The organism is Desulfovibrio sp., from assembly GCF_009712225.1.
GTDB lineage: Bacteria > Desulfobacterota > Desulfovibrionia > Desulfovibrionales > Desulfovibrionaceae > Desulfovibrio.
Genome location: NZ_WASP01000006.1, coordinates 115343 through 230685, shown reverse-complemented (window position 1 = coordinate 230685; position 115343 = coordinate 115343). Strand labels below are relative to the sequence as shown.

Genomic DNA, 115343 nt, shown 5'->3' with positions numbered 1-115343 from the left:
GTTCGAGCTCCTGGGCAAGACCCATTACCTTGGTCTTGAAGTGCGAAAGCCGTGGCGAGGGCATGGGGATGCTGCTGAGCTGCTCGGTTACCAGATCCCAGTCTGCGGGCAGATACGCAACAAGCCGTCCGTAAAAAGCGGTGAGCCAAAACGTGCCAGAGCCGCCGTCCGCAATGAGTCCATCACGGTATTCCGGCGGCAGCATGAGTCGCCCCTTGGGGTCAAGGCTGCGGGAAAGGCTTTTAGTGAACAGCTTTTTCACAATTTCCCACTTTTTACTACTTGTTACCACTTTTTCCCACTTATGCCCCAAGCCTTACCCGGTGTCAAGCAAAGTCGTAAAATTGGCTTCATCTGTAGCAAAAATGGCAATTACCCCCACATTTATCCTGCATTTCGTCACGTGCCAGCGGGTGGTGAATAGTGGTAATTTACCACCACGCTCCCACTGCAACCACAGACACATGCCACAAGCCCCACACCTGCCACACAAATCACCCCGCAGACACGCGCAAGACGCGCGCAGTTTTAAGGCTTTTAGGGCGAATGCCTTGACAATATGCGGAAAAACCAAGACTATTTGTTGCAAGCCGGAACTGTCGATCGCTTACTATGCGCCCTTGCGCCATCGGTTTCAGCCAAAGGAACGGATATGAGAACGAAAATTGTCGCTACTATCGGTCCCGCCTCCAACAGCAAAGAAAAACTGCAAGAACTGGCTGAAGCCGGAGTCAGTGTATTCCGTCTCAACTTTTCGCACGGTGGAGCTGCGGATTTTGTCACTATCATCAAGAATATACGCGAGGTAGAAGCCGCGCTTGGACGGCCCATCACCATCATGCAGGACCTTTCCGGCCCCAAGATCCGTCTTGGTGTGCTGCCGGAAACCAGCATTACGGTAACCAAGGGCATGAAGCTGCTGCTTGGCCCCAGCGACCGCCACACGGACGACTTTCCCTATCTGCCCTTTGACCACGAGGTTATTCTTGAAAGCCTCGAACCCGGCGACCGCATGGTGCTGGCCGACGGCGGTCTGCAGTTTGTGGTAACCGAGTGTCGGGCTGATGGTCTGGTGATGCTTCAGGCCGACAATTCGGGCATTGTTACCTCGCGCAAGGGCCTGGCCCTGCCCGGCAAGGCAACCAAGGTGCGCGCCCTGACCGATAAGGACAAAAAAGACCTTACGGACGGCCTTAAGCTGGGTGTTGACGCCGTGGCTATCTCGTATGTGCAGACAGCCGACGACGTGCGCGAAGCCAAGGAGCTCATCGCCGCTGCGGGCAAAAACGTACCCGTGGTTGTGAAGCTTGAACGCCAGAGCGCGGTGGATAACCTGGCAGAAATTCTGCACGAGACTGACGTGGTCATGGTGGCGCGCGGCGACCTCGGCGTGGAATGCCCCCTGCCCCTGCTGCCTGCCCTGCAGAAACGCATCATCAGTGCCTGCAACAAGGTATCCAAGCCTGTTATCGTCGCCACGCAGATGCTGCTTTCAATGGTCAACAGCCCCGCCCCCACCCGCGCGGAAACCACGGACGTGGCCAATGCCGTACTTGACGGGGCCGACTGCGTGATGCTTTCGGAAGAAACAGCCATGGGCAACTTCCCCGTTGAAACAGTGCACTATATGCGCCGCATAACGGACGAAGCCGAGCGCCTGTTGCTGCTCAACCGTAAACTTGAAGAACCCGATAGCGACAAGGGTATTCCCGAATTTCTGGCGTACTCAGCCTGCCTGCTGGCCGACAAGGCCTCGGCCAAGGCCATTGTTTCGCACAGCCTCACGGGCAGCTCGGCCCGGCAGGTTTCGGCCCGCCGTCCCCCGCAGAGCATCTATGCGCTCACGCCCGATCCGGTTTCCATCAAGGCGCTCAACTTTGTGTGGGGTGTGAAGCCCATATTTGTGGAAAACCCGCACGAAGAGCCCAGTCACCTCATTCGTGCCGAAAGCTTCATCCACAACAGCCCGGATTTTGAACCGGACGATTGCGCAGTTATCACAGCTGGTCAGGTCAAGGGGTCTTCATCCACCCCTCGCGGTACCAACCTTGTAAAAATTTACTGGAAGTAGCACATGGTCGCAGAGCAGAGGAAAGTTCTCGATGTTCCCATGAACATCAACGAAGAATACTACCAGATAAGTGGTGAAATTCTGTCGAGCTTTCCCAAGTTTCGGCCTCCGGTAGATCTTTTCAGCTTTCGTGAGGATATCGCTGTTCTTGCGCCCTACTGTCTCAAGGGTGCGCGCCTGAGCAGCGAGCAGGTTGAAGAAGTGGCGAACCTGTGTGCGGCGGGTGACCTTTTTGTTTCCCGCTCAGACCACCCCATTTATTCGCGCCACATAGTCAAGCAGCTTGACCTTGTACTGCAGGACAACAACCTGAAAGAAGCGGAAATTGCAGATATCTGCATACGAGCCCTGCTCATGCGGTGCACCGAATTCTTTGACCAGCCCGTCAAGGCGCTGTTTGACCCTCTGTACCGCGACGTTATGGTGGTGACCGAATACCTGTGGAACGACAAGCATCACATAAATACGTTTATGCGTCGCCTGTTCCGCAAAAACCATCTGGCACGGCACTCCATCAACACCATGATCGTGGGCCTGTGGATATGGCTGCAAGGTGCTGGCGAACTGCGTCGCAAGGATCTGGACCGCATGGCTGTGGCCCTTTTGCTGCACGATGTGGGCATGTGCAAGGTTCCACCCTTTTTGCTGAGCAAGGCTGGCCCCCTCAAGCAGGAAGAAAGGGACAAGATAGTGCCTCACCCCATTGTGGGCGTAAGGCTGATGCAAAAGATGGACGTTGCATTTGAAGAACTGCTTCGCGCCTGTTTTGAGCACCATGAACGTCTCGACGGTTCGGGCTATCCCCAGCGTACCAAGAGTGCCCAGTCCACCAGACCGGGCCGTCTGTGCGCGGTGGCCGATTCCTTCGCAGCCATGATCTGTGAAAGACCGTATAGAAAGGCCAAGGACATTCTTCAGGCAGCCAAGGAACTGACCAGCGACTCGCGCTATGATCAGGAATTTGCTAACGCCCTGTTTGGCGGCTTTGCAGCAGGAACCATCGGACTGATGGTGGACATGGATCTGGCAGTGGATACTCCACAGCCTGAATAGACAGGGCAATCCGCACTACCGGGCCTCACAAATATTCAAGGCCAGACAGACCGCGCGAGCGCATCTGTCTGGCCTTCTTTTTTCCGGTTGCGCAGAGAGTCAGCATCTGGTTTTGTGGCAAGGTATCTTACCAGGTCTCGCCCTACTGCTCCTGCCCGACAACAAATGTTTCAGGTTTGCGGCGTGTCAGGCAGTTGGTCTCTAGCATGCCCACAATCCTGGTTACCAGCGGATCGTCGAAAACTCTGGCTTCTTCAGGGCAGATCTTAACGCAGGCGCAACAGCGTATGCAGCCTTGCGCAGTCAGGTGCGGTGCGGCGTCGCTGATGACACCCACAGGGCAAACACTCGCACACAGACCGCAGCCGGTACAGGTGTCAAACGTCCTTGGCCGGATATCCACAGCTGGCGGCAGGGTCTTGTACGGGCGGTTGCCGGGGACATGCACTCTCTCCCCCGGCCCCTGGGCAATTCGCCTGGCCGCCTTGCGGGCAAACGCGGCCAGGGCTGCCATGTCCTGCGCATCTGGTCGGCCAGCGCCAACCTTGCGCGTATAGCTGTGCTCTGCCACAAAGGCCCCTGCGGCCAATACAGAAAACTGCTGCACATAGAGCAGCTCAACCGCTTCCAGCAGGGCGTCGTCATAGTGTCTGTTGCCATACACGGCCAGCGGCACGACATACACACCCTGCCCGGCAAGCCGTCCAAGCGGCTCAAGCAGCAACTGCGGTACACGCCCCGCATAAACGGGAAAGGCGAAAACCAGCACATCACCCGCATTGGGCGAATATGCCGCTGCACGCCCTCCGGGGAATGTCCAGTCCCAGTCTTCGGCATGGGTAAGCCCAAGCTCCTGCGCCAGAACACTGGCTGCTTCCTGCGCCATGGCGCGGCTGCTGCCAGTGGGGCTGAAATATACTGCGTGCACGTTTGTGGACATTTGCTCCCCCTTTCCTGTTCATAAAAAAGCGGGCTGTGGGTACAGCCCGCTTTAACTATGCATTCTGTGGTGCAGTGCCGTAAACCAGGCACAGCAGGGTTCGACCTACCAGGCCTTGCCCTTGCTTTGCTCATGGCCAACGATACCGCCAGCCAGTGCGCCAACACCCGCGCCAGCCAGCGCGCCCCAGGCAGCAGAACCGCCGGCAATGGCGGCTACGCCAGCGCCACCAAGTGCGCCAAGCGCAGCACCGCTGGCAACGCCCTGCTGGGTTTTGCTCATATTGGTGCAACCGATGCCGCTGGCAAAGATGGCCGCCAGCAAGGTGACAATCAACAGTTTTTTCATTTCTGCTCTCCCGAAAACCCGTTAGACAACGGGTCTGCTATTTCTTCGCATCCAGGCGGGGCTCGATGATTTCGCGCCAGATAACATTCATCACCGGGCGGTCAAGCCTCTGCGGGTTGGCCGTGTACCAGTCATCCACCAGTTTGACAACCTCTGCGCGGCTCATGCCCTTGAAGGCCTTCATCCAGCCTTTTTCAAAGGGCGAGAGGGTGTACACCGGACGTTTGCCCTCCTTGGTCGCTTTTTCCACAACCTTGCCGTTTACAAAATATTCAACGGTGATCGCGGTTTCGACACCAAAAAGAAAGGCAAGCTTTTCCGCTTCCGGGGTTTTTTGCCACACGGCACCCGTAAGCTGGTCCACAGGATTTGCCTTGGAATTATCGGCTTCAGGCATGATTTCCGTAGCGCGAACCGGAGCGAACGCCAGGACAAGTGCAAGGCTTAGGGCCAAACACAAAACCGACTTTTTCACGATAAGCTCCTTGAGTTGAGTAACCCTTTGCAATGCCGCTCGCCGGATTGTTTGCCATTGAGCGGTTCAAGCCAGGCGGCAAAGCCGCCGGGGCACAGGCCCCATGTGTCTTATAGTTTACCCAAAACACCACCGGTATATCAAGCGCGAAAAAACCGGCTGTTTTGCTCAAACAGCCGGTTCAAGTCCAGCACGGCACTGTGCGCCGCCTAGATATCATATGTGTCGTGCGGTTACGCCCCGGCGGCCTCGCCGATCAACTGGCGGAAACGGCCAAAAAGGTACTGGCCGTCGCGGGGTCCTGCCGCCGCTTCGGGGTGGTACTGCACGCTCATGACAGGCAGGGTTTTGTGACGCAGGCCTTCAAGAGTGTTGTCGTTCAGGTTGATGTGCGTGGCCTCCACATCGTTAACGCCGTCGAGCACCACATGAAAACCATGGTTCTGCGACGAAATCTCGATGCGTCCGGTGGTCAGGTCCTTGACCGGGTGGTTGCAGCCGTGGTGACCAAACTTGAGCTTGTCGGTGGTGCCGCCAAGGGCGTGGCCGATAAGCTGGTGACCAAGGCAGATGCCCGTAACCGGGAACATGCCCACAAGCTCGCGCACAAGGGCGATCTCTGCTGTCAGGGTTGCCGGGTCGCCGGGGCCGTTGGAAAGGAACACGCCCTTGGCTCCGCTGGCCTTGGCCTGCGCTGCGTTAAAGTTCGGCGGCACGGCAAGGGGTTCAAAACCCGCCTCGCACAGGCGACGCAGAATGTTCCACTTGATGCCATAATCGTATACCAGCAGGGGCAGGCCCGTGCCGCGCCACTCATATGCGCCATCGGCCCCAAGGCTTACCTTTTGCGGCTGGTTGTCAAACCACGCGTAGGGTTCCTGGGCGGCCACAAAGGGCACAAGGTTGCGCCCTTTCATGGTGGGCTGGGCGAGCACTTTTTCCTTAAGAGCAGCCGGGTTCAGCTCCCTGGTGGAAATCATGCCGCGCATGGCGCCGTTGATGCGCAGGTGGCGGGTAAGGGCGCGTGTATCGAGCCCTTCCATGCCAGGTGTGCCGTACTTCTGCAAAAAGGCGGGCAACGCCATCACAGACTGCCAGTTGGAGGGCTCCTTGCAGCATTCCTTTACCAGAAAGGCGCTGCAGTGCACGCGGGCCGATTCCATATCAGCCTCGCATATGCCGTAGTTACCCACCAGCGGATAGGTCATGCATACCATCTGACCATAATAAGAGGGGTCGGTGAGCACTTCCTGATAGCCAGTCATGCCCGTGGTGAAAATCACTTCACCGCCGGTTTCAAAGTCTCCGGTAAAGGATTTGCCTTCCAGCGTAAATCCGTCTTCCAGCACCAGCAATGCTTTCATAACTTACCCCCGCGCTTCCCGCGCGTAGTATTCCTGCAAACTTTCCACATGGGTCTCTGCCCGCCGCGAACCGATGGCCGTGGCCGTGGCGCGAGCTGCGGCAATGGTGGTGCAGTAAGGAACCTTATATGTAAGGGCCGCATGACGGATGGCCTTGGAATCCCTGGCCGTATGCTTGCCCGATGCCGTATTGATAACCAGAGCAACCTCATGGTTGATGAGCAGGTCCACAATGTTGGGCCGCCCTTCGTAAACCTTCAGCACTTCTTCAACTTCAAGCCCGTGCTCACGCAGCACGGCTGCCGTGCCGCGCGTTGCCAGCAGGTGGAAACCAAGCTTGGCAAACATATCGGCCACTTCGGGCAGATAGGGCTTGTCGCGGTCGTTGACCGACAGGAAGAGCTTGCCACCCTGCGGCAACACCTGACCAGCACCCAGCTGGCTCTTGAGGAAGGCCTCGCCAAAGTTTGAGCCCATGCCCATAACTTCGCCGGTTGAGTGCATTTCGGGTCCAAGTATCACGTCCACGCCCGGAAAGCGCTGGAAAGGCAGCACAGCTTCCTTGACGCAGGTAAACCCACCCTTGCGCATGCTCCAGGGGTCCAGTTCCTCAAGGGTTTTGCCCAGCATCACCTGGGTAGCCAGGTAAGGCAGGGGCACACCCGTGGCCTTGGACACAAAGGGAGCCGTGCGTGAGGCGCGGGGATTTACCTCAAGTATATAAACATCGTCGCCCTTGATGGCAAACTGGATGTTCATGAGCCCCACAACCTTGAGCTCGCGGGCCAGGGCTTCGGCCTGTACCGCAATGCGGGCCACGTGGTCGTAAGAAAGCGAATACGGGGGCAGCACGCAGGCCGAGTCGCCAGAGTGGATACCGGCTTCCTCGATGTGCTCCATGATGCCCGCAACGTACACTTCCTTGCCGTCAGAGAGGGCGTCCACGTCCACTTCCACCGCATGCTCAAGGAACTTGTCGATGAGGATGGGGTGTTCCGGCTTTTCGGGAACCTGGGTGTGGAAGTAGTCCTTGAGCTCGGCGGCGTCGTACACCACGGCCATGGCGCGGCCCCCCAGCACGTAGCTGGGCCGCACAACCACGGGGTAGGTGATGCGCTCGGCCACGGCCAGAGCGTCTTCAAGGTTCATGGCCGTGCCGTTCGGCGGTTGCAGCAGCTCAAGCTTTTCAATCAGTGCCTGGAAGCGCTCGCGGTCTTCGGCTCGGTCAATGGCGTCGGGGCTGGTGCCCAGAATGGGCACGCCAGCGCGCATGAGCGGCACGGCGAGGTTCAGCGGGGTCTGACCGCCAAACTGCACAATGACGCCCTCGGGCTTTTCCCTTTCCACAATGTTCATCACGTCCTCGAAGGTCAGGGGCTCAAAGTAGAGCCTGTCCGAGGTGTCGTAGTCTGTGGAAACGGTTTCGGGGTTCGAGTTGGCCATGATCGCCATCACGCCCGCGTCGCGCAGGGCAAACGAGGCATGGCAGCAGCAGTAGTCAAACTCGATGCCCTGACCAATACGGTTGGGGCCGCCGCCAAGAATGAGCACCTTGCGGCAGTCTTCAATCTTGATTTCGTCGCCACGCTCGTAGGTGGAGTAAAAATACGGGGTGTAGGCCTCGAATTCCGCGGCGCAGGTATCCACCAGATAATAGGTGGGCTCCACGTCCATTTCCTTGCGCATGTGGCGAATGTCGGCCTCGCCCATCTTCCACATTTCCGCCAGCTGGCGGTCGGAAAATCCGTATTCCTTGGCTTCGCGCAGCATGTCGGCCAGCGCCTTGTTGGCGGTGGTCATGTCGTTGGCAAGGCCAAAGTTGCTGATGCGCTTTTCCATTTCAACGATGTCGCGCACCTGACGGATAAACCAGGGGTCGATGGCCGAAACCGCAAATATTTCTTCTTCGCTGATCCCGGCCACAAGGGCCTGACGCAGCGAAAACATGCGCCGCGAGTTAGGCCGGTGCAGGGATTCGAGAATGGTTTCGCGGTCGGGCAGCTCGGAACGGAAGCTGTAGCCAAGGCCGGTGGCGCCAATTTCCATGGAGCGCAGGCCTTTTTGCAGGGCTTCCTTGAAGGTACGGCCAATGCTCATGGCTTCGCCCACGCTCTTCATGGAGGTGGTGAGCTCGTCCTTGGCACCGGGGAACTTTTCAAAGGTAAAGCGGGGAATCTTCACCACGCAGTAGTCGATGGCGGGCTCAAAGCTGGCCACGGTTTCGCGGGTGATGTCGTTGTTCAGCTCGTCGAGGGTGTAACCCACGGCCAGCTTGGCTGCGATTTTGGCAATGGGGAAACCCGTGGCCTTGGAAGCCAGCGCCGACGAACGCGAAACGCGGGGGTTCATTTCGATCACCACGATCTCGCCGTTGGCCGGGTTGATGCCGAACTGCACGTTACTGCCGCCCGTTTCAACGCCGATTTCGCGCATGATGGCAATGGAGGCGTCGCGGATGTTCTGGTATTCGACATCAGAGAGGGTCTGCACCGGGGCCACGGTGATGGAGTCGCCCGTGTGCACGCCCATGGGATCAAAGTTTTCAATGGCGCAGATGATGACGCAGTTGTCCTTGGCGTCACGCATCACTTCCATTTCAATTTCTTTCCACCCAAGCACGCTCTGCTCAATCATGACTTCAGAGGTGGGGCTGGCCGAAAGACCGCTGGCCGCGATGGATTCGAGGTCTTCCATGTTGTAGGCCACGCCGCCGCCCGTGCCGCCAAGCGTAAAGGCCGGGCGCACAATAAGGGGAAAGGGCAGCACGTTGCCGAGCTGGCGCACGTCTTCGATGGTGCGGGCAATGCCGCTGGCGGGCATCTTGAGGCCGATGTGTTCCATGGCCTCGCGGAACAGTTCGCGGCTTTCGGCTTTTTCGATAACGTCGGCGCGCGCGCCGATAAGCTCAACGCCGCATTCCGCCAAAACGCCGCTCTTGGCAAGCCCAAGAGCGGCGTTCAAAGCCGTCTGACCGCCAAGCGTAGGCAAGAGAGCGTCGGGGCGCTCTTTTCGGATGATTGCGGCAAGGGTTTCCTGCTCGATGGGTTCCACATAGGTGGCGTCAGCCATATGCGGATCGGTCATGATGGTAGCCGGGTTGGAATTGACCAGCACCACCTCGTACCCTTCTTCCTTGAGGGCCTTCACAGCCTGTGAACCGGAGTAGTCAAACTCGCAGCCCTGGCCAATGATGATCGGGCCCGCGCCGATGACAAGAATTTTGTGTAAATCCGAACGCTTGGGCATTGAACTTTCCTGCGGATTTTGAGATCAGAGGTAATGACGCGGCACAGGCGCGCCGATTTGCATAAAACGATTGTTTTTATTCCACAGCTGGTATAAAAGTCAAGTTTTTCCTTCGGCCAAATGAATACGCAGGCTTGCGGGCGACCCACTGCAGCCCAGTTCAGGCCCGTCAGGCGCGCATTGCGGCTCTATGCCCGTGGGCGCTGCCAGCGGGCGGCACAAAGCCCTTGCCTCGCACATTTTTTTGCGCAATAATTTTTCTCTTGAATCCACAAGGGGGCTCCTTACATGCAAGATGTTAAAAAAGTCGTTCTCGCCTACTCGGGCGGGCTTGATACTTCTGTTATCCTCAAATGGCTCATCGAGACCTACAAGTGCGAGGTCATTGCCGTTACCGCCGACCTCGGCCAGCCCGAAGACCTTTCCGGCGTGGAAGAAAAGGCGCTGCGCACCGGCGCTTCCAAGGCCTATGTGCTTGACCTGCGCGAAGAAATGGCAAAGGACTTTGTGTTTCCCATGATGCGTGGCGCGGCCCGCTACGAGAACCGCTACCTGCTGGGGACCTCCATTGCCCGTCCGCTGATCGCCAAGGCTCTTGTGGACATCGCCCGCAAGGAAGGCGCCGACGCCGTGGCCCATGGCGCCACCGGCAAGGGCAACGACCAGGTGCGTTTTGAATTTGCCGTCAGCGCCATTGCGCCCGACCTCAAGGTTATCGCCCCCTGGCGCGAATGGGACCTCATGTCTCGCACGGCCCTTACGGCTTTTGCTGAAAAGCACGGCATCCCCATTTCGAGCGATGCCAAGCGCTACAGCATGGACGCCAACATGATGCACACGAGCTTTGAAGGCAGCGAGCTGGAAAATCCCGGCAACGCGCCCGACGCTTCGTGCCACCAGCGTTGCGTGCCTGTGGAAGAAGCGCCCGACACGCCCGAGATCATCAGCGTTGATTTTGAACACGGCAACCCCGTGGCCGTTAACGGCGAACGCCTCTCCCCCGCCGCCGTAATCAAGACCCTCAGCGAAATCGCCGGGCGTAACGGCATTGGCCGTGACGACATGGTTGAAAACCGCTTTGTGGGCATGAAGTGCCGCGGCGTGTACGAAAACCCCGCAGGCACCCTGCTGTTTGCCCTGCACCGCGACCTTGAAGGCATCTGCATGGACCGTGAGCTGCTCGGCATCCGCGACATGCTGGCCGTGCGTTACTCGCAGTGCGTGTACAACGGTTTCTGGTATTCGCCCGAACGCGAAGCCATGCAGGTGTTCATGGACAAGTCGCAGGAGAGCGTCACCGGTACCGTGCGCGCCAAGCTTTACAAGGGCGGCGTGTGGCCCTTGGCCCGCACCTCTGCCAACTCGCTCTTCTCCGAAGATCTGGCCACCTTTGAAGGTGGCAACTACGACCACAAGGACGCTGCTGGCTTCATTCGCCTCAACAGCCTGCGCCTGCGCCTGCACGCCGCCGTGCAGAGCAAGCTGGGCAAGTAGTCTTGAAGGGCCGCATGCTGTCCACATTTGCGGCGGCATGCGGCTTTTTGGAATATGGAACGCCTTTCCCGGAGCCTGTGCCGTAATGGTTCGGCCATTGGCGGCAAAGCCGCGCGCTTTGCGGAAAAGTAACGCAACAGGTTCCGGGGGAAGCGGCGTTTGCCATAAGCAACGCGGTTTCCCCCGATTCATTTTTTACTGAAAACGGACAGACCATGAAGACCAACCAGAGCTGGGGCGGCCGCTTTGCCGAAGGCCCCAAGGAAGCCGTGGCCCAGTATACGGATTCGCAATCCTACGACAGGGCGCTTTACGCCCAGGATATCCGCGCTTCACAGGCGCATGCCCGCATGCTGGGCCGCCAGGGCGTCATCAGCCAGAGCGAGGCCCGGATTCTGGTCAACGGTCTGGACCGCGTACGAGAAGAAATCGAGGCTGGCAATTTTGTGTGGAAGCCAGAACTTGAAGACGTGCACATGAATATCGAGGCGCGCCTCACCGAGCTTGTGGGAGATGTGGGCAAAAAGCTGCACACGGGCCGCAGCCGCAACGATCAGGTGGGCCTGACCTTTCGGCTTTTTGTGGCCGACCGCCTCGAAACCTGGCGGCAGCGCGCGGCCTACCTGTGCTCTGTGCTGGCCGAAAAGGCCGCCGAACACAAAACGGATATCCTGCCCGGCTGCACCCACCTGCAGCCCGCCCAGCCCGTAAGCCTTGCCCACCACCTGCTGGCATACGCCTCCATGTTTCGCCGCGACGCCATGCGCCTTGAAGACACCCTTGAGCGTGTGCGCATTTCACCCCTTGGCGCGGCTGCCCTGGCCGGAACAACCTATCCCCTCGACCCGCAGAGCGTGGCCGACGAGGTGGGCTTTGCCGATATTTACAGCAATTCCATGGACGCCGTTTCTGACCGCGACTTTGTGCTCGAAGCCCTTTTTGACGGTTCGGCCATCATGATGCACCTTTCGCGCCTGTGCGAAGAAATCATCCTGTGGGCCAACCCCGCCTTTGGTTTCGTGCGCCTTTCCGATGGTTACTCCACCGGCTCGTCCATCATGCCGCAAAAGAAAAACCCTGACGTTGCCGAGCTCATGCGCGGCAAGACAGGGCGTGTTTACGGCGCGCTTACCGGCCTGCTCACGGTCATGAAGGGTCTGCCCTTGGCCTATAACCGCGACATGCAGGAAGACAAGGAAGGTTTCCTTGATGCTGACCGCACGGTCGAAGCCTCGCTGCGCCTCATGGCGGGCATGCTTGAAGAACTGACCTTCCGCACCGACCGCATGCGCGAAGCCTGCAAGGCCGGGTTCCTCAACGCTACCGAGCTGGCCGACTACCTCGTGGGCAAGGGCATTCCCTTCCGCGAGGCGCACCACATCACCGGTCAGGCCGTGGCCATGGCCGAAAAGGCTGGCAAGGGCCTTGAAGATCTTACCCTCGGCGAGCTCCAGATTCTTGAGCAGCGCATTGATGATTCGGTTTTTGCCATTCTGGAATACGCCGCAGCCGTGAGCCGCCGCGAAACCCCCGGTGGTACTGGCCCCCACTCTGTTGAAACCCAGCTTGCACAGATGCACGAATGGCTTGGCCAGATTCTGGGCAAGGATTAGTGCTGAAAACGGAGTAATGTGCCATGTCCCTGTTTGATATGGAAAACCGGCAGGAACCGGGGGCGGAAGCCCCCGCCACCGTGTGCTGGCCCCAGTGGGCGGAAGACGCGCGGCTCGACGATGCTCTCGCCGCGTCAGCCTACGAGGCCACGCCCGCGCACCTGCGCGCCGCCGTCAAAACAGGGCTGGCGCTGGCCCACATGCACTTTGGCGAAAGCACCACCAGCCATCGCAACGAGATCCGCAACACCCATCTGGGGTTCTGGCGGCGCTCCATAGCGCACCCCGCGCCCTGGGCGGTCATTGCCTTTACGCCAGCCTATGCGGCGGCGGCCCGCCTTGCGGCGGCCTGCATGCCCGCTCTGCTGGGCGGCGTGCCCCTGCTTGGGGCCGTGTGCGTGGGTGGCACGCCTTCTGCCAACGCGCTTGTCACTCTGGAGCTGGCGGGCGTGGAAGACATCTTTGTCATGGACAGCGCAGGCCTCTGCGCCCTGCTGGAAGAAACACAGCCGGGGCCGGGGCGGCTGGTGCTGCTGCACAAAGGTGAGCTTGATGCCGTTGCCGGGGCCGCCAGAACGCTGGATCTGCCCTGCTATGAAGAACGCCGCTCGCCCGTGCTGTGCCTGCCCAAGCCTGATGCCTTTGACCTTGAGGCGCTTGCCTTTGCGCAGGCTGAAGCGCTCGAAGCGGCGCTTGATGCCCCTCTGCTCCTCTCACCGGACGCTACCTATCTTGCGCCCGTGGCGGCGCTGGGCCATTGCCGCGAACGCCGCACCGGCCCCTTTCCCCACAGCAGCGCGCCTGCAATTACACCAGGATGTGAAGGGTTCTGGCTGCATCCCGGCCTCACGCCCGATTTCTTCCGCGTGCAGCGTCAGGCATTTGGACTGCTGTAATCTGGCGCAAGGCCCTGCATCGGGCCATTACATCGGCCAGTAACGCGACAGCCGCAATCATAAAGCAACACCACGCTTTGGGAGCCAAACCATGCCCAGCATCAAGCATATCCGCAACATAGGCATTATTGCCCATATCGACGCGGGCAAAACCACGCTTTCAGAGCGCATGCTCTTTTACAGCCGCAAGATCCACCGCATGGGCGAGGTACACGACGGAGCAGCCACCATGGACTACATGCCGGAAGAACAGGAACGCGGCATCACCATCATGTCTGCCTGCACCACCTGCCAGTGGGGCGACAATACCATCAACCTTATCGACACCCCCGGCCATGTGGACTTTACCATTGAAGTAGAGCGTTCACTGCGCGTGCTCGACGGAGCCGTGGGCGTATTCTGCGCCGTTGGCGGGGTTGAGCCACAATCGGAAACCGTGTGGCGGCAGTCAGAAGATTTTGGCGTGCCAAAGATCGCCTTTATCAACAAGGTTGACCGGCTGGGCGCGGATTTTGAAGCCGTGCTCGAGGCCATGCGTCAGCGCCTGCAGGCCAATGCTGTGGCCCTTACCATCCCCATGGGGCAGGGCGAAGACTTCAGCGCAGTGCTTGATCTTGTAAACGAGCAGACCCTTGCCTTTGATCAGGCCGATCAGGGGCAAACCGTGCACCGCTCCCCCTTTACAGCTGAGGAAGCAGCCCTCGCCGCTCCCTGGCGTGAAACTCTGCTGGAAAAACTGGCCGAGGCTGACGAAACCTTTGTAGATCTTTATCTTGAGGGCGCGTTCACGCTTGCCGATGTGCAGGCCGCCCTGCGCCGTGCCACGCTTGCCCGCGCAATCACGCCCGTATTCTGCGGTTCTGCCCTGCGCAACATGGGCGTGCAGCCGGTGCTCGACGCCGTTTGCAGCCTGCTGCCCTCGCCCGCCGATGTTCCGGCTCCTGTTGGGCACGATGCCGAAGGCAACGAAATTGTGGTGGAGGCGACTCCCAATGCTCCCGCTGTGGCGCTGGTTTTCAAGGTACTGATGGAAAACGGTCGCAAGCTGTCCTTTGTGCGCATGTACGCGGGCCGCATCCACGAGGGCGAAAACCTGCGCAACACCGCCAACGGCAAGGACGACCGTCTGGGCCGCATATACCGCCCCCATGCCGACCGCCGCGAGCAGCTTGAAAGCGCCGAGGCGGGCGAAATTGTGGTGGTCGTTGGTCTGCGTTCGGCCCATACGGGCGAAACATATACCGCCCGAGAGCGCCAGCTGGCGCTGGAAAGTATCGACGCTTACGCGCCGGTCATCACTCTTGCGCTCGAACCCCGCAATGCCGACGAAAGCAAGATTCTGGACGAAGCCCTCGCCAGATATACCGAAGAAGACCCGACTCTGCTGGCACAACTGGACGACGACACTGGCACCCGCAACGTTTCGGGCATGGGCGAGCTGCATCTGGACGTGCTGCTTGAACGCATGAAGCGAGAATACGGCATCAGCCCCCGCGCGGGCAACCCGCAGGTAGTGCTGCGCGAAACAGTGCGCAAAGAGGCCGAGGCCGCCGTTGTGTTTGACAAGGAACTGGGTAAGGAGCGCCATCAGGGCTCTGTGGTCCTGCGGGTTGCACCGCGTACCAGAGGCACGGGCAATGTGGTTGAGGTGGGCGACTTTTTGCCGCAGGATGCCGCCGAGGCCCGCAAGATACTGCCCAGAATCTATCTGGATGCCGCCATTGAAGGCGTGCGCGACGCCCTGCAATCGGGGGACTTCACCGGCTACCCTGTGGAAGATGTTGCCGTAACGCTCACCTCGGTGGAACGGCAGGAGGGCGTGACCACGGTTCCCGGCAGCCGCATGGCTGCGGGTCAGGCCCTGCGCGAGGCGCTGGCTGCGGCCTCGCCTGTGGTTATGGAGCCCGTGATGCGCGTTGAAATCACCGCGCCGGAAGACTTTCTGGGCGCGTCCATCACAATGTTCACCACCTGCGGCGGCAAGGTTGAAGACATGGAAGACCACGGCGGCCGCAAAACCCTGCGCGGCACAGCGCCCCTGCGTCGCCTGTTTGGCTTTTCCACCTCCTTGCGTTCGGTCACCCAGGGCCGCGCCGGGCTGGTAATGACCTTTGACCGCTTTGACCTGCCCTGAGGAACCATGCAGCAACACGAAACCACACACGGCCAGCCCCGCGCCAAGAAAAGCCTTGGACAGCACTTTTTGAAGCGCGAGGACATCTGCCGCCGCATAGCCATGCTGCTGTTGCCCAAGCCCGACGACATGGTGCTTGAGATCGGCCCAGGCCCCGGGGCTCTTACCCGCGCCATTGAGGAACAGCCTCACGCGCGTCTGCTGCTGCTTGAAAAAGACGACCACTGGGCGGCGGAACGCCAGCGCCTTGGCGAGGTCCGCACCCAGGCCGTACTTACCGATGCCCTGCGCTTTGACTGGCGGCGCATAACGCCCCAGACTCCGTGGAAGATCATTGGTAACCTGCCCTACAACGTGGCCTCACCCCTGATCTGGGACATTGTTTCGCGGGCCACTGGCTGGAAGCGTGCAGCATTCATGGTGCAAAAAGAAGTGGGCCAGAGGCTGGCGGCGCAACCCAACACCAATCACTACGGCGCGCTTTCCGTATGGGTGCAAAGCTACGCCCGACCGCGCATGGAATTTATTGTTGGCCCAGGTGCATTCAGCCCACCGCCCAAGGTCGATTCCGCCGTGCTGTCGTTTGATCCCCTGCCGCCAGAGAGCAGACCCGCCCACCCCGAGGTGCTGTCAAAACTGTTGCGCGTGTGCTTTCAGCAGCGCCGCAAGCAGCTTGGCGGCGTTTTTCGGCGCAGCGGCCTGCCCGGTCTTGAGACGGCGCTTGAAAAAACCGGGCTCGACCCAAGCCTGCGCCCCGAAGCACTCGCCAACAAAGATTTTCAGGCGCTGGCCGCTTTTTGGGCCGAGCAGCTTGACAATAATGCATAAAAAGTTTTGAGTTTAGCCACTGTCTTTTAAACGTAATGCATGGCGGCCTTTGCCGTTCTTGCTTGCTGGCAGAAACTCAAGCCGGGGAAATTTTTCAGGAGGATGTGCTGATGACTAAAGCTGATCTGGTTGAAAAAATTGCCGCCAAGGCAAATCTGACCAAGGCTGCTGCTGAGCGTGCCCTTAATGCCTTTCTTGGTTCTGTAGAAGACGCACTTGTCAAAGAATCCAAACTGACCCTCACGGGGTTTGGCACTTTTGCGGTTGAAACGCGCAAAGCTCGCCAGGGCCGCAACCCCCGCACGGGCGACACGCTCACCATCCCTGCCTGCAAGATTCTCAAATTCCGTCCCGGCAAGATGCTCAAGGACTCCCTGAACTAGCTTTTTGAGCCGTTACGCCTGAGCGTAACGGCTTTTTTTGCGCCAGCCGACGCGTGACCGTTGCCCATGGCTGTTGCCATGGGGAGGCCCGCCGGGCGTAGCCCCGTTTCGCAGGCTCTGACGCTGCACATGGTACAAAGGCGCGAGGGACAAGAGCCGGTAAGGAAAAATATTCATTTTTCCGCTCTTTGGACTTGCCTTTTTGCCAAGTGAAGGCTACAAGAGCAGTTCATATTTTGAGGGCCATGGTCTTTGATCGTGCCCCACCGCCGAAGGGGGTGATTTTCTTGCCCGGAGTTTTTCTTAACGACGACGACTATAACTTCGACATCGCACTGCGCCGCTTTAAGAAGCAGGTAGAAAAGGCGGGCGTTCTTTCTGAAATGAAGAAGCGCCAGCACTACGAAAAGCCCAGCGTTATGCGCAAAAAGAAGAAGGCCGCCGCCCGGAAGCGGCTGATGAAAAAAATCAGGAAGATGAACATGGCCTAGGCATTTCTGCCTGGTGCCCATTGAAGAGCACCGCTCGACAATGCGGCAGGCCGCGCGATGCCAGCCATCGCACCGTTCATTCGGCCAGTTATGCGGGAGGCCCCTGGGGCTTCCCGCGTTTTCTGCTTTTCTCCACCCTTCACCCCACCACCGCCATGACCGTCACCACCACGCTTTTTGAGCAGATCGAAAAAGACTACATCCTTGCCTACAAGGCCAAGGACAGTGTGCGCCTTACCGTGCTGCGCCTTCTCAAAACGGCGGTAAAAAATCGCCTGGTGGATCTCAGGCGTCCCGGCGGCAGCCTTGCCGATGAGGAAATGCTTGATCTCATCATCAAGGAAGGCAAGCAGAGGCAGGATTCCATCGACCAGTTCACGGCTGCTGGCCGCACAGATCTGGCTGACAAGGAAGCCGCAGAGCTTGTTATTCTCAAGGAATATCTGCCCAAGCCCCTGTCGGCTGAAGAACTTGCGGCCCTTATCGACGCCACTGTGGCCGAGGTGGGCGCTACTTCGCCCAAGGATATGGGCAAGGTCATCTCTGCCATCATGGCGGGCCACAAGGGCCGCGTAGATGGCAAAGCCCTTTCCGAAGCGGTCAAGAAACGCCTGCAGCCCTAGGTTCCGGCCTTTTTTCAAGGGGCAGGCCCCCTTTCCGTGTCCCGTTTTGAGTTGGCATGCAATCTTGCGGGAGTCGTTGCGTCTTGGAGCAAACAGCCTTGTACAGCCTGCTTACGCCCTTGGGGCGGCTGCCTGACCGCGCGCGCCATGCTTTGACGCGCCCTCTGGGCGGCATTGCGTTTGCGCACGCCTGAGCCCCGACGGTTCACGACTTTTATGACCGCAACACGGGCAAGCGCGCTTTTTTGCGCGTAACCCCAACGCTTTAAGGCAGTTATCGCATGATCCACGCCCGCACGCTCAACGCCCTCGAATTTAACCGCATTGCCGATCAACTCGCCGCTCTGTGCCTTTCTGGCGTGGGGCGCGAACGCGCAGAGGCCATTGCCCCGCTGGAAGATGCGGAAGCCGTTACCCTCGCCACCCGTATCTATGAAGAAGCCGCAGACTGGTCCAGCCGTCCCGCCACGGGCGGCGCGGTGTTCTGCGTTTGCGCTTTTCCTGATGTAAGCGGCCTTTTGCGTGCGGCAGAATCAAGCCGCGCTCATACCTTTCAGCCCGATGTGGACGCCTTTTGGGCACTGCGAGAAGTGCTGCACCTCGCCAAGGAGGCCCACGCCTCCATAGCCCAGCCCGAAGCCGCCACCCGCTGGCCGCACCTGCTGGCCATGGCCGACGGCTCTCCCCTGCCCGTACAGCTCACGGCGGCCCTGCTGCGCTGTATTTCAGATGACGGTCTGCTGCGCGACGAAAGCTCGCCCGAGCTCTACCGCCTGCGCGGCGAACTGCGCCGTCTGCACCAGAGCTGCATGCGCAAGGTCAAGGACTTTGCCATGCAGTACAACATGCTGGCCTACCTGCAGGACGAGTTCATGACACTCTCGTCCGACCGCTACGTGCTGCCCCTCAAGGCCAACTTCAAGGGCCGCATGCAGGGCATCATCCACGACTGGTCGCAAACGGGCGAAACCTGCTATTTTGAACCCATGTTTCTGGTTGAGATCAACAACCGACTGCAGGAACTGAAACGCGAAGAAAGAGAAGAAGAACGCAAAGTTCTGCTCTACATGCGCAGCCTGCTCGAGGCGGAACTGCCCGGCGCGCGGGCGGCCCTTGAGCTGCTGGCTCAGCTCGACGTTTTGCAGGCCAAGCGCAAGCTGGCCGCCCTGTACGATGGCCGCTGCCTGCCGCTTACGCCCGTGGCCGAGGGCATTCAACTGCTTGATGCCCGCCACCCTCTGCTGCTGCTCAATCGCGTTGCCGAAGCCGCCAGCGACAAAAACAAGGATTCCAGAACCAGCGCTGCAACAAGTGCCCAGAGTCGGGTACGCCCCCTTGATATTGTGCTGCGCCCCGGCGAGCGCGCCCTGGTTATCACCGGCGGCAACGCGGGCGGCAAAACGGTATGCCTCAAAACCCTTGGGCTTATCGCGGCCATGACCCTGAGCGGTCTGCCCGTGCCCGTGGGCGCGGGTTCGCACCTGCCATGGTTCAGCAGGCTTGATGCCTTTATCGGCGACGAACAGAGTCTTGCCGACAATGTTTCTACCTTTACCGCCCAGATAGAGCACCTTGCCAAAGCCTGGAAGCATCTTGACGCCAGCAGCCTTGTGCTGCTCGACGAATTTGGCGCGGGCACAGACCCGGCTCAGGGCGCTGCCCTTGCTCAGGCCGTACTTGACGAATTGCTGGACAAACATACCTTTGTTCTGTCGGCCACGCATTTTCCTGCGCTCAAGAGCTATGCCCTCACGCGCGAAGGCGCACGGGCGGCCTCCATGCTGTTTGATCCGCAAAGCAAAAAGCCCCTGTTCCGGCTGGCCTACGATCAGGTGGGAGCCAGCCAGGCTCTGGACGTGGCGCGTGAGCACGGCCTGGCGGAAAGCATTGTGCGCAGGGCGGAACATTATCTGTTGCAGGATGGTCAGGACGCCACGGCCCTGCTGGGCAGGCTCAACGACTTGGCCGCCACGCGAGAGGAAGAACTGGCCGAGCTCAAGCGTGAGCAGGAAAAAACCCGTCGTCAGACGCAGGACCTGCGCGAAAAGCTGGACAGGGAACGCACACGCCTGCACGACGAGGTGCGCACCAAGGCTGGCGAACTCATGCGCGCGTGGAAAGAAGGCCGCGCCACCCACAAGCAGGCGCTCAAAGAAATGTCGCGCCTGCGGGCCTCGCTGGCTCCCGCACAGGACGAAGCAGCAGAAGGCCAGTCTGTACTGCCCCAGCCCCAGACCTTCACCGCTGGGCAACAGGTGCTGCACACCGTATTTAACAAGCACGGCGTGATCACCGATGTGGACGAACGCCGAGGTCGTGTGCGCCTTGAGATGAACGGTGTGAACCTGTGGGCTGAAATGAAGGCCCTGCGCGTGCCCGGCCAGACCGCCGCACCGCAGACCAAGGTTGCCACTCGGGGTGTGGTTGGCCGCAACTCTGGCGGCGAGGGTGCCTCGCTGCGCCTTGATATGCGCGGCATGCGGGCCGATGTGGCCCTTGCGGAACTGGAACGCTTTATGGACAAGGCACTGCTTGCAGGTTTTTCAGAGGTGGAAGTGGTACACGGCAGAGGTACTGGCGCTCTGCGCCGTCAGGTGCACGATTTTCTGCGCGGCTTTCCGGCTGTGGGGCATTTTGCCCTCGCGCCCGAAGACCGTGGCGGCGACGGCATGACCATTGTGAACTTTAGATAACACGCAGGCGTGTGACCCATGCAGTCGAGGGACGCAATTCGCGCCATCAAGGAGCGCCTTAATATTGTTGACGTTGTGCGCCGCTATGTGGAGCTCAAACGCAACGGGCCGCGCTGGGTTGCGCCCTGCCCCTTCCACCAGGAAACCAAGCCTTCCTTTTCTGTAAACGAGGATCAGGGGCTTTTTTACTGTTTTGGCTGCCACGCTTCTGGCGATATTTTTGATTTTTACAGCCGCATCAACGGGCTTGATTTCAAAGAAACACTTGAACAGCTGGCCGGTGAAGCGGGCGTTACCATTGATCGCGGCCCGCGAGATCCACAGCGCGACGGGCAGGAACGCAAGCAGCGCTCGGCACGTCAGCAGATGCTGCGCATGTACGAGCTGGCCGCAGGTCACTTTGCCTCGGCGCTGGAAAGTCCCGAAGCTGAAGAATGCAGGCGGTATATAGAAAAACGCGGTTTGAGCGATGAGATAGTACAGCGCTTTGGCCTTGGCTGGGCCCGGCGCGAGTGGCAGTCGCTGGCCGATGCCCTGCGTCGCGCGGGTTTTGACCTGCGCATGGCCGCAGAGGCCGGGCTTGTGGGGCAATCGAGCGGCGGGCGACCATACGACAGGTTTCGCGGGCGACTCATCTTTCCCATCAAGAGCCTGTCAAACCAGATTATCGCCTTTGGCGGCCGTATTATCGCCGATGAGGAAGAAGCCAAGTATATCAACAGCGCCGACACGCCCCTGTATAAAAAGGGGGAGCACCTTTACGGGCTGGCGCAGGCGCGGCGCGGTATTGTTACCAAGGGCCGCGCGTTGTTGACAGAGGGGTACATGGACGTGCTTACCCTGCACCAGTTCGGCTACGACAATGCTGTTGGTGTGCTGGGCACGGCCCTTACTCCGGAACAGATAAAACGCCTTTCGGGTTTTGCATCGCAGATGACGCTGCTGTTCGACGGCGACCGCGCCGGACGCAAGGCAGCCCTGCGCTCCTGCGAAATGCTGCTTACACGCGGCCTTTCGTGCAGCGTGGTGATCATGCCCGAAGGCGAAGACATAGACAGTTTGCTGCGCGGCCAAGGCCGTGAAGCCTTTGAGGCATTGCAGACACAGGCCCCAGACGGCCTGCGTTTTTGTGTGGATGTGCTCAAGGCCCTTGCCCCGCGCGAAACAGTGGAATGGGCGCGCAATTTTTTGCGTCAGCTTGATATTCCCGAGCTCATCAGCCCGTATATTTCACGGCTGGCGGCGCATCTGCAGCTTTCAGAAGCTGACCTGCGCGAAGGCCTGGCCGGTACGCGCGGGCAGCGTAAGGAAGGTCAGCCACAGGCTTTATCAACCACACGGTCGCGCCAGAATATACGCGATCGCGAAATAATGTTGTTTGCCGTGCGATACCCCCACCGCCTGCGCGACATGCAGGAAATGGGGGCAGACCTTGCCCTGAGGTCTGAAATTGCCCGGCGGCTGTGGGACAAGATTGAAACCTACGGCCCGGAAGAAGTGTTTTACCAGCTGGACGAACGGGAAAAAAACTTCTGGTGCAAAAGTCGTGGCCCAGAGGCTGCCCCGTGCGACAGTGGCGAAAAAGAACTGGAATTATTGCGACAGTCGCTAGACCGATATTACGCTTCAGCTCAGGCATCCTCACTGTCGGCGGCCATGCGGGCCAATACCGGCATAGGTGACTTTGAAGCTGATTTAGATTATCTTCGCGCACTTAAGGAAACCTTGGAGAAAGGGCATGAGCAATCTTAAAGATATCCAGCAGATACAGTCCCTTATTGCCAAAGGCAAGGGCGCGGGCTTTCTGACCTTTGAAGAGGTCAACAAGGCCCTGCCCGTTGAAATGAGCACGCCTGAGCAATTTGAGGAAATAATCGGCATCTTTGAACAGCTCGAAATTGTCATTGTGGATTCGGAAAAGGACGGAAAAAAAATTTCCGCTGCTGCTACCGAAACCGACGAAGACATTACCGAAGGTTCGCTGGATCTGTCTGAAGACGAGGAATCTGCTGATTATTCCTCGCGCAGCACCGACCCTGTGCGCATGTATCTGCGCGAAATGGGCGCCGTGCCCCTGCTCGACCGCGATGGCGAAGTTGTTATCGCCAAAAAGATCGAAATGGGCGAACAGGACGTGCTGTACGCCCTGGTTGAAGTGCCTGTGGCCGTTGAAGAACTCATCAATGTTGGCGAAGACCTGCGCCAGAACCGCATCAAGCTGAAAGATGTGGTTAAAACCATTGAAGAAGACGACCCCAGCGAAGACGAAATGAACCAGCGCACCCGCGTTATCTTGCTGCTGGACGAAATAAAACAGACCTTCAAGAAAAAGCGCAAGATTTACAAGAAGCTTGACGCCTGCGCCTGCATGGACCGCCGCGTTACCGCAGTGCAGAAAGAAATCATCAGCTTCAAGGACGAAATCGTCACACGTCTGCGCGATATCAAGCTGGAAAAAACGCTCATCGACCGCATCATTGAAACGGTTGAAGACTACGTGCGCCAGATGCACAACTGCCAGCGCGACCTTTCGGCCTACATTCTTTCCACCGGGCGCACCCAGGCAGAAATTCAGGCCATGTTCGATGGTCTGGACAAGCGCGAGGTGAACCCCAACGATGCGGCCCGCGACCTAAAGCTGAGTGTGGACGAGCTGTTTTCGTTCAAGGAAATGATCATCGGCAAGATCGAAATTCTCAGCCGTCTGCAGGAAAAGTGCTGCCACAACGTCACTGATCTTGAAGAAGTGCTGTGGCGCATCAAACGCGGCAATACCGCCGCCATGCGCGCCAAGCAGGAGCTTATCCGCTCCAACCTGCGGCTGGTTGTTTCCATTGCCAAAAAATACACCAACCGTGGCCTGCAGTTCCTTGATCTTATCCAGGAAGGCAACATCGGCCTCATGAAGGCCGTGGACAAGTTTGAATACCAGCGTGGCTACAAGTTCTCGACCTACGCCACATGGTGGATCCGTCAGGCCATTACCCGCGCCATTGCCGATCAGGCCCGCACCATCCGTATTCCCGTGCACATGATCGAAACCATCAACAAGCTTATCCGCACCTCACGCTACCTTGTGCAGGAACTGGGGCGCGACCCCACGCCCGAGGAAATCGCCGAGCGTATGGAATACCCGGTGGAAAAGGTCAAGAAAGTGCTCAAGATCGCCAAGGAGCCCATCTCGCTCGAGACGCCCATCGGCGACGAAGAAGATTCGAGCCTCGGCGACTTTATTGAAGACAAAAAGGCCGTTGCACCGGCTGAAGAAGTCATCAATACCAAGCTCTCCGAGCAGCTTGCCGCCGTTCTGGCCGACCTTACCCCCCGTGAGGAACAGGTACTGCGCAAACGCTTTGGCATTGCTGAAAAGAGCGACCACACCCTTGAGGAAGTGGGCAAGCTCTTCAACGTAACACGTGAACGTATCCGGCAGATCGAGGCCAAGGCCCTGCGCAAGCTTCGCCACCCAGTTCGCAGCCAACCCCTGCGTTCCTATTACGAAAACTGATTGTAATCGTGCCTGCCCCGCAGGGGATTCTGGCGGGCCGGCGCGGGGTTTGAAGCCAAAGGCCATTCCGCACACCGATAGCAACGGATGAGCATAGCCCACATGCTGAACCACATGCCAAAGCTTTTCAGCCGGTCTTCATTTTTGGCTGGCAAAAAACATACCCCGGCGCAAGTCTTTGCGCTGATTCTTTTGTGTCTGCTGGCGCTTACGGGCGCAGCAAGCGTCGCCCCGGCTGCCGATCAACAGGCTGCCACAGGCAAGGTTGCCAAATGCTTTGACGGCGACACCCTCAAGCTTACAGACAGACGCACTGTCCGTCTGGCGGGCATTGACGCCCCTGAAATGGACCACGGCAAACGCAAACCTCAATACTATGCCCGTGAGGCCATGGATCAGCTTACGCATCTGGCCCAGGGCAAGGAAGTGCGCCTTGTTTCTGTGGATCCCAAGGGCAAGGACCACTATGGCCGCATCGTGGCCGACGTCATCCTGCCTGACGGGCATTCGCTTTCAGACACCATGGTCCGCAACGGCGCGGCCTTTGTGTACCCTCACAGCGAGCTGAACTCTCATTTTCAGGAGAGGCTGCGCAAGTTACAGCACGAGGCCATTGCCGCCCGACGCGGCATGTGGGCGCATATACTCACCCTGCCTGCCGCAAAAAAGACCTACCTCGGCAACCGCGAATCCATGCGCTTTTTCCCCACCGACTGCGCCGAAGTGCAGCACATCAAACCGCGTAACCGCGTGTTTTTCGGCACACTTATGGACGCGTTTATGGCCGGGTACGCACCGGCACGGCCCTGTAACTTCTGGCCAGATGCAAAATGAACACTACTTTCCCCCTGCTTGAACAACAGGCTCTCGTTGTTTTTTCTGGCGGGCAGGATTCCGCAACCTGCCTTGCCTGGGCTCTCAGTCGCTTCAAACGGGTATTCACCCTGGGTTTTGATTACGGACAACGCCACTCTGTAGAGCTTGCCTGCCGCATGCGCGTGCGCGAGGGCATTACTGCGCTCAACCCCCTGTGGGCTGAGCGTCTTGGCTCAGATTGCCTGCTCGACCTTGATATTTTTCGCCAGCTGGCCGACACGGCCCTGACCTCCGACACGCCCATCGACGAGCACGGAGCCAACGGCCTGCCCAACACCTTTGTGCCGGGCCGCAACCTCATGTTTATTCTGCACGCGGCCGCCTGGGCCTATGCCAAAAATATCCGTCACATTGTGCTGGGCGTCTGCCAGAGCGATTACTCCGGCTACCCCGACTGCCGCGACGACAGCATCAAGGCCATGCAGGTGGCGGTAAACAGCGGCATGGACGCGCAGTACACCCTGCACACGCCCCTCATGTGGCGCAGCAAAAAAGACGCCTGGATGCTTGCCCGCGAGTTGGGCGGCGATGCGCTGGTAAACCTGATTGTAGAAGAAAGCCACACCTGCTACTTGGGCCAGCGCGGCCAGCGCGAACCCTGGGGCTATGGTTGCGGCACATGTCCGGCCTGCCGCTTGCGCGCAGCGGGCTACGCGGCCTACGACCAAGCACTGGCCGATGGCCAGAACTGCCAGAAGGATAAAGCCTGATGTCCAAAAAGCAGCTCAGCGCAGCACAAGGGCTGGAAGCGGCCTGCATACTCTTTCAGATCAACAGCAAGACCGCCGATATCATCAACATGGCCAGCGGTGCGCAAATGCCCGAGGAATACCTTTCCGGCCCCGGTGCGGAGATGTTCTGCGCCGAATGGCGCGCCTTTGTGCATGCCGTGGTTACAGCTGCCATCATGCAGCACGCGCCCAATACGGTTTTTCTGGCCTACCTGCGGCAGACCGGCAACCTGCTGGCCGACGCCAGCGGTAGTTTTGACAGCGCCGACGAGAAGGCAGTCAACGCAGCCCTCAACGCCTTTGTGGATGGCCCTTTTGCCCAGTACATGCCCCTGCTGGCGCAGGAACAGCAGGCCCAGTGCCCCGATCTTTTCTGCCAGCGGCTTGCAGTGCAGGCTGCCAACCTGCGTGGTCAGGCCAGCCCGCCGGACGACCACGCCAAGGCGCGCCTTGCTGCCATTATGGCCATGGTTATCAGCGCCGTGTGGGACAAACTGGAGCAGTACGACATTCAGGCTGACTAGCCAGTCCTCCCCCAAACGCTCCCAAAGCCCGATAAAAACAAAGCCACAGGCAGATGCCCTTGGCTTTGTTATGATCTGCCGGTGTGGCAAACAAAAAAGCGCCGGTGTCCTGCAACAGGCAGGTTTTACCGGCGCTTTTGAATTAACAGTCCAGACTGGGCTATTTTTTACCCGCCAGTTCCAGCATGGCATCGGCAATGTTGTTGGTGCGCAGGCCCACAAGCTCGCGCAGGCGTAGCTGACTGCCGTGCTCCACAAAGTGGTCGGGCAGGCCAAGGCGCTTGATGCACTGCCCGCGCATGAGGCCACGATCATTCCAGAATTCAAGCACTGCAGACGAAAAGCCACCGGCCAGTACGCCTTCTTCCACAATCAGAATGCGGTCAAAACGGTTTGCGATTTCGGCCAGCTGCTCTTCTGGCAGGGGCTTGAGCCATACGGGGTCAAACACCAGAGGCCTGATGCCGGTCTGCTGCTCCACAACCGCAGCCGCTTCCAGCGCGGGGTGGGCACGGTTGCCCACGGCGATCACCGCCAGGCCTTCGCCCTGTTGCAGTATCTCACCCCTGCCGGGGGTCAGCAGCCGGGGTGCTCCGTCCGAGGGCACGCCAAAGGCGCTGCCGCGCGGATAACGCAGGGCACAGGGGCCGGGATGGCTCAAGGCCGTGTGCAGGCTGTGCCGCAGCAGGTTTTCGTTGCGCGGGGCCAGCATGGCAATGTTGGGAATATGCCGCAGGTAGGCAATATCAAACGCGCCGTGGTGGGTGGCACCGTCTTCGCCCACAAGGCCCGCGCGGTCTATGCAGAAGGTGACCGGCAGGTTTTGCAGACACACGTCGTGCACAACCTGATCGTACGAACGCTGCAAAAATGTGGAATACACCGCCAGCGCAGGGCGATAGCCCTGACTGGCAAGCCCTGCTGCAAAGGTCACGGCGTGCTGTTCGCAGATGCCCACATCCACAAAACGGTCGGGAAAACGCGCCCGGAACTTGTCCGTACCTGTGCCCTCGGGCATGGCCGCCGTAATGGCAATGATCTTGTCATTGTGCTCGGCAAGCTCGGTAAGCGTGTTGCTGAACACCGTGGTGAATGAAGGCAGCTTGGCCGTAGAAGCCACAGGCTGCCCGGTTTCTGGCGTGAACAGGCCAATGCCGTGGTACAGTGTGGGATTTTTTTCCGCCGGGCCGTAGCCCTTGCCCTTTTGCGTACGCACGTGCAGCAGCACCGGGCCGTCCTCGATGGCAGCGGCCATTTCGAGATGACGGCGCAGGCTTGTGATGTCGTGACCGTCCACCGGGCCGATATAGTTGAAGCGAAAGGCCTCAAACAGCATGCCCGGAGTAAAAAACGACTTGAAGCTCCACTCGCCGCGCATGGCATAGACAGCCAGCTTTTGCCCGATTCGTGGAATGGAGCGCAGAAAATTGAGCACTTCCTTTCGGGTCTGCCGCACCCAGCGCTGCGAAAGAGTGCGGCTGAGAAACAGCGAAAGCGCGCCCACGTTGGGCGAAATGGACATCTCATTGTCGTTGAGCACCACAATGAGCCGCCGCCCCATGTGGCCGGCAAGATTCAGCCCTTCAAAGGCCTCGCCCGCAGTGAGCGATCCGTCGCCTATCACGGCAAGCACATGGTGCTTGAGACAGGAAAGATCTCGCGCCAGAGCCATGCCCAGAGCCGCGGAAATAGACGTGGAGGAATGCCCCACGCCAAAATGGTCAAAGGGGCTTTCTTCCATGCGCGGAAAGCCGGAAATACCGCCAAACGTGCGCAGGGTATGAAAATTTTTGGCGCGCCCCGTAAGCATCTTGTAGGCATAGGCCTGATGGCCCACGTCCCAGATCAGCTTGTCGTGCTCAACGTTGAACGTGGAAAGCAGGGCAAGTGTCAGCTCCACCACACCCAGAGAAGGCGCAAGATGCCCGCCGGTACGCGAAACCGTATCAATGATGCGGCTGCGCACCTCGCCAGCAAGCTGGGTCAGTTGCGCGTCCGAAAATTTGTTCAGCTGGGCGGGGCTTTCAATACCGTCCAGTAAACTGTCGTGCTCTTTCGTATCCATATCAGGCCGCCCTGGTTACCGTGTAGTCGGCCAATGCCCGCAGAAAATCCGCTTCCTGCCCGTCAAAAGCGGCCAGTGCGTTCTGCGCGGCCTGTGCCTGTTCGCGCGCCAGCTCGCGGCTTTTTTCAAGCCCCAGCAAGGCGGGATAGGTGCTCTTGCCCTGCTCTTCGTCGCTGCCAGCGGGTTTGCCCAGGGTTGCCGTGTCCGAGACCACATCAAGAATATCGTCTGCAATCTGGAAGGCCACGCCAAGCGCCGCGCCGTAGGCAGAAATGGCCTCGCGGGCGGGCTGTTCTGCCCCGGCAAGTATGGCCCCGCACAGGCACGATGCCCGCAGCAGCGCCCCGGTTTTCATGGCATGCACGGTGCGCATCTGCTCAAGCGTAATGGAGGACGCCCCCGTGTAGATCATGTCCCATTCCTGACCGCCCACCATGCCCGAAGACCCCGTCGCCAGCGCAAGTGTGGATACGGCTTCAAGCACGCGGTCGGGGGCTTCGGGGGTGCGGCACATGACCATAAAGGCATCGGTAAGCAGACCATCGCCAGCAAGAATTGCCGTGGCCTCGTCAAAAGCCTTGTGGTTCGAGGGCTTGCCACGGCGCAGATCATCGTCGTCCATGGCAGGCAGATCATCGTGAACAAGCGAATAGGTATGAATCATCTCGATGGCGGCAGCAAAGGGCATGCTGCGCTGCGGCGAAAGACCGCACAGGGCGGCAGTGCTCAGGCACAAAACAGGCCGCAAGCGCTTGCCCCCGGCCTGCAGGCTGTAAAGCATGGAATCCTTGAGCCTCCGGGGTATATCGCGACCGTCAAGACAGGTGGCCAGATAGGCTTCCACGTCCTTGCCCCGCGCGCGCAGCAGGGCCTTCATGTCAGCAACGCTCATCATCGCCTATTCCGCCTCCTCTTCTGCATTCAACCCGCCTTCGGTCACAGGGCGTGACTGAAGCGGACGAGCCTGACCATCCTGCCAGATTTCAAGCTCGTGCCGGGCTTTTTCAAGCTGCTCGCGGCAGTAGCGTGAGCAGGCCGCTCCTTCCTTATACAGTGCCATGCCCTTTTCAAGAGGCAGATCGCCGCTTTCCAGCGCCGCTACTATTTCCTGAAGTCGGGCCATCTTTTTTTCAAAGGTATTGTCTGTCTTGGCGCTCATGGATTTTTTTCCTTAGCGGCGTTGCCGGTGGTCAGAAAGGGCTGCGGATCAACCGATTCGCCCTGAACCAGAAGCGACAGATGCAGATGCGGCCCGGTAACACGGCCTGTGGCCCCTACGAGCCCCACAACCTGCCCCTTGCGCACCCGATCGCCATTTTGCACCAGTATTTCAGAAAGGTGCAGATACGCGGTAAACACCCCTTCGCCGTGATTGATGTACACTACATTACCAGAGAAGTACAAATTCCCCGTAAGCACCACCTGCCCGTCGGCGCAGGCAATCACCTGCTGTCCCTGCTGGCCGCGCAGGTCAAGCCCCTTGTGCACGCCGCGGGGCTGCCCGTTGAATACGCGCTTGAGGCCGTAAAAACTTGACACATCGCTGGGCACTGGCCGTACAAAAGGCAAAACCCACTGGCGTTCGGGCAGACGCTGAGCCAGCGCCTGACGCACAAGCTCCCTGTCGGCCTTGATGCGCGCCATTTCATCCGCTGGCGGATCCACAAATTTTTTGTCCACGTTCAGCTTTTGCACCGGGCGGTCCTTGTCAAAAAAGGCAATCCGGTGGGCAGTGCGGGGGGCTTCCTTGCCACCGCCAACAGATACGGAGAGGTCGCGGGCGGCTTCTTTTTCTTCCAGAGGCACGGGCAGCAGCATCACAGCCTGCCAGCGCGGGGCGGAGCCAGCTGCGGCACTGGTGTTTACCTGCTCTGCGCGGGCCTCGTAGGCTTTACCCAGCCAGTAGAAGGTAAATGCTTTTGTGGGAGCCTCACTCACCGCCAAAGCGGGAAAAGCATCACCACGCGCCACGGTTTCCGGAGCGTCCAGCACAAGCGGGGGAGCCGCCAGCGCGGCAACCCCGGCAAAAAACACATGCAACGTCAGCAGCGCCAGCACAAGGCGCACGAATTTGGTCATACGCGCGGACATCAGCTCTTCCGTCCTTGTTTTTCTGCTTTCGGCCCAGCTACGGCATCTGCCGCAGCTTCCGGCAGTACATTGCTGACCACGGCAGCCAGACTGCCGTCTGCCAGCCGCACCGTAATGGCGCTGCCCGCAGGGGCCGCATTTACCGAGCGCAGCAGCCCGCCATCCGCACCGTGCACAAGGGCATAGCCACGGCTGAGAGGCGCAAGCGGATTGGCCGCCGCAAGCGAAATTTCCAGTTTATCCAGCTCGCGCCCTGCGCGGGCGATCATTTCCTGCCCTGCCGCATGCAGACGACTGTGGGCGGCAAGGTGCTGCTGTTCCTGCGCGGCCAGCATACGCGGCATGGCCGCAGCCAGATTGGCCGAAAGCCCATCTACCCTGCTCTCCAGCATATCCAGCCGCGTGGGGCTAAAGGCACTTTGCAGCGCCTGGGCAAGTCTTTCACTCCGGGCATGGGCAGTATCAAGCCACTGCCGGGTAGCCCTGTGCAGGCGCAGGTGCAGGCTATCCAGCTGTTCCGCAAGGCGCGCCTGATGCCGCATGGGCGAAAACCAGCGCAGGGCGCTCTCGTACTGCGCAAGGTTCTGCCCTGTCGCTTCAAGCCGCTGCCGCATGGCGCGCACAAGGGCGGCCTCGGCCTCGTCAACTTTCTGCACCAGCTCTGCCCGTGCGGGCCAGAGCAGCTGGGCCGCGTGCGAGGGCGTTGCCGCGCGCAGGTCTGCGGTCATGTCGGCAAGTGTAACGTCCACCTCATGTCCAATGCCTGCCAGCACCGGAAGGCGCGACTGAAAAACGGCCTCGGCCACGGCTTCTTCGTTAAAGGCCCACAGATCTTCAAGCGAACCACCACCGCGAACCAGCACAATAACCTGCGCCCAGCCCTGCGCGTTGGCCTCCTGCACGGCCCGCACAATGCTTGGGGCCGCCTCTGCTCCCTGCACCAGTACCGGGAACAGACGGATTCGCGCCCCACTGCCACGGCTGGCAGCCAGTTCCATGAAATCGTGAATGGCCGCGCCAGTAGGCGACGTTATGAGGGCCACACGCTGCGGATCCTGCGGCAGGGGCCGCTTGCGCTCGTGGATGAAATATCCCAGTGCCGCCAGTTTGCGCTTGCTGGCCTCAAAGGCCTGTGCCAGCAGCCCCTCACCCGCAGGCTGCAAAAGCTCTACCGCCAGCTGGTACTGCCCGCGCGGGGCGTACAGGGTAATGCGTCCAGCGCACAGCACATCAAGCCCGTTGCGCAAAAGCTCCAGCGGTGATGGACGTGGCGCGTCAAAAACCTCGCCCGTCAACGGGTCAAACCCCTGGCTGGTCTGCCGCTGCATGTGCCGGAACCACACGCACTGCAGCTGGGCATCCGCATCCTTGATGGTAAAATAGACGTGCCCAGAGCCGGGCCTGGTAAGGTTTGTCACCTCGCCCCGCACCCACACAAAGGGAAAACGCCCCTCAAGAGTTTTGCGCAGCTGCTCCGTGAGCTCACGGACAGACAGTATGGCTTCCTGCATGGTACTCCGCTTGCGGCCCTGTATCTGAAAAGAGGCTCTTTTGTTGTAAAAGGGGCACTGACAGCGCCCCTTTTACGTTACCTCAACCTATGACAAACCCTCGCCCGGTGTGTGCATGGGCATTGCCCCACGCCCCACCCCTGACGCGGTTTTATGACGGTACAATCTGATGCAGCGTGGCCTAGCCCTGCTGCTGTGCCCAGCCCTCGCGAACCCTGGCGGCCCAGGCCGAAAAGGCTTCGGCCATGGCATCGGCAGGCAGCTCGCCCTTTTCGCCGCTACGGCGATCCTTGCATTCCACAATGCCCTTGGCCAGGCCCTTGCCGCCCACCACGAGCTGCATGGGAATACCCAGTAAATCCGCGTCCTTGAACTTGACACCGGGGCGTTCGTCGCGGTCGTCCATCAGCACATCCACGCCCATATCCTTGAGCATGGCGTATATCTGCTCGACCTTGGCGTTGACCTCGTCGTTGCGCGGGTCAAGGTTCAGCAAAATGCAGTCGTAGGGGGCCATTGGCGGGGGAAACACTATGCCGTGTTCGTCGTTGTTCTGCTCAATGGCGGCAGCCGCCACGCGCGAAACACCGATGCCGTAACAGCCCATAATCATGATCTGTTCCTTGCCGTTTTCGTCAAGAAAAGCGGCGTGCATGGCGTCGCTGTACTTGCGGCCCAGCATGAACACGTGGCCCACTTCGATACCGCGCGTAAGCTCAATATGACCACCGCAACGGGGGCACTTGTCTTCGGGGGTGATGGCGCGCAGATCGGCCCATGCTGCCACCTTGGCATCGCGGTTAAGGTCAACATGAACAAGATGGGCATCGCCAGCATTGGCACCCACCACATAATCTGTACCCGCCTGCAGCTCGGCATCGGCGTAAACGGGAATTTCAAGCCCCACAGGCCCGGCAAAGCCCACGGGAGCCTTGGTGATTTCCTGCACGGTGGCGGCGTCGGCCATCACCACGTCCTGCGCGTTGAGCAGGTTCTTGAGCTTGATGTCGTTTACTTCGCGGTCGCCGCGCACAAGCACAGCCACGGCCTTGCCGTCCACCTTAAAGAGCATGGTTTTAACCACAGCAGATGCGGCAACGCCAAGCAGGGCTGCCACTTCTTCCACCGTATGCGCGTTGGGTGTGGCTACCTTTTCAGCCGGGGCACAGGCCTGCGTGCAGGGCTGGCCGTTCCAGGCAACCTCGGCGCGTTCCACGTTGGCCGCGTAGTCGCAGCTGTGGCAGAAGGCAATGGTGTCTTCACCCGTATCGGCCAGCACCATGAATTCGTGCGAAAAATTGCCACCGATGGAGCCGGAATCAGCCTCCACAGGGCGAAACTTGAGGCCAAGACGCTGGAAAATACGCTTGTAGGCCGCGTGGCAGGCCCAGTAGTTCTGCTGCGCGCCGTCTTCGTTGGCGTCAAAGGAATAGCCGTCCTTCATGATAAATTCGCGCCCGCGCATGAGGCCGAAACGGGGGCGGATTTCGTCGCGGAACTTGGTCTGGATCTGGTACAGACGCACGGGCAGCTGACGGTAAGAGCGCACTTCGCCGCGTACGAGGTCGGTGATGACTTCTTCGTGCGTGGGGCCAAGGCAGTATTCACGTTCGTTGCGATCCTTGAAACGCAGCAGTTCCTTGCCGTAGTGTTCCCAGCGGCCCGATTCTTTCCACAGGTCTGCGGGCTGCACCATGGGCATGAGCAGTTCTTCAAAGTTGGCGACGGCCATTTCTTCGCGCACGACGCGGCTTATTTTTTCAAGCACCCGAAGGCCCAGCGGCAGATACGTGTACATGCCCGAAGTAAGCCTGCGCACCATGCCGGCACGCAGCAGAAGCTTGTGGCTGATCACTTCGGCATCGGCCGGGGATTCCTTGAGGGTGGGAATATAGCAGTTGCTGAAACGCATTACTGTGATTCCTTTTCGTTGAGCAGTTGTTGCAGTTCTTCCATAAAAGCCGCCAGCAGGGCTTCCTGCCCTTTGACCGAGCGGATGACCTCGCCCTTGCGAAATATGATGCCCTTGTCGCGCCCGCCAGCAACGCCCAGGTCGGCCTCGCGGGCCTCGCCCGGGCCGTTGACCACGCACCCCATGACCGCCACCTTGATGTCGGCCTTGGAGGTCGCAAGGCGGTCTTCTACCGCGCGCGCAAGCGAAAACAGGTCAATCTCTGTGCGTCCGCAAGTGGGGCACGATATGATTTCCGGCCCTCGCGAACGCAGGCCAAGAGCACGCAGAATTTCCCACGCCACGGTTACTTCTTCCGCCGGGTCGGCGGTGAGCGAAACGCGCATGGTGTCGCCAATGCCCTCGTGCAGCAGAATACCAAGCCCCACAGCAGATTTGACCGTACCGCGCATGAGCCCCCCGGCCTCGGTCACGCCGATGTGCAGGGGGTAGTCGCACACCTCGGCAAGCTTGCGGTACGAGGCGATGGTATCGAGCACCGATGAAGACTTGAGCGAAATTTTTGTGTCGTAAAATCCACGGTCCTCAAGCATGCGCACGTGGCCCAGCGCGCTTTCGACCAGCGCCTCGGGGCAGGGGCCGCCGTACTGCTGAAGCAGGCGCTTTTCGACCGAGCCGGAATTGACCCCCACGCGGATAACCGCCCCGTGGGCCTTGGCGGCATCCACCACGCGGTCAACATGCTCTCTTGGGCCAATGTTGCCGGGGTTGATGCGCAGGCCCTCAAGGCCAGCCTCCAGCGAGGCCACGGCAAGGCGGTAGTCAAAATGGATATCCGCAATAAGCGGCAGACGCGTACCGGCGCGAATGGCGGGCAGGGCTGCAACTGCCGCTTCATCGGGCACGGCCACGCGCACGGCCTCGCAGCCGCGTGCTTCAAGCCGCGCTATCTGGGCCAGTGTGGCCTCGGCATCGCGGGTATCGGTATTGGTCATGCTCTGCACCATCACAGGTGCGCCGCCGCCAATGGAAAGCCCGCCCAGACTGATGGCGCGGGTTGTGCGCTTGTGCATGCTTGCCTCTCAGAAACATGGTGCAACCACAGCCAAAAGCCGCAGTGTGCCGTAAACGATTCTTGTATGCTATTTCGCCCGGCAAGCCAAGTGTGCCCGGCACGCCGCAGCCAGCGGAGCATGCCACCGCAGGCAATTTTATTCCCTCGTCCGCGCACAATACCCCTGATAACACTGCAATTATTCCGCCCCGGTAACTGCCCCGCACAGTCCCGCCATCACGCCGACACCTCCGCCAGGCAGCAGGTAGGAAAATATTACGAAAAAATATTCTGGAACGTGTCTTGCAAAGTTTTTTTGCAAAGGCCTGCGTGCAGACGTTTTTTCCCCCTGCACTCAAGTTTGCGGCCATTACGACGATAAGTATCCATAAAGAACGGCCCCGTATTTCTGGCTGTTGCTGGCTATTCCGGCAACGGTCAGGGCAGGCAGGCCGCACAACATGGCCGCGCCGCGCGGACTGTTTTCAGAACACTACCGGGGTTTATATGCACATTATGCCGCGTCTTCTCATATTATGCTCACTGTTGCTGCCGCTGTTTGCCGGTTGCAGCAAGAGCGGCCCTTCGGCCCTTTCGCCCGGCTATACCGACGCCGTTGAGTTCAAGCTCAAAAGCCGCGAACTGGCCGAACAGATGCTTGCCACCATGCCCAACGACGCCATTCAGGGCTTTGTGGCCATGCCCACGGCTTTTGTGAACCAGAACAACACATCGCAAAGCTCGCCCATGGGCAGGCTCATGGCCGAATCGCTGTTTTACGAATTCAACCAGCGGGGTTTTCCCACGCGTGAATACAGACTTAACGGAACCATCAACGTGCAGGGCGGACGCGACGACCTTGCCCTTGCGGCCAACCAGATGGTTTCGACCAACGGACAAAAATGGGCCGCCCTGGTTGTAGGAACCTACTATGTGGACAAGGACGCAACCTTTATCAACGCCCGCCTGGTGCGCGCCAGCGATGGTCTGGTGATGCGCACGGGCCAGCTTGTGCTCGTCAACACGCCCATTGTGCAGCGCATGACGCAGGCAGATCCCCCGCCGCCACCGGTCAAGACCGCCGAAAACAGCTCAACCGCCAAACCGGCCCCCACTTCGCTCTATACGCCTGCCAGCAGCATCAGCAGCGGCACGCTTGTAATCAAACAACGCCGGTAATGCCGGAATTGCCATGAAAAAATCGTTGAACAGCATTTGCGCACTCTGTCTTACGGCTTCCTTTGCCCTGCCACTCGCCCTGCCAGCTGCTGCGCTGGCCGACGGCATGTCGTCGTACAGCAATGGGCAGTCTGACGCCCAGGCCAAACGCGAGGCAAAGGAAAGGGCCAACTATCTTTCTGAAGCAAACGAGCACAGCCTGGCCTATCTGGGGCAGGCCCGTTATTTTCGCGAGCAGGGGCGCTATGAACTGGCGCGGCAGCGCTACCTTCAGGCCCTCTCCATCTGTGCAGACGATCAGACCCTCTCCATCATCAAAAGGGAACTGAACGGCGTTGAACTGCTTTTGCGCACCATGCGCTAAGGATTGCCATGAACCGCTTTTTTATTATCACTCTTGTGCTTGCGGCCCTGCTTTTTCCGCTCACTGCGGCGGCAGCTGGCAACGTGCCCCGCGCAGCCGTGAGCATTGCCAAGCAGCTGGACGAACAGCTGATGATGCGCTTTGCGGGCGACAACTCTGAAATGAGCCGCAAAGACCGCGAATCGCTGGCCCGCGCGCGCATCATGATTATGGGCACGACCCCGGTGAACATCAACAATCTGGACGAAGCCTCGCCCCTGGCCCGCCAGATGACCGAAGAAATCAGCCGCTGGCTCATCAACGAGGGCTACCGCTTTCAGGAACTGCGCAAGGGGCGCGACATCCGTTTTGACAAGCTGAAGGGTGAATTTATTCTTACGCGCGACGTGCGCCAGCTTGCGAGCTCGAGCGGCACAAGCCAGGCAATACTGGCAGGTACGTATATTGCCACGGGCGAGCAGGTACGCTTCAGCATCCGGCTCATCCACACCACCAGTAACGAGGTGCTGGCCATGGGCACGGCCACCGTACCCATCACAGATGACCTGCGGCCACTGGTGCGCGAACCCCGCGCAGGCGATGGCCTCGCCCCCTCGGTGAGTACCCGCCTGCAGTAGTCATCTTGCCTCATACGCGCTTTGCGTCTATAACATGCCCGCGCCTGTCTGCTTTGACGGCGCGGGTTGCCTTTTGGGCAACGCCGGTTCCCCAAATTCCGTCTTGCCCGCAAGGGCAAACCGTAGCTGATTCCTGAACCCGGGCCGCTGATGTTATTGGCGGCCAAACCCGCGCGGGCACGCCGCCCACTGCGGGCTATACGCCTTTTTGCGTACCGCAAGGAGACAACATGTCGCTCAGTATTGGTATTGTGGGCCTGCCCAATGTAGGCAAATCCACCCTGTTCAACGCCCTGACCAAGGCCCAGAACGCTCAGGCCGCCAACTACCCCTTCTGCACCATCGAGCCCAACAAGGCCACCGTGGCTGTGCCGGACAAAAGGGTGGACGCCCTGACCGCCAAGGCCAAGCCCAAAAAGACCATCTACGCCAGCGTCGATTTTATCGACATCGCCGGTCTTGTGCGCGGGGCCAGCAAGGGTGAAGGGCTCGGCAACCAGTTTTTGGGCAATATCCGCGAATGCGCGGCCATTGTGCATGTGGTGCGCTGCTTTGAGGACGAAAACATCACCCACGTGGACGGCGGTGTCGACCCCCTGCGCGATGTGGACACCATTGAAACCGAACTGCTGCTGGCCGACCTGCAAAGCGTTGAAAAGCGTCTGGACAAGCTGCTGAAGCTTGCCAAATGCGACAAGAACGCCAAGGCTGCCGCCGACATCATGCAGAGCCTGCTGTCCCAGCTCAATGACGGCAAGCCCGCCCGAGGCTTCAGCCTGCCTGAAAACGAACTGTTTCTGACCACCTGGCGCGAGCTTGGGCTGCTTACTGCCAAGCCCGTGATCTACTGCGCCAACGTGGATGAGGCCGCCGTGGCCGAGGGCAACAATTTTTCTGCCACGCTCGAAGCCTTTGCAAAGGAACGCCAGGCGGGCTTTGCGCGCATCTGCGCCAAGCTTGAGGAAGAACTGCAGGGTCTGCCCGAAGAAGAACAGGACGAACTGCTGACCTCTTACGGCATTGACGAAAGCGGCCTTGTGCGCATCATCCACACGGGCTACGCCACGCTTGGCCTGTGCAGCTACTTTACCGCTGGCACGGACGAAGTGCGCGCCTGGACAATCCACAAGGGCTGGAAGGCACCGCAGGCCGCTGGCGTTATCCATACCGATTTTGAACGCGGCTTTATCCGGGCCGAAGTGATTTCGTACGACGACTACATGAGCCACGAAAGTGAAGCCGCCTGCCGCGCTGACGGCGTGCTGCGCGTGGAAGGCAAGGAATATGTGGTCAATGACGGTGACGTCATGCACTTTCTGTTCAACGTCTAGGCATCGCCACATTGTTTCAGGGGGCTCTGTTCCGGCAGGAACAGAGCCCCTTTTTATGACAAAAAGCCGCCCAGAGCTGATGCTCCGGGCGGTTTTTGACATCTGAACGTCAGGCAGCTGCCTGCCCGTCTGATTTTTTAGTCGGCTCGGCGGCCAATGCAGAAGTACGCAAAACCGCGCTGCGCCATAAAGCTGGGCGAGTACAGGTTGCGTCCGTCAAACAGCAGGGGGGCCGTCAGCAGGCTCTTGATCTTGTCAAAGTCGGGGTTGCGGAACTGGTTCCATTCCGTAACCACCAGCAGGCCTTGAGCGCCTTCGCAAGCGCCGTACTGGCTGTCCACTATTTCCACCAGCGGGTTGCCCTTGAAGATCTCGCAGGCATTTTCGGCGGCAACCGGGTCAAAGGCGCGAACCTTCATGCCAGCGGCGGTGAGCTCGTTGACAATGCTGATGGAAGCGGCTTCGCGCATGTCGTCGGTATTGGCCTTGAATGCCAGCCCCCACAGCGCAAGGGTTTTGCCCTTCACGCCGCCCTGGGGAGCAAAGTATTCCTTGATACGGCCAGCCATGTGCTTTTTCTGGCGGGCGTTGACGTCTTCCACGGCGTTGAGCAGCTTGGGTTCCACGCCAGCCTTTTCAGCAGTGTGGATAAGCGCCTTCACGTCCTTGGGGAAGCAAGAACCGCCGTAGCCCACGCCGGGGTAGATGAACTGGTAGCCAATGCGCGTGTCAGAGCCAATGCCGGTACGCACGTCACGCACGTCGGCGCCAACCTTTTCGCAGATGGTGGCGATTTCGTTGATAAACGAAATCTTGGTAGCCAGCATGCAGTTGGCAGCGTACTTTGTCATTTCTGCACTGCGCACGCCCATGACGATGATCTTGTCGCGGGTGCGGGCAAAGGGCGAATACAGTTCGCGCATCAGGGATGCGGCATGTTCCGAATCCGTACCAAGCACAACGCGGTCGGGCTTCATGAAGTCGGAGATGGCGTCGCCTTCCTTGAGAAATTCGGGGTTGGAAACAACGTCCACCTGATAGGAAACGCCACGGGCGGCCAGTTCCTTGTCGATCAGGGCGCGCACTTCGTCGGCGGTACCCACGGGCACGGTGGATTTGTCAACAACCACAAGGTCTTTCTGCATATGGCGGCCAATTTCGCCCGCAACCTGACGCACGTAGCTCAGGTCGCACGAGCCGTCGGGCTGGGGCGGCGTGCCCACGCAGATAAAGGCGCAGTCGGCATTGGCAATGCCTTCTTCAAGACGGGTGGTGAAGGTAAGGCGACCATCTGCGCGGCTGTGGCGCACCATGGGTTCGAGCCCAGGCTCAAAAATATGCACGGAACCGGCGTTGAGCTTTTCGACCACAGCGGGGTTAACGTCCACGCAGGTCACGGTATTGCCCATTTCAGCAAAGCAAGCGGCGCTTACCAGGCCAACATAACCCGTTCCGATGATGCACAACTTCATAACAAAATTTCTCCGTTCGCTCCCACAGCCTACGCCTTGACGTTTCGGCGGGGAACGGGTCAGAATAGTTTAGGTTGAAAGCAAAGCAATACTCTTTTTTCTTTTAATGGGCAACAGCCCAACTTGCAGTGCATAGCACCCGTACTGCGCCTGGTGGACAACTGTATGATCATTGGCCTTGGAACCGACATTACGGAACTGGCACGCATAAAAGCCAGTTATGACAGGTTTGGCGTACGGTTATTGCAAAAAATCCTCACCGAAGAGGAGCAGAAAAACCTGCCGGAGAGTCCTATTGCCTACATTGCGGGTCGGTTTGCCGCCAAGGAAGCAACAGTCAAGGCTCTTGGAACGGGCTTTAGCGACGGCCTAGGACTACTGGACGTGGAAATTCTACGCGGTCCCGCAGGGCAACCACTATTGCGTTTGCATGGCCCTGCCCGCCAGCGCGCCGAAGCCATGGGCATGCGCGCGGCCCACATTTCCATAAGCCATGACCGCAGTGCCGCAGTGGCGGTTGTGGTGCTGGAGGCATAACAATGCCAAGGCTTTTTTACGATCTTTTTCCCCCTTTGCCCCTGCCGGAAGAAATGCGCCAGTGGGATGCCGGTGCCATGGCCCTTGGCCTGCCCGAAGAACTGCTGATGGAAAACGCCGCCCGCGCGGCGCTTGATGTATTGCGGGTTTGCCGGCCAGAACTTGCCGGGCTGCGTGTCTGGCTGCTCATGGGCAGCGGCAACAACGGCGGCGATGCGGCCTGCCTTGCGCGTCATCTGCTGGATGCGGGGGCGCACCCGCTTGTACTGCACACGCGGCCCCTCTCTGCCTGCAAGGGAGCAAGCGGCAAGCATGTGCGCATTGCACGGGCTGCGGGGGTTGTATTTGAGCGCTGCCGCCTCTCTGTTTTCCGCCGTACGCCCCTGCCACACATTATAGTTGATGGCCTGCTGGGTACGGGATTTTGCGGCACACTGCGCCCCGATGCGCTGGAGCTTGTGCGCGAGGTCAATGCCCTGCCCAACCAGCCCTTTGTGCTGGCGCTCGACATTCCCTCCGGTCTTGATGGCCGCACGGGCCTTGCCATGCCGGAAGCCATACGGGCCAACGCCACGGTCAGTTTTGCCGCCGCCAAACCCGGACTGGTGCTGCCTCACGCCCGCGCCTATACAGGCGCACTGCACGTGCGGGTCATAGGTATACCGCTGGCTGTGCAGCGCAAGGCCCCCTGCTCCTTTTACGCCCTTGATGGCCGCTGTTTAAGCCCGCTGGCCCACATTTTGCCCGACGGCTTCAAAAATTCATACGGCCATGTGCTGATTCTTGGCGGCGCGCCCGGCCTTGGCGGAGCAGCTCACCTTGCGGCCCGTGCCGCCCTGCGCGCAGGCGCTGGCCTTGTGACCGCAGCTGCGCCCGGCGCGGGCATTGCAGATATCAAGAATGGCTGGCCGGAAATAATGACCCTGCCGTTGGGCGATACTGAGCGCCAATGGCCCGCGACCCTGCCCGAGGGACTGACAGAGCTGCTTGCGCGTTGCTCCGCGCTGGTGGTTGGCCCCGGCATGGGCCGGAGAAAAGATGCGTCAGACTTTATTGCTGCTTTGCTGCGCCTGCCCTACAGGCCGCCAACAGTTTTTGACGCCGATGCGCTGGTGTTGCTGGCCGGACGGCCAGACCTGCTCGGCCGGGTAGGCAAAAACGATGTTCTTACGCCGCACCCCGGCGAGGCTGCTGCCCTGCTGGGCTGCACCGCCGCAGAAATTCAGGCAGACAGGCAGGGCTCGCTTGCCCGGTTATGCGGCCTGTGCCGTGCCGTTGTTGTTCTCAAGGGAGCCGCAAGCCTCGTGGGACAGTCGCAAGCGCCCACCCTGATTTGCCCCTACGATGTGCCGCAGCTTGCGGTGGGAGGCTCGGGCGATGTACTGGCAGGATGCACCGGCGGCCTGCTGGCCCGCATGCTGCCCGCAATGCGGATGCAGGATGTGACTGCGCAGCCACACAACAACACAACAGCACACAGCAACAGCACCGCAACAGAAATCTTGCAACCAGCGCACATATTGGCAGGCCAGGCCGTAGCCCTGCACGTGCTGGCGGGCAAGAGCCTTGCAGAGCAATGGCCCCTCAGGGGCAACACCCCCTCTGCCGTGGCCGATGCCCTGCCCCGGACACAGAGCGCTTACGCTTGCGGCTTTGCCGCAGATTATACCGCCCCCACAGTTACCCGTGACCCCAAGGACGACATATTGCCATGGCCCAGATAACCCTCCACGACCTTTCTGAAACCGAGCGCTTTGGCCGCCTGCTGGCCCAGGCGGTAACCCTTTGCGGCGTTGCGGCATTGTTGTTGCGCGGCCCTCTTGGAAGCGGCAAAACCACGCTCACCCGCGCGCTGGTCGAGGCTCTACCCGGAGGCGATCAGGCCGAGGTGGCCAGCCCCTCGTTTACCTTGTGCAACTACTACCCCACCACCCCGCCGGTCATGCACTGCGACCTGTACCGCAGCCCCGGCAGCCTGCCCGACGAGATTGCCGAGGGGCTCGACAAGCCACAAATTTTTTCCATTCTGGAATGGTCCGAGTACCTGCCAAAGGCGGAAATGCCGCAAGATTATCTGGACATATCCTTGCAACCGTGCGAAGAAAGTCGCCTACTGACGCTGCAAGCTCACGGCCCCGTTGCCGACGGGCTTTTGCGCCACCTGCGCCAAAACTGGCCTGTGGACAGTTCTGCCCACGACTAGCATGGGCGCGGGCTGACCTGTTGTACCCATCAAGGATTGAGGACAATGGATACAGGCATGAAAATTCTGGTCCAGAAATTTGGCGGCACTTCCGTTGCCAAGCTGGAGTGCATGAAGCAGGTGCGTGAAAAAGTGCTGGAAGGCCTTGCCCAGGGGTATAAGGTCATTGCGGTGCTTTCGGCGCGGGCTGGCGACACCAACAAGCTGCTTGCCCTTGCTGATGAATGGTCTTCTACGCCTGACCGCGCGGAAGTCGATTCTCTCGTTTCCACTGGCGAACAGGTTTCCATCAGCCTGTTTACCATGCTGCTGAAAGATGCGGGCATTCGCGCCCGTTCGCTGCTCGGCTGGCAGATTCCCATCACCACAGACAACGACTTTGGTCGTGCGCGCATCCGCTCCATCGACAGCAACTCGCTACGCAAGCACCTCAAGGAATATGATGTTCTCGTGGTAGCTGGCTTTCAGGGCTGCACCGAAGACGGGCGCATCACCACCCTTGGCCGTGGCGGCTCGGACACCTCTGCGGTGGCCCTGGCTGCGGCTCTGGGCTCTGTGGAATGCGACATTTACACCGACGTTGACGGCGTCTACACCACCGACCCCAACATCTGCTCCACGGCCCGCAAGATGGACCGCGTTGCCTATGAGGAAATGCTTGAAATGGCAAGCATGGGGGCCAAGGTACTGCACATACGCTCTGTAGAATTTGCCAAAAAATACAAGGTTCCCGTGCGCGTGCGCTCTACGTTCAGCAGTGATCCCGGCACGCTTGTCACCCAGGAGGACTCCACCATGGAAGCCGTACTCGTCTCCGGCATTGCCTATGACAAAGACCAGGCCCGCGTGACCCTGCGCGACCTTCCCGACGTGCCAGGCACGGCTGCGGCGGTTTTTGGCCCCCTCTCCGAAAAGGGCATTCTGGTCGACATGATCGTGCAGAATACCAGCCAGGATGGCCACACCGACATGACCTTCACCGTCTCACGCAAGGAGCTCAAGCAGACCCTCGAGATGATGGAAGAAGTGGCCAAGAAGACAGGCGCCCGCGAAGTGCTGCACGACGTGAGCGTGGCCAAGGTCTCCGCCATCGGCGTGGGCATGCGCAACCACTCTGGCGTTGCCGCGCGCGCTTTTGCCGCGCTGACCCAGGAAGGCATCAATATCCTCATGATCAGCACCTCTGAAATCAAGATCACCATCCTGATTCAGGAAAAATACGTTGAGCTTGCCGTGCGCATCCTGCACGACACCTTTGGTCTGGACTGGGATCTGGGCTAACCGGCCCCCTGCCAGCGCTCGCTGAGCATTAAAAAGCTCCCCGCAAACGCGGGGAGCTTTTTTTACGGGTTATTCAGACCGCGCGGGGCATGCCCGCATTTACAGGTTCAGGCCAGCAGCATGCGCCGCAGCGAGGGCACGTCGTCGCACAGGCACTCCGCCCCGGCTTCTTCCAACTCGCGGCGCGAACCGTAGCCGTAGAGCACACCGGCGCAGGACATTCCCACGGCATGCGCGCCCAGCACGTCGTACTTTCTGTCGCCCACCATCAGGCATTGCTGCATATCGTCAACATCGCACAGACCGCAGGCGTGCCGCAGCACAGACGACTTGCTGTTGCGCGGGCCAGTGAGCTCCGCCCCTGCCACGTGGTCAAACAGGCCGGCAATGCCAAAATGCTCAAGAATACGCAAGGCAAAAGGCTCAGGCTTTGAGGTAGCCAGCGATACAACGCGGCCAGCGCCGCGCAGGGCGGCCAGCAGGTCGGCAATGCCATCATACAGGGCATTTTCAAAAATACCTGTAACAGTGTAGTATTCCCTGTATTTTTTTACGGCCAGCTCTGCCTTGGCGGTGTCGCCGTCAAATATTTTGCCAAACGAATCACGCAGGGGCGGGCCAATAAAGTACAGCAGGTCTTCGTCTGCGCGGCTCACGTTAAAATGCGCCAGCGCGTGCTGCACGGAACGGATGATGCCTGTTTTGGAATCGGTAACCGTACCGTCGAGGTCAAAAAAAAGATATTGCTTCACGGGTGGTAATCCTTGCGCGTAACAGCGGATTGCGGGCTAATTGCCGTTAAAGGGCGTGCGCCGCCCCGTGCCGTCGATGCCAAACTGGCCGTCCAGGGCCTTGTTGTCGCCCGGCGAGGTAAAGTACCCGTTCATGGTGTGCTGCGGCTTGCCCATGCCCAGCAGGGTGCTTGCCGTTACAAAGCTGTAGCCCTTGGCGCGCAGCTCTGCCACGGTATCGCGCAGCAGTTGGGCCGAGCCCTTGGGAACCAGATTGGCATGGAGCAGCAAAATGGAACCGGGCCGTACCTGCGAGGCAACCAGATGGGCCTCATGGCGCGCGTGTTCGGGCCTGGTATTGTCCGCGCCTGATTCTGCCACCACATCCCACTGCACAACCTGCATGCCAAGGTTCGCCAGCGCCTGCAGGGCCTGATCGTTGCAACGCCCGTAAGGAAGGCGAAACAATGTTGGCACGGGCGCAATGGCTGGTTCAGGGCGCCCCTGTGCCCTGGCTTCGCTCTGCACCTGCTCGCGCAGCAGCTCATACTGCGCCTGCGTCCACAAAACCTGGGCACGCAGGCCAGCGGGCGAAAGCAGGGCAAAATTGCCGTGCGACCATGCGTGGTTGGCGATTTCAAACTGGGGCTCGCCCATGATCTGCATCACCCTGCGGGCATGGGTGCGCATCCATTTGCCGCCCATAAAGAGCGTGGCGGGTATGCGCTCGGTCCGCAAAAAGCCCAAAATTTCCATATCGCAGCCAGTGGTGACTGTATCCAGCTCGCACATGTCAAAAGTAAGGGCAACCACCTTGGCTCCGTCGGCAATGGTAACCCGGCGAATGGTGCCCACATCAGCGGATGGGAGGGGGGCCAGCATAGTGGCCGGTTCGCGCCTCGAAGGGGGTGTGGAATTGTTGGGCAGGGCCTTGCGGGCGTCCTGCGCGTCGGGCAGCCAGGAGGCCGCGCCACTGCTGGCGGGGGCCACCTCCTGCGCGCATGCCGCTGCCTGCATCACCACCCACAGGCACAGCACCGTTGCCCACAGGGCGCACATACGCCCCCTGCTTCCCTTACGCATAGATAGCAGAACCATGATTACCTCCTGCGCCGCCGCTGCGGCTCCAGTGGTTTTATGCAAATTAATAATTATTGCCAATTCACAAAACACGATAAGCTGCGCTATCACAGTAACCACGCAGGTCTATATCCTTTACCTCAGGCGCTCACAAGCAGCACAACCAACCGAAACCCTACACATAATTATATGATTAACTTGCAATAAATTGTGTGTTGAATTTATTTTTCAAATATCGCAGTATAAAAAATACTGTATGCGACGGTTTGAAGCTTATCGCTCCTACCCGGTTTGGAAGTTTCAGGCAAAAGCACGCACTTTACACGCAGGCGATCAAGAACTCATGGCGCACATCAAAATACCAGTCGCAACCCTTCGCCCAGGAATGTACATCGTCGATCCTGGGATTTCATGGCTAAAAGCTCCCCTGCTTTATATGCAGGAGGGCATTTTGGCATCTAACGATGAAATAAATGGAATTATCCTGCAGGGTTTTGCCGAGGCATACTACGATCCTGAGCGCTCCTGCGACGAAAATGCTGCTGCGCCCCAGCCCAATACTCCGCTTGCCGTCGAGCTGCAAAACGCCAACCGGATATACGAAGACGCGTACGAAAACGTTAAAAACTTTCTTGAATCCGCCAGAGGCGGCGCGCTTGATCTTACCTTTGCGCGCCCGCTGGTGGGAGACATCATCAAGAGTCTTTCGCGCAACGTTGATGCGCTTGTGACCCTTTCGCTGCTCAAAAAAACAGACGAATACACATACGCCCACAGCGTCAACGTAACCATTTTTGCCGTGGCCTTTGCCAATTTTCTGGGCATGCCTGAAGACCGCCTGCACAGCGTTGGTTTGTCCGGCCTGCTGCACGATTACGGGAAGGCGCTGATTCCACACGAAATTCTTACTGCCCCCCGCTCGCTGACGTTTCAGGAAGTTGAAACCATGCGCTCGCATGTGCAGCTGGGCGTTGAAAAAATCAAACAGTTTTCGAGCGTTGACCAGGAAACCACAGAAGGCATCGAGCAGCACCACGAAAAGCACAACGGCACGGGCTACCCCTACCGGCTTTCTGGCAAGCAGATTGGTGTTATCGGGCGCATTCTCTCGCTCAGCGACGTGTACGACGCGCTTTCGTCCAAGCGTGTTTACAAGGGTGCACTGCCGCCCAACAAGGCTCTTGGCATGATGTACAAGATGCGCGGGCAGGCCTGGGCACCGGGCTATGTTGAACGTTTCATCAAGATGGTGGGTATTTTTCCCGTGGGTACGGCTGTGGAGCTTTCAAACGAGCACCGGGGCATTGTGTGCCGTTCCAACACCAATTTTCCTGCCCAGCCCTGCGTTCTTGTGGCGCAAGACCCAGATGGACGCACCATTCAGCCGCAGTTTGTCGACCTCACGCGCTACATCGGGCTGCGCATCACGCGTTCACTCTCTGTGGCTGAATCTGCGGAATTTGATATTCCGGCCCTGCTTGGTGGCCCGGCCTGATCTGACCAGAACCCAAGAGTCCAAAAATCAGCAGAGCGCCTGCTGCTCGGCATGATTCCTTGCCACTGTGGCAGGCCAACTGAATCAGCCCCTCGGCCTTTTTTGTGCGCGAGGGCTTGCACCGTGCACCCCATTGGCGCTATACAAGCAGCCAGAAAATAAACCGTACTATTCCCGCATGGTTACCACACCGGCTGAAGCTGCTGCTCTTGCCGGTTGCTGCTACCATGCCCGTAAGCCTTGCAAGGCCTTGAGGACTATTCCATGCGTAGACTTGATGTGTTGATCAACGCCCTAAGCGAACTGACTGGCCGCGACAGAGATGCCGTGGCCCAGACTTTTGAAGCCATTCTTGCCGCCAACCCCGACAAGAGCAAGGATATGCTTGCCGAGCTGTCGTTTAACGAGGCCTCTGCAATGCACGAAAAACTGATCAAGGACGGCCCGGACGTTCTGGCCCGCCTTGTGAGCCGGGTAAGCGACGAATAAACCGCCACGGGGCGGTTGCCAGTGGCGGTTCATACACGACAAAAGATTACGGCGGCTGCACATGTGCCCGTGCTCTGCGGTGCACCAGCTGGCGGCACCGAGACGCTACATCGGCCTGCTGCAACGATCTGATGCAACGGTGTTGGTGGCCCTCGACTCTTCGCGTGGGCTACAGAGCCCCCATCCGCACGGCCCTGAATCTCAGCCTTACCAGCAGGCCTGCGGCGTCAGGGTTTCAATAAGCTTCCACTGCGCGGCAAAGGCTTTTTCCGAGCTACGCGATTCTGCGTAACAGCGCGCCTCGCGCTTCATGGCGAGAAGCGTGCGCGGATCGGTTGCCAGCGCCATCATGGCCGAGGCGTAGGCCTCTGCTGTTTCCTGTCTGACCACAATACCGCTTTTGTCGGGCAGCACATTTTCTCGCGGCCCGCCCTGCCCGCTTACGACCACAGCCAGACCGGCGGCCTGAGCCTCAAGCACCACTTTGCCGTAAGTATCGGTGGTGGACGGAAACACAAAGATATCCGCCTGCTCATAGGCCCGCACCAGCGCCGTGCCACTCAGATAACCAGTGAAGGTCACCGGCAGGTCAGCCGCCTGTCTTTGCAGTTCCTCTGCCTGCGGGCCGTCGCCCACTATGTTCAGGCATGCCGTGGGCATGTGTTCATGCACAAGCCGAAAGGCATCCACAAGACGGTTCACGCTTTTTTCTCGCGAGAGCCGCCCCACATACAAAAAACGCACACCGTCGGCCTGTGCCTCGTGCTGCTTTTGCCAGGCCGGGGTATAGCGTTTGGCGTCTACCCCACGCGGATAGAGGCGAATCTTTTCTTCCGGCAGGCCGTGGGCGATAAGCTCCTTCATGGTTGCCGCTGAGGGCGCAAAAACCACATCCATCTGGCTGTAATACCAGTATACGTAACGCCACGTGGCTTCCTCAAGCGAGGGATCGCCCGTAAGCTCAAGAATATACTGCGGAAAGGCCGTGTGGTAGGTGGCGTGGATGGGCAGTTTGAGCATCCTTGCCGTCAGCAGGGCCGCCAGCCCCATGGGGCCCGGCGTGGCCGAATGCAGCAGGGTGTAGCCGCGCTCGTAGCAGTGCTGCACTATCTTGAGCGCCGGGGGATAGTTGAGTGAAAGTTCTGGATATTCCGGGATGGAAAAACTGCCAATGGGACTGAAATTGACGGGGCCAGGGGTGAACTGGGCGTTGGGGCCTGTGCTATCCTGCCGCACACAGGTGAGAATATCCATCTTTTTGCCCTGCTCTCTCGCCAGAGGCAGCATGGATTGCAGCGTTTTGGCCACGCCGTTCACTTCGCTGTAGGTGTCGGTAAAGTGGGCGATGGCCGCGTTTTCGCCGTGGCTCTCCTTTGCCCTGTCTTTTGCGGTTATGCGGCGCAGGCACTGACGGGCAAACATCTTGTCTTCTGCAAAAAGTGAGTAGCCAATGCCGTAAGGCGCCAGCATGGCATAAAGCGAACCCATGGCTCCCACCAATTTGAACACGTTGAAAAAATTACCCTTCAGAACATCGGCAAGCACGGAATTGGCGCACGAAAGCTGCACATTTTCCGTTACTTCGGCCACAAAGCTGGCCAGCAGGGCCTCGCGCCGGGGCATGCGCTGCTGGGACAAAATTTCGTTAATGCTCTCTGCCGCCGCAGACAGACTGGGCGAGCCAGCAATGGCGCGGCCTGCGGCCTCAAGCATATTTTCCTGCATGCTTTTTTCAGACCGTGCCACCCACCTGCCGCATTGCAGCAAAAAGCCGCCAAGCGACATGACCCGCGTTCTGATAGTGCGGCTGCGTGTCTCCGGCTGTCCGGTGAGCATGTTCTCGGCAAAGCGCAGCACCGTGCTATTGTTGATATCCTGCGCGAGGCCCGTGGTATTTTTGTAAAACTGGTAACCAATAGCATAAAGGTTGTGGGCAAATCCCAATGGCGTAGCGGGGATGACACTGGGAGTGGTTTTGCCCTCCATGATCGAGCGCATAAGCGCCGCCGTGGGTGCATAGCCAGAGCGTCCGATCAGGGCGCGCGGCACGTTGATTACCGTGGAGCTTCTGGCGATGTTGCACGAAGAATGGTCGTCCGACCCGGCCACAAAACTCTTGATCCATGGCCGCGTCACATGGGAGCTGAACCCGTGCTTTTCTTCCATCCGCGCAGTGGATTCGGGGGTAAGGGCGCTTACAATTTTGTGCAGCGCCTCATTTTGCACATTATTACGGGCTCCGTTGAGCTCAAACACTGAAAACAGCAGTACAAGCTGTTCCACATGCTCAATGGTCAGCCTGTTGTTGGCGGCGCACAGCGGGTGAGCGCAGGCGTGGGCAATGCCCTGCCCCATAAGATAGGGAACAAGATCAAAAATATTATGGCGCAGGCGCGATATTTCACGGTGCTGGGCTTCTGTTATGTTCCATGCAAGCACATGTATTTCGCACCTGTCGTCGGGAAAGAAGGCAGAAATCTCCTCGCTGATGAATACCTGCGGCAGATGGGCTATTTCCAGAGCTCCGCTGATGGTGTCGTGATCGGTAATGGTCACGTAGTTCATGCCTCTGGCCCTGGCGATGTCGTATATCTTGCGGGGTGGAGTGTAACTTTCACCGCAGCCGATCTTTTGCAGAATCCACTGCGAAGGGCATGTTGAATGGCAGGAATGAACGTGCAGATCAACGCCAAACGAGGCCTGAAACGAACTGGATTCTTTACTGTTTCCGGCAAGGCTCTGGAACATGCGGCTTCCTCCTGGGTATGCTTGGGCCGTCCGCGCTTCCGCCATCATGCACTGTCAGCAAAAAGGCCGCAGCATGGGGGGCTGTGTCCCCTGCTTGCGGCCTTGCATAAAATGATGCGGATGCGTTGTGTATTGCATGCCCTGCACTATAGAAAAATTGCAGAAGCCTTGTGTTCTGGCGAGGTGAAGGTTTCCGTGCATTTTGGCTTTGCCGCGGGCACGCTAACAGATTGAAATTGCATGGCAGGGGCAAAGCGAAGCAGCAAAACTGTAACAGCACCATTCGCCGCAACCTGCTTGCACGCTGTTGCCTGCCGTGGTTTGTGGCGGGCACAACAAAGGCAGATACCAGGCGCAAAAAAGCCTGTTTTGTCGCTCGGCATGCGACAGAACAGGCTGCAACACTGGCAAACTACAGGAACGCCTGAGGCTTACACGATAATGGCCTTTACCCGGTTACGACCGGCATTTTTGGCCTGATACAGGGCGGTATCTGCCGCCTTGACCAGTTTTGCGGCAAGGTTGGCTGCGGGCGCATCTTCCTGCTTTTCATGCAAGGTGGCCACTCCGGCGCTGATGGTCACATAGTTGCATTCGCTGCCCGTATGCGGCGTTTTAAGGTCATACACAGCTGCTCGTAACGATTCGCAGACCTCATGCGCGCTTGACGCGTCATACTCTGGCAGAACAACGGCAAATTCTTCGCCGCCGTAGCGGTACAGCTCACCCCCCACGCCAGCCAGAGAATCCTGCATGGTATTGGCCACCTGCGACAGGCATTCGTCTCCGGCGACATGGCCATATTTATCGTTATAAAACTTGAAGTAGTCGATATCGATGAGAATGACGGAAAGCTTGCCCGCGCGCCGCTTGTAAAGAGCGGCCTCCTTGCGAATGATGGCGTCAAAGAACCTTCTGTTATACGCGCCCGTGAGGTGGTCGTGAATAGACAAGTGCCGCAGGCGCTCGTTTGCATCCTTGAGCTTGCGCTCAAGCGACTTCCGCTCGGTTATATCAAAATACGCCAGTGAAAGTGCCGTGATGGAGCTTGAAGCATTGCGTACAGGCGTTACCGAAACGGCGTATTCCCTGCCCCCGATATGCACCTCGTGGTCAGAAGCCTGGCCGCCATTATCCAGATTATAAAAATCGCTCTGAATTTTTTCTTCCAGCTCCGGGTGCAGCAGCGAAATGTGCGCACCGCTTGTGTCAAACAGCGACCGGCCCGAAAGCAGACCATGGTGCTCGTTGGCAGAAATGAGCATGCCGGTGCGGTCAACAACGCACATGGCAATGGGCGCTGTGGCATAGATGGTATCAAGTTCAATGGAGGTGGAAATGCCCGCAGAATACAGCGAGATACTGGCAATAACGCGTTCTGTGCCCCTGTAGCCCATAAGGCCGTAGCCTTCGTCAAACAGCGGCACACCGCTCATTTCGAGCAGAAACAGAACACCATCGCTTTTTCTGATATAATGGCCGATAACATTGGCAAAGGCACGAGGCTCCCCGTATTCGTCCATAAGCGTTTCCATGGCCATCTGCTGATCGGCAACATCCATGCCGAAAAACAGGGTCTGGCCTTTAACTGTAGAAACGCCAAGTATGGCCGACTTCAGGGGGACATCATCGCAATAGCACAGATCAGGACCGGCTACCCATTCCCAGGACTGATGACTACTACTACATGACATTGCAGACTCAGGATTTACCCAAAAAGGAAAAAAAGGTTCTGACACAGCCAGTAACAGACAAAACCATGTGCAATTGTGGGAAAACTTTCATACCGTTTTTTTTATGGCAGGTACAGATGTTTTGATGATCCTTCAAATTATCTTGTTTTGTATAAATTTAAGAGTTTTTTATTAACAATATAATATATAGATAAAATTTTATGCCATTTGACACATCCTGCCAATAAAGTTGTGCGGGCCATGATTTTTTTATGCAATGATGAATTCAACATATTTTTATGAAATAATTTGATGCAAAAAAACACCGTGATTACTAAAAGAATGTCTTGACTGTGCAGTCAGTTAACAGATCTGTGGTCTCTCCAGATATGAAAGTCAATACATACAGACAACACAGAAGAGATATCACATTGATACCATTTTCTGCATCCCGCCACCATGTCTGCCCGTCTGTTCACCTGCAGTACTACCCGTCACAGTCCTCCACGGATATCCATAGCTCTCCCCAGGCCCACGGGACTTGAGTCAGCTGACTCTCTACGGGCATAAAAAAAGCCCTCTACGAATAGAGGGCTTCTGCTTTATTGCACCGCTGGAGCAACCGGGGTTGTGGCATTATTCCTGACTTCTGCTCTTGGGCAGCAGCAGGTTGAGCACTACACCGGTCAGGGCCGCAAGGCCGATACCGCCGAGCTTGAACGAACCAATGCTGAACTGCATACCGCCAACGCCAAAGATGATGATAAGCGCCACAATGATCATATTGCGCGGTTCCATCAAATCCTTGCCAGCGCGAACCAGTGTGTTGAGACCCACCACCATGATTGCGCCAAACAGCAGAATCATGATGCCGCCCATGACAGGCACGGGAATGGACCCCAGAAAAGCACCAATCTTGGCCACAAATGAAAGCAGGATGGAGCACATGGCAGCCCAGGTCATAACAGCGGGGTTAAACACCCTTGTAAGGCTGACCGCGCCGATAACTTCGGCGTAGGTGGTGCAAGGCGGGCCGCCCACAAAGCCAGCGGCCATGGTGGCAACGCCGTCGCCAAACATGGTGGCGTGCACGCCGGGGTCTTTCAGATAATCGCGCCCGGTGATGGAGCTGATGGCAACCACGTCGCCAAAGTGCTCAATGGCCGGGGCAAGCGTAATGGGCATGATAAAGAGGATGGGCTCCCAGGCAAATTCGGGAAAGGTGAACGAAGGCATCTGCAACCAGGGGGTTGCGGCTACCTTGGTCCAGTCGCCCACGCCAAGAAAGATGGAAACGAGAAAACCCGCCGCAATGCCGCACAAAATGGGCATGAGGCGCAAAAAGCCTTTGCCCATCAGCGACACCAGCACGGTAACGGCCAGAGAGGTCATGGAGATCCACAGGGCCGTATTTTCAGGCACAAGCACCACAGCACCGTCGCCGGTCTTGCCAAGGGCCATATGAACCGCCACCGGGGCCAGAACAAGGCCAATAACCATAATGACCGGGCCGGTCACAATGGGCGGCAGCACGCGCAGCACCACGTCGGTACCACGCCAGCGGATAAGACCGCTCAGCATGAAGTACACAAGTCCAGAGCACACCAGCCCGCCAAGGGTCTGCGCCATGCCCCAGGTCTGCACACCATAGATGATGGGTGCGATAAAGGCAAAGGAAGAGGCAAGAAAAATGGGCACCTTGCCCCGGGTGCAGATCTGGAAAAGCAACGTTCCCACACCAGCGGTGAACAGGGCCACGTTGCTGTCAAGGCCGGTCAGAATGGGAACAAGAACAAGAGCGCCAAAGGCCACAAAAAGCATTTGCGCGCCCACAAGGCAATCCCTGAAGCGAAAATTATAGTCAGTGGGTGCAATTTCGCGCCGCGTGCTGGCTGAACTCATGGGACCCCCGCTACTTGGTTCCAAAGATACGGTCGCCGGCGTCGCCGAGACCAGGAATGATATACCCGTTTTCATTCAGGTGAGAATCAATGGCGGCCGTGTAGATGTCCACATCGGGGTGGGCGGCCTTGACCTTGGCGAGACCTTCGGGGGCGCACACAAGGTTGAGGCTGCAAATCTGCTTGCAGCCGTGGCGCTTCAACAGGCTGATGGCGGCAATAAGCGATCCGCCGGTGGCCAGCATGGGGTCGAGAATGATAGCAAGCCGCTGATCCATGTCGGTGGCGAGCTTCACGTAATATTCAACAGGTTCAAGAGTTTCTTCGTTGCGGTACAGGCCCACAACGCTGATCTTCGCGCCGGGAATCATATCCAGCACGCCGTCCATAAGGCCCAGCCCAGCGCGCAAAATGGGAACCACGGTCACCATCTTGCCCGAAATGGCTTCAATTTCCACCGGTCCGGCCCAGCCTTCGACGGTGTGCTTTTCGGTGCGGAAGCTCTTGGTGGCTTCGTAAATAAGCAGACGCGCAATTTCGTTGGAAACAGAACGGAACTCACGCGTGGAGGTGGCCCCCATGCGCAAAATGCCCAGCTTGTGGCGCACAAGAGGATGATCAACGACATAAACGGCCATAACGCCTCCTTGACTATACATAACGGACGGATTGAAAAAAATTAAAACCGAAATACACTATTCTTAATCATGGTGCGTGTCAATGAGATTGGCAGGCAACCTCATTGCCCTGACTCCCGAGAGTGCGGTAATATTTGTCTGGCCCAGGCGCTTTGCAACGTGCCTGACGCGCCATACCAGCTTGGCCTGACGACCCCGCAAACACCCCACCAGGAGGTCAGACAATGCCCGCCACTGTTTATTATGCAGACATGCACTGCCGCTCGCACGAAGACAGCAAAATCGCCAAGGTCGCCCGCCTGTGCGAAGCGCTGAACCTCAAGAAAATCATCAAAAAAAAGGAACTTGCCGCAATCAAGCTGCACTTTGGCGAATACGGCAATGACACCCACCTCAACCCCACCCTTGTGCGCCAGGTTGTGGACATGATTGTGGCTGCAGGCGGCAAACCCTTTCTTACCGACACAACAACGCTCTATTCCGGCAGCCGTCACAATGCTGTTGACCATATGCAAACAGCCTATGCCCATGGCTTTGCCCCATCAGTGGTACACGCCCCGGTTATTCTGGCCGACGGCCTGTATGGCGAAAATGACACACCTGTACGCATAAACGGCAAGCACTTCAAAGAGGTGCACATAGCAACAGAAATCCGGCGGGCTCCTGCCATGGTGGTGCTTTCGCACTTCAAGGGACACGAAATGGCGGGCTTTGGCGGGGCAATCAAAAACCTGGCCATGGGCGGCGCTGCGGTGCGCGGCAAGAAAGCCCAGCACGCAACCCACGTGGCCGTGAGCGAAAAAAAATGCGTTGGCTGCGCCAAGTGTGTAAAGGTGTGCCCACAACACGCCCTGGGCATGAAAAGTAAAAAGAGCGTTGTAGACATTGCCAAATGCATTGGCTGCTTTGAGTGTATTACCGTCTGCCCGGAAAAAGCCATCAGCATTGACTGGGAAACAGAAATCCAGCCTTTCATGGAACGCATGACAGAGTACGCATATGGTGTTGTAAAAGGTCGCAAAAAGAATATCTGCTATATCAATTTTGTCCTCAACGTCACACCAGACTGCGATTGCGCCCCCTGGAGCGACATGCCCCTGGTGCCCGATGTGGGCATTCTTGCCTCCACAGATCCAGTCGCTCTCGATCAGGCCTGCTTTGATCTGGTATCCAGAGCACCCTCGCTGTCACCAGTCACCCCCGGTGCAGACATCACAGACAAGTTCACCGCCCGCTGGCCCCACACGAGCGGCACGGTGCAGCTGTCTTATGGCGAAACCCTGGGCCTCGGCAGCCGCGAATACAAGCTTAAAAAAGTATAACGCAACCACGCTACCCAGAGGAACACCACATTGCGCAGCCCGCGCAATGTGGCAACCGTACAGTCAGACAGCCCTTTTAGCCCACTGCAATGCATGGATTAAAAGGGCTGTTATTGTTGAACAAATCAGGCGAGGCTTTCAACGTCACAGAAATGTCACTCAATTGTAAACTATCTGTCACACAAACATTACTACATGCATGTTATGATATAATATTTTTTTATATTAAGATTACTTGATAAATTTTTAACACATATTTTTTTAAAAAAAAATTTTTTTGATTCAACTTATTTCCAAGTTAGATTTTTTAAAAACGAATACCCATCATGCAAGCACATGTTATATAGAAAAACTTCCACTTTATTACTTTATGAATAAAAAATATTATCTTTCATTAAATTTATTGTAAAAAATGATTACAATAACATCATTCAATGTAATAACAACAGTATTAATTGATTGCATGAACAACTTCACAGCGCAACTCACTTTACATCAAAAAAACTTTTTTGGCTTAAACTCAAGATATCGGAGCTTTCTCAAACTTTTTTCGCAAATAACAGTTGAATTTTAGGTGGCAGGTCACTTAAGTTTGCCTCAGCTTTTGGCCTTCAAGAATCTGGAACTCTGCGTGCATTGGGGCACGCAGGCCAGTCACCTGGTATAACTACGGCCCTGCTGTGGTCAGGGTTTGGTTTTTGTTCTTCTGGTGGCACAAAAGTTTATAAGTGAGGAGGTTTACAGGATGAAACGTATTGTTGCACTGTTTATAGCTCTGGGTCTTGTTTGCGGCATGACCCTTGGCTTTGCCGGGGCCTCTCAGGCCAAGACACTCATCAAGATTGCGGGCATGAAGCCCGAGGGTGAGCCCGAAACTCTGGGCATGCATCTGTTCGGCAAGTATCTTGCCGAACTTTCCAATGGCAAATATGAAGTGCAGGTCTTCCCCAACAGCCAGCTTGGCAAGGAAGACGCCTACATTGCCGCCACCCGTAAGGGTATCATTCAGATGTGCGCCACCGGCACGCAGACCTCTGCCCTGCACCCCGCCATGGCCATGCTTGAAACGCCCATGCTGTTTGATGATCTTGATCATGCCCGCCGCGCCATGGAAGGCAAGACCTTTGACCTGATCAACGAAGGCTTTACCGAAAAATCAGGTCTGCGCACCATGAACGCCTTTCCCTTGGGCTTCCGCCACTTCTACACCAAGAAGCCCATCGTTACCGTGGAAGACGTAAAGGGCCTGCGCATGCGCGTGCCCAACATTCCGCTGTACACCAACTTTGCCAAGGAATGCGGCATCAGCGGCCAGCCCATGCCTTTTGCAGAAGTGCCCGGCGCTCTTGACCAGGGCGTCATTGACGGCGGCGACAGCCCGCTGGCCGATATCGTAAGCCTCAAAATGTACGAAATCACGCCCGAAATCACCCTTACCGGCCACATCCTTGTTATCCACTCCCTCTATATCAACGACAAGTTCTACCAGTCGTTGCCCGATGAGGACAAAAAGTGGTTTGACGAAGCCGCCAAGCGCTCTGCCAACGACGTGTGGGCCATGGTCAAGGAAGGCGACGAAAAGGCCAAGGAAACCATTCTTGCCAACAAGGGCCACATCAACACGCCCAGCAAGGAATTTCACGACTACATGGCCGAAGCCGGCAAGCGCAGCTGGAAGCTCTTTTACGACACGGTGCCCAATTGCCAGGCTATTCTGGACAGCGCCGCCGGCTACCGCGAATCCAAATAACTGTTATCTGCTTTACAGGCCGGAAAAGTATGTGCTTTTCCGGCCTGCGCGGTTCATGAATAAAACCCCTGCAACCTTATTGGTGCAGGGGTTGAAACAATTTTTTACGCAGCTATCTAGCGGCGCAACGGGCATGCCTGCACAGGCAGCGCACGGTAAAGCCAGCGATTGGGGGCAGCGTTTTACTGAGGTTCGTTATGAGCGAGGATGTTTCCAAAAACTTTCCGCCCGACCATGCGCCGGGCGTGCATGCCCTGCTTGAGCCAGAGCAGGAACCCAAGCATGAAACCATGGGGCAGCTGCTGTTTGAAGTGTTTTGCGCCGTTATCTTTCTGGGCATGATTGGCCTTGTGTTTTACAATGCCCTGCTGCGCTACATTTTTTCATCCAGCTACCCGCCCAGTGAAGAATGGGCGCGGTTTCTTTTCATGTACATCACCTTTTTTGGTGCCATTGAAGCCTTTATCTGCAAAAAACACATTGCCGTTGACCTGCTTGTGGTCACGTTTGAAGGTGCAAAACGCAAAACCGTGGATATCATGGCATCGGCATGCAGCCTTTTTGCCCTTGGCCTGCTGTGCTACGGCGGCGTGGTCAACGTGCTGCAGACGCTTGATACCTACTCGGTGGCGACCAATGTCAACATGGCCTTTATCAATGGCACCCTGCCCATCATGGCCCTTGTAGGATTTATTGTTGAGCTGCGCTCGCTGGTGGCCCTTATTCGCAGACCCGCATCCACCTTCCAAAAGGGCTAGGAGAGAAGAATGGAACTCTTTATTTTCCTCGGCTCCCTCTTCTTCTTCATGCTCATTGGTGTTCCGCTGGCCATTGTGCTTGTGCTGTGCTCCATCGTGCTCATGTGGCACTCTGGCATGTGGGACGCCATGATTATTCCCGGCAGCATGCTGGACGGTGCCAACAACTACCCCTTGATGGCCATTCCCTTCTTTGTGTTTGCCGGTGAAATCATGGCAGAGGGCGGCCTTTCAAAACGTGTGGTACAACTGGCCCAGCTCATGATTGGCAGGGTGCGCGGCGGTCTTGGCTATGCGGCCATTATCGCCAGTATCATCTTTGCCGGTCTGATGGGCAGCTCTGTGGGTGAAGCAGCGGCTCTTGGCGGCCTGCTGCTGCCCATGATGAAGGAAGTGGGCTACCACCCTGGCCGCGCGGGCGCGGTTATCGCCTCTGGTGCCATTCTTGGCCCCATCATTCCGCCCAGCACCAACTTTATTCTGCTTGGCGCTACGGTGAGCGGGCTTTCCATCACCAAACTGTTCATGATCGGCCTTGTGCCCGGTATCCTTATCGGTCTGGCCCTCATGGTGGTATGGTTCTTTGTGGTGCGCAAAGACGGCTACAACGAAACCATCCGCTTTACCAAGCAGGAAGCAATCAAGATTCTTATTGATTCCACGCCCGCCTTCATGATGCCCGTGCTGCTGCTGGGCGGTATTCGCTTTGGTGTGTTTACCCCCACCGAAGGCGGTGCGTTTGCGGCCATTTACGCCATTCTGGTGTGCGTGCTGTACTACCGCGAGCTTTCCTTCCGCGACCTGCTGCGGGTGAGCGCCCGCGCTGCCCGCACCACCTCGGTGGTCATGCTGATTGTGGCCACGGCCACCGCCGTGGGCTGGTTCATTACCATTGCGCAGATTCCCAACCAGATGACCGCGCTCTTCTCGCCGCTTATCGACAGCCCCATATTGCTGCTTATCAGCATCAATATCTTCCTGTTCCTTATCGGCATGGTCATGGACCTTACACCCAACATCCTGATCTTTGCGCCGGTGTTCTACCCGCTTATCCAGCAGGCTGGCATCGACCCCTACTACTTTGGCCTGCTCTTTGTGCTCAACCTGGGCATCGGTGTTATTACGCCCCCGGTGGGTACGGTGCTTTATGTGGTGTGCGGTATCGGCCACATCAAGTTTGCCGACCTGATAGTCAAATTGATACCCTTTGTCTTTGTGGAAACCCTCATGCTCTTCCTGCTGCTGTTCTTCCCCAAGCTTTCGCTCGTTCCCATGAACTGGCTGATGGGCGGCAACTAGCAGCCGTACGCTGATAAACAAAAAAAGCCCCTGCCTGTTACAAGGCAGGGGCTTTTTTTGTTTATGCCACACTGGTGTGACGTACCGCACAAGTCTGCTGACACAACTTATGCTAACAAATTTTTAATCAAAAAATACTATTTTTTCATACAACACATAATTCAAAAAAACATATATTACAATTATACTTTAAAATTAATGCTGATAATTTGAGTTTTTTACTCAATATATAAATTATTATTTTCAAAAAAATATAAACATTGATTTTTTTAATAAATATATTAAAAATCATTATTTCATACATAATTAATAATGAAAGAATCAATAAAAATTAAAATCAAACAATATAATTTTTCAATTGTTACTATAAATATAAATAGAAATAATAATATTCATGATTTATGAAATTGCATAAATTTTACTCAAATAAAGAAAGCAAATTATAATTTTTTATAAATAATAAAAGATATGTTGAATATCAATACATAAAAATATTCCTCAATTAACATACAGCAAAAACATTTTTAGAAGCTTAAATAATTTTAATTTTCACCCGTGAAACTTCCAGTAAAACAATATTTTTATAACGCTAAGGCATGATTTATATTTATTTTTTTACCCCAGCTATTGAATTTTTTTATAAAATTCATTTAAAATCCCTGCGCCCAAAACATAATTTTTTTAATGGCAGGCAGCAGGCTGACGGCTGTTCTGCTGTCATGCCGCGCGGTTATGCCCGGCAGCAAACCGGCAAAGTCACTACCCTGCAACCCTAAGCGCAACGAGAACACCATGGTTGGCATTTTAAAACCTGCGGCTCACATTGATGAGATTCCTGTTGATAAGCAGTCTGCCCTATACAAGCGCCTGCGCTGGCAGATTTTTATGGGTATTTTTATTGGTTATGCGGGCTTTTACCTTATTCGGAAAAACTTTTCGCTGGCTGTGCCCTTTCTGATTGAGCAGGGCTTCAGCCGTGGCGATCTTGGCGTGGCCATGTCTGCCGTTGCCATCGCCTACGGTTTTTCCAAATTCCTCATGGGTGTTGTTTCTGACCGTTCCAACCCCCGTCTCTTCCTGCCCCTGGGCCTTACGCTTTCGGCTGCCATCTCGCTGCTCATGGGCTTTGTGCCCTGGGCCACCTCCAGTGTGCCGATCATGTTTGTGCTGCTCTTTTTGAGCGGCTGGTTCCAGGGCATGGGCTGGCCGCCCTGCGGCCGCACCATGGTACACTGGTGGTCCCATTCCGAGCGCGGCGCGGTCGTTTCCATATGGAACTGCGCCCACAACCTGGGTGGCGGTCTGGTCAGTCCCCTGTTTTTGCTGGGCATGATGCTGTTCAGTGACTGGCGTTCGGCCTTTTATATGCCCGCCTTTGGCGCTGTGATGATCGCTGTTTTTGCCCTGATCACCATGCGCGACACACCGCAGTCGTGCGGTCTGCCGCCCATTGAAAAGTTCAAGAACGACTACCCCGAATCGTACGACGACAAGCAGGAAAAAGAGCTTTCGGCCAAAGAAATCTTCAAGCTCTACATCCTGCCCAACAAGCTGCTGTGGTACATCGCCTTTGCCAACATTTTCGTCTACCTGCTGCGCTACGGCATTCTTGACTGGGCCCCCACTTATCTCAAGGAAGTAAAGGCGTTCAGCCTTTCCAAGTCTTCGTGGGCGTACTTTTTGTACGAATTTTCGGGCATCCCGGGCACACTGCTGTGCGGCTGGGTTTCGGATAAAATCTTCAAGGGCAACCGCGCCGCCACCGGCATTGTGTTCATGATTCTGGTGACCGTCGCCACCGTGATCTACTGGAAAAATCCCGCTGGCAACCCCACCGTGGACATGATTACCCTGATTGCCATTGGCTTTCTCATTTACGGGCCTGTCATGCTTATTGGCCTGTACGCGCTGGAACTGGTACCCAAAAAAGCCGCTGGCACGGCTGCCGGCTTTACCGGCCTGTTTGGCTACCTTGGCGGCACGGTGGCGGCCAACGCCATTGTGGGCTACACCGTTGACCACTTTGGCTGGGACGGCGGCTTTATGCTGATGACTGTGGCCTGCCTTCTTTCCATCGTGCTGTTCTTCATAACCGGCATGTCGCTGAGAAATTCGCAAAAGGCCGCACAGGCCTAACGTACAGTAGAAAGGCCCGCACACTGGTGGCAAAAGCCAATAGTGGGCGGGCCTCACATTCTCTTGCCTTGTAAAACTCCCGGCGCGCCACACGGCACGCCGGGAGTTTTCGTCCATAACCAGAATACCCGCCAGGGCTTGCGCTCTGGCGGGTATCAGATGGATAGCACAAGGCAGTGGGCTTATGCCCAGTCTTTGTCGGCGTGGCCCAGATCTTCAAGCACCAGTGTGGGCTGATGTTCCTCACGCGCCAGATCGGCCCGAGTAGCCTCGCCACTGAGCACAAGTAAGGAATCAATGCCCGCATTGCGGGCCAGCTGAATGTCCGTGCTCAGGCGGTCGCCCACCATGACCATTTCTTCCTTGCGGTAGCGGGCCAACAGAGGGGCAAGCACAGCGGGATCGGGCTTGCCAAAAATGTATTGCGGCTTTCTGCCCGTGGCTGTGGCGTACAGGCTTATGAAGCTGCCCACATCGGGCAGAGGACCTTCGGGCGAGGGGCACACGAGGTCCGGGTGCGTGGCGAGAAACAGCACAGAGCTGTCCTGCAGCAGCACCGCAGAACGCGCAAGCTTGTGGTAGGTAAGCTCGGTATCGTAGGCCAGCACTACCGCCTGCGCGCCATCTTCCACCAGTTGCAGCTCGGGCATGCGGTGCTGCAGGTCGCGCTGGAAGTCGGCATTGCCTACGGGGTACACGCGCTTAATGCCTTTGGCGCGCAAAAAATCCACCAGCGGCGTAACGGGCGACAGCAGCAGGTCTTCGCGTGCTGCAATGCCCATACCGTTGAGCTTGTCCACGTAGGTCAGCGGAGATTTTGAAGTATTGTTGCTCAGAAAGTAAAAATCCAGGCTGTCCCAGTGTTGCTGAATGAAGCGCACAGCTCCTGCAATGGGAATATGGCCAAGATAGACAGTGCCATCCATATCAAGCACAACGCAGCGTTTTTGTGACCAATCCATATTCGCAATCCTCAAGTTTTTTGCTTTCATTATGCGGCATTGCCGCCCAAGGCAAGAACATCCACCACATTGGGCAGAGTTCAATCTTGACGCAACAACACAAATTGATAACCATATGGCATCAACGATCATCCCGGGCAAAACCGCGGCAATAATTCTAACGGTCTGGCTCTTCAATCCTGTTGCGTATGTGCGCCGTTGTTTTTCGGCCACGCGGACGCGGCATCTGACAGCGTCTGCATGTATCTGGATGATTTCGACAATTTGCTCCACTGGAGAAACCATGCTTGAAACTACTGTTGTCGTCATTGGCGGCGGCGCAACAGGCATTGGAACCCTGCGCGATCTTTGCATGCGCGGTATTCCTGCCATATTGCTCGAACAGGGCGGCCTGGCCCACGGCACTAGCTCGCGCTTTCACGGCCTGCTGCATAGCGGTGGGCGCTATGCTGTAGGCGATAATGAGTCGGCACGCGAATGTATTGAAGAAAACATGATCGTGCGCCGCATTGGCAGGCAGTGCATTGAAGAAACTGAAGGCTTCTTTGCCCTCACGCCAGAGGACGATCCCTCCTATGTGGACCGCTGGGTTGAGGCCTGTGGCCGAGCGGGTATTGATGCCCCCGAAGTTGACGTTAAGGAAGCCCTGCGCCTCGAGCCCAACATGTCGCCCGAAATCAGCCGCGTTTTTCGCGTGCCCGATTCGTGCGTGGACGGCTTTCGCCTGGTGCTGCACAACGCCATGTCTGCCCGCAGACACGGCGGAAAAATGCTCACCTATCACGAGGTAACCGGCATCTGCCAAAAAAACGGCAAGGTGTGCGGTGTTACGGCCATCAACAAGAACACGGGCGAAACGGTAGAAATCGCCTGTTCCATGGTGGTGAACGCCGCTGGCTCGTGGTCTGGCCGCATTGCGGCGCTGGCCGGGCTTGATGTGGCTGTTTCGCCTGACCGTGGCACGCTCGTGGTCTTTAACCACCGCTTTACCTCGCGCGTGGTCAACCGCCTGCACCCCGGTTCGGACGGCGATATTTTTGTGCCTCACGGCTCCATCACCATTTTGGGCACAACATCCATGCCCACCGACAGGCCCGACGACACCACGCCCACCAGCGAGGAAGTGCTGCGCCTGCTCAAGATTGGCGAGCCGCTGTTCCCGCGCGTGCGCGAATACCGCATTTTGCGGGCCTTTGCGGGCACACGCCCCCTGTACACGCCGGGCAATGCCGCCGGGCGCAAAGCCAGCCGCAACTTCCACGTTGTGGACCATGCGGAACAGGGCCTCGACGGCATGGTTTCCATCTTTGGCGGCAAGCTCACCACATACCGCCTCATGGGAGAACGGGCTACAGACCGCGTTTGCGCCAAACTTGGCATTAACGTCCCCTGCCGCACGGCTGAGGAACCGATCATACCCGATCCGGACGAAGCAACCCTTGCCCGAGCGGCCAAATACTTTCCCGTGCAGGGCATCAAGCTTATGGCCGACCGCATGGGCGACGACATTGGCCCGGTGCTGGAACAGGCCGAAAAGGCCGAAACCAACCCCCTGCTCTGCGAATGCGAAATGGTGAGCATGGCCGAGATCGAATGCGTGGCAAAAGATCCCTCCACCCATTCGCTCACCGATATCCGCCTTCGCACCCGCTTGGGCATGGGCACATGCCAGGGCACGTTCTGCTCGCTGCGCACCGTTGCTGCGCTGGCCGAGCACGGCATTTCGCTTGAGCTCTCGCCCACCGACAACGCACGGCGCTTCCTGCAGGAACGCTGGGGCGGGCTGCGCCCGGCCCTCTGGGGCATGCAGGCCCGTGAAATGGAACTTGGCCGCGCCGTATACGCGGGAACACTCAATCTTGATGGAGCCGCCCATGAGCAGGATTGTTGACGTACTGGTGGTCGGCTCTGGTCTGGCGGGTCTTGTGGCTGCGCTGACCGCAGCCGAACAGGGCCGCAGCGTGCGGCTGCTTACAACGGGCATGGGGTCGCTGGCCATCAGCGGCGGCTCGGTTGATTTTCTTGGCTATGCAGACAGCCGGCTGGCCTCAGACCCGTGGCAAAGCCTGGCACTGCTGCCAGAGGACCACCCGTACCGCCTCATGGGAACGGAAAGCGTGCGCACGGCCTTTAAGTTCTTTTCCGACACCATGGAAAAGCAGCACTGGCCCATGCGCCCCGCCCTCGCGCAGGATGGCACGCCGCGCAACACCCAGCTGCCCACAATCATGGGCACGCTCAAGCCCACCTATCTGCTGCCCGCCAGTCTGAACACCCAGGCCATGGCCAGCGCCAAAAAGGTGCTGGTGCTCAGCGTGCACGGCCTGCGCGACTGCCAGCCCGCCCTGGTGGTAAGCCAGCTCAAGCGCTACAAAAGCTGGGCTGACAGGGAATTCACCCAGGGCCTGCTGCCCTCGCCCTTTGGCGAAACCCACCGCGCCATTACAGCGCTTGACCTTGCCCGCCTCACAGACAAGCCGCAAAGCCGCCAGTGGCTGCTGGACGCACTTGCCCCCTACGCTGGCAAGTACGACCTTATCCTTATGCCACCGCTGTGCGGCAGCAAGGCCAACCCCGAAGTGTGGCAGGCCGTCAACGCGGCCGCAGGCTGCCCGGTGGTCGAAATGCTTTCCATTCCTCCGGGTGTTGGCGGGCTGCGCCTGCGCGACGCCCTGCTGAACGCCCTGCACAAACATGATTTTGAACTGGTGGAAAACACCACGGTGCTGCGTGCAGAGACGGCAGACAAAAACTGCACGTCGGTGCTTGCCGAGGCCTCTGGCCAGCAGCGCCGACATGCGGCCCGCGCCTTTGTTACCGCCACCGGCGGCATACTTGGTGGCGGCATGGTGCTTGAGCCCGGCCAGTGCTGGGATTCCGTGTTCAAAATAGACATTACTGTTCCGCAGGACGTGACCCTGTGGTCTGAACCGCAAATTTTCGGCAATCACCTGTTCTCACGAATGGGTGTGCGCGTTGACCGCGAAATGCGGCCTGTGGATGCAGCTGCTGCCGTACGCTGGCAAAACGTGTTTTTTGCCGGGCGCAGCCTTGGCGGCTACGATTACGCAACAGAAAAAAGCGGTCATGGCGTTGCCATCGCCACGGGCTGGCAGGCGGGTCGCATGGCCGCCGCAGCCGCCGCTGCCGGGGAAAAACAATGAGCGTGCGCATTAATCCGGACAAGTGTATAGCCTGCACCACCTGCGTGGTGCACTGCCCCGTGGCGGAGGCCACGCCCAAGTTTCTGGGCCCACGCATGATCGGCCCGGCCTATGAGCGTTTTCGTCTGTTGGGCCTTACAGAAGATCCCTCGCTGCACTATTGCGCCAACTGCAAAAACTGCGACATCTCATGCCCGCACGGCGTGCCTGTTTCCAGCCTCAACATGATGGCCCGGGCCGACCAGTTCAAAAAACACTCACCCGGTCTGCGCGACTGGGTGCTTGGGCATGGCGAGCTCATGGCCAAGTGGCTGCGGCTTATCCCCGCCATCATCAAGAACTTTGGCATGCTCAACCCTGTCACGCGCACGGTTCTTGATGCCCTGGGCATCGACAAACGCGCGCCTCTGCCCGCCTTTGCGCCGCAAACCTTCCGCCAGCTCATGCGTCATGTGCATCAGCCAGATCACAAGCGCAGCGTGGTTTTTTACCCCGGCTGCTATGTGGACGTGTACGATCCCCGTACCGGCCTCGATATGGTGTGGGCCATGAACCGCGCTGGCTACAAGGTTATAGTGCCCGAAGAACTGGTGTGCTGCGGCCTGCCCATGGTTGCCAACGGCTTTTGGCAGCATGCCCGTTCCAATGCCGAGCATAACCTCAAGGCCCTTGGCCTGTGGCGCGATGCAGGTCTGCCCGTGGTTACGGGCTGCCCCAGCTGCGCACTCATGTTCCGCGTTGACCTGCCGGAATACTTCCCCGATCTGGCGGACAAGTACGGCGCGTGCCGCCTGGCCGATGCGCAGGAGTTTCTGCTGGATGCCGTGGACAGTGGCGACCTTTCGCTCAAGACCGACGGCAAGCATACCAACCTGCCAGACCTCAAGCTCATCTACCATGCTCCCTGCCACCTGCGTGCCCAGGGCAACGGTTTGCCGGGTCTTGAACTGCTGCGCCGCCTTGATGGCGTTACGGTGGAAAATGCCGATGCCGGTTGCTGCGGTATCTCTGGCAGTTACGGCTTTAAAAAGGAAAAATACGATATCGCCCAGACTGTGGGCTCAGAGCTGTTTGCCAAGGTTCGCGAAAGCGGCGCTCAGGCGGCGGTTTCTGAATGCGGCACCTGCCGCGTGCAGATCACGCACGGCTCGGGCAAGTTCAGCCTGCACCCGGTGAGCATTCTGCGCCAGCGGCTTGAAGCCCGCTAACGCACCAGTTGTCTGTAACCTTTGGGGCAGGCGGTTCTGCCGCCTGCCAGGCGTAAAGGCACGGAAACCAGTCGCTTCGCGGTGCGGCAAAGCCGCAGCCTGCTCCTGTTTTCCGGTCGTGTTGACCTTGCCAACACTCTCGGGCAGGCGGTTCCGCCGCCTGCCCTTATATTTTATGAATAACGACAGCAAAAAATACGGCACCAGAGATTTCTGGAACAGCCGGGCCGAGTCGTTTCCCCGTTTTGAAGCAGGGGACTCCACCTACGAGGCCCGCATGCTGAATCTTGCCCGTGAAAATGGCGTCGATTTTCGCGGCAAAACAGTGCTGGATGTGGGTTGCGGTAGCGGCATGTACACCATCCGCCTTGCCCAGCTCGCAGCCACGGTCACGGCCCTGGATATTTCGGACAAAATGCTGCGCATTCTCATGCAGGACGCAGCAGCCCAAGGCCTTGCCAACATCCGCCCCGTGCTCTCTGACTGGGAACACTTTACACCGGGCGAGCGTTTTCAGATTGTCTTTGCCTCCATGACTCCCGCCCTCACCGACGATGCCGCACGCGAAAAGCTGCACGCCTGCGCGCAGGAGCAGGTGGTCTTTATGGGCTTTACCGAGCGCAAACCCTCTGATGTCATGGCGGCGCTGTACGATCACTATGAGGTCAGCCCGCCCCGCTTTGCCGATGCGCCGCCCATGCGCGCATGGTTGCAGACCCGCCACATTCCACACACGGTGCTGCCAGTAAACGGTCAGTGGGTTGTGCCCCACAGCCGCCAGCAACTGCTGGAGGCTTGCACCGCCAACCTGCGGGCGCGGGGCGCACACCCAGACACCGCGCATATAGCCGCATACATTGAGGCCTTTCGCGACCGAGACGGCGCATATGTGGAGCGCACCGAATATTCCCTTGAAATGATCATCTGGCAGGCCTGCTGAAGACCCTGACCGCCGTTTCTGGCACAGCCGACAGACCAAACCGCCCGCCGCTGTTCACGCTTTGTCGCCTCTGCGCATTACATCAAAATCTGGTACAATTTTAGCTCAAATTCCCCGCACCTCATCGCATAAAGGCTTGTGGCCAAACGCCGGGCAGAGTGCAGACCAGTCCATGCTCGGCAAGGTGCACAACGAGCGGCAAAGGCTGGTAAAGTCTCGGCCACGGGGCGCACGCGCATTCAGACTGCGTTAGCCGCCAGTTTCTCCAGCACACCGCACCGCATACCCGCCCGCACAGTGGCCCACTCCACAGCTCTGCCTTGCCCGCAGGGCTGTTTGCTATTTGTATCAGCTGTCAGGCTTTGCTGCCTTTGCGGCTCCACCACAGCGCCCTTTCCCAACCACTTGCCAAAAGCTGACCCACTGTATTTTGAAACACCTGCCCCATCGAGTGGCGGATGGTTTCTGTTTTTGCAGTGATCTACGCGCCTGTTTCAAACAAATTTGTATCGGCCATTTTTCCCTGTCAAAAACTGAAAAATTTATATCAATATTTTCACTATATTAAATGCAAACCCATTTTTAGTACACGCCAGGCCATTATTACAAAATTGTATTGATTGAATAGCCATATTATAAACTTATTTAATTATATCAATATATTAATCAGACGGCACGCTTTCTGCAGAAAGAGGGACAAGCGCAACGAGCGCGGGAACTTCAAAACCAGAGGGATTCTCATGCGTCAGGTAGCTATCTACGGCAAGGGCGGCATCGGCAAGTCCACCACCACACAGAACCTCAACGCCGGCCTCGGCGAAATGGGCAAGAACATCATGATCGTGGGCTGTGATCCCAAGGCCGACTCCACGCGCCTGATTCTGGGCGGCCTGGCTCAGCAGAGCGTGCTCGATACCCTGCGCGAAGAGGGTGAAGACATCGAGCTGGATCTGGTGCTCAAAAACGGCTTCAAGGGCATCCGTTGCGTGGAATCGGGCGGCCCGGAACCGGGCGTGGGCTGCGCTGGTCGCGGTATCATCACCTCCATCGGTCTGCTCGAACGTCTTGGCGCCTACACCGACGACCTCGACTACGTGTTCTACGACGTTCTGGGCGACGTTGTGTGCGGTGGTTTCGCCATGCCCATCCGTGAAGGCAAGGCCCAGGAAATCTACATCGTGGCCTCGGGCGAAATGATGGCCCTCTACGCCGCCAACAACATCTGCAAGGGTATCAAGAAGTACGCCAACACCGGCGGCGTGCGCCTTGGCGGCATTATCTGCAACAGCCGCAAGGTTGATGGCGAAGCCGAGCTTGTCTCAGCCGTTGCCAAGGAAATCGGCACTCAGATGATCCACTTTGTGCCGCGCGACAACATGGTGCAGCGCGCCGAAATCAACAAGCAGACTGTTATCGAATTCGACCCCACCTGCGGGCAGGCCGACGAATACCGCTCACTGGCCCAGAAGATCGACGGCAACGACATGTTTGTTATCCCCAAGCCCCTCTCCCAGGAAAGGCTCGAAGAGTTGCTCATGGAACACGGTTTGATGGACGCCTAAACCAACAGCACGAAACGGAGAACAGCTATGCAGATGATTCGCACGATTATCCGGCCTGAAAAGACCACCGAGGTTCTCTCAGAGCTGCTGTCAGCGGGCTTTCCCGCCGTTACCAAGCTCGACGTGGTGGGCCGTGGCAAGCAAAAAGGCATAATGGTGGGCGACATTCAATACGACGAAATTCCCAAGCAGATGCTCATGCTTGTGGTCAGCGACGAAGACAAGGACGACGCCATCCGCGTTATCCTGCGCGTGGCCAAGACTGGCGACGGCCACTTTGGCGATGGCAGAATCTTTGTTTCAAGCGTCAGCGAGGCCTGGACCATCAGCAGCGGCAAGTCTGGCCTGTAGGAGGCTCCCATGCAGGAAATAGTTGCAATGGTTCGGGCCAACATGGTGGCAGCTACTAAAAATGCCCTCTCAAAGGCCGGGTGCCCCTCATTCTCATGCACCAAGTGTCTGGGGCGCGGCAAAAAGGGTATGGATCCCGCCACCCTGCGCATGGTTATGGAAAGCGGCGAGCTGCCGCGCACTCCCGCGGGCGAATCCCTTACGGAAGTGGGCAGGCTGATTCCCAAGCGGTTATTCAATATCTGCGTTCCCGATGAAAAGGTCGAAGCTGTGGTCAAGGCCATCATAGAGGCCAACAGCACCGGCCACCCCGGCGACGGAAAGATCTTTGTGATGCCGGTGGAAGAATCCTATGTGGTTCGCACGGGCGAGCGCGCTGACGCATAAGGAAGGTATGTATGAGTATTGACGCCAACGCAGTAGTGCTTGAGCGCTACAACGCCAAGGTCTTCAAGAACCGCAAGGAGCACATGCTCAAGGTCAATCCTGCGGAAGACCAGATGATTATCGCCAACACGCGTGCCATTCCCGGCATCATGACCAACCGGGGCTGCTGTTACGCTGGCTGCAAGGGCGTTGTGCTCGGTCCCATCAAGGACATGGTCACGATCACCCACGGGCCCGTAGGCTGCGGCTTCTACAGCTGGGGCACGCGCCGCAACAAGGCCAAGGCCGAGGGTGATGCACCCAACTACATTCAGTACTGCTTTACCACTGACATGCAGGAACCCGACATCGTCTTTGGCGGCACCAAAAAGCTCAAGAAGGCCATCGACGAAATCATGGCAATCATGAAGCCCAAAACCATCATGATTGCCGCCACCTGCCCCGTGGGCCTGATCGGCGACGACATTCAGGCCGTGGCCGCAGAAGCTGAGAAAGAATACGGCATCCGCTGCGTGGCGTACAGCTGTGAAGGTTACAAGGGCGTGAGCCAGTCGGCAGGTCACCACATCGCCAACAACGGCCTCATGAAGCGCGTTATCGGTACCGGCAGTTATGAACCCGCCAGCAAGTATTCCATCAACATTCTTGGCGAATACAACATCGGCGGCGACGGCTGGGAGCAGGAACGCATTCTCAAAAAGATCGGCTACGAAGTGGTTTCGGTGTTCACCGGTGATGGCGAAGTGGAACGCATCGCCAGCTCGCACAAGGCCAATCTCAACCTCGTGCAGTGCCACCGCTCCATCAACTACATCGCCGAAATGATGAAGACCAAGTATGGCGTGGACTGGCTCAAGGTAAACTTTATCGGTCTGGAAGGAACAGTGCAGAGCCTGCGCGACATGGCGGCCTATTTTGGCGACCCCGAGCTTGCGCAGCGCACCGAACAGGTTATCGCCGAAGAGCTGGCCGAAGTGCAGGACCAGATGGCCTCGTACAAGGCCCGCCTCAACGGCAAAACCGCTGCCCTCTTTGTGGGCGGCAGCCGCTCGCACCACTATCAGGGTCTGCTGCAGGACCTGGGCATCAAGACAGTGCTGGCCGGCTACGAATTTGGTCACCGCGACGACTACGAAGGCCGGGAAATCATCCCCAATATCAAGGACGACGCGGACAGCAAGAACATTGAACACATCACCGTGGAAAAGGACGAAAAGAAGTATCACGCCTACCTTACCCAGGAAGAGTACGACAAGCTGGCGGCCGAAATTCCGCTTGAAAAGTACCACGGCATGATACGCGACATGGATGAGGGAACCTACGTGGTTGACGACCTCAACATGTATGAAGCTGAAAAATTCATGGAAATCCTCAAGCCCGACATGTTTTTCTCTGGCATCAAGGACAAGTACGCGCTGCAGAAGGCCGGTACCCTCTCGCGCCAGCTGCACAGCTACGATTACAGCGGGCCTTACGCGGGTTTCAAGGGCGCAACACGGTTCGGTTACGACCTTTGCATGGGTTACTTTACCCCCGCGTGGCACATGGTAACCCCGCCCTGGAAGAACCGCGCCACCCTGCAAGGAACTGTGGGAGAATAGTATGCTTGACCTCACCCCAAAGACACATGTGAACAGATCGGGCGTTCTTATCAACCCGTGCAAGACCTGTCAGCCGGTGGGCGCGCTGTTTGCCGCCCTGGGCGTGCGCAACTGCATGCCGTACAGCCACGGTTCGCAGGGTTGTGCTTCTTACCACCGCACCTACCTTACGCGTCACTTCAAGGAACCGGCCATTGGTGTCACCAGTTCGTTTACCGAAGGCGCCTGCGTGTTCGGCGGCGGCCCCAACATCCGCCAGGGCGCAAAGACGGCCTTTGAAGTCTACAACCCGGACATCATTGCCGTGCATACCACCTGCCTTTCCGAAACCATCGGCGATGACCTCAAGACCTACATCGACGACATGGAGATTCCGGACGGCAAGATCGTGGTGCACTGCAACACGCCGAGCTACGTGGGCTCGCACGTTACGGGTTTTGGCAACATGATGGCCGGTTTCATCAGCTACCTTGCCGCCAAGGGCAAGGGCACCGAAACCGTGGCGGTGTTTCCCGGTTTTGTGAACCCCGGTGACATCCGCGAGTACAAGCATCTTGTGAACCTGATGAAGCTCAAGTCCATCATGTTCCCCGATTGCAGCAATGTCATGGATGCTCCCATGACAGGCGAATACAAGATGTACCCCGAGGGCGGCACGACCATTGAAGAAATCCGCGGGCTCGGCAGCTGCCGCAAGGTTCTGGCCCTTGGCCGCCTGACCAGCGCCGAGCCCGCCGCCCAGCTCAAGCGCAAGTGCGGCGTGGACTTTGACCTGCTGCCCCTGCCCATCGGCCTGGCCGATACCGATGCCTTCATCATGGCCATGGCAAACCTCAACGGCGGCGAAGTTGACCCGCTTATCGACGAAGAACGCGGTCGCCTGCTCGACCTTATGCTCGACGCCAACCCCTACTTCTACGGCAAAAAGGTTGCCGTGTACGGCGACCCCGACACCGTGCTCGGCATGACCCGCTTCTGCCTGGAACTGGGCATGGTTCCCAAATACGTGCTCACCGGTACGCCCGGCGAAACATTCGTCAAGCTGGCTAACGCCATGTTCAAGGAATACGGCAAGGAAGATGAGTGCAAGGCCTTTGCCGCCAAGGACCTCTTTGACCTGCACCAGTTCATCAAGGATGAACCCGTGGACCTCTTGCTCGGCAACTCGCACGGCAAGCAGATCGCCAAGGCAGAAAACATTCCGCTGGTGCGCGCAGGCTTCCCGGTTCTTGACCGCTACGGGCACGCCTCGCTGCCCATGGTTGGTTACCGTGGTGCCTTCCAGCTTGCCACCAAGATCGCTGACACTCTTATGGAAGAGTTTGACCGCAACTGCGCTGACGAAGACATGGATCTTATCATGTAAGACGGCTCAAAGCCGCGACAGGGGCCGGGGGGCATTGGCTCCCCGCCCTTCCAAGGGGGTTCCCATGGCTATGGAAATACTTGAAGAACGCCGCACGTCCATCAAGGAAAAGGGAAACAAGGGCGGGAGCTGCTGTAGCGGCGATGGCCTGCGTTGCGATACGGCCAGCGTGGCCGGTTCCGTGAGCCAGCGGGCCTGCGTGTACTGCGGTGCGCGCGTGGTGTTAAACCCCATTACCGACGCCTTTCACATCGTGCACGGCCCCATCGGCTGCGCCAGCTATACCTGGGATATTCGCGGCAGCCTCACCAGCGGCTCTGAACTGTTCCGCAACAGCTTTTCCACAGACCTGCAGGAAAAAGACATTGTTTTTGGCGGTGCGGAAAAACTCACCCGCGCCATTGACGAGGCCATTGCCAACTATTCGCCCAAGCTCATTTTTGTGTACGCCACCTGCATTGTGGGCGTTATCGGCGACGATGTGGAAGCCGTGTGCCGCAATGCGGAAAAAAAGCACGGAATCCGTGTGATCGCGGTCAAGGCTCCAGGTTTTTCGGGCACCAAGTCCACGGGCTACCGCATGGCCTGCAATGCGCTGGTGCAGCTTATGGAGCCGCACAAGGAACAGCCCAGGCTCAAGGGCGTCAACATACTGGGCGACTATAACCTTGCGGGCGAAATGTGGATTATCCGCAACTACCTGCGGGAAATGGGCATTCCCATTGTTGCCACCCTTACGGGCGATGCAGCCTACGAAACGCTCATCAAGGCCCCGGCGGCCCAGCTCAATATCGTGCAGTGCGCCGGTTCCATGATGTATCTGGCCCACCGCATGGAAGACGAAATGGGCGTTCCCTGGATGCGCGCCAGCTTCTTTGGGGTAGAGGACACCTCCACTGCCCTGCGGCAGGTGGCCGAGCGCCTCAACGACGACTACGCCAAACGCAAGGCCGAAGCCCTTATTGCCGAGCGCGGCGCAAAGGCTGAAGCGTTTCTTGAACAGTACAAGCCCCATTTTGTGGGCAAGAAGGCCGCCATCTTTGTAGGCGGCGGCTTCAAGGCCATATCGCTCATCCGTCAGTTTAACGAAATGGGCATCGAAACCGTGGTGGTAGGAACCCAGACCGGCAAGCCTGAAGATTATGAAATCATTTCAAGCCTCGTGAACCCCGGCACGGTCATTCTTGACGATGCCAACCCCGCAGAGCTTGAAACCTTCATGAAGCAGAAAGGAGCGGATATTCTGGTGGGCGGCGTCAAGGAACGCCCCCTGGCCTACAAGCTGGGCATTGCCTTTTGCGACCACAACCACGAGCGCAAACACGCTTTGGGCGGCTTTGAAGGCGTGGAAAACTTCACCCGCGAGGTGAACCTTTCGATCAATAGCCCTGTCTGGCAGTTTACGCGCAGCTCTGCCTCATTTGCCGAGGCAACGCAGGCGCAGGCCAATCTGGTGCGCGAAGCACTGGCCGCAAGAGCAGCATATTTCTAGCACAGCGTAATCGGCTTGCACGCAGTTTGCCCGCCGCCGCGGCCACTGGCCGCCTGGAACAAAGGAGAAGACAATGAGCGCCAATCTTGTCAACCTGAATACAAATCCCTGCAAGATGTGCATGCCCATGGGTTCGGTAAGCGCCTTCTACGGCATCAGCAAGAGCATGAGCATTCTGCACGGCTCGCAGGGATGCAGCACCTACATTCGGCGGCACATGGCAACCCACTACAATGAGCCGGTTGATATCGCCTCGTCTTCGCTTACGGAAGAAGGCACGGTATTCGGCGGCACCAAGAACCTGCTCAAGGGGCTTGAAAACCTTATCAAGCTCTACAACCCCGAGGTGATCGGCGTTTCCACCACCTGCCTGGCCGAAACCATTGGCGAAGATGTGCCCGCCATCATCAGGCAGTTCAAGGACGAACACCCTGAAGTAACGGCCACCATCATTCCCGTTTCTTCGCCCGGCTACGGCGGCTCGCAGTACGAAGGATTTTTTCGCGCGTTGCACGCCATTGTGCGCCACGTGCCCATGAATGCCACGCCCAACAACGTGGTCAACATCATCACAGGGCACCTTTCTGCGGCTGATTCCAGGGCACTCAAGGCGCTGCTAGACGGTTGCGGCCTCGACTACGTGCTGCTGCCAGATCTTTCGCAAAACCTCGATGGCGGGCATGAAGACAACTACAACCGTTTGCCTCAGTATGGTACAACGCTTGCCCGCATTGGCCTTATGGCTGGCGCGCGCATGACCCTCGAACTCGCGCCATTCTGCCCCGAAGAATATTCACCCGGCGCGTACCTGCGCGATACCTACGGTGTGCCACTGCTGCGCATGAACCTGCCCGTGGGCCTGCGCGATGCCGATGCCCTTGTAGCCACGCTTGAGGCTCTCGGCGGGCAAGTACCCGCCACCATACGCGAAGAACGCGCCCGCTATCTCGACGCCATGATCGACGCGCACAAGTACAACGCGCAGTGCCGTGTGGCCGTCTTTGGCGAACCAGATATGGTGCTGGGTCTTGTGCGCGCCTCGAGTGAAAACGGAGCCGTGCCCGTTGTGGCCGCCACCGGCAGCCGCTGCGTCAGTTTTGAAAAGGTCCTTGCTCCAGATATGGCCAAGGCCACGGAAACCCAGTTCAGCGGCGACTTTGACATTCTGAATTTTGCCGACTTTGCCGCCATTGAAAACGCCCTGCTTGCGCGCAAGGCAAACCTCATGCTGGGCAATTCAGACGGTCGCCGCATTGAGGAAAGCCACCACGTCCCTCTCTTGCGTTACGGTTTTCCCATCCACGACAGGGTTGGCGGACAGCGCACGCGCCTGCTGTTCTATGACGGCTCGCTCAGTCTCATGGAAGCCACGGCCAACGCCATGTTGCAGTTTACCGAAGGCAGCTTCCGCGAGGAGCTTCTCAACAAGTACTTCAAGGAAGATACCGCCATGGAAGCTGAAGCCTCGCGCATTGAAGTTACCGAATCTGCCAGCGCTTCTGCCAGCGCCCCGGCCACTGAGCTGACCAGCGAACCCGTTGCACCTGCCGCCGCGCTCACCGAGCTGGCCGCCGTAAGTGCAGAACGCACCAAATCCCACCCCTGTTTCAGCTGTGGGGCCTGTGCCACCTCGGCGCGGCTGCACCTGCCCATCGCGCCCAAGTGCAACCTGAGCTGCAACTACTGCCTGCGCAAGTACGATTGCGTCAACGAGAGCCGCCCCGGCGTTACCACAGCCGTGCTCACCCCCACGCAGGCCTTTGACCGCTTTATGGCTGTAAAGCGCGACATGCCCAACCTTACGGTTGTGGGCATCGCCGGCCCCGGCGATTCGCTGGCAAACCCCGAGGAAACCTTCCGCACGCTTGAGATGATCCGCAGGGAAGACCCCAATATCACCTTCTGCATGTCCACCAACGGTCTGGCCCTGCCGGAATACGTGGAAGACATGAAGCGCGTGGGCGTGAGCCACGCCACCGTTACCATCAACGCCGTTGACCCCGCCATTGGCGCGCAGATTTACAAGTTCGCCATGTACAGGGGCAAGCGCTACACGGGCGAAACCGCGGCCGCCCTCCTGCTGGCCAACCAGATGGCGGGCCTGCGCGCCCTTACCAAGGCTGGTATCGTGTGCAAGGTCAACACCGTGCTGCTCAAGGGCATCAACGACGGGCACATTCCGCAGGTTGTGGAAACCGCGCGCGAACTTGGCGCGGTTATGACCAACATCATGCAGCTCATCCCGGTCAAGGGCAGCGTTTTTGAAAACATGCCCCTTGTGAGCAACAAGGAACTCATGGACATGCGCCGCAGCTGCGAACCCACTCTCAAGCAGATGTATCACTGCAAGCAGTGCCGTGCCGATGCCGTGGGCCTGCTGGGCGACGACAAATCCATTGATTACCGCCCGCCAGTGGCCGAAAAGGCCCCCATGGTGGAAGAATCAAGGCTCGCCGTGGCCCGCAAGATACGCATTGCCGTGGCCTCCAAGACCGGTATGACCGTTGACCAGCACTTTGGTCAGGCCGACCAGTTCTATATCTACGAAAGCGACGGCGCTGCCGCCAGCTACGTGGAAACCCGCAGTGTCTCCCGATACTGCAACGGCATGGACGACTGCGGCGAAAAGGCAGGGCGCATGGCGGGCATTCTGGCCGCCGTGGACGACTGCGAGGGTGTGCTGGCCCTGCGCATAGGCGAAAGCCCGCTGAAAAAGCTTGAGACCAGGGGAATACGCGTGTTCACCCAGTACGAAAATGTGGACAAGGCCGTGAATGACGCCGCCAGGGCGCTCTGCGGATAATTCCGGCCCATTCCACCGACCTGACCGGAGGCAAACCGGTCAGGTCGGGGTACACGCCATCTTTGCCAAGAGGTTATTTCCATGCCGCAACTGGTGGACAGAACGCTCTGCCTGCTCTACCGGGTGCTGCCAGCCGCGCACTCGCAAGAGGAAAGGCAGACCGCAGACGAATTTGCGCTCTGGGCCGGGGAATGGATCGACCTCATGCACCACATGGGCTTTGTAGTCGAAATTCCCCCAGACCTGCAGTTTGCCGCAGCCAGCACCAGGACCCGCCTCACGGGCAAGCGTCCGGCTCCTTACGGGCCGTGGGCGCGCCTGAGCGGCTGCTGCGATGCCCTTTATACTTTTGAAACCGACCTCTGGCCCCGCTTTGCCGTCATTAAGGACACGGTGGAATTCTGCCCCGGCGACCACGCTGGTTGCGCCACGGCCCTGGCCGTGTTGTGGCTGCTCAAGGGCGGCCCCCGCGTGGCGGGCTGCATTGGCGGCTCTGCCCTGCACGGCCCCGATGCCGGACCGGCGCTGGAAGAAGTGGCCCTGAGCCTGTACGCGCAGGGGATTGAAACAGGCCTTGCAAACCTTGATAAAATACCGCAGGCCACCGCCCTGCTGGCGCAGGCGGGCTTTGACATATCCCGTCACAAGGCTGTGCTGGGTGCGGATATCTTTGCCGTTGAATCTGGCATCCATGTGGACGGCATTGTCAAAAAGCCCTTTCTTTACGAGCCGTACCCGCCAGCCACCGTGGGGCTTGAACGCCAGATTGTAGTGGGCAAGCATTCTGGCCGCGTTTCCCTGCGCATCAAGGCCCGCCAGCTTGGTTTAAGCTTGCCCCGTACAGAGGAAGAACATATGCTGGTCAAGGTTCAGCAGCTTGCCGAACACCAGCAGTGCAGCCTGACCGACGCCCAGTTTCTCGACCTGTGTCACACATGCCATCCCCCCGAATCCTTGTCTTCTGCCCGAATGGACTGTTGCGGTCTTTCGGGCGCAACGGCTTCTGTGGAGGTGGGTCATGCCTGAGATCATTATTGTCGATACCACCCTGCGCGACGGCGAGCAGGCCCCCGGTTTTGCCTTTGCCCCAGCCCTCAAAATCCGCCTTGCGTCCATGATGGACGAGGCCGGCGTGGACCAGATTGAGGCGGGCGTTCCCGCCATGGGCGAAAACGAAAAAGCCACCATCCGCTCCATCCGCGAGGCCTGTGCAACCGCCCGAGTCTCTACCTGGAACCGTCTGCGCGAAAGCGACGTGCGCCACTCCTTCGACTGTTCTCCCCACATCATCCACCTGTGCTGTCCTGTTTCTGACCGGCAGATCAAGGACAAACTCAAAACTACCCGTGCCGAGGTGCTTGCCTCGCTGGCAAAGTGCGCGGCCCTTGCTGCCAGCCGTGGTGCGGAAGTTACCGTGGGTTTTGAGGACGCCTCGCACGCCACACCCGACCAGCTGAAGGAAGCGGCGCGGGCTGCCCGCCAGTGCGGCGTGGTGCGCGTGCGCCTCAGCGACACCGTGGGCTGCTACACGCCCGACAAGGTGTGGCGGGCCGTGCGCATGCTGCGCGAGGCAGGCGTGGACGTGGAAATACACGCGCACAACGATTTTGGCATGGCCGTGGCCAATTCGCTCATGGCCGTCAACGCCGGGGCGCGATACGTCAACACCACCTTGTGGGGCATTGGCGAAAGGGCGGGCAACTGCGGGCTGGCAACCTTTACGGCTGCGGCCGCGCGGCTTGGCAACACCTCGTGCGCGGTAGATTCCCGCAAGGCTCTTGAGCTGGAACGCCTTGCGGCCACGCTCTTGCCACAAAAATCCATGAGCGGCTGGGGCAAACATCTGGGGTACAGCTATGGCACCCGCCCCTTTGGCTTATAGCGACACAAGCGTCTTTTATCCTCTGCCATCGTCGCGTTAGCCGGTACGACGCAGGAAGCTACGGATGACTAAAGCAATTGGATAAAGTGAACCTGACACGTCCATTGCTGCCGCTGTTCCCAAGCCCGGCAAGCGGGCAACGATCAGCGCGGGCTGCGCCTGCATTTTCGGCCAAGCACTATAAGAGTACATTACCTCAAAGCAGGATTGTCTTCCTTGGCAGAGAACGAAATCCATCTTGTGCCAAAATACCTTTATTATAATTACGGCATATAGATAGATGTTATTTTAAATAACCATATTACTGGTTGCCGTTAACACTCTGGAAGCCCAGGCACACGGAGATCGCCATGAAATGTGACTGCATTGCAGTACTGGAAAATACAGAAAATTCCGTAAGCTCCATGGATAACTGCACACACCTTGCTGTCTGGCAGCGCGACTGGAGTACGGGCAAGGGCTGGCATACCTCTGAATCCGTGCCTTTTTCGCTTGAGGGCTGCACCACCCTGCCCCAGATACGCGATGAGCTGCGCAAACTTGCCCAGCTGCTGCCAGATCAGGCCGCCATTGCCGGGCTCAGCATTTCTGGCCTTGCCTACAACGAACTGAACCGCATGGGCTTTTGCCTGTGCGAGCTGGATGCCTTTTCGCCCGATATCCTCGACGCCCTTGCCAGCGAAATTCTGGCTTCGGCACAGGGCGAGGTGCAGGCCCCCACGGCCCCCACGCCCACAGATACCCCCGGCGTGTATACCATCAACCTTATGGAAGTGCAGGCCGCCCACCCTGAGATCACGTCAAAAAAAGCCCTGCGGCCATTTTTTGCGTTCACTCCCTTTGTGGAGCTCGAGGTCATCTGCGGGCATATGCCCCCCTGGCTTGAGGAGCACATGCGCCAGCATCGTCTTACCTGCTCCCTTGCCCGGCAGGATGACGGAACCGTCCGCGCCCGCATTTCGCACGCACTCTGCGGCGAAACAACGCCAGACGGCGTGTAGGAGTCTGCCATGACATCGCTGCAACTGGAAACGGTACTGACCCCCTATGGCCCTGTCAGCGACGTGCATGTGCTCACGCGCTGGCCCGGCGGCACACCTCAGGACTGCCGCCTGCTGGAAGAAAACAGCGTGCCCACGCCGCAGGGCAGGCTGGTTGCGCTCTACGACCCAGAAGACGTGCGCCGCAGCAGTGGCAAGAGTTTCAGCCTGTACCCCAACGGCATGTGGCGCAGCCTTGAGCTGCAAAGCCAGACCACAGTAAACACGCCACTGGGCGATATGCCCGCCGAATGGCTGGCCTGGCACGAAAAAGGTTCGCTCAAACGCATTTTGCTGCGCAAGGGCAAGCTGAGCGGTTACTGGACAGAACAGGACGAACGCAGGCTTGCCACAGAGCTCAGCCTTAACCTGCATGGGCAAAGCGTAAACGCCAAGGTTCAGGGTCTGCGCTTCCATGCTTCCGGCATGCTTGAAAGCGTCACCTTCTGGCCAGGTGAAAACTTGCGGATCGCCACCCCCCTGGGCCCCCTGCCGGTGCGGTTTGGCTGCGCCTTTTACGAAAACGGCAACCTGCGCAGCTGCGAACCAGCGCGCCCTGTACATGTACCCACGCCTCTGGGCGATCTGGCAGCATACGATTCCACGGCCTCGGCCATCTGCGGCGATGTAAATTCCCTGTGCTTTGACGAAAAAGGCACTGTTTACGGTCTTGCCACTGTCGCATGCACCCTGCGCTGGCAGGCCGACGGCAGACAGCAAAGCATTGCCCCGCGTATGGAAAAAGACCAGCTGACCATGCTGCGCACAGTGGTTGTGCCTCTGCGGCTTACTTTTATGTCAGACGGCCTTGTGCAGATGGACGACGGGCAGCAGGTACTGCTGGCTCCGGCACGGGAGATATCCGTTGGCCCCTTTGTGGCCCTGCCCGACATGCGCCCCGGCAATTGACAGACACGCGGCAAACAAAAAATATTGCAAACAGTTACACGCAGACAGCCCACGCCCGGAGCAGCCATGCACCGAGCGTGGGCTGTCTGCTATGGGCACACTGCGCCTTGCACAGTGCAGGCCCGCAGTGCTAGATTGTCGCAGGAGGCTGCATGGAAGTTCCTTTGCTTTATGAAATAGTCATTATTTTTCTGCTTTCGATCTTTGTCACCATCGTCTGTAACAAGATCAAACTGCCCGCCACGGTGGGTTTTTTGCTCACAGGCGTTTTGTGTGGCCCTTCGCTGCTTGGCATTGTCAAAGACATGCGGGCCATTGACCACATTGCAGAGCTTGGCGTTGCCATGCTGCTGTTCACCATTGGCATGGAGCTTTCTGGCGAAGCCCTCAACCGGTTGAAAAGGCCGGTTTTTTTGGGCGGCAGCCTTCAAATAGGCCTTACGGTCATGGCTGTTGCTGGCATTGCCATGCTGCTGAGCCACGGCACGTTTCAGCAGGGTATTTTGTGGGGCTGCCTGGTGGCGCTCTCATCTTCGGCCATTGTGCTGCGCATTTTGCAGGAGCGCGGGGCCACCAATACGCCCACAGGACGCCTTTCACTGGCCATTCTTGTGTTTCAGGACATCATGGTGGCCCCCATGCTGCTGTGCGTGCCCCTGCTGGCCGGCACGCTTGAGCTTTCGCTTGAAGGCGCGGTGTTCTCTACCCTGCGCGTGGTAGCGGTGCTTGGCTGCGTGCTGCTTTTCGCCCGCTTTGGCCTCGACAGGCTCATGGAAGCCGTGGTGCGCACCCGCACCAGAGAAATTCTGCTGCTCTCGACCCTTGGCCTGTGCCTCGGTATGGCCATGCTCACCAACTATCTGGGGCTTTCCCTTTCGCTTGGGGCCTTTATGGCTGGCCTCATGCTCGCCCGCTCGCAGTACAGCATGAGCGTTATCTCGGGTATTTTGCCCTACCGCGATGTGTTCATGAGCCTGTTTTTCATCTCTGTGGGCATGATGCTGAACCTGGAATATTTTTCTCAGCATGTTGTCAGCATTCTTGTCATAACGGCGCTGTTCATCGTCATCAAAACCCTGCTCACCCTGCCTGCGGTGCTGGTGCAGGGCTACCCCCTGCGGGCAGCCATCATCACCTCGCTCTCTCTGGCGCAGGTGGGTGAATTTGCCTTTGTTCTGGCGGCCTCGGGCCTGAGTGCCAAGCTTTTTGACATGAACGCCTACCAGACATTTCTTGATGTAAGCGTGCTCACCATGATGCTTACGCCTGGCCTTATGGCCATTGCACCCCGCTTTGCCGATCTGGTGGCGGGCAAACGCAACGAGCACAAGCTTGCCACGGCTGAAAACCACGAAGGCGCGTGCGCCATGAAAGACCACCTGATCATCGTTGGCTTTGGCATCAGCGGCAAGCATCTGGCCCATGTGGCCCGCGAGTCGGGCCTTTGCTATACCATTCTTGAAATGAACCCCGAAACCGTCACCCGCTACCGCCACAAGGAACCCATCTCGCACGGCGACGCCTCGCAACCCATCGTGCTTGAACACCTTGGCGTCACCAAGGCACGGGTGCTGGCCATCGTGATTTCCGACCCTTCAGCAGTGCGCGCCATTGTTATCGAGGCCCGCCGCTTTAACCCGCACCTGCATATTATTGCCCGCACGCGCTTTGTGAGTGAGGTCGCCCCCTTGCGCCAGCTTGGTGCGGACGAGGTGATAGCCGAGGAATTTGAAACCTCCATCGAGGTCTTCAGTCGTGTGCTCACGCGCTATCTAGTGCCCCGGCAGGATATCGATTCGTTCGCCGCGCGCATCCGGCAGGAAAACTACCGCATGATCCGCCGTATGAGCGCTTCGGTAGATTCGCTCGATTCCATGGTAAGCCGCCTGCCCGATATGGGCGTTCAGGCCATGCGGCTTTCCCAGGCATCGCCGCTCTGCGGTATCAGCCTGGCCCAAAGCCAGATGCGCCGCAAATACGGGGTGACGGTCATTGCCATTTTGCGCAATGGCGCAACACAGGCATCGCCAGAACCCAACGACCTTTTTGAATCTGACGACGTGGTGTATCTGTTTGGCAAAACAGAAAAACTGCTGGCCATAGCCCCGCTTTTTTCCGGCCCACTGCGCGAATCGAACAAGGAAGCGAGCCCTCCACCCAGGGCTGCGTAGCCCTGGAGGGCACGGTCAGTTGCATGAGTGGGGAGTCACAGAACAGCCGGGGAGCTATATTTCGATAAATCGGGGCCTGGAACTTGCGCATTTTGCCATTGCCGTCTATTAGAAATGTTTACAGATATAACCACGGGAGCAACCCACTGGGCTGCCCGCTGACTATCCGCCCCATGGCGGCATGGATGTACTATGCTTGACGACAGACTGATGCGCGCCATGTTTGGTGAATTGCGCAGTATCGCCATTATCGGCGCCAAGGACAAACCCGGTCAGGCTGTGGACAGGGTTGGCCGCTACCTGCTTGAGCAGGGATACCGCATTTTTCCTGTGCACCCGGTGCGCAAGGAGGTGTGGGGCTTGCCTGCTGTGCCAAGCATTGCGGAACTGCCAGAACCCGTGGATATCATCAATCTTTTTCGCGCGCCGGAATATTGCCCCGGCCATGCGCAAGAAGTTCTGGGCCTTGGCTGGAAGCCCAAACTCTTCTGGATGCAGCTTGGCATACGCTCGCCAGAAGCACGCGCGGTTCTGGCCGATACCGGCATAACCGTGGTTGAAGATTCCTGCATCATGGTTGAACACGCGCGATTGCTGCGCCCTTCGCTCACTTCTCAAGGCCAAGGATTTTAGCCCATGACCGCCGTTAACGGAGAATCAGTTTTTAACTGCCGCATGTGTGGCCACTGCTGCGAAGGCAGGGGCGGCATTGTCGTGAGCCCAACCGATATGACCCGGCTGGCCGCTCACATGCAGCTGCCACCGGAACAGGTGGCAGACCAGTACTGCGAGCGCATCGGCGGCAAGCTCAAGATACGCTGCGGCGAAGATGGTTACTGCGTGTTTTTCCATCAGGGCAGCGGCTGTGGCGTGCACGAGGGCAAACCCTCCATATGCAGGGCATGGCCTTTCTTTCGCGGCAATATCGAAGACGCGGCAAGCCTTGCCATGGCCAAGGAATTTTGCCCTGGTATCGAACCAGATGCCAAGCATGCCCAGTTTGCACGCGAAGGGCGGGAATATCTGCAGGAAAATGGTCTTCTTGCATCTGACCCCTCGTGCGAAGCTAACGCGCTAATCCTTAAGTAGCCATGCGACGCCGCCCCCGCCAAATCTCGCTTAAAGAATGCTACGACATTCTCAAGCTGAAAAAAGACGCCGACACGGCAGACCTCAAGCGGGCCTACCGGCGACGGGCTTTTGAGCTGCACCCCGACCTAAATCCCGGCAACCCCGATGCCAGCAAGGATTTTCAGCTGCTCAACGAGGCCTACGTGGCACTTTCTGCCGTGCTCAAGCACGAAGACACCGTGCGCGCCTCAACCGAGGCCAGCAGGGCCGAGCAGGAAGAAGCCAGAGCGCGCGCGGCAAAGGATGAGGCGGAAGAAAACGAACGGCAGGCTTCTGCCCGTGCGGAAAAAGAAGCCCGGCAAAACGCCAGCGCGGAATCTGAAAGTGCCCGACAGGCAGGGGCTGCTGGCGCAGCGGGGGCAACTGGCCCCACTGACAGCTCTGGTGCGGCCGGGACAAATGGCGCGGCGGGAGCAGGAGCAGGCGAAGCTGCTGGGGGCGCTGCGGGGGCAAACCGGGCCAGCAGGCAGGAACAGGCTCAGACAGGGGCAAAAGGCCCCAGCGCCGGGCAACAGGGCGCGCAAAACGGATATTCCGAGCACGATGTACTGCGCGACCTGCTTACAGACCCCTTTGCACGCCGCGTGTTTGAAGACATTTACAGCGAACTGAATCGCCAGCATCAGGCCGAAACGCCGCCGCCCCGACAAGAAGAACCTGCGCCGGAGCAGCCCAAGGCAAAGCCTGCCGCCGCAGAAAAGCGCAACGTAAAACTGCACCAGAGCAACCTTGCCTGGGGTACGCCCAAGTGGAACAAAGAGCACAGTAAGGGCGTTACCGGCATGGTCAAAGGCTGGTTGCGCAGGCAGATCGACGAGGAGCAGAGCCTCACCCTGCCCTCGGCCAACCTTGCACCGGGCAAGCGCATTCGCCTGCAGATACGGCAGGCCCTTTCTGGCGAACTCAAAACGGTAGAAATCACCCTGCCGCCCGACTTTGCCGTGGGCAAACCCATTCGGCTGCGCGGGCTTGGCAAGCGCGTTGGCCCCTGGCAGGGCGACCTTTATCTCATACTTACCAACGAGTAACACGCGGCATTCTTGGCCCGCCAATTATATGCAAAAAAGGAGGCTCCTGAGGGGCCTCCTTTTTCATTACTATCCTGTTTTCATTGTCACGGCAGATCAGGCGCGCGGGCCGCGCTGCGTTCCCAAAGCAGGAGCATTATTCGCTTTCAACATGAAAGCCAAAGTCTCCCTGTTCTTCACCGTCCACCACATAGCGCAGGCGTTCCTGCACGCTGTTGTCCTCGTTGAAGGTCAGCACCACGGGCTTGCGGCTGTACAGATCCTTTGGACTGTCCACATACTCGTAAGCGCTGATGATAACCTCATCGCCGCGCTGGCAGGCGCGGGCGGCAGCGCCATTGAGAATGCAGCAACGTGAACCCGGTTCGCCATAAATGACATAGGTCGAGATGCGCTGGCCGTTGCTTTTGTTCCAGATATACACAAATTCCAGCGGGTAGATGCCAGCCTCGCGGCATTGTTCCGGGTCCAGGGTAACAGAACCGTGGTAGTTCAGCTCACACCCGGTAACGCGTATGCAGTGCAGCTTGGCGCGCAGTATTTGCAGCATGATGCTCTCTCTTGCGCGGTTGCCCGCGCCGAAAAAAAAGGCCGCTGACGCGACCAGAATAATATGCCTAATCCCAAATTGCCATCTTGTAGTGGTTCACCGTGCCGACCACTACGGGGCCAGCACAGCTAATGCGCAACGTATTGATACTCCCACATCCGCCCCTGAGGGCAGCAAACCCGGTGTGGTCGCAACACTCCGGGCTGCCAAGGCGTTGTGAACCTAAATAGATGGCAAATTAAAATCAATAGGCCTTGATGTACTCGTCCATATTTTCTGCGGAACAGTTGCGGCTTACCCAGAAGGCAGAAGCCCACACCATCAGTGCGGTTGCCTGCGTGTCGTCCAGGCTTTTTATTTTGGCTTCAAGGCTCGATTTGCTGGCTCCATGCCGCATATGCACGCCGTTTATGTCACACGCATCGGTAACCCGCAGCAAAAGATACGAAAGACGCGTGTGATCAGGCATAAGCTTCATATCTTTGTGGGCTTCCACAATAGTTTTGAGCTCAGCCGCGCTGAATATGTGCTTGATGCCCGTAATGGCCCGAAAAAACGTATCAACGGCCCAGGGAAGAATAAACTCAGCCCCAGCGCTCTTTGTACGAAAATAGTCTTTGAGCCAGCGTTCCTGATCGTCGTTAATGCGTGCTGCAACCTGCGGCATGATGCCCCCGATGATGCGTGCGGCCTGGCACAGTTTTGCCAAACATCGTGTTACGCCATCTTTTCTTTCTGCGCTACACTACCCGCCTGTAAATTTCAAGATAAAATCTAGACTTTTTTGCAGAAATATTTTCTACGGTTATCAGACATAATGCAACCCCCCAGGCAAGCACTGCACATCCGGCTCTATTACCGCAATGTTTAAACAACCTTGCTGCTTGCCGGGGACAGGCATTCCGAGTACCACTAGCCCACTACCATCAAGGAGATTACATGCAGCCAGCCAATCAGGCGGAGCATTCTTGCCAGAACAATGCCACAGTTTGCGAAAAAAACAAAACGCAGGGTGGTGCTGTTCGCTCTGCCCTCATACGCATGCACATCGCAACAGTACTGTTTGGCATATCAGGCATTTTTGGCAAACTGTGCCAGTGCTCCGCCATTGATCTTGTGTGCGGCAGAGCCTTGGTTGCAGTTGCGGCGCTGGGCGGCATTTGCCTCATGCAGCGCAATCCGCCGTGGAAAAATGTTAATCTGCGCGATGTTGTGGGCCTTGGTATAAGTGGTGTACTGCTTACAGCACACTTTGTGACATTTTTTATGGGCATAAAACTGGGTGGCGTGGCTGTGGGCACGCTTGGGTTTGCCTGTTTTCCTGTATTTACGGCAATTTTTGAAGCTATTGCCTACCGTGAGCGTCCAAGCTCGCGCGAACTGCAGTGTATTGCAATGGTCACCCTTGGGCTTGTATGCCTTACGCCGTCATTTTCCCTGACCGACACCGCTACCCATGGCCTGTTGTGGGGCATTGCATCTGCCGGTGTGTATGGCCTCGTAGCCATAGCCAACCGGCATTTTGCCGGCGGCATGTCTGGCATGCATACCTGCTGGTGGCAAAATGTGGTCATCATCGTGTGCCTGCTGCCTTTTGCCGCAACCGACCTTGTGGTCCTTGCCCCGCTTGACTGGCTGTGGATTACCTGCCTTGGCCTGCTGTGCACGGCCCTTGCCTACAGCCTGTACGTTAGCAGCCTTACGGCCCTTAAAGCCCGACAGGCCGCCATTATCATTACGCTTGAACCAGTCTACGCCATTCTTGTTGCCTGGTTGCTTTTTGCCGACAGGCCTGGCCTCGGCACTGTTCTTGGCGGCACTCTTATTCTGGGTGCAGTGGCCATATTGAGCAGAAGATAACGCATTAAAACAACTTCAATAACCATTAATAATAACATTACAATAAAAATCATTTGATTACTTGACGTAAAATATTATTTTCAATAATTTTTTACTACAAACAATATAAAGTATATATTTGTTTTGACGATAATATTATTTACAAAAACAATACAATTTGTTTTTCCTCCATGCTTGTTTATCGGCATGTTATTTTTTAACATCCGTTAAAAGACTCTCAAACTAGCCTGGTAGCCCACGCTGACTGGAGGACATTATGCCACGCCTTTCTTTCAAAAGCGTAAACTCAGCACTTGCTGCAATTATAAGCATAGTTTTACTTACTGGTGTTTCTATTCTTGTCATTTATGTTGGCAAATCTTCATACAACATCATCAATGAAACGTCCGTTGATGGCATGAAGCTCATAAACAGCGGCCTTATTGCCAACGTTAACGACCTGATTGCTTCCAACCTGAGCATGCTCAAAGTTCCTGCGCAAAGCGGACAGGCGCAAAGCGCCATAGAGGGTGCCAGTGGAGAAATGGACGTTCTTATCAAATCCCTTATCAAGGAATACAAGGGCGTTAATTCGCTTTTTGTATTAAACAGCAAGGGTATTGCCGTATCTGGCGCATCAAGTGCAGGAGAATCTTTCATTGGTAACAATTACGGCGAAAGAGAATATTTTAAAACTGCCATGCAAGGCAAAGACGCCATTGATCCAAACATTATAGTTTCAAAAACAACCAAAAAAGAAGTATTTGCACTTGCAACTCCAGTTCTCGGTGATGACGGCAAGCCCATTGGCGCTGTTTGTGTCACGATCAACTGGAATGACTATGTAAAAAGCCATGTTAACAACATCAAGGTTGCGGATAACGGTTACGCATTCATCATTGACGCCAATGGCCGTGTTATAGCCCACCCCAGCCCAGATATGTACATGAGCGATGCCAGCACAATGGATTTTGTGCTCAAGGCGCTCAAAATGAAACAAGGCTCTTTTGATTATGATTTCAAGGGCAGACGCAAGGTACTTGTATTCAGCACTATTGAAAAAACAGGCTGGATTGTCTGCATTTCTGCCTTTGAAGACGATCTTGCCAGCGATGCGCTTGCGCAACGCAATGTTCTTATTGCCCTTGCCGCATGTATTTTTATTGTGCTTCTTGGCAGCATCATCTTTATGGTGCGTCGTGTTATTACCAGCCCTCTTAAAAATATCATGGATTACAGTGCGCAGATTGCGCATGGAAATTTCAAGGCTTCGCTTGCTGGCAATTTCAGTTTTGAACTGGCGGAACTTGCTGGCAACTTCAAGGAAACCACAGAGGTGCTTAAAAACCGTCTTGGCTTTGCAGACGGCGTGTTGCAGGGCATTACCTTCCCTACCCTTGTTGTGGATACGGAGGTCAACATTACCTACGTGAATGAAGCCATGCTCAAGCTGGTGGGCTTCAAGCGCCCCGCCAAAGACGCCCTTGGCATGCCCTCTGCCGAATTTTTCTACGGTGATCCCAGCAGGCGCACCGTCTGCCACAAATGCCTTGCAGAAGGAACAAACGCGCACGGCATTGAAACAGATATGACCTTCTCTGACGGCGTACACAGGTATCTGCGCATCGACGCTTCGCTCATTCACGATCTGGACGGAAAAGTGGTGGGCGCAATGACCCTGGTGTTTGACCTGACGGAAATCAAAAAGCAGCAGCTCACCATTGAACAACAACGCGATACGGTTGCCCAGATCGCACAGAATGCCAATACCATTGCCGACCGGCTTTCCACCGCTACAGAAGAACTTTCCACGCAGGTGGAGCAGGCCAGCCGTGGAGCCGACCAGCAGACACAGCGCGTTTCTGAAACGGCCACGGCCATGGAACAGATGAATGTCTCTGTGCTTGAAGTGGCACGCAACGCTGGCGGCGCTTCAGACACCACAACCGACGCCAAGCGCAAGGCAGAGCACGGTGCGGATGTGGTCAACAAGGTGGTGCTGGGCATAAATCAGCTGCACGATCAGGCTCTGGCGCTCAAAAGTGGCATGGCTTCGCTGGGCGATCAGGCCCAGAGCATCGGCCAGATCATGACCGTTATTTCAGACATTGCCGACCAGACCAACCTGCTGGCCCTCAACGCGGCCATTGAAGCGGCACGGGCTGGCGAAGCCGGACGCGGCTTTGCCGTGGTAGCCGACGAAGTGCGCAAACTGGCAGAAAAGACCATGCAGGCGACCCGCGAGGTTGGCTCTGCAATTCAGGGCATACAGAGCGGCACATCGCAGAACATTGATAAGGTCAACAGCACGGTCAACACCATCGAGCAGACCACCGAGCTTGCGGGCACCTCTGGCGCGGCCCTTTCCGAAATCGTGGTGCTGGTTGATCAGGCTGCGGATCAGGCCCATTCCATCGCCGCAGCCGCCGAAGAGCAGTCGGCCACCAGCGACGAGATCAACCGTTCCATCGAGCAGATCAACACCATCAGTGCCGAGACTTCTTCTGCCATGGCCCACTCTGCGGCTGCTGTTACCGAGCTTGCAAAGCAGGCGCAGGAACTCAAGAAGCTCATCGCCCAGATGGTTTCGTAACCTTGTACGCTCAGGCGCGGGCATGGCTGCAAGCCAGCCAGCCCCATACGTAGTTGCCAAGGCCCCGGTGCGGTTATCGCGCCGGGGCTTTTTGCAGCATCATTCTGGCTGCAGGCACCTGGCTTTAAAAAGCAAGGGTCCGTTTTCTTCCCGTGCGTCATGTGCAGCACCAGAAGAAAACGGGCCCTGATATGTGCGGTTCAACAAGCAGGTTGCAGAGCTGCAAGCCCTTCTACCCTGCCGTTAAATGTCCTTGATCACATCCTGCATGCTGTAGAGCTTGCCGGGCTTCTGCCCTGCCATCCAGCCAGCAGCGCGGATGGCGCCGCGCGCAAAGTTCTCACGCGAGTGGGCCTGATGGGTTACTTCAATGCGTTCTCCCGGCCCCATAAAGTACACGGTGTGTACGCCAACCACATCGCCGCCTCGGATGGCCTGAATGCCAATTTCTTCCTTGGGGCGCGCGCCAATGATACCGTCACGGGCAGAGCAGCGCACATCGTTGAGCTTCCAGTCGCGGGCTTCGGCAAGGCATTCGCCAAGGGTCAGGGCCGTACCGCTGGGGCTGTCCTTTTTGCGGTTGTGGTGCAGCTCAACCATTTCAATGTCGTAATCTTCACCAAGAGCTCTGGTGAGCTGGGGCAGAATATTGAGCAGCACGTTTACGCCGATGCTCATGTTCGAAGCCCAGAAAATGGGAGCCCGCATGGCCAGAGCGCGCAGTTCGTCTTTTTCCGCATCGGTAAAGCCAGTGGTGCCGATAACAAGGGCGTTGCCGGTCTGTGCCACGGCCTTGGCCGACTGCAGGCTCACCGAGGGGGCCGTGAAATCAATGACCACCGCGCCCGGAACCTTGGGCAGCAGAGCCGCAAGGCTGTCGGAAACAGGACAGGCTACACCCGCAAGAGCGCCAATGCGCTCCGGGCTGTCCACCAGTCCGGCAAGGGTAAACTGCGGGTCGGCTTCCACAAGCCCGCTGATGGTCTTGCCCATGCGACCGCTTGCCCCAACCACGATAATTGAAGTGCTCATAGCTTCTCCGTTTCCGTTATTCCGGTGCAATGCCGGATTCACGCAACAGGTTTGTAAATTCCGTTTCGTCCAGCACAGTTACGCCAAGGTCGCGTGCCTTATCAAGTTTGCTGCCCGCCTTTTCGCCCGCCACAAGGTAGTTGAGTTTTTTGCTCACCGAACCAAGGGGAATGGCCCCGGCGGCCTCGGCCCACTTTTGCGCAGTGCCGCGCGGCACGCCGAGCGTACCTGTAAAGAGAATGGTTTTGCCAGCCAGCGGGCCTTCGGCAACCGCTTGCGCCCCCTGAGCGGCATCCGCGCCCTTGGGCCACGGGCCATTCTCCTTGAGCCGAGCAAGTTGCTCGCGGTTGGCGGGGCTGTCAAAAAAGTTGCGTATGGACGAGGCCACTTCCGGCCCCACATCGGGCAGGGCCAGCAAGCTCTCTACAGTGGCGTTTTCCAGCTCGTCCAGGTCGGCAAAACGCGCGGCCAGCGTGCGGGCTGTCTGCTCGCCCACATGGCGAATGCCAAGCGCGCTGATGAGCCTTTGCAGGGTGGCGGTGTGACGGGCGTTTTCAAGCGCGTCCACAAACTTTTGCGCCAGCACCTCGCCCATGCGTTCAAAACCAAGCAGTTCCTGTACGCTCAGACTGAACAGGTCGGCTGGCGACTGTACGCGCCCGCTGGTCACAAGCTGCTCAATCCACTTCTGCCCCACACCCTGAATATCAAGCCCAGCCTTGGAAACAAAGTGGGTAATGGAGCGCAGGCGAATAGCAGGGCAAGCCAGATTTTCGCACCGCCAGGCGGCCTCGCCTTCCTCCCGGTACACGGGCTGTCCACAGGCCGGACAGGTGCGGGGAAACGGGTAAGGTTCCGCGCCAGCAGGCCGTTTATCCAGCACAGGGCCCACCACTTCGGGTATGACGTCGCCCGCGCGCTGCACAATAACAGTGTCACCCACGCGCACGTCGCGCGCGCGGATTTCGTCCTCGTTGTGCAGGGTCGCGCGCGATACCATCACCCCGCCCACGGCCACCGGCGCAAGCAGGGCAACAGGCGTAAGAGCACCCGTGCGCCCCACCTGAATTTCTATGCCCTCAAGCAGGGTTTGGGCCTGCATGGCCGGAAACTTGAAAGCCACGGCAAAACGCGGCGCGCGGGCCGTAAAGCCCAGGGCCTCCTGCGCTTCAAGGTCGTCCTGTTTGGCGACCGCGCCGTCGATTTCCATGGGGAATTGGGGTCTGTTCTCGCGCACCCAGTTTACGTATTCTTCAACATCCTGTGCTGTTGCACACAGTTTTCCGCCTGGGGGCGTAAGAAAACCGTATTCTTTCAGCCGGGCCATGAGCTCGGAATGCAGACGGCAGGGCTGCGCCGGAAACCACAGCGCATCGCCCAGACTGTAGGCCAGAAAACGCAGCGGACGCGATTCCGTAACCGAAATATCAAGCTGGCGCAGGGTTCCAGCGGCGGCATTGCGCGGGTTGGCAAAGGTTTTTTGCCCCAGCGATTCCTGTCGCTCGTTGAGAGCCTCAAAATCCTTTTTGAACATCACCACTTCACCGCGCACCTCAAGCCGCGCAGGAAACGGCCCCTCGCCCCTGAGCCGCAGCGGCACGGTACGGATGGTGCGCACGGCCTCGGTGACAACTTCGCCCACTTCGCCGTCGCCACGGGTCAGGGCTTCCTGCAACACGCCGTTTACATAGATGATTTCCAGCGCAAGGCCGTCCATTTTGGGATCACACCAAAAAGCCTGCGGCAGGGGGCCATTGAGCTCCACATCCCACGCGCGGCGCATGCGCTCCACAAAATCGCGCCATTCTTCGGCAGAAAATACGTTGTCCAGACCGTACATCTGGCGGCTGTGGGATTTTTTGGCAAGACCATCCAGCAGCTTGCCGCCCACGCGCAGGGTGGGCGAATGGGCAGAACGCAGTTCTGGCCAGCGGTCTTCCAAGGCAGCCAGCTCATGAAACAGGGCGTCGAACTGGTCGTCCGTAATTTCCGGCGCATCCAGCGTGTGGTACAGATAGTTGTGGCGTTCCAGCTCTGCGGCCAGCCAGCGGGCGCGGTTGCGCTCTTCGCTGCTGGGGCCGCCAGCGGGTGCTGTGGCAAAGAGACTGTTCTGCTCCTGCCTGCCGTTACGAGAATTCTGTGACATGAAAAAACCTTTCTGATGGTCAGCCGCCCCGCTCCATGGCAAAGGCGGCTCTGCTCACCGGGCAAGCGCCCCGGTCTAGTCGGGCATGGCGATAAGTCTGGCCCGCAAAATGCGGATACGGTCACGCAGTTCGGCGGCCTGTTCAAATTCCAGATCGCGCGCGGCCTGCCGCATTTCTTTTTCAAGCTTGGCAACAAGAACAGCGGTATCTTCGGCTGTGAGCGGCACGGCGTCGGCCTCGCGCTGTTTACCCTTGCCCTTGCCCTTGCCGCGCCCACGGCCTCCGCCATCCTCCACATACAGGCTATCCAGCGGAGATTCAAGGCTCTTGCGGGTGCTGGTGGGGGTGATGCCATGCTCCTCGTTGTAGGCCGACTGCTTGGCGCGGCGGCGCTCGGTTTCGCCCATGGCGGCACGCATGGAGTCGGTAATCTTGTCGGCGTACAGAATAACCTTGCCCTGCGCGTTACGGGCGGCGCGGCCAAATGTCTGGATTAGCGAACCCGTGGAGCGCAAAAAGCCCTCCTTGTCAGCGTCCAGAATACAGACCAGCGAAACCTCGGGGATATCAAGCCCCTCGCGCAACAGGTTGATGCCCACCAGTACGTCAAATTCCCCAAGCCGCAAGGCGCGGATGATCTGCATGCGCTCGAGCGTATCAATATCCGAATGCAGGTAGCGCGCCCGCACCCCCATGTTGCAGCAGTATTCGGTGAGGTCTTCCGCCATGCGTTTGGTAAGTGTGGTGACAAGCACCCTCTCGCCCAGCGTGATCTTGCCCCGGCATTCACCCAGCAGGTTTTCCATCTGCCCCTTGGTGGGGCGCACCTCTACCATCGGGTCAACCAGCCCCGTGGGCCGGATGATCTGCTCTGCCACAATGCCCTGCGCCTGATCCAGCTCGTACTTGCCCGGCGTGGCCGACACGTACACCACCTGATTGAGCAGGTCTGTAAATTCGTTGAACTGCAGGGGGCGGTTATCCAGAGCCGAAGGCAGGCGAAAACCGTAGTCCACAAGAGTCTGCTTACGCGAGCGGTCGCCCTTGTACATGCCGCCAACCTGCGGAATGGTGATGTGCGATTCGTCCACAAAAAGCAGAAAATCTTTGGGAAAGTAGTTGAGCAGACACGAGGGCGGCTCGCCCGGTTTGCGCCCATCGAGATGGCGGGTGTAGTTTTCTATGCCGTTGCAATAGCCAAGTTCTTCAATCATTTCAAGATCAAGCTGTGTGCGTTGCTCTATGCGCTGGGCCTCCACAAGCTGGCCGTGCTCCTTGAAATACACAAGCCGCTCGGCCAGTTCGTCGCGTATGTCGCTGGCAGCACGCTTGAGGTTGTCCTGTGCCGACACAAAGTGGCTGGCCGGATACAGCACGGTTTTGCTCACATCGGCCAGAACCTCACCCGTGAGAGGGTCGATTTCGCGCATGAGGTCGATGTCGTCGCCAAAAAATTCCAGCCGCAGCGCCCGCTCGTGGTGGTAAGCGGGAATGATCTCGAGCGCGTCGCCCCGCACGCGAAACGTGCCACGGTGAAAGTCGTAGTCGTTACGCTCGTAGTGCACTTCAACCAGCCGGGTGATGAGCTTGTCCATGGGAAAGTGCTGGCCCACCTCAACGGGAATGACCATCTTGGCGTAGTATTCTGGCGAACCAAGGCCGTAGATGCACGAAACCGAGGCCACAATGATCACGTCACGCCGGGTCAGCAGGGCGTGGGTGGCGGCGTGGCGCAGTTTGTCGATGTTGTCGTTGATGGACGAATCTTTTTCAATATAGGTGTCAGAGGCGGGAACATAAGCCTCTGGCTGATAATAGTCGTAATAACTGACAAAATATTCCACGGCATTGCGCGGAAACAGCTCGCGGAACTCGCCGTACAGCTGGGCCGCCAGCGTTTTGTTGGGCGCAAGCACCAGAGCCGGACGGTTGCAGCGGGCAATGACATTGGCCATGCTGAATGTTTTGCCAGAGCCGGTAACGCCCAGCAGAACCTGGGCCGGAACACCGGCCTCAATATTGTCCACAAGGGCGTCGATGGCCGTGGGCTGGTCGCCCGTGGGCGTGTATGCCGTTTCAAGGCTGAAAGGGATGACCTGATTATCTTCCATAATATTGCGTTTTGGAGTAAGAGGACAGAATTACATCAATAACGAACGGGAATTGCCATGGAAAAAATCTTTGTACCTTCTCAGATAGATCTGCCCATCGACCGTGTTTTCATTGTGGCCGCCACACTCAGCACCTTCAAGGGTTGCCGCCACGTGGATGTGCAGATTTTCCGCCCCGGTGGAACCGACGAAGAACTGGAAGCCATCAAGGGCCTTGGCCTTGTGGCCCCCGTTGATCCTTCTGTTCCTGCTGAAGTGCTGCAGGGCGCCACCGAAGAAGCCGCGCTGCGCTGTGTGCTTGAATCCTTCACCGCCGAAGAAAGCCACGAGCTGGTTGAATACCTTGAAAAGCGCTACGCCGACCAGATTGAAAAAATCACGGTCTGCCCGCTCGACCTGCCCGTACCCTTTGGCGTTGCGCCTCTGGCCGGTATTGGCGAAGGCAAGACAACGGGCTTTATCCGCTTTGACGCGGTGCGCGACTATCCGCTGTCCTTTCCTGCCCAGGGTTTTTACGATCTGGCCAGCCAAAAGCCGTCTGACGGCGAATAGCTGTACACGAGCCCCCAGGGCAGCCAGGGAAACGGCTCATTGTTTCCAGCCATTTCAGGCGTTGCGCACACATGCGCAGCGCCTGTTTGCGTTTGCGGGGCCAATGCCCGGGCAAGCTCGGCCTGAAAAACAGCACGCGGCAGCATTACCCCGCCCATGCGCATGATGTGCGGCGTTTCCTGCTGGCAATCAAGCAGCGACGCCCCGCGCTGGCGCAACAGGGCCACCAGCCCGGCCAGTGCCGCACGCGAAGCTTCCGACATGGTGTGAAACATGGACTCGCCAAAAAAGGCCCGGCCCAGTGCCACGCCGTACAGCCCGCCCACCAGCTCGCCGTCGTACCATGCCTCTACGGAGTGGGCATAGCCCAGAGCGTGCAGGTCTTCGTAGGCGCGCATCATGTCGTCGATGATCCAGGTTCCACCTTCCTTGTCGCGCGGCTTGGCGCAGGCGCGTATAACCCGACCAAAGGCGGCATTGTGGGTCAGCTCAAAGGGGTGAAGGCGCAGCTTGCGGGCGCTGCGCGCAGGCAGGCGAAAGCCTTCAAGAGGCATGACGCAGCGGGGATCGGGCGACCACCAGAGAATGGGTACCCCCTGCGAATACCAGGGAAAAATTCCACGGCTATAGGCTGCGATCAGGCGTTCTGGCCGCAGGTCGCCCCCCATGCACAGCAGACCGTCGTCACGGGCTGATTCCGGCGGCGGAAATTGAGAGGCCAGTGCCGTAAATGCCCCGATCATAGTTTCCTTTGCCGACAAATAACATTTGAGTGTTTAAAGGCAGGGGCTGGCAACAGCAAAAGGCACCACACAGGCGGGCCGAAACTGCCGCAAAAGGACAGCTCCAGCCCGCCGTGCAAGCATGGTCATCAGGCGTCTACCGGCTCAGGCTTGCGGCTCTTGGCAGCGCTGCCCGCGTGCTCAAGAACCAGCTGGTCTTCCTTGAGGCCCAGCCTGGCCGTGCCGCCTTTTTTGAGAGCGCCAAACAGCAACTCGTGCGCCAGGCGGTCTTCCAGCTCCGTGCGCAGCAGACGGCGCAGGGGGCGCGCGCCCATGGCGGGGTCAAAGCCCTTGCGGGCCAGCCACTTGCGGGCACTGTCGCTCAACGTGAGCGTTACTCCTCGGTGTTCGAGGCTGGTGCGTATTTCGGCCACAAACTTGTCCACGATGCGCAGCATCATGGGTTCGGTAAGGCTGCCAAAGGGAACCAGCGCGTCCAGCCGGTTGCGGAATTCGGGGCTGAAGGTGTTTTCTACCGCTTTCAGGCCCTTGTGCGCCGCATCCTGCGGGGCCGTGCCGCCAAAGCCCATGGCGGGCCGCGACATTTCAAAGGCCCCGGCGTTGGAGGTCATGATGAGGATAACGTGCGAAAAGTCCGTTTTACGGCCCGTGTTATCCGTCAACGTGGCATAGTCCATGACCTGAAGCAGCACGTTGAAGATATCCGGGTGGGCTTTTTCCACTTCGTCGAGCAGTACCACAGAATACGGAGCCTTACGCACCGCCTCGGTCATAAGCCCGCCCTGATCAAAGCCCACATAGCCTGGAGGCGCACCGATAAGCCGCGAAACAGAATGCTTTTCCATGTATTCGCTCATGTCGTAGCGCAGAAATTCCACGCCCATGAGCTTGGCAAGGCTGCGGGCCACCTCTGTTTTGCCCACGCCTGTGGGGCCGTAGAACAGGAAGGCCCCGGCGGGACGCTGTTCCTGCCCAAGCCCTGCGCGGGCGCGCAAAATGGCGCGCACGGTCAGCTCTATGGCTTTTTCCTGCCCGAACACAAGCCCCTTGAGGTCTTTTTCAAGCGTTGCCAGCTTGTTGCGTTCCTTGCCCGAAACAGTGCGCACGGGTATGCCCGCCATGCGGGCCACAATACGCTCCACATCGGGCACACCCACCAGAGGGGCATCCTTGCCTTTTTTACCCGATTTGGCGGCGGGTGTTACGCCACGCCCCAGCCGCACGGCTGCGCCGGTTTCATCCAGCACGTCAATGGCCTTGTCGGGCAGCAGACGGTCGCGCACGTGGCGCGAGGTTAGCTCGACCATGGCCTTGAGAGCCGCAGGGCTGTAGCGCACATGGTGGTACTGCGCATAGCGCGGTTCAAGCCCCTCAAGAATACCCAGACATTCTTCGGCTGTGGGTTCCGTAAGGTCGATGCGCTGAAACCGGCGGGCCAACGCCCGGTCTTTTTCAAAGTGGTTGCGGTATTCCTCGTAGGTGGTGGAACCGATGCAGCGAATCTCGCCATTGGCCAGCACAGGCTTGAGCAGGTTGGATGCGTCAAGCGAACCGCCAGACGTAGAGCCAGCACCCACAATGGTGTGAATTTCATCAATAAACAGGATGCAGTCGGGCTCTTCCTTGAGCCTTTGCACCACAGCCTTGAGCCGGCCTTCAAAATCGCCGCGATAGCGAGTGCCAGCCAGCAGCAGGCCCATATCAAGCGCATAAAGCTTTGTTTTGGCAAACATGTCAGGAATGTTGCCTTCCACAATGCGCAGGGCAAGCCCCTCGGCCAGAGCGGTTTTGCCAACACCGGGGTCGCCCACAAACAGCGGGTTGTTTTTGCGGCGGCGGCACAGCACCTCTACGGCGCGGTCAAGTTCCGCCACACGCCCCACCAGGGGGTCAATCTTACCCTCGCGGGCACGGGCCGTAAGCTCAACCGTATATTGCGCCAGCGGGTCGGCCTTGGCCTCGCCGTTTTCAGCCGATTCCGCCCCGGCTTCCACACCGCGTGAGCCTGCGCCCTCATCAAAACCGTGCGAAATGAAGGTGAGCACGTCGAGACGCTCAACACCCTGTTTGCGCAGATAAAAATGCGCGTAGCTTTCTTCCTCGTCCATAATGGAAATGAGCAGATCGCCAAGCTCTACGGCATCGCGCCCCGCCGAACGGATATGCTCAAGCGCACGCTCAAGTACGCGCTGCACGCTGTCTGTCTGAGCGACCTCGTGCTTTTCCGCCAGCGAAACGGTTTCCAGTTCCTTGCTGAAAAATTCCTCAAGCTGCTCGCGCAGCACAGGCACACTTGCCCCGCTGCCCTCAAGAATGATGCGCCCCTTCATGCTGTTGGTCAGCGCAAAGAGCACGTGCTCCACAGTCAACAGATCATGCCGTCGCCGGTGGGCTTCCATGAGGGCGTCCCGAATGACCAACTGAACGTTTTTACTCAACATAGGCTTATCTCAATGGATTTTTTCCATGGTGCATTTAAGGGGATACCCAGCCGCCCGGGCCGTATTGTGAACACGCCGAACCTTGGCTTCGGCTATTTCAAGAGTATACACGCCGCACTGACCAACACCGCGCTGGTGTACTGCCAGCATGATGGCCGTGGCTTCTTCGGCTGTTTTGTGGAAGATACCGCACAGGATCGAAACCACAAACTCCATGCTTGTGTAATCGTCGTTATGCAGCAGAACCCGGTAGCGATCCGGCTCCTTGAGTTTCTTTTCCACAATTACGCGGCTTTCACCGCCAGTTTGATTGTCAGGAATAAAAGACATTTATGGCTCCCAAGGCGTTTCAGCTCTGCCGCGTCGAAGCCGGATTGGCAGCGGCCCTTTCCGTCAGGCCCAGTGATGTGCGCCAATGCACGCTTTGCGCTTCGTCAAACACAAAGGAGAGTTGCGCAGGCTTGTGATTTTGCCGCAACCATTCCTGATGCAGCTCATGATAACTTTTGGTGCTTATTTCGGCATTGTCAAGGTTCAGACGCCGTTCGACCGACTCAATGTCCTCAGCACGGCCTTCAAGCTCCACCACCTGATCAAAAGGCAGGATGTCCAGTTCAATTTCCACAAGATCCATGCGCCAGGGCTCGCGAATCTTTTCGTACCGTGCTGCCACACGATAGCCCAGCCCTTCAAGAATACCGCGCATAACCGCGCCGTCGGCCACTTCGGTTTCGCGCTCTTCACGCACCTTGAAGCCGCCGTCATGTATGGCGGGCAGCTTGAGTGTGAGCAGGTGGCGCGTCTTGTCGTGCCACTGCTGGGTGCGCAGGCGCAGCAGCTGGCCGCCGCCCACCAGGCCACCCTCGGCGGAGTCGTATACCCAGTTGCTTTCAAAATGCGCGCCAAGGCAATGCGCCCCATTGTCGACAAGCTTCTGACGCAGGCTTTGCAAATTTATATGCAGATATTTGCGCTCAATTTCAAGGCCCATACCCGCCGCCTTTATTTACGATGAAAAAGCCGTTGCTGCAGCGCAGCAATGGTGCTTATGCCGCCCTGCTCCACCGCAGGGTGCACAATGGGGTCAAAACCCAGCCGCCGGGCCTGCGTGAGGCGCAGCTCCTGCGCTGAGACGGGCCGAACCTGCCCGTTAAGATCCACCTCGCCCCACAACACGCTTTTTTCCGGCATGGGGACATCATAGTACGACGAAAGCACCGCAGCCACCAGCGCCAGGTCAAGCCCCGGTTCGCTCAGCTTCATGCCGCCGCCCACCTTGGCGTAAATATCCACCTGACCAAAGTTGAGCTTGAGTCTTTTTTCCAGCACGGCCAAAAGCAGGTGCAGCCGCCCCACATCAAACCCGAGAGCTGCGCGGCGTGGAATACTCAAAAACGTGCGCGAAACAAGGGCCTGCACCTCAACAGCCAGCGGGCGCTGCCCGTCCACGGCCATAACCACCGCGGTGCCCGAGAGTGAAGGGTCACGCTGGCCCAGAAAGAAGGTGGAAGGGTCGTCCACAATCTGCATGCCCGATTCTTCCATACGAAAGACCAGCAGCTCTTCGTTGGGGCCAAAGCGGTTTTTGAACACGCGCAGCAGGCGGAACATCTGACGACGGTCGCCCTCAAGCGAAATAACGGTATCCACCATGTGCTCGAGCAGCCGGGGACCAGCCAGCACGCCATCCTTGGTCACATGACCCACCAGAATGAGCGTGCACGAAAGGCGGCGGCAGGCCTCAAGCAGGGCCGTGGCCACTGCCCGCACCTGGCTTACGTTGCCGGGCAGCCCATCGGCCTCAAGGCTTGTGAGGGTCTGCACCGAGTCTACCACCAGCAGGGCAGGGGGCGCGACATTGGCCGCTTCCAGCACATCTTCCACACGCGAGGTGGCAATGGCCAGCAGGTTGGGTTCAAGCATGCCCAGGCGTTCGGCGCGCCCCTTGATCTGGGGCAGCGATTCTTCGCCGCTGGCGTAAAGTACACGCCTGCCCTGCTTGGCCACCAGCCCCGCCACCTGAAGCAGCAGGGTTGATTTGCCGATGCCCGGCTCGCCGCCCACAAGAATGGCCGCACCAGGCACAAGGCCCTTGCCCAGCACCCGGTCAAGCGCCTTGAGGCCGCTGCCATAGGGCTCATGCCCCCCATCTTCCACATCCCGCAGCGGAATGGGTCGGCTGGAGGAATCCGTGGCCGGGCGGGGTCTGTTGCCGCCTGGGACAGATTTGGGCTGCACCGCCGCCTGCAGGGTGTTCCATTCATGGCAGTTGGGGCATTGCCCGCGCCATTGCATGGTTTGAGAGCCGCAGGCAGAGCATATATAAATCTCGCGTGTTTTCGTCATGAATAAAGCCTACGAAAAAAGTACACACGGCGCAAGGTTATGACATACACAACTTTTGCCGTTAAGTGCTCGCCCCACAGGCTGAACCGCGCGCAGCCCAGAACAACAGCGCCCGCCGCACAGCAGCTGCCAGATGGCAGCCGGTTGTGCAACGGGCGGTGTGCTGGGCCGCATACGCGGCATGCCGTGTCGGCAGCAGAGCTGCCTGTGAGCTTCTAGCCCTTGGCTCCGCGCTTGGAGGCCTTGAGCGGGTTGACCTTTTTGGCAGATACGGTTTCAACCTGAATACGGTGCTGGTTGGCAGCCAGCAGACCCGGCACATCCATTCCCAGTGCAGCGATGCGCTGTTCCACCCCCTTACGGGTGGCGCTGTAGCGATTACGGTCGGCAATGGGGCGGCCCACAAACTGTGCGGAGGTGAGGTACAGGCCCCTGCTGTCGATGGCCAGCACCAACTCTTCGCCATCTTCCTGCACCGTCTGGATCATCATGTCCTGCGTTGTTCCAAACCTGTTAAACATGCGCGCTTTACTCCTTGGCCAGTGCGGCAAAATATGATTCAGCCCACAGGCGTGGGCACGCGCCTAGTTTATGAAAATGAAATTCAAAGTCAACTGAAAAATATACATAACGCACAACGCGCGCCCGGCGCATCAAAGCTTAACCGGCCTGGCACGGCCCGGTCCGGCACAGGTGGCAGCAGATACTACCTGATAAATGCACCAGCGCCCAAATCAGTTGCTGGATCTGTGACAAGCATTGGCTTGCGACGAATCCGTAAGGCAGCAACTTTCTGCCAACACCCAGCGGTTACGGCCCCGAGCCTTGGCAAGATACAAGGCTTCATCCGATTTTCTAAAGGCATCGTCAAATGTCATGTCGCAGCAGCCGCGCACCAGCAGCCCCCCAAGAGAGATGGTCACCACTGCTCCGGGTCCGTTGGGATGTTTGAGCCGCAGGTCTTCTACCGTTTTGCGAATCATTTCCATGACAACACGCAACTGGCCTTCATTGGCTGCGCTTGCAAGCACGGCAAATTCTTCGCCGCCGATGCGGAAGACCCTGTCACCCTGCCGGGAAAGCTCCCTTTGCACACCGGCTGCGATTTCGCGCAGCACATTGTCGCCAGCCTGATGTCCAAAGGCATCGTTGAGCCGCTTGAAATGGTCGATATCAAACAGCACCAGCGAAAAAGGCACACTCAGCCTCAGGGTCTGGGCAAACCAGGCTTCGGCCATTTCATCAAACATTCTGCGGTTAAGCAGCCCGGTCAGTGCATCGTGCTGGGCCTGAACCCGCAGTGTATCGTTAAGTTTTTCCAGTGTGTCGCGCAGATACCGGTCGCGCAAAAAGTTTACTGTCGTACCGATAATTACGGCAAAACCCATCACCAGAAATACAAAGGCCGTGAGCATTTGGAATATAAAGGTTTCTGCGGCATCACTCAGCAAGGGGGCAAGGTTTTCAAAGCCATAAATGCTCAGCCCCTCCTTGCCGATAGTCATGGTCTTGCACAGGTAGGGCATACCCCCAGGAGCGAGCAGCCAGGCAGCACGCTTGTTTACTGAAACCTCACTCAGATAGACAGACTCAAGCCGGTCGCGCTGATAGCGCAACAGGTTTTGCGCAGAATCAAGCGTAGCGGCTGACCCGCCCGGCACAACGCGCAGCATGTTTTCTGGCAAATCGGAAACCACAACAACACCCGCATTGTCGGTAACAAAACCGGTGGGCAAATACAGCTGCTGGGCCAGAGTGTCTTTGTCGAGCTTGAGAACAACAACGCCGAGATAGCCATTGGGACCCATCACAGGTGCGGAAAAATGAAAGCCCGCAACGGTTGAAACACGCCCCACCACAAACTGTGCAGAACTTTCGCCACGCATGGCGCGGGCAAAATACTCCCGGTCAGACAGGTTTACGCCAACCAGATTGCTGGCAAGATTGGCATCATTTGAGGCAACGCAGATACCCTTGGTATCAAGCAGAAAGGCGCGGTGCAGCCTCAGTGTATCGCCAACGCTCTGCAGGTAGCGGGTGCATTCCGCAAGATCACCCTCGCCCTTGAGGGCTGCAACTATTCGCGAATCTGTGGCCAGCAGCGCGGTGAGTTTGCGGATTGTGTCAAACTTGAGCTCGGTCATTTCCGCAACACGCTGTACACGCTGCGTCAGAGAGAATTCCGCTTCATCCAGGCCTTCGTTCAGGTACCCCGCGCGCAAATACAGTGCAACAAACAAAGAAATACAAATTGCAAAAGGAATAGATAACGCCCACAGAACAAATATGGTTCGCGTAGGGCGCTCTTCTATATGATTTTTCAATTTACGGAACAGCGCTTTTGCTTTGTGTAAAACTGCACTCATGCTTATTGGTACCCTGAAAATTACACTGATAAGAATTTTTCTCGCGAGAGCTTCATCAATTTATCCACATTTTGCAACAAAAAAGCCAAAATTTACATTTAAAAATACATTATCGCCTTGTTTATTCTCTGCAATTCTATTCTAACACGCCATACAACTAGCCAACATACTGTAAATACAAATACAGCTACAATGCTTGCTTCAAATACATATCATAAATATGATAAGCATGTCCAAGGTGCATATTTGCATCACAGAGTCAGCAAAAAAGACTACACAACCATGTAAAATGCGCACCGAACGGCCAACCGCCCGGTGCGCTGGGTTTACTGATCGGCAATATACAGATTATTCTTCGATAACCGCCTCGGAATATTGCTGTTCAACCCACTGCTGCACACGTCGCTGCACGTCGCCCGCCTGCGAATCATCAAGCGCAAGCCCTGCGGCCTCGGCAAAATTAACCGTGTATACATACGGGTCAGCCTCGAAACGATGCCTGTCGCGATTGTTCCGGATATTGTCAGTCATGGCCTTTTCGAGCCAGTCCAGCATATCTTGAGCGGTAGCAAACTCATGCCCGCCAGCCAGCTGGTTGGATTTCTGATACATATACGCTCCCGTGGTAAATGGCCTGCAGCAGCCGGTTATGCCTTGAACCCATAAATACCGTTAACGGCAGTCGGGCCTTTTATCAATACTGCCCCCTGCCCCACCGTAACATGAGGCTGGACATTCGCGCACATGCGCTGCATCATGACAAAAATCAGTTCCTTTGCGGGCCAGTCAGGCCATGCGAACATCAATAAGCACTTTTGCCAAATTTTTTTCCATGTCTATACCTTCACACTCTACACACGACACTTCCAACGCTGGTGAACGCCCTCAGGTGCACCAGAAGTTTTCTTCGCTGCTGTTCGACAGGCAGGATCACAAGCTCATCCAGATGGTAAATGCCTTTGCCGAGGCGCGCGCACACAATGATTCCCTGCGCCAGCCAGAGCCGGGCCTGCACCCTCACGGCATCATTGAAATGACCTCATCGCACGGCCTGCGCCTTGCCAGCGCCGTTATCGTACTGCTTGAAAGCCTCGCCGCGGGCGGCCCCAACGAGCGCCTGCAGGCCCTGCGCCGCCTGCACGATGAAGTGCTGTATTCCTCGCATTCTTCACTGCAAAACAACACGGCCCGCGTGCTTGTGCAGATAATGAAAGACCTTGTGCGTTCGCACGGCGACCTGAGCCGCCAGCTGCCGCTGGCCCACGAATTTCATCAGGCCGTACGAGGCACGCCGCGCATTGTGCGGGCACTGTTGCGCAAATATCACCTGCTGGAAATGCCAGAAGAATGGAACCAGCACGCCTTTGACCACCACGTGCACGATGCCAACACCAAGGGCCGCAAAAACCCCACGCATCTTGTCATGGACGCCTGGATCAAGGGCATCCGCTTTCTCACGGTGATCTACTACAACACCGTTGACCCCGAAGCCGCACAGGAACTGCTGCGAGCAGCCCGCATAATGGGCATTACGGTGCGCATAGGCATTGAATTCAAGGCCACCTTTCGGGGCAAGCTGGTGGAATTTACATGGTCGCCGCTCAATACGGAGACATCCAAGGCCTTCAACGATCTGCTGCACCGCCGCGACATAGTTGACGTGCTGCGCAAGTACGCACCGGTCAACGACTGGATGCGCGAATACGTGCTCAAGCTTTTGCGCGCCTGGAACGAGAGGCACGCCGCTTCGCTGGCCGTCCGCTGGGACATGCCAGCCCCCGCCCCCATTGAAGAAAAAGAATTCCTTGCCTATGTGGGCCAGCGGCAGCCCTCGTCGCTGCACCTTGCCGAATTTATCTACCAGCAGCTTGAGCCCCTGCGGCAGACACGCGGCGAGCGACTGCGTGCCGCCCTGGCGCAGGAAACCACCCCCTCACGCGCCGCAAAGCTGCGCGAAAGCCTGGCGGAACTGAACGACATGGTTCCCGACATGCTGCGCGAAGACTGGCTGGGCCCGGAGGCCAACCCGGAAATTGTTTTTCCCTATGCGCCAAGCAAGGATCTGCCCGCTGTAATGCAGCAGCCCCCGGAATTTCTGCTCGAGAACATCTTTCCCCTGCACCCCTGCCAGATTGTGCTCAACCTTGCGGGCCTGACAGAACAGGATGTGCTTGAGCTGCTGTGGCTGGGGCGCGGCCGCATCACCCACCTCGAGCTTTTTAACCTGCGCGAATGGACAAGTGGCCAGCTCTCGCATGTGGAAGAAATCAACAGGCTGCAAAAGGCCGTTAACGAGGGCAACACTCCCCGTCTCAAGCAGGTCATACGTCGTATCATCAGCGCAGAGCCCAAGGATTCCGAGCGCATGCCCCTGTTTCAGGACATTTTGGCGCATATTCCGCAATTGCAGGAATTTTATGCGCTTCTTCCGCTGGGCTCGCGCATCGGCACCGATTCCACAAGCCGCTCGCACCACACCCACGGCATGGGGCTGGTTTTTGTAGAAACCCTGCCCCCCAAGGCTCAGGCAGTGCTGCGCAGCGAAGACAACGCCCTGCGCCTCACCCTGCCGGTGCATACGGATATTTACCGTTTTACCCACTACCACGAACCGCAGCAGCCACAGCCCCTGTGGCAGCGCCTGCTGCGGCGCATTCCCGGTCTTGGCAATCTGGGCTGCCACAAGGTGCGCGGCTGGGGGTTGGAAAAAAACACCACCAGAGTAGGCCAAAAGGGCAACCTTGTGACCCTGGGCGGCGTTGACGCCAAGGGCGTCAACCGCGACATGCAGGAGGCGCAAGCCCCTGCGCAAAAAGAAATTTCCTGCTGGTCGCCCGACTATATGAACAGCGACATCATGAACGCCCTCAAGATTCTGGCGGGTTTTTTACCCGCGCAGTGGGCCTTCAGCTATGTGGACGGCTGGTGGGTGCTGACCTGGTTTGGGGCGCTCATATGGTTTGCCATCACCGCTGTGCGCAACGTGGGGCAGGCCGTGGTGGGCGGCGGGGCCTTTACCCGCTCGATGCTTGTGCCGTGGAAGCGCTATGTGAGCTGGAGCCGCATGGCCGATTCGCTGCTGTACACCGGCATATCTGTTCCACTGCTTGAAGTGGTGGTGCGCCTGTGGCTGCTGCAGGACATGCTGGGCCTGACCGTAAAGGATAACGCCCTGGCCGTGTACACGGTCATAGCCATGATTAACAGCGCCTATATTTCTGGCCACAACATTTACCGGGGGCTGCCCAAGGAAGCCATCATCGGCAACCTGTTCCGCAGCGCCCTTTCTATTCCGCTTTCCATGCTTATGGGGCAGGGCCTTGGCATGCTCTTTACGGCCATGCACATGGCAGACCCGGCAAGCCTCATGCAAAACTGCGCGGCCATCGTATCGAAGTGTTCTTCGGACATGGTTGCGTCGATTATCGAAGGTTTTGCCGACCGCAACATGTATCTGCGCATGCGGCAGTGCGACTACGACAGCAAGTTTGCGCAGATGTACAAAAACCTCACGCGGCAGGAACTGCTGTTTCCCAGCAGGGATCTCGAAGGCATGCTGCTGGACCCCGCAGAATACTGGCGCATGCTGCAAGGCAAGGACAGGGCCGCAGCCAGACAGACCATTACCCACCTGCTCGACATGATGTACATGTGGTACTACCAGCCACGAGCCAGAGAAATATTCTGGCGCAAAATGTGCTCTCTGCCTCCTTCGGAGCAGCGCATACTCATCAATATGCACGCCCTGCTTTCGCTTGAGCGCGAAATAAGTTCGCTGATTCTGGAAGGCCTGCTGAAAAAGGACTTTGCGCGCGCGTTGGCCTTTTACCTCAAAAATAACGCGGCCTATGTCAAAGAGTTGCGGCGCGAGGCGCAGACCAGACTCAGGGACGGCATGTGCCAGTGCTGACGGGGGCCAGCCCACTCCATCGGCCACGGCAAACCGCAGTATGTGCTTGACGGCGCACCGTTGCTCCGATAGAGCTGCTTGCCCAGTGTATTGTGCGCTCTGGGCGCACCCGCATAAAGCCACAAATTAGTTTGATCAGTAACGTAGCTGATTTATTTGATTTTTTTATTTTTTCAAAAAAAAGTAAAAAAAATCAGCCTCGACCCCTTTTCAAGCTCCCAGCGTGTCTTATTTTTATGCCGGTGCGGAACCAAGGCGAAGTAATCTGCCTCTGGTTCAATAACGCGCAATATTTCCAGCGCGGCCACAGCGATGCGGCCGCTGCTGCGTCCTAGACGGACAATAAAAAAATCATTTCCGGGAGGATTTGACGTCATGAAGCTGAAGCCCCTTAACGACCGTGTGCTGGTCAAACGCCTTGAATCCGAAGAAAAGACCGCCGGTGGCCTGTACATCCCCGATACGGCGAAGGAAAAGCCTTCCAAGGGTCAGGTTGTTGCTGCCGGTCCCGGCAAGGCTGGGGAAAATGGCGAACGCGTCGCTCTGGCTGTGAAAGCGGGCGACATGGTGCTGTTCAACAAGTATGCCGGCACCGAAGTCAAGCTGGACGGCGTTGATCATCTTGTGATGCGCGAAGAAGACATTCTCGCCATTATCGACTAACTCCCACTGCTGCCGAATTATATTTCAGGAGGAAATTTTCCAATGTCCGCTAAAGAAATTCTTTTTGACGTTAAAGCCCGTGAAAAGCTTGCCCGTGGCGTCGATAAGCTCGCCAATGCCGTTAAAGTGACCCTGGGTCCCAAGGGCCGCAACGTGGCCATTGAAAAGTCCTTCGGCGCTCCCGTCATCACCAAGGACGGCGTGACCGTGGCCAAGGAAATCGAACTGACCGACAAGTTCGAAAACATGGGCGCCCAGCTCGTGAAGGAAGTGGCCTCCAAGACCTCTGACGCCGCTGGCGACGGTACCACCACCGCCACCATTCTGGCCCAGGCCATTTACCGTGAAGGCACCAAGCTTGTGGCCGCTGGCCGCAATCCCATGGCCATCAAGCGCGGCGTGGACAAGGCTGTTGAAGCCCTTATCGCCGAGCTTGCCAACCTTGCCAAGCCCACCCGCGACCAGAAGGAAATTGCCCAGATCGGTACCATTTCCGCCAACTCTGATACCACCATCGGTAACATCATCGCCGAAGCCATGTCCAAAGTGGGCAAGGAAGGCGTGATCACCGTTGAAGAAGCCAAGGGTCTGGAAACCACCATGGACGTGGTGGAAGGCATGCGCTTTGACCGCGGCTACCTCTCCCCCTACTTCGTGACCAACACCGAAAAGATGGTCTGCGAAATGGACAACCCTTACATCCTGTGCACGGAAAAGAAAATCTCCAGCATGAAAGACATGCTGCCCGTGCTCGAACAGGTTGCCAAGGTGAACCGTCCCCTCATGATCATTGCTGAAGACGTGGAAGGCGAAGCTCTGGCCACCCTCGTGGTCAACAAGCTGCGCGGCGCCCTTCAGGTTGTGGCCGTCAAGGCTCCTGGCTTCGGCGACCGCCGCAAGGCCATGCTGCAGGATATCGCCGTGCTGACCGGCGGCCAGGTCGCTTCTGACGACACCGGCTCCAAGCTTGAAAGCATGACCCTTGCCGAACTTGGCACCGCCAAGCGCATCGTGATCGACAAGGAAAACACCACCATAGTTGACGGCGCTGGCAAGGGCGACGACATCAAGGCCCGCGTGAAGCAGATTCGCGCCCAGATCGAAGACAGCACCTCTGACTACGACCGCGAAAAGCTGCAGGAACGTCTTGCCAAGCTCGTGGGCGGCGTGGCCGTTGTGCATGTGGGCGCTGCCACCGAAGTGGAAATGAAGGAAAAGAAAGACCGCGTTGAAGACGCCTTGAACGCCACCCGCGCTGCCGTTGAAGAAGGCATCGTTCCTGGCGGCGGCACGGCCCTGATCCGCGTTTCCAAGGTGCTGAACGACATCAAGCCCGCCGACGACGACGAACTTGCTGGCGTGAACATCATCCGCCGCTCCATTGAAGAACCCCTGCGCCAGATCGCCCACAACGCCGGTTTCGAAGGCTCCATCGTGGTTGAAAAGGTTCGCCAGGGCAAGGACGGCTTCGGCTTCAACGCCGCCACCGGCGAATACGAAGACCTCATCAAGGCTGGCGTTATCGACCCCAAGAAGGTTACCCGTACGGCCCTGCAGAACGCCGCTTCCGTGGCTTCCCTGCTGCTGACCACCGAATGCGCCATTGCTGAAAAGCCCGAACCCAAGGGTGCGGCTCCTGCCATGCCCGACATGGGTGGCATGGGCGGCATGGGTGGCATGGGCGGCATGTACTAAGCCAGCCCTACGGCTCATACGCTTGAATGATAAAAAGGCTCCCGCTTTGGCGGGAGCTTTTTTTGCGCCGACTGATGTCAGCGCAACCGGAAAGCAGGAGCAGGCTGCGGCTTGCCCGCGCCTCTAATATCACATCCCCACTACCCGTGCCGCGCCTCGGGATTCAGACAATTGGCGGGCAGTTTGCCGTCCAGTGCGTCAAATATCTTTTCCGCACCGCTACGTCCCAGAGTTTTAAAGCAATCCATGGTTGCAACACCCTTGTGCGGCGCAAGCAGCACGTTGGGCAAGGCGCACAGGTCAGGGTGAACCTGCGGCTCGTTTTCAAAAACATCCAGCCCCGCAGCGGCTATGAGCCCTGACCGCAGGGCATCCACCAGAGCCTGCTCATCCACAACCTTGCCGCGCGCAGTATTGATAAGCACGGTATGGCGCTGCATGAGTTCGAACTCCTCTTGCCCAATGTACTTTTCTGTCTCAGAGGTCAGGGGGATATGCAGGCTAACAAAGTCCGACTGACGCAGCAGATCATGTTTGTTCACGTAGTGGGCGCCGGTTCGGGCTTCAAAGTCTTCATTACGATGACGCGCGGTGTACAGCAGGGTCATGCCAAAACCGGCCGCGCGCGTTGCCACAGCCAGGGCAATGCGCCCGCTGCCCACAAGGCCCAAGGTTTTGCCAGAAACCCGCAGGCCCATGAAGCTGTTCAACGGCCAGGGGGTTCCGCCCTCACGCACAAAAATATCGCACTCACGGAGCCTGCGCGCCACAGCGAGCAGCAGGGCAAAGGCCATGTCTGCGGTATCGTCGGTAACAAAACCGGGGTTGTGGGTCACCCATATACCGTTACGCGTTGCAGCGGCAATATCCACATGGTCAAAGCCAACGCCAAAGCACGCAATAACCTTGCAGGTGGGGGCCATGGCATCAATAACGTCAGCTTTCAGGGCAATGACGGGCGTAAAGATGCCGTCATATCCACGAACAGCCTCAACCAGTTCTTCGTGCGGCAGTCCAGCCTCGGGCCCGACATCAACATGACAACGGGTGCGCAGTAACTCGAGGGCTTCAGGCACAACCGCCCGGGGAACAAAAATTCTTGGTTTGCTCATTGCCAGTTCTCCAACTGCTAAAAAAAGCATTCTGCAACACGGTGATACGCGCAGCGTCTGTGTCCTTGTAAGTAAGCAGGTGCAGGAGCGAATGCAAGAAGTAAGAAGAGCCAAAACAGAGTTGCCCTGCACGGGTACAGCGCAGGGCAACGAAAGGAGGCATATATTCTGCCGCCGCAACGCTGGCAGACCAATCGCAAGAAAATCTACTGGGGTGTGAGGGGCCGCTCAAGCAGCGAAGCCATGTCGCCGCCCAGCTTGTTTTTCATGGCCGTGGCTCGCTCCTGCTCCAGCATGATCATGTCAACCTGCCGCGTGTGGATAAGCAGATACCCAATCATGCGGGTTTTTTGCAAAATATCGGCAGCGGGAAAATTCTCTGCCACCGCAAAAAGCGAATCATCCTTTACATCAGCGCGAAAACCGTGCTGTTCCAGCAGGTCGGCCACCATGCGGGCGCGCAACCTGCGGCGCTGTCGGTCCGCGGCCCCGCCCTTGAACTGGAAGCTCACGAAGTTTTCGTGATTATTGGCTCCGGCCAGGCTTTCCACCGTGCAAAAGTGGTAGCCGTACCGAGCCTGTAAAATCATGTAGTTATCTGAAATTATAAAAAAGTTTTTGTTGGACATGGCATTGGGCGCGGTGCTTTCCAGATCCGGATTCATGGTACTTTCGATCATCACCGTCATAAAGCCGGAAGCACTGGCCGCTGGCGGCCCCGCCCAGGGTATGGCTACCATGCCGTCCCACAGGGCCAACATGGGCGTGCTGGAGATATCGGCGATATCCACCACCCTGCCGCCCACATGCCGACGGAATCCGCCGCCCATGTCCACAATCCAGTACTGCAGCTTTACCCCGGCCTTGAGCTGCTTACCCATGCGCTGGTTCACATCCGAACCGTCATCAAACATGAGCTGTACGGATTTTTCGTGACAGAAGCGGGTTATGTCGTGCAGGGTCTGGCAATGCTCTGGCGCAAACTGCGGCGATTCCGGATCAAGAAGATTGAGCGGAACCATCAGCCGCGCAAGGGCATCAAGCCGCTGGTGCACGGGGCTGCCTTCCATGAGGTTGGGTGGTTCGGGAACCTGCGCGGCAAGCTGGGGGTTGAGTCCCTCAAATACGGCGCAGTGGCCCGCATCGAGAGTGGCCTCACCGGCATCATCCAGCAGGTTGCAGGCATTGGGCAGGCTGAACACCGCAGGCAGGCGATACTCGCGCGCCACAGAGGCCAGATGCCCCGCCATGCCGCCCGTTTCACTCACCATGCCCGCCGCACGTGAAAGCAGCGGAGCCCAGCGGGGCAATGCCCGCTCGACCACAAGAATGCCGCCCTTGGGAAAGGAGAGCATGTCTGCTTCCTTGCGGGCAACAAATACTGGTCCCATACCCACGCCGGGGCTCACGGCCACGCCGCCACAGGCCAGAACCTTGGGCCCGCCGGTAACGTCTGACTGCAAATGCGGGCAAAAATTTTCCACAGAGGCGTTGTCGCCAGCCTGCTCAAAGGGCGTGACAGAGGCATTTTCGGTGGTGGCGTCGGCCTCGCGCAGGGGGCGGCTTTGCAGTACCACTATGCGCCCGGTGCGGGAATCAAGGGCCCACTCCACGTCTTGCGGCTCGGTGTAGTATTCCTCAAGCGCAAGGGCCACCTGGGCAAGCTCGGCTGCCTGAGTATCAGTAAGACTGGCAGGCATGCCAGCAAGACCGGCAAGCGACTTGCTTATGGGTTTGGGCGGATTGGTGCGGGTAAAGATAAAAACATCGGGGGTAACGGCGCCGTCCACCACGCCCTGAGGCAAACCGGGCACGGCATTGAGCAGCACCTGCTCCTGCCCGCGCGCGGCGGCCACTGGGTCTCGGCTATAGGCCACGCCGCCAGCGGCAGCGGGAACCATGGCAAGCACGCCCACGCACATGGGCGCAGTATCATCAGGAATACCGTGCTGATACCGGTAACTCATGGCCGTAACTGCATACTTGCTGGCCACAATTTCTTTCCATACTTCGCAGGCTTCTTCGGGCGGCACGTTGAGTTCCGAGCGGTATTGCCCGGCAAAGGAAACGCCCAGCGAATCTTCGCCCACAGCGCTGCTGCGCAGGGCCAGTAAAAGCCCCGGGCCTGCCCGGCGCTGCATTTCGGCCACAGATTCTGTAATCTCGCGCTCAAGCTCGGGAGGCAACGGCGCGTTGAGCACGGCCTGCTGCAATGCGGCGGAAAGGCTGAAAACTTCGTCCAGACTGTGCATGTCTGTGGCCTGAATGCGACGGTCCAGTTCGCTGCGCAGGCCACTGTAATCCATAAATCGGTAGTAGGCGCTTACCGTCACGGCAAAGCCGTCTGGCACATCAAGCCCAGCGTGGGCCGCCACCTCGCCCAGGTTGGCCATCTTTCCGCCCACAAGCGTGACGTGGCGCAGGCGAATATCGCCCAAGGGCATGATGTTGGGGCCGTCCTGATGCGGCTGTTCCTCAAGCAGGCTCTGCATCTGCTCGCGAATACGGTCAAAGGCCTGCTGCAGGGATTCGTAACTGTCTTCAGAAAGCGCGTTGAGGTCACGCACCATCTGAAAAACTGCCGTTACGGCGCGGGTGCTGGCGGCGTGCACATAGTCCATGCCAAAGGGACGCGAGCCGGTAAGATGCTCTTCCACATCGCTCATGGCCTCAAGTGCCGTTTTATTGGACGACAGCAGGCGTCTAAAACGCGCGCACCGCTCCCGCAGGCGGGCCTTGAAGGCCTCCTCCCGCGCCAGCTGTTCCGCGTCGGGCTCCTGCGAGTCCTCGTGTCCCAGCAATTTCCGCAGACAGTCGAGCAGCGCCATGTCACATAGCGGACCGAGCCGCTTCCTCCATCTTGATGATCAGTTCACTGATGGCAACGGGTTTGAGCATATAATCGTATGCGCCCAGATCAAGCCCCTGAACAGCCACGCCCATACATGCATGACCCGTCAGCAGGATAACCGGAATCTTGGGGGCTTTTTCCTTCATGTGGCGCAGGGTTTCCAGACCGTCCATGCCGGGCATGCGCACGTCCATGACGACGATTTCAAAAGCCTGCCCCGACTGCATGGCTTCATCCAGCAGCTTGAGGGCCGTCTGCCCGTCTGGCGCGGTAACAACTTCCATACCGCGTCGGCTAAGGCGCTTGTGCATGAGTTCCAGAAATTCAACTTCGTCGTCCACAAACAGTGCGCGCATGGAGGCCTCCTTTATATGGCAGCATGCCCCTTCGGGGCCGCCCTGTGGTTTTGCTTATGCTTCTGCGCCTTCTTCGGGCGCAAGCTGCGGCGGTTCCGCAGGCAAAAAGAT

Annotated in this window: 98 protein-coding genes (2 of these 98 running past the window's edge); 58 read left to right on the top strand and 40 right to left on the bottom strand. The window is 57.9% G+C overall.

Features of this window, described 5'->3' with window-relative positions:
- Window positions 1–262: the 5' portion of a division/cell wall cluster transcriptional repressor MraZ gene (locus F8N36_RS06415; RefSeq protein WP_291331975.1), read on the bottom strand. It extends 185 nt beyond the left edge of the window; only the first 262 of its 447 coding nucleotides appear in the window; the start codon lies at window positions 260–262; its stop codon lies beyond the left edge, outside the window.
- 390 nt (window positions 263–652) lie between these two features.
- On the opposite strand from F8N36_RS06415, the gene pyk reads away from it, so the two are divergent.
- Window positions 653–2071 carry a pyruvate kinase gene (gene pyk / locus F8N36_RS06410; protein ID WP_291331974.1) on the top strand — a complete coding sequence of 473 codons (1419 nt, stop codon included), beginning with the start codon at window positions 653–655 and terminating at the stop codon, window positions 2069–2071.
- 3 nt (window positions 2072–2074) lie between these two features.
- Window positions 2075–3124, top strand: coding sequence for an HD domain-containing phosphohydrolase (locus tag F8N36_RS06405; protein ID WP_291331973.1), 1050 nt, complete (start codon window positions 2075–2077; stop codon window positions 3122–3124).
- A gap of 142 nt (window positions 3125–3266) precedes the next feature.
- Here F8N36_RS06405 and F8N36_RS06400 read toward each other — a convergent pair whose 3' ends face one another.
- The 5 genes from F8N36_RS06400 to carB all read right to left on the bottom strand — a co-directional run bounded on the left by F8N36_RS06400 (window position 3267) and on the right by carB (window position 9497).
- Complete coding sequence (locus F8N36_RS06400) at window positions 3267–4064, bottom strand: 4Fe-4S binding protein (RefSeq protein WP_291331972.1); 798 nt, start codon at window positions 4062–4064, stop codon at window positions 3267–3269.
- Between the two features lie 105 nt (window positions 4065–4169).
- Entirely contained in the window at window positions 4170–4412 is a 243-nt protein-coding gene (locus F8N36_RS06395) for a glycine zipper domain-containing protein (protein WP_291331971.1), read from the bottom strand.
- A gap of 37 nt (window positions 4413–4449) precedes the next feature.
- Window positions 4450–4809 carry a hypothetical protein gene (locus tag F8N36_RS06390; RefSeq protein ID WP_291331970.1) on the bottom strand — a complete coding sequence of 120 codons (360 nt, stop codon included), beginning with the start codon at window positions 4807–4809 and terminating at the stop codon, window positions 4450–4452.
- Window positions 4810–5120: 311 nt separating this feature from the next.
- A complete protein-coding gene (carA, locus tag F8N36_RS06385) occupies window positions 5121–6251 on the bottom strand; it encodes a glutamine-hydrolyzing carbamoyl-phosphate synthase small subunit (RefSeq protein ID WP_291331969.1) in 1131 nt (376 codons plus the stop codon).
- 3 nt (window positions 6252–6254) lie between these two features.
- Entirely contained in the window at window positions 6255–9497 is a 3243-nt protein-coding gene (carB, locus tag F8N36_RS06380) for a carbamoyl-phosphate synthase large subunit (protein ID WP_291331968.1), read from the bottom strand.
- Between the two features lie 288 nt (window positions 9498–9785).
- Here carB and F8N36_RS06375 point away from each other — a divergent pair, with 288 nt between their 5' ends.
- From F8N36_RS06375 to F8N36_RS06310, 14 genes are all read left to right on the top strand, one after another.
- Window positions 9786–10991 carry an argininosuccinate synthase gene (locus F8N36_RS06375; RefSeq protein ID WP_291331967.1) on the top strand — a complete coding sequence of 402 codons (1206 nt, stop codon included), beginning with the start codon at window positions 9786–9788 and terminating at the stop codon, window positions 10989–10991.
- Between the two features lie 215 nt (window positions 10992–11206).
- Window positions 11207–12604: an argininosuccinate lyase gene (gene argH / locus F8N36_RS06370; protein ID WP_291331966.1), complete on the top strand. Its 1398-nt coding sequence runs from the start codon at window positions 11207–11209 to the stop codon at window positions 12602–12604.
- A 23-nt stretch (window positions 12605–12627) separates the two neighbouring features.
- Window positions 12628–13500, top strand: coding sequence for a hypothetical protein (locus tag F8N36_RS06365; RefSeq protein WP_291331965.1), 873 nt, complete (start codon window positions 12628–12630; stop codon window positions 13498–13500).
- Between the two features lie 91 nt (window positions 13501–13591).
- Window positions 13592–15634, top strand: a complete 2043-nt coding sequence (gene fusA, locus F8N36_RS06360; RefSeq protein WP_291331964.1) for an elongation factor G — start codon at window positions 13592–13594, stop codon at window positions 15632–15634.
- A 6-nt stretch (window positions 15635–15640) separates the two neighbouring features.
- A complete protein-coding gene (gene rsmA / locus F8N36_RS06355) occupies window positions 15641–16462 on the top strand; it encodes a 16S rRNA (adenine(1518)-N(6)/adenine(1519)-N(6))-dimethyltransferase RsmA (RefSeq protein WP_291331963.1) in 822 nt (273 codons plus the stop codon).
- Between the two features lie 110 nt (window positions 16463–16572).
- Window positions 16573–16845 carry an HU family DNA-binding protein gene (locus F8N36_RS06350; RefSeq protein WP_136399880.1) on the top strand — a complete coding sequence of 91 codons (273 nt, stop codon included), beginning with the start codon at window positions 16573–16575 and terminating at the stop codon, window positions 16843–16845.
- 287 nt (window positions 16846–17132) lie between these two features.
- Window positions 17133–17336 (top strand): 30S ribosomal protein S21, encoded by a 204-nt coding sequence (gene rpsU / locus F8N36_RS06345; protein WP_183718206.1) that lies wholly within the window; start codon window positions 17133–17135, stop codon window positions 17334–17336.
- 155 nt (window positions 17337–17491) lie between these two features.
- Window positions 17492–17959, top strand: coding sequence for a GatB/YqeY domain-containing protein (locus tag F8N36_RS06340; RefSeq protein WP_291332593.1), 468 nt, complete (start codon window positions 17492–17494; stop codon window positions 17957–17959).
- Between the two features lie 281 nt (window positions 17960–18240).
- On the top strand, window positions 18241–20652 hold the full coding sequence (locus F8N36_RS06335; protein WP_291331962.1) for a Smr/MutS family protein: 2412 nt from the start codon (window positions 18241–18243) through the stop codon (window positions 20650–20652).
- Between the two features lie 18 nt (window positions 20653–20670).
- The gene (gene dnaG, locus F8N36_RS06330; RefSeq protein ID WP_291331961.1) at window positions 20671–22404 is read left to right on the top strand and encodes a DNA primase; all 1734 of its coding nucleotides are present in this window, start codon (window positions 20671–20673) and stop codon (window positions 22402–22404) included.
- On the top strand, window positions 22391–24160 hold the full coding sequence (gene rpoD, locus F8N36_RS06325) for an RNA polymerase sigma factor RpoD (RefSeq protein WP_291331960.1): 1770 nt from the start codon (window positions 22391–22393) through the stop codon (window positions 24158–24160). Before dnaG ends, rpoD begins: the two co-directional genes overlap by 14 nt.
- Window positions 24161–24247: 87 nt before the next feature.
- Window positions 24248–24994: a thermonuclease family protein gene (locus tag F8N36_RS06320; RefSeq protein ID WP_291331959.1), complete on the top strand. Its 747-nt coding sequence runs from the start codon at window positions 24248–24250 to the stop codon at window positions 24992–24994.
- The gene (gene queC / locus F8N36_RS06315; protein WP_291331958.1) at window positions 24991–25746 is read left to right on the top strand and encodes a 7-cyano-7-deazaguanine synthase QueC; all 756 of its coding nucleotides are present in this window, start codon (window positions 24991–24993) and stop codon (window positions 25744–25746) included. The genes F8N36_RS06320 and queC overlap by 4 nt, the downstream gene beginning before the upstream one ends.
- Window positions 25746–26291, top strand: a complete 546-nt coding sequence (locus tag F8N36_RS06310; protein WP_291331957.1) for a serine/threonine protein kinase — start codon at window positions 25746–25748, stop codon at window positions 26289–26291. The genes queC and F8N36_RS06310 overlap by 1 nt, the downstream gene beginning before the upstream one ends.
- Before the next feature lie 160 nt (window positions 26292–26451).
- Here the strand turns inward: F8N36_RS06310 and dxs are convergent, their stop codons facing one another.
- The 7 genes from dxs to ispG form a co-directional block, all read right to left on the bottom strand.
- Window positions 26452–28356 (bottom strand): 1-deoxy-D-xylulose-5-phosphate synthase, encoded by a 1905-nt coding sequence (gene dxs / locus F8N36_RS06305; protein WP_291331956.1) that lies wholly within the window; start codon window positions 28354–28356, stop codon window positions 26452–26454.
- Between the two features lies 1 nt (window position 28357).
- Window positions 28358–29251 carry a polyprenyl synthetase family protein gene (locus F8N36_RS06300; RefSeq protein ID WP_291331955.1) on the bottom strand — a complete coding sequence of 298 codons (894 nt, stop codon included), beginning with the start codon at window positions 29249–29251 and terminating at the stop codon, window positions 28358–28360.
- Window positions 29252–29254: 3 nt separating this feature from the next.
- Entirely contained in the window at window positions 29255–29515 is a 261-nt protein-coding gene (gene xseB, locus F8N36_RS06295) for an exodeoxyribonuclease VII small subunit (protein WP_291331954.1), read from the bottom strand.
- The gene (locus F8N36_RS06290; RefSeq protein WP_291331953.1) at window positions 29512–30447 is read right to left on the bottom strand and encodes a M23 family metallopeptidase; all 936 of its coding nucleotides are present in this window, start codon (window positions 30445–30447) and stop codon (window positions 29512–29514) included. Before F8N36_RS06290 ends, xseB begins: the two co-directional genes overlap by 4 nt.
- A complete protein-coding gene (xseA, locus tag F8N36_RS06285) occupies window positions 30447–31958 on the bottom strand; it encodes an exodeoxyribonuclease VII large subunit (protein WP_291331952.1) in 1512 nt (503 codons plus the stop codon). The genes F8N36_RS06290 and xseA overlap by 1 nt, the downstream gene beginning before the upstream one ends.
- Before the next feature lie 181 nt (window positions 31959–32139).
- Window positions 32140–33870: a proline--tRNA ligase gene (locus F8N36_RS06280; protein ID WP_291331951.1), complete on the bottom strand. Its 1731-nt coding sequence runs from the start codon at window positions 33868–33870 to the stop codon at window positions 32140–32142.
- Window positions 33870–34943, bottom strand: a complete 1074-nt coding sequence (gene ispG / locus F8N36_RS06275) for a flavodoxin-dependent (E)-4-hydroxy-3-methylbut-2-enyl-diphosphate synthase (protein ID WP_291331950.1) — start codon at window positions 34941–34943, stop codon at window positions 33870–33872. Before ispG ends, F8N36_RS06280 begins: the two co-directional genes overlap by 1 nt.
- Window positions 34944–35440: 497 nt before the next feature.
- Here ispG and F8N36_RS06270 point away from each other — a divergent pair, with 497 nt between their 5' ends.
- From F8N36_RS06270 to ychF, 4 genes are all read left to right on the top strand, one after another.
- A complete protein-coding gene (locus tag F8N36_RS06270) occupies window positions 35441–36103 on the top strand; it encodes a FlgO family outer membrane protein (RefSeq protein WP_291331949.1) in 663 nt (220 codons plus the stop codon).
- Window positions 36104–36116: 13 nt separating this feature from the next.
- On the top strand, window positions 36117–36467 hold the full coding sequence (locus tag F8N36_RS06265; RefSeq protein ID WP_291331948.1) for a hypothetical protein: 351 nt from the start codon (window positions 36117–36119) through the stop codon (window positions 36465–36467).
- Between the two features lie 8 nt (window positions 36468–36475).
- Entirely contained in the window at window positions 36476–37084 is a 609-nt protein-coding gene (locus F8N36_RS06260) for a FlgO family outer membrane protein (protein WP_291331947.1), read from the top strand.
- 230 nt (window positions 37085–37314) lie between these two features.
- Window positions 37315–38415 carry a redox-regulated ATPase YchF gene (gene ychF, locus F8N36_RS06255; protein WP_291331946.1) on the top strand — a complete coding sequence of 367 codons (1101 nt, stop codon included), beginning with the start codon at window positions 37315–37317 and terminating at the stop codon, window positions 38413–38415.
- 137 nt (window positions 38416–38552) lie between these two features.
- Here the strand turns inward: ychF and F8N36_RS06250 are convergent, their stop codons facing one another.
- Complete coding sequence (locus F8N36_RS06250) at window positions 38553–39887, bottom strand: UDP-glucose/GDP-mannose dehydrogenase family protein (protein WP_291331945.1); 1335 nt, start codon at window positions 39885–39887, stop codon at window positions 38553–38555.
- A gap of 165 nt (window positions 39888–40052) precedes the next feature.
- Between F8N36_RS06250 and F8N36_RS06245 the strand changes: the two genes are divergently transcribed.
- Genes F8N36_RS06245 through F8N36_RS06230 form a run of 4 tightly spaced genes read left to right on the top strand, consistent with a single transcriptional unit; the run spans window position 40053 to window position 43908 of the window.
- The gene (locus F8N36_RS06245) at window positions 40053–40424 is read left to right on the top strand and encodes a holo-[acyl-carrier-protein] synthase (RefSeq protein WP_291331944.1); all 372 of its coding nucleotides are present in this window, start codon (window positions 40053–40055) and stop codon (window positions 40422–40424) included.
- A gap of 2 nt (window positions 40425–40426) precedes the next feature.
- Window positions 40427–42148, top strand: coding sequence for an NAD(P)H-hydrate dehydratase (locus F8N36_RS06240; RefSeq protein WP_291331943.1), 1722 nt, complete (start codon window positions 40427–40429; stop codon window positions 42146–42148).
- Window positions 42136–42627, top strand: a complete 492-nt coding sequence (gene tsaE / locus F8N36_RS06235; RefSeq protein ID WP_291331942.1) for a tRNA (adenosine(37)-N6)-threonylcarbamoyltransferase complex ATPase subunit type 1 TsaE — start codon at window positions 42136–42138, stop codon at window positions 42625–42627. The genes F8N36_RS06240 and tsaE overlap by 13 nt, the downstream gene beginning before the upstream one ends.
- Before the next feature lie 57 nt (window positions 42628–42684).
- Complete coding sequence (locus tag F8N36_RS06230) at window positions 42685–43908, top strand: aspartate kinase (protein ID WP_291331941.1); 1224 nt, start codon at window positions 42685–42687, stop codon at window positions 43906–43908.
- A 107-nt stretch (window positions 43909–44015) separates the two neighbouring features.
- On the opposite strand, the gene F8N36_RS06225 is transcribed toward F8N36_RS06230, so the two are convergent.
- Window positions 44016–44660 (bottom strand): HAD-IA family hydrolase, encoded by a 645-nt coding sequence (locus F8N36_RS06225; protein WP_291331940.1) that lies wholly within the window; start codon window positions 44658–44660, stop codon window positions 44016–44018.
- Window positions 44661–44696: 36 nt separating this feature from the next.
- Window positions 44697–45737, bottom strand: coding sequence for a polysaccharide deacetylase family protein (locus tag F8N36_RS06220; protein WP_291331939.1), 1041 nt, complete (start codon window positions 45735–45737; stop codon window positions 44697–44699).
- 238 nt (window positions 45738–45975) lie between these two features.
- On the opposite strand from F8N36_RS06220, the gene F8N36_RS06215 reads away from it, so the two are divergent.
- The gene (locus tag F8N36_RS06215) at window positions 45976–47214 is read left to right on the top strand and encodes an HD-GYP domain-containing protein (RefSeq protein WP_366247037.1); all 1239 of its coding nucleotides are present in this window, start codon (window positions 45976–45978) and stop codon (window positions 47212–47214) included.
- Window positions 47215–47478: 264 nt separating this feature from the next.
- Entirely contained in the window at window positions 47479–47703 is a 225-nt protein-coding gene (locus F8N36_RS06210; RefSeq protein ID WP_291331937.1) for a hypothetical protein, read from the top strand.
- A gap of 207 nt (window positions 47704–47910) precedes the next feature.
- Here F8N36_RS06210 and F8N36_RS06205 read toward each other — a convergent pair whose 3' ends face one another.
- On the bottom strand, window positions 47911–50268 hold the full coding sequence (locus F8N36_RS06205; RefSeq protein WP_291331936.1) for a glycosyltransferase: 2358 nt from the start codon (window positions 50266–50268) through the stop codon (window positions 47911–47913).
- 96 nt (window positions 50269–50364) lie between these two features.
- On the opposite strand from F8N36_RS06205, the gene F8N36_RS06200 reads away from it, so the two are divergent.
- The gene (locus tag F8N36_RS06200; RefSeq protein WP_291331935.1) at window positions 50365–50685 is read left to right on the top strand and encodes a hypothetical protein; all 321 of its coding nucleotides are present in this window, start codon (window positions 50365–50367) and stop codon (window positions 50683–50685) included.
- 197 nt (window positions 50686–50882) lie between these two features.
- Here the strand turns inward: F8N36_RS06200 and F8N36_RS06195 are convergent, their stop codons facing one another.
- The 3 genes from F8N36_RS06195 to upp form a co-directional block, all read right to left on the bottom strand.
- Window positions 50883–52145, bottom strand: a complete 1263-nt coding sequence (locus F8N36_RS06195; protein WP_291331934.1) for a diguanylate cyclase — start codon at window positions 52143–52145, stop codon at window positions 50883–50885.
- 615 nt (window positions 52146–52760) lie between these two features.
- Complete coding sequence (locus F8N36_RS06190) at window positions 52761–54026, bottom strand: uracil-xanthine permease family protein (protein WP_291331933.1); 1266 nt, start codon at window positions 54024–54026, stop codon at window positions 52761–52763.
- Window positions 54027–54036: 10 nt separating this feature from the next.
- Entirely contained in the window at window positions 54037–54663 is a 627-nt protein-coding gene (upp, locus tag F8N36_RS06185) for a uracil phosphoribosyltransferase (RefSeq protein ID WP_291331932.1), read from the bottom strand.
- A 224-nt stretch (window positions 54664–54887) separates the two neighbouring features.
- On the opposite strand from upp, the gene F8N36_RS06180 reads away from it, so the two are divergent.
- The 6 genes from F8N36_RS06180 to glpT all read left to right on the top strand — a co-directional run bounded on the left by F8N36_RS06180 (window position 54888) and on the right by glpT (window position 61928).
- Window positions 54888–55985: a DUF362 domain-containing protein gene (locus F8N36_RS06180; RefSeq protein WP_291331931.1), complete on the top strand. Its 1098-nt coding sequence runs from the start codon at window positions 54888–54890 to the stop codon at window positions 55983–55985.
- A gap of 745 nt (window positions 55986–56730) precedes the next feature.
- Window positions 56731–57735 (top strand): TRAP transporter substrate-binding protein, encoded by a 1005-nt coding sequence (locus tag F8N36_RS06175; protein WP_291331930.1) that lies wholly within the window; start codon window positions 56731–56733, stop codon window positions 57733–57735.
- Between the two features lie 197 nt (window positions 57736–57932).
- On the top strand, window positions 57933–58493 hold the full coding sequence (locus F8N36_RS06170; RefSeq protein ID WP_291331929.1) for a TRAP transporter small permease: 561 nt from the start codon (window positions 57933–57935) through the stop codon (window positions 58491–58493).
- Window positions 58494–58502: 9 nt separating this feature from the next.
- Window positions 58503–59792 carry a TRAP transporter large permease gene (locus F8N36_RS06165; RefSeq protein WP_291331928.1) on the top strand — a complete coding sequence of 430 codons (1290 nt, stop codon included), beginning with the start codon at window positions 58503–58505 and terminating at the stop codon, window positions 59790–59792.
- Window positions 59793–60388: 596 nt separating this feature from the next.
- Window positions 60389–60568, top strand: a complete 180-nt coding sequence (locus F8N36_RS06160) for a hypothetical protein (protein ID WP_291331927.1) — start codon at window positions 60389–60391, stop codon at window positions 60566–60568.
- Between the two features lie 16 nt (window positions 60569–60584).
- Entirely contained in the window at window positions 60585–61928 is a 1344-nt protein-coding gene (glpT, locus tag F8N36_RS06155) for a glycerol-3-phosphate transporter (protein WP_291331926.1), read from the top strand.
- Window positions 61929–62110: 182 nt separating this feature from the next.
- Here glpT and F8N36_RS06150 read toward each other — a convergent pair whose 3' ends face one another.
- Entirely contained in the window at window positions 62111–62890 is a 780-nt protein-coding gene (locus F8N36_RS06150; protein WP_291331925.1) for an HAD-IIA family hydrolase, read from the bottom strand.
- A gap of 283 nt (window positions 62891–63173) precedes the next feature.
- Here F8N36_RS06150 and glpA point away from each other — a divergent pair, with 283 nt between their 5' ends.
- The 13 genes from glpA to F8N36_RS06085 all read left to right on the top strand — a co-directional run bounded on the left by glpA (window position 63174) and on the right by F8N36_RS06085 (window position 79646).
- Window positions 63174–64781, top strand: a complete 1608-nt coding sequence (gene glpA / locus F8N36_RS06145; RefSeq protein ID WP_291331924.1) for an anaerobic glycerol-3-phosphate dehydrogenase subunit GlpA — start codon at window positions 63174–63176, stop codon at window positions 64779–64781.
- Complete coding sequence (gene glpB / locus F8N36_RS06140) at window positions 64765–66054, top strand: anaerobic glycerol-3-phosphate dehydrogenase subunit GlpB (RefSeq protein WP_291331923.1); 1290 nt, start codon at window positions 64765–64767, stop codon at window positions 66052–66054. The genes glpA and glpB overlap by 17 nt, the downstream gene beginning before the upstream one ends.
- Window positions 66051–67262 (top strand): anaerobic glycerol-3-phosphate dehydrogenase subunit C, encoded by a 1212-nt coding sequence (locus F8N36_RS06135; RefSeq protein WP_291331922.1) that lies wholly within the window; start codon window positions 66051–66053, stop codon window positions 67260–67262. Before glpB ends, F8N36_RS06135 begins: the two co-directional genes overlap by 4 nt.
- 175 nt (window positions 67263–67437) lie before the next feature.
- Window positions 67438–68202 (top strand): class I SAM-dependent methyltransferase, encoded by a 765-nt coding sequence (locus F8N36_RS06130; RefSeq protein ID WP_291331921.1) that lies wholly within the window; start codon window positions 67438–67440, stop codon window positions 68200–68202.
- A gap of 740 nt (window positions 68203–68942) precedes the next feature.
- The gene (gene nifH / locus F8N36_RS06125) at window positions 68943–69764 is read left to right on the top strand and encodes a nitrogenase iron protein (RefSeq protein WP_291331920.1); all 822 of its coding nucleotides are present in this window, start codon (window positions 68943–68945) and stop codon (window positions 69762–69764) included.
- 27 nt (window positions 69765–69791) lie between these two features.
- Window positions 69792–70115 carry a P-II family nitrogen regulator gene (locus tag F8N36_RS06120; RefSeq protein WP_022659259.1) on the top strand — a complete coding sequence of 108 codons (324 nt, stop codon included), beginning with the start codon at window positions 69792–69794 and terminating at the stop codon, window positions 70113–70115.
- A 9-nt stretch (window positions 70116–70124) separates the two neighbouring features.
- A complete protein-coding gene (locus F8N36_RS06115) occupies window positions 70125–70502 on the top strand; it encodes a P-II family nitrogen regulator (protein WP_022659258.1) in 378 nt (125 codons plus the stop codon).
- A gap of 11 nt (window positions 70503–70513) precedes the next feature.
- On the top strand, window positions 70514–72103 hold the full coding sequence (nifD, locus tag F8N36_RS06110) for a nitrogenase molybdenum-iron protein alpha chain (protein WP_291331919.1): 1590 nt from the start codon (window positions 70514–70516) through the stop codon (window positions 72101–72103).
- Between the two features lies 1 nt (window position 72104).
- Entirely contained in the window at window positions 72105–73469 is a 1365-nt protein-coding gene (locus F8N36_RS06105; protein WP_291331918.1) for a nitrogenase component 1, read from the top strand.
- 64 nt (window positions 73470–73533) lie between these two features.
- Entirely contained in the window at window positions 73534–74961 is a 1428-nt protein-coding gene (nifE, locus tag F8N36_RS06100; protein WP_291331917.1) for a nitrogenase iron-molybdenum cofactor biosynthesis protein NifE, read from the top strand.
- 73 nt (window positions 74962–75034) lie between these two features.
- Window positions 75035–77764: a nitrogenase cofactor biosynthesis protein NifB gene (gene nifB / locus F8N36_RS06095; RefSeq protein ID WP_291331916.1), complete on the top strand. Its 2730-nt coding sequence runs from the start codon at window positions 75035–75037 to the stop codon at window positions 77762–77764.
- A gap of 81 nt (window positions 77765–77845) precedes the next feature.
- Window positions 77846–78790, top strand: coding sequence for a hypothetical protein (locus F8N36_RS06090; RefSeq protein ID WP_291331915.1), 945 nt, complete (start codon window positions 77846–77848; stop codon window positions 78788–78790).
- Window positions 78783–79646 carry a hypothetical protein gene (locus F8N36_RS06085; protein ID WP_291331914.1) on the top strand — a complete coding sequence of 288 codons (864 nt, stop codon included), beginning with the start codon at window positions 78783–78785 and terminating at the stop codon, window positions 79644–79646. Before F8N36_RS06090 ends, F8N36_RS06085 begins: the two co-directional genes overlap by 8 nt.
- A gap of 36 nt (window positions 79647–79682) precedes the next feature.
- On the opposite strand, the gene F8N36_RS06080 is transcribed toward F8N36_RS06085, so the two are convergent.
- Window positions 79683–79883: a hypothetical protein gene (locus tag F8N36_RS06080; protein WP_291331913.1), complete on the bottom strand. Its 201-nt coding sequence runs from the start codon at window positions 79881–79883 to the stop codon at window positions 79683–79685.
- Between the two features lie 113 nt (window positions 79884–79996).
- On the opposite strand from F8N36_RS06080, the gene F8N36_RS06075 reads away from it, so the two are divergent.
- The 6 genes from F8N36_RS06075 (at window position 79997) to F8N36_RS06050 (ending at window position 85925) form a co-directional block, all read left to right on the top strand.
- Window positions 79997–80647: a Fe-only nitrogenase accessory AnfO family protein gene (locus tag F8N36_RS06075; protein WP_291331912.1), complete on the top strand. Its 651-nt coding sequence runs from the start codon at window positions 79997–79999 to the stop codon at window positions 80645–80647.
- 9 nt (window positions 80648–80656) lie between these two features.
- On the top strand, window positions 80657–81595 hold the full coding sequence (locus F8N36_RS06070) for a hypothetical protein (RefSeq protein WP_291331911.1): 939 nt from the start codon (window positions 80657–80659) through the stop codon (window positions 81593–81595).
- 152 nt (window positions 81596–81747) lie between these two features.
- The gene (locus F8N36_RS06065) at window positions 81748–83766 is read left to right on the top strand and encodes a cation:proton antiporter (protein WP_291331910.1); all 2019 of its coding nucleotides are present in this window, start codon (window positions 81748–81750) and stop codon (window positions 83764–83766) included.
- Between the two features lie 192 nt (window positions 83767–83958).
- Window positions 83959–84399, top strand: coding sequence for a CoA-binding protein (locus tag F8N36_RS06060; protein WP_291331909.1), 441 nt, complete (start codon window positions 83959–83961; stop codon window positions 84397–84399).
- A 3-nt stretch (window positions 84400–84402) separates the two neighbouring features.
- Window positions 84403–84855, top strand: a complete 453-nt coding sequence (locus F8N36_RS06055) for a YkgJ family cysteine cluster protein (RefSeq protein ID WP_291331908.1) — start codon at window positions 84403–84405, stop codon at window positions 84853–84855.
- A 2-nt stretch (window positions 84856–84857) separates the two neighbouring features.
- Window positions 84858–85925: a J domain-containing protein gene (locus F8N36_RS06050; RefSeq protein WP_291331907.1), complete on the top strand. Its 1068-nt coding sequence runs from the start codon at window positions 84858–84860 to the stop codon at window positions 85923–85925.
- Window positions 85926–86061: 136 nt separating this feature from the next.
- Here F8N36_RS06050 and F8N36_RS06045 read toward each other — a convergent pair whose 3' ends face one another.
- Both F8N36_RS06045 and F8N36_RS06040 read right to left on the bottom strand, forming a co-directional pair.
- The gene (locus F8N36_RS06045; protein ID WP_291331906.1) at window positions 86062–86475 is read right to left on the bottom strand and encodes an aspartate 1-decarboxylase; all 414 of its coding nucleotides are present in this window, start codon (window positions 86473–86475) and stop codon (window positions 86062–86064) included.
- A gap of 244 nt (window positions 86476–86719) precedes the next feature.
- Window positions 86720–87142 (bottom strand): hypothetical protein, encoded by a 423-nt coding sequence (locus F8N36_RS06040; RefSeq protein WP_291331905.1) that lies wholly within the window; start codon window positions 87140–87142, stop codon window positions 86720–86722.
- Between the two features lie 272 nt (window positions 87143–87414).
- Here F8N36_RS06040 and F8N36_RS06035 point away from each other — a divergent pair, with 272 nt between their 5' ends.
- Both F8N36_RS06035 and F8N36_RS06030 read left to right on the top strand, forming a co-directional pair.
- Complete coding sequence (locus F8N36_RS06035) at window positions 87415–88335, top strand: DMT family transporter (RefSeq protein WP_291331904.1); 921 nt, start codon at window positions 87415–87417, stop codon at window positions 88333–88335.
- A 397-nt stretch (window positions 88336–88732) separates the two neighbouring features.
- Window positions 88733–90907, top strand: coding sequence for a methyl-accepting chemotaxis protein (locus F8N36_RS06030; RefSeq protein ID WP_366247036.1), 2175 nt, complete (start codon window positions 88733–88735; stop codon window positions 90905–90907).
- A gap of 243 nt (window positions 90908–91150) precedes the next feature.
- Here the strand turns inward: F8N36_RS06030 and dapB are convergent, their stop codons facing one another.
- From dapB to uvrB, 3 genes are all read right to left on the bottom strand, one after another.
- Window positions 91151–91939 carry a 4-hydroxy-tetrahydrodipicolinate reductase gene (dapB, locus tag F8N36_RS06025; protein WP_291331902.1) on the bottom strand — a complete coding sequence of 263 codons (789 nt, stop codon included), beginning with the start codon at window positions 91937–91939 and terminating at the stop codon, window positions 91151–91153.
- Window positions 91940–91955: 16 nt separating this feature from the next.
- Entirely contained in the window at window positions 91956–94085 is a 2130-nt protein-coding gene (ligA, locus tag F8N36_RS06020) for an NAD-dependent DNA ligase LigA (protein WP_291331901.1), read from the bottom strand.
- Window positions 94086–94160: 75 nt separating this feature from the next.
- A complete protein-coding gene (gene uvrB, locus F8N36_RS06015) occupies window positions 94161–96197 on the bottom strand; it encodes an excinuclease ABC subunit UvrB (protein ID WP_291331900.1) in 2037 nt (678 codons plus the stop codon).
- 57 nt (window positions 96198–96254) lie between these two features.
- On the opposite strand from uvrB, the gene F8N36_RS06010 reads away from it, so the two are divergent.
- Window positions 96255–96749 (top strand): hypothetical protein, encoded by a 495-nt coding sequence (locus F8N36_RS06010; protein WP_291331899.1) that lies wholly within the window; start codon window positions 96255–96257, stop codon window positions 96747–96749.
- Here F8N36_RS06010 and aat read toward each other — a convergent pair.
- The 8 genes from aat to F8N36_RS05970 all read right to left on the bottom strand — a co-directional run bounded on the left by aat (window position 96710) and on the right by F8N36_RS05970 (window position 105257).
- Window positions 96710–97492 (bottom strand): leucyl/phenylalanyl-tRNA--protein transferase, encoded by a 783-nt coding sequence (gene aat, locus F8N36_RS06005; RefSeq protein ID WP_291331898.1) that lies wholly within the window; start codon window positions 97490–97492, stop codon window positions 96710–96712. The two genes, F8N36_RS06010 and aat, sit on opposite strands and share 40 nt — an antisense overlap.
- Before the next feature lie 128 nt (window positions 97493–97620).
- Window positions 97621–99933 (bottom strand): ATP-dependent Clp protease ATP-binding subunit ClpA, encoded by a 2313-nt coding sequence (gene clpA / locus F8N36_RS06000; protein ID WP_291331897.1) that lies wholly within the window; start codon window positions 99931–99933, stop codon window positions 97621–97623.
- Window positions 99934–99942: 9 nt separating this feature from the next.
- A complete protein-coding gene (clpS, locus tag F8N36_RS05995) occupies window positions 99943–100263 on the bottom strand; it encodes an ATP-dependent Clp protease adapter ClpS (protein ID WP_291331896.1) in 321 nt (106 codons plus the stop codon).
- 19 nt (window positions 100264–100282) lie between these two features.
- On the bottom strand, window positions 100283–100924 hold the full coding sequence (locus F8N36_RS05990) for a class IV adenylate cyclase (RefSeq protein WP_291331895.1): 642 nt from the start codon (window positions 100922–100924) through the stop codon (window positions 100283–100285).
- An 11-nt stretch (window positions 100925–100935) separates the two neighbouring features.
- Window positions 100936–102279, bottom strand: coding sequence for a DNA repair protein RadA (gene radA, locus F8N36_RS05985; RefSeq protein ID WP_291331894.1), 1344 nt, complete (start codon window positions 102277–102279; stop codon window positions 100936–100938).
- Between the two features lie 215 nt (window positions 102280–102494).
- Entirely contained in the window at window positions 102495–102800 is a 306-nt protein-coding gene (locus F8N36_RS05980; protein WP_291331893.1) for a hypothetical protein, read from the bottom strand.
- Between the two features lie 213 nt (window positions 102801–103013).
- On the bottom strand, window positions 103014–104519 hold the full coding sequence (locus F8N36_RS05975) for a sensor domain-containing diguanylate cyclase (protein WP_291331892.1): 1506 nt from the start codon (window positions 104517–104519) through the stop codon (window positions 103014–103016).
- A 474-nt stretch (window positions 104520–104993) separates the two neighbouring features.
- Complete coding sequence (locus tag F8N36_RS05970) at window positions 104994–105257, bottom strand: hypothetical protein (RefSeq protein WP_291331891.1); 264 nt, start codon at window positions 105255–105257, stop codon at window positions 104994–104996.
- 220 nt (window positions 105258–105477) lie between these two features.
- On the opposite strand from F8N36_RS05970, the gene F8N36_RS05965 reads away from it, so the two are divergent.
- On the top strand, window positions 105478–108555 hold the full coding sequence (locus F8N36_RS05965; RefSeq protein ID WP_291331890.1) for a hypothetical protein: 3078 nt from the start codon (window positions 105478–105480) through the stop codon (window positions 108553–108555).
- A 173-nt stretch (window positions 108556–108728) separates the two neighbouring features.
- Here F8N36_RS05965 and F8N36_RS05960 read toward each other — a convergent pair whose 3' ends face one another.
- Window positions 108729–108932, bottom strand: a complete 204-nt coding sequence (locus F8N36_RS05960) for a hypothetical protein (RefSeq protein WP_291331889.1) — start codon at window positions 108930–108932, stop codon at window positions 108729–108731.
- Here F8N36_RS05960 and groES point away from each other — a divergent pair.
- Together groES and groL are read left to right on the top strand one after the other, a co-directional pair.
- On the top strand, window positions 108931–109218 hold the full coding sequence (gene groES / locus F8N36_RS05955; RefSeq protein ID WP_291331888.1) for a co-chaperone GroES: 288 nt from the start codon (window positions 108931–108933) through the stop codon (window positions 109216–109218). The genes F8N36_RS05960 and groES overlap by 2 nt on opposite strands.
- A gap of 42 nt (window positions 109219–109260) precedes the next feature.
- Window positions 109261–110913, top strand: a complete 1653-nt coding sequence (gene groL / locus F8N36_RS05950; protein ID WP_291331887.1) for a chaperonin GroEL — start codon at window positions 109261–109263, stop codon at window positions 110911–110913.
- A 140-nt stretch (window positions 110914–111053) separates the two neighbouring features.
- Here groL and F8N36_RS05945 read toward each other — a convergent pair whose 3' ends face one another.
- The 4 genes from F8N36_RS05945 to F8N36_RS05930 all read right to left on the bottom strand — a co-directional run.
- Window positions 111054–112025 carry a D-glycerate dehydrogenase gene (locus tag F8N36_RS05945; protein WP_291331886.1) on the bottom strand — a complete coding sequence of 324 codons (972 nt, stop codon included), beginning with the start codon at window positions 112023–112025 and terminating at the stop codon, window positions 111054–111056.
- Window positions 112026–112231: 206 nt separating this feature from the next.
- Window positions 112232–114853 (bottom strand): PEP/pyruvate-binding domain-containing protein, encoded by a 2622-nt coding sequence (locus tag F8N36_RS05940; protein WP_291331885.1) that lies wholly within the window; start codon window positions 114851–114853, stop codon window positions 112232–112234.
- A 1-nt stretch (window position 114854) separates the two neighbouring features.
- Window positions 114855–115232 carry a response regulator gene (locus tag F8N36_RS05935; protein ID WP_291331884.1) on the bottom strand — a complete coding sequence of 126 codons (378 nt, stop codon included), beginning with the start codon at window positions 115230–115232 and terminating at the stop codon, window positions 114855–114857.
- 54 nt (window positions 115233–115286) lie between these two features.
- Window positions 115287–115343, bottom strand: the 3' end of a protein-coding gene (locus F8N36_RS05930) for an ATP-binding protein (RefSeq protein ID WP_291331883.1). It continues 1647 nt past the right edge of the window; 57 of the gene's 1704 nt are visible here — the last part of the coding sequence; its start codon lies beyond the right edge, outside the window; its stop codon occupies window positions 115287–115289.

Coding starts and splice junctions, on each gene's coding strand:
- F8N36_RS06220 (WP_291331939.1), bottom strand. CDS start 45,737: ATGGTTCTGCTATCTATGCGTAAGGGAAGCAGGGGGCGTATGTGCGCC.
- dxs (WP_291331956.1), bottom strand. CDS start 28,356: ATGGATACGAAAGAGCACGACAGTTTACTGGACGGTATTGAAAGCCCC.
- F8N36_RS06340 (WP_291332593.1), top strand. CDS start 17,492: ATGACCGTCACCACCACGCTTTTTGAGCAGATCGAAAAAGACTACATC.
- F8N36_RS06085 (WP_291331914.1), top strand. CDS start 78,783: ATGCCTGAGATCATTATTGTCGATACCACCCTGCGCGACGGCGAGCAG.
- F8N36_RS06065 (WP_291331910.1), top strand. CDS start 81,748: ATGGAAGTTCCTTTGCTTTATGAAATAGTCATTATTTTTCTGCTTTCG.
- F8N36_RS05990 (WP_291331895.1), bottom strand. CDS start 100,924: ATGGGCCTTGAAATTGAGCGCAAATATCTGCATATAAATTTGCAAAGC.
- glpA (WP_291331924.1), top strand. CDS start 63,174: ATGCTTGAAACTACTGTTGTCGTCATTGGCGGCGGCGCAACAGGCATT.
- upp (WP_291331932.1), bottom strand. CDS start 54,663: ATGGCCGTTTATGTCGTTGATCATCCTCTTGTGCGCCACAAGCTGGGC.
- xseA (WP_291331952.1), bottom strand. CDS start 31,958: ATGCAGGAAGCCATACTGTCTGTCCGTGAGCTCACGGAGCAGCTGCGC.
- dnaG (WP_291331961.1), top strand. CDS start 20,671: ATGCAGTCGAGGGACGCAATTCGCGCCATCAAGGAGCGCCTTAATATT.
- F8N36_RS06300 (WP_291331955.1), bottom strand. CDS start 29,251: ATGATGAGCGTTGCTGACATGAAGGCCCTGCTGCGCGCGCGGGGCAAG.
- F8N36_RS06320 (WP_291331959.1), top strand. CDS start 24,248: ATGAGCATAGCCCACATGCTGAACCACATGCCAAAGCTTTTCAGCCGG.
- F8N36_RS06210 (WP_291331937.1), top strand. CDS start 47,479: ATGCGTAGACTTGATGTGTTGATCAACGCCCTAAGCGAACTGACTGGC.
- F8N36_RS06250 (WP_291331945.1), bottom strand. CDS start 39,887: ATGAAGTTGTGCATCATCGGAACGGGTTATGTTGGCCTGGTAAGCGCC.
- F8N36_RS06165 (WP_291331928.1), top strand. CDS start 58,503: ATGGAACTCTTTATTTTCCTCGGCTCCCTCTTCTTCTTCATGCTCATT.
- F8N36_RS06290 (WP_291331953.1), bottom strand. CDS start 30,447: ATGTCCGCGCGTATGACCAAATTCGTGCGCCTTGTGCTGGCGCTGCTG.
- F8N36_RS06395 (WP_291331971.1), bottom strand. CDS start 4,412: ATGAAAAAACTGTTGATTGTCACCTTGCTGGCGGCCATCTTTGCCAGC.
- F8N36_RS06040 (WP_291331905.1), bottom strand. CDS start 87,142: ATGCCGCAGGTTGCAGCACGCATTAACGACGATCAGGAACGCTGGCTC.
- F8N36_RS06195 (WP_291331934.1), bottom strand. CDS start 52,145: ATGTCATGTAGTAGTAGTCATCAGTCCTGGGAATGGGTAGCCGGTCCT.
- ligA (WP_291331901.1), bottom strand. CDS start 94,085: ATGTCACAGAATTCTCGTAACGGCAGGCAGGAGCAGAACAGTCTCTTT.
- F8N36_RS06350 (WP_136399880.1), top strand. CDS start 16,573: ATGACTAAAGCTGATCTGGTTGAAAAAATTGCCGCCAAGGCAAATCTG.
- groL (WP_291331887.1), top strand. CDS start 109,261: ATGTCCGCTAAAGAAATTCTTTTTGACGTTAAAGCCCGTGAAAAGCTT.
- F8N36_RS06120 (WP_022659259.1), top strand. CDS start 69,792: ATGCAGATGATTCGCACGATTATCCGGCCTGAAAAGACCACCGAGGTT.
- uvrB (WP_291331900.1), bottom strand. CDS start 96,197: ATGGAAGATAATCAGGTCATCCCTTTCAGCCTTGAAACGGCATACACG.
- F8N36_RS06390 (WP_291331970.1), bottom strand. CDS start 4,809: ATGCCTGAAGCCGATAATTCCAAGGCAAATCCTGTGGACCAGCTTACG.
- radA (WP_291331894.1), bottom strand. CDS start 102,279: ATGACGAAAACACGCGAGATTTATATATGCTCTGCCTGCGGCTCTCAA.
- F8N36_RS06335 (WP_291331962.1), top strand. CDS start 18,241: ATGATCCACGCCCGCACGCTCAACGCCCTCGAATTTAACCGCATTGCC.
- F8N36_RS06230 (WP_291331941.1), top strand. CDS start 42,685: ATGAAAATTCTGGTCCAGAAATTTGGCGGCACTTCCGTTGCCAAGCTG.
- F8N36_RS06215 (WP_366247037.1), top strand. CDS start 45,976: ATGCGACGGTTTGAAGCTTATCGCTCCTACCCGGTTTGGAAGTTTCAG.
- F8N36_RS06070 (WP_291331911.1), top strand. CDS start 80,657: ATGACATCGCTGCAACTGGAAACGGTACTGACCCCCTATGGCCCTGTC.
- F8N36_RS06075 (WP_291331912.1), top strand. CDS start 79,997: ATGAAATGTGACTGCATTGCAGTACTGGAAAATACAGAAAATTCCGTA.
- nifH (WP_291331920.1), top strand. CDS start 68,943: ATGCGTCAGGTAGCTATCTACGGCAAGGGCGGCATCGGCAAGTCCACC.
- F8N36_RS06150 (WP_291331925.1), bottom strand. CDS start 62,890: ATGGATTGGTCACAAAAACGCTGCGTTGTGCTTGATATGGATGGCACT.
- tsaE (WP_291331942.1), top strand. CDS start 42,136: ATGGCCCAGATAACCCTCCACGACCTTTCTGAAACCGAGCGCTTTGGC.
- F8N36_RS06400 (WP_291331972.1), bottom strand. CDS start 4,064: ATGTCCACAAACGTGCACGCAGTATATTTCAGCCCCACTGGCAGCAGC.
- F8N36_RS06105 (WP_291331918.1), top strand. CDS start 72,105: ATGCTTGACCTCACCCCAAAGACACATGTGAACAGATCGGGCGTTCTT.
- dapB (WP_291331902.1), bottom strand. CDS start 91,939: ATGAGCACTTCAATTATCGTGGTTGGGGCAAGCGGTCGCATGGGCAAG.
- F8N36_RS06060 (WP_291331909.1), top strand. CDS start 83,959: ATGCTTGACGACAGACTGATGCGCGCCATGTTTGGTGAATTGCGCAGT.
- F8N36_RS06080 (WP_291331913.1), bottom strand. CDS start 79,883: ATGGATTTCGTTCTCTGCCAAGGAAGACAATCCTGCTTTGAGGTAATG.
- F8N36_RS06200 (WP_291331935.1), top strand. CDS start 50,365: ATGGCAGGAATGAACGTGCAGATCAACGCCAAACGAGGCCTGAAACGA.
- nifD (WP_291331919.1), top strand. CDS start 70,514: ATGAGTATTGACGCCAACGCAGTAGTGCTTGAGCGCTACAACGCCAAG.
- rpoD (WP_291331960.1), top strand. CDS start 22,391: ATGAGCAATCTTAAAGATATCCAGCAGATACAGTCCCTTATTGCCAAA.
- carA (WP_291331969.1), bottom strand. CDS start 6,251: ATGAAAGCATTGCTGGTGCTGGAAGACGGATTTACGCTGGAAGGCAAA.
- F8N36_RS05980 (WP_291331893.1), bottom strand. CDS start 102,800: ATGTTTAACAGGTTTGGAACAACGCAGGACATGATGATCCAGACGGTG.
- F8N36_RS06270 (WP_291331949.1), top strand. CDS start 35,441: ATGCCGCGTCTTCTCATATTATGCTCACTGTTGCTGCCGCTGTTTGCC.
- carB (WP_291331968.1), bottom strand. CDS start 9,497: ATGCCCAAGCGTTCGGATTTACACAAAATTCTTGTCATCGGCGCGGGC.
- fusA (WP_291331964.1), top strand. CDS start 13,592: ATGCCCAGCATCAAGCATATCCGCAACATAGGCATTATTGCCCATATC.
- F8N36_RS06260 (WP_291331947.1), top strand. CDS start 36,476: ATGAACCGCTTTTTTATTATCACTCTTGTGCTTGCGGCCCTGCTTTTT.
- clpA (WP_291331897.1), bottom strand. CDS start 99,933: ATGTTGAGTAAAAACGTTCAGTTGGTCATTCGGGACGCCCTCATGGAA.
- F8N36_RS06240 (WP_291331943.1), top strand. CDS start 40,427: ATGCCAAGGCTTTTTTACGATCTTTTTCCCCCTTTGCCCCTGCCGGAA.
- F8N36_RS06310 (WP_291331957.1), top strand. CDS start 25,746: ATGTCCAAAAAGCAGCTCAGCGCAGCACAAGGGCTGGAAGCGGCCTGC.
- F8N36_RS05935 (WP_291331884.1), bottom strand. CDS start 115,232: ATGCGCGCACTGTTTGTGGACGACGAAGTTGAATTTCTGGAACTCATG.
- F8N36_RS06180 (WP_291331931.1), top strand. CDS start 54,888: ATGCCCGCCACTGTTTATTATGCAGACATGCACTGCCGCTCGCACGAA.
- F8N36_RS06135 (WP_291331922.1), top strand. CDS start 66,051: ATGAGCGTGCGCATTAATCCGGACAAGTGTATAGCCTGCACCACCTGC.
- ychF (WP_291331946.1), top strand. CDS start 37,315: ATGTCGCTCAGTATTGGTATTGTGGGCCTGCCCAATGTAGGCAAATCC.
- F8N36_RS06050 (WP_291331907.1), top strand. CDS start 84,858: ATGCGACGCCGCCCCCGCCAAATCTCGCTTAAAGAATGCTACGACATT.
- F8N36_RS06055 (WP_291331908.1), top strand. CDS start 84,403: ATGACCGCCGTTAACGGAGAATCAGTTTTTAACTGCCGCATGTGTGGC.
- aat (WP_291331898.1), bottom strand. CDS start 97,492: ATGATCGGGGCATTTACGGCACTGGCCTCTCAATTTCCGCCGCCGGAA.
- F8N36_RS06115 (WP_022659258.1), top strand. CDS start 70,125: ATGCAGGAAATAGTTGCAATGGTTCGGGCCAACATGGTGGCAGCTACT.
- clpS (WP_291331896.1), bottom strand. CDS start 100,263: ATGTCTTTTATTCCTGACAATCAAACTGGCGGTGAAAGCCGCGTAATT.
- F8N36_RS06280 (WP_291331951.1), bottom strand. CDS start 33,870: ATGCGTTTCAGCAACTGCTATATTCCCACCCTCAAGGAATCCCCGGCC.
- F8N36_RS06245 (WP_291331944.1), top strand. CDS start 40,053: ATGATCATTGGCCTTGGAACCGACATTACGGAACTGGCACGCATAAAA.
- F8N36_RS05965 (WP_291331890.1), top strand. CDS start 105,478: ATGTCTATACCTTCACACTCTACACACGACACTTCCAACGCTGGTGAA.
- F8N36_RS06030 (WP_366247036.1), top strand. CDS start 88,733: ATGAAGCTCATAAACAGCGGCCTTATTGCCAACGTTAACGACCTGATT.
- argH (WP_291331966.1), top strand. CDS start 11,207: ATGAAGACCAACCAGAGCTGGGGCGGCCGCTTTGCCGAAGGCCCCAAG.
- F8N36_RS05960 (WP_291331889.1), bottom strand. CDS start 108,932: ATGACGTCAAATCCTCCCGGAAATGATTTTTTTATTGTCCGTCTAGGA.
- F8N36_RS06160 (WP_291331927.1), top strand. CDS start 60,389: ATGATTTATATTTATTTTTTTACCCCAGCTATTGAATTTTTTTATAAA.
- glpB (WP_291331923.1), top strand. CDS start 64,765: ATGAGCAGGATTGTTGACGTACTGGTGGTCGGCTCTGGTCTGGCGGGT.
- F8N36_RS06010 (WP_291331899.1), top strand. CDS start 96,255: ATGGAAAAAATCTTTGTACCTTCTCAGATAGATCTGCCCATCGACCGT.
- F8N36_RS06175 (WP_291331930.1), top strand. CDS start 56,731: ATGAAACGTATTGTTGCACTGTTTATAGCTCTGGGTCTTGTTTGCGGC.
- F8N36_RS06090 (WP_291331915.1), top strand. CDS start 77,846: ATGCCGCAACTGGTGGACAGAACGCTCTGCCTGCTCTACCGGGTGCTG.
- xseB (WP_291331954.1), bottom strand. CDS start 29,515: ATGAGCGCCAAGACAGACAATACCTTTGAAAAAAAGATGGCCCGACTT.
- F8N36_RS06130 (WP_291331921.1), top strand. CDS start 67,438: ATGAATAACGACAGCAAAAAATACGGCACCAGAGATTTCTGGAACAGC.
- F8N36_RS06365 (WP_291331965.1), top strand. CDS start 12,628: ATGTCCCTGTTTGATATGGAAAACCGGCAGGAACCGGGGGCGGAAGCC.
- F8N36_RS06045 (WP_291331906.1), bottom strand. CDS start 86,475: ATGCTGCAAATACTGCGCGCCAAGCTGCACTGCATACGCGTTACCGGG.
- groES (WP_291331888.1), top strand. CDS start 108,931: ATGAAGCTGAAGCCCCTTAACGACCGTGTGCTGGTCAAACGCCTTGAA.
- pyk (WP_291331974.1), top strand. CDS start 653: ATGAGAACGAAAATTGTCGCTACTATCGGTCCCGCCTCCAACAGCAAA.
- F8N36_RS06190 (WP_291331933.1), bottom strand. CDS start 54,026: ATGAGTTCAGCCAGCACGCGGCGCGAAATTGCACCCACTGACTATAAT.
- ispG (WP_291331950.1), bottom strand. CDS start 34,943: ATGCACAAGCGCACAACCCGCGCCATCAGTCTGGGCGGGCTTTCCATT.
- nifE (WP_291331917.1), top strand. CDS start 73,534: ATGGCTATGGAAATACTTGAAGAACGCCGCACGTCCATCAAGGAAAAG.
- glpT (WP_291331926.1), top strand. CDS start 60,585: ATGGTTGGCATTTTAAAACCTGCGGCTCACATTGATGAGATTCCTGTT.
- rsmA (WP_291331963.1), top strand. CDS start 15,641: ATGCAGCAACACGAAACCACACACGGCCAGCCCCGCGCCAAGAAAAGC.
- F8N36_RS06405 (WP_291331973.1), top strand. CDS start 2,075: ATGGTCGCAGAGCAGAGGAAAGTTCTCGATGTTCCCATGAACATCAAC.
- nifB (WP_291331916.1), top strand. CDS start 75,035: ATGAGCGCCAATCTTGTCAACCTGAATACAAATCCCTGCAAGATGTGC.
- F8N36_RS06265 (WP_291331948.1), top strand. CDS start 36,117: ATGAAAAAATCGTTGAACAGCATTTGCGCACTCTGTCTTACGGCTTCC.
- queC (WP_291331958.1), top strand. CDS start 24,991: ATGAACACTACTTTCCCCCTGCTTGAACAACAGGCTCTCGTTGTTTTT.
- F8N36_RS06375 (WP_291331967.1), top strand. CDS start 9,786: ATGCAAGATGTTAAAAAAGTCGTTCTCGCCTACTCGGGCGGGCTTGAT.
- F8N36_RS05970 (WP_291331891.1), bottom strand. CDS start 105,257: ATGTATCAGAAATCCAACCAGCTGGCTGGCGGGCATGAGTTTGCTACC.
- F8N36_RS06170 (WP_291331929.1), top strand. CDS start 57,933: ATGAGCGAGGATGTTTCCAAAAACTTTCCGCCCGACCATGCGCCGGGC.
- F8N36_RS06035 (WP_291331904.1), top strand. CDS start 87,415: ATGCAGCCAGCCAATCAGGCGGAGCATTCTTGCCAGAACAATGCCACA.
- F8N36_RS05940 (WP_291331885.1), bottom strand. CDS start 114,853: ATGGCGCTGCTCGACTGTCTGCGGAAATTGCTGGGACACGAGGACTCG.
- F8N36_RS05945 (WP_291331886.1), bottom strand. CDS start 112,025: ATGAGCAAACCAAGAATTTTTGTTCCCCGGGCGGTTGTGCCTGAAGCC.
- F8N36_RS06205 (WP_291331936.1), bottom strand. CDS start 50,268: ATGAACTACGTGACCATTACCGATCACGACACCATCAGCGGAGCTCTG.